This window comes from Streptomyces sp. NPDC127114, from assembly GCF_042677525.1.
In the GTDB taxonomy this organism is placed as follows: domain Bacteria; phylum Actinomycetota; class Actinomycetes; order Streptomycetales; family Streptomycetaceae; genus Streptomyces.
Genome location: NZ_JBHXTJ010000009.1, coordinates 55,870 through 168,294, shown reverse-complemented (window position 1 = coordinate 168,294; position 112,425 = coordinate 55,870). Strand labels below are relative to the sequence as shown.

The window sequence follows — 112,425 nt, the reverse complement described above, 5'->3', positions numbered from 1 at the left end:
CCGCCGCGCCGCTGCACCCCGACGGCAACCTGATCCGGCACATTCCGCTGCGCTTCGGGGACCCCGAGGTGACCGGCGAGGTGGTCGTCGAGGGCCTGTACCGGATCGGCCGGCAGGACACCGCGCCGATCGGCGCCGAGGCCGCGCTGGCCGTGCCCCGGCCGGACGGCGGCGTCGAGATCTACACGGCGTCGACCGACCCGCACACCGACCGCGACCTGGCCGCCGCCTGCTTCGGGCTGCCGCCCGAGCAGGTCAAGGTCGTCGTGACCGGCGTGCCCGGCGCCACCGGAGACCGTGAGGACCCGGGCTTCCAGATCCCGCTGGGCCTGCTCGCGCTCCGTACCGGCTGCCCGGTCAAGCTCGCCGCGACCCGCGAGGAGTCCTTCCTCGGCCACGCCCACCGTCACCCCACCCTGCTGCGCTACCGCCACCACGCGGACGCCGACGGACGGCTGGTGAAGGTCGAGGCCCAGATCCTGCTGGACGCCGGTGCGTACGCGGACTCCTCGTCCGAGTCGCTGGCGGCGGCCGTCTCCTTCGCCTGCGGGCCGTACGTCGTCCCGCACGCCTTCGTCGAGGGCTGGGCGATGCGCACCAACAACCCGCCGTCCGGCCACGTGCGGGGCGAGGGCGCGATGCAGGTGTGCGCGGCGTACGAGGCGCAGATGGACAAGCTCGCCGGGAAACTGGGCATGGACCCGGCGGAACTGAGGATGCGCAACGTCCTGGCGACCGGCGACATCCTGCCGACGGGCCAGACCGTGACCTGCCCCGCACCCGTCGCCGAACTCCTGGCAGCCGTCAGGGACTTCCCGCTCCCCGACCTCCCCATGGACTCCCCGGAGGAGGACTGGCTGCTGCCCGGCGGGCCGGACGGCGCGGGCGAGCCGGGCGCGGTGCGGCGCGGCGTCGGCTACGCGATCGGCATGGTGCACATGCTGGGCGCCGAGGGCACGGACGAGGTGTCGACGGCGACGGTACGGGTCCAGGACGGCGTGGCCACGGTCATCTGCGCGGCCGTGGACACGGGTTCGGGCTTCACGACGCTCGCCCGGCAGATCGTGCAGGAGACCCTGGGCGTGGACGAGGTCCACGTGGCCCCGGTCGACACCGACCAGCCGCCGGCCGGCCCGGCCACCCACGGCCGCCACACCTGGGTCTCGGGCGGCGCGGTCGAGCGCGCCGCGAAGATGGTCCGCACCCAGCTCCTCCAGCCCCTGGCCCACAAGTTCGGCATGTCGACCGAGCTGCTCCAGATCACCGACGGCAAGATCACCTCGTACGACGGCGTCCTGTCGACGACGGTCGCCGAGGCGATGGACGGCAAGGAACTCTGGGCCACCGCCCAGTGCCGTCCCCACCCGACCGAGCCGCTGGACGAGTCCGGCCAGGGCGACGCCTTCGTCGGCCTCGCCTTCTGCGCGATCCGCGCGGTCGTGGACGTCGACGTGGAACTGGGCGCGATCCGGGTCGTGGAGATGGCCGTCGCCCAGGACGTCGGCCGCGTCCTCAACCCGGCCCAGCTGGCCACCCGCATCGAGGCGGGCGTCACCCAGGGCGTCGGCGCGGCCCTCACCGAGAACCTCCGCACCTCCCGCGGCCTGGTCCGCCGCCCCGACCTGACGGGCTACGCCCTGCCCACGTCCCTGGACGCCCCCGACATCCGCATCGTGAAACTCGTCGAGGAACGCGACGTCGTCGCCCCCTTCGGCGCCAAGCCCGCCAGCGCGGTCCCCGTGGTGACCTCCCCGGCCGCCATCGCCTCCGCCGTCCGCGCGGCCACGGGCCGCCCGGTCAACCGCCTCCCGATCCGGCCACAGGCGGCGGTGGTGGTGGCCTGACGTCGGCCTTCCTCCGTCGGCTGCGACAAGGCCAAGGAGTCGGCGAAGGCGCCTGGCCTCCGGGCCGACCTGACGGGTTCGGAACGCGGGCGCGTGTTGTCGTCAACTCATGGCGGGAACAAGCCGGTTGACGGTGCAACCCGGAGCTGTGTTCTGTCCGTCGTCTTGCCTACAGTGAGAAACCGACGAGTCGGAACGGGGAGGGGTCATGGTGGAGGCGGTGGACAGCGGAGGCGGCGCGGCCGCGGCGGCGTACGGCATGGTGCCCTTGGTCGGTGGTGCGGCGGCCGCCATGGCGTACGAGGTCACCGAGCTGACCAAACTGCAGCAGGACGTGGACGAACTGCTGCGGGGCTTCAAGGAGTCCGGAGCGGGGCCGCAGAGCATCGGCGAGGACTGGATCGTGCAGGGCGCGCTCGCGGGGCCGGGTTTCCACGAGGCCGAGTACCTCTACTCCACGTACGACGTCGTGCGGACCGAACTGCTCATGTTCTCCCGGGTCCTGAGCCTCCAGCTCGAGAGCATGAAGATCGCGATCGCTCTGGCCAAGACCGGTTACGAGGACATCGACGACGACATCCGCGCGCGGATGGGCTCGCTGAACGCGCAGATCACCGAGCTGCAGCGGGAGACCCTGCCCCCCGCGAAGGCCCGCCGCGGCAAGGCCGGTTCGGACGATGCCGGGTCCCAGGGGGAGAGCGCCCAGAACGCTGGTACGCCCGCTGAGGACGGCACCTCACAGGGGTACTAGTGAGGCAGCGGATGGACACGACGGCAACGAGGACAGGGACGGGGGAGAACGACCGTGGGTAAGGACAAGCCGAAGAAGCCCGAGGCCAAGTCGACACCGCTCGACGGTCTGTCGACCGAGCAGATGCTCGCCATGCTCAAGCCCATCCAGCATGAGCGCGCGAGCACGCTGGCCGTGAAGCTGGCCGAGGCGGCCGGCAAGATCGCGGAGATCGCCGACGTCCTGGACCGGCGAGCAGGAGCGAACCTGCAGTGGAGCGGTGCCGGGTTCGAGTCCTTCATAGAGTGGTCCTCCGCCACCGCCAAGGCGACGCGCCACCTGTCCGAGTACGCGAAAGAGGCCGGCAAATGCCTGGCCATCTCCTCCGACGCCATGGCCCTGGCTCGCAGCGGCGTGGACGACATCGCCACGACCAGCGCCTCGGCGAAGGCCGACTACGAGACCGCCCAGAAGACGCTGAACGCCGCGAGGCACGATCCCGGAGCGGGAAAGACCGAGGTCAGGGACGCCACGGACGAGATGAACGCGGCGGCGACGCTCCGGGAGCGGACGCGCATCGAGGCCATGATGAAGCTGCGCTCGCTCGGCCAGACGTACACGTTCGAGGGCACCCGGGTGAACAACATCGAGCGGCCGGTGTTCCCGCCGCCGGCGGGGTACTTGGGCGAGGACTGGGTCGATTCGCAGGCGTACATCCAGATGCCGGGAAGTTCTTCCCGGACCGGCAGGTCTTCGACGACAGGCACGTACCAGACCGGTGATGTCATCGGTGGCCGAGTCGACTCCACGGACGACACGCGCACCGTCCGCGGCTCGGACGGCCGGACCATCGGCTCCGTCGATCCCGTCGGGCCCCCACGGCCCGACCCCACCCGTGTCCTGCCGGAGCTTCCCGCCGACATGGGCATCGACGCCGTGATCACCCGTCCCGACGCCCCGACCGTCCCCAGCACGCCGTTGCCGGTGAAGCCCGAAGGGCCGACGCACCCCGGCGGCAACCAGTTCATCCCGCCCACGTTCACCAACGGACCCGTCGGCGTGCCTGCACCCCTTCCGCCGACAACCGGCACCGCGAAGGGGCTGCCGCCCCTGCGCCCCGGTCCGCTCGGCCCAGGCGGCACCCTGCCGCGCCTGCCGCAGGAACACGGCATCGTCGGCGGCCGTCCTGTGCCGCCGACCACTGGCGGGCGCAGCGCGACCGGCATACCGCGCAGCACGGTGATCGGAGGCGAGCACACGTACGGTCGCCCCGTTACGGGCGGTTCCCCGGTCCCGCACACCGGCGGTGGCGGAAGCGGCGGAGGCAACGGCACGGCGGCCGGTCGCCGCCTCGCCTCCGAGCAGGGCGGCGTCGTCGGAGGCCGGCCACAGCAACGCGGCCAGTCCGGCGGTCGGCCGTTCACCCCTGGCGGCTCGGGACTCGTGCGCAGCGGCCAGGGGCAGTCCGGGCCCGGCACGGGCACCGGGCCGGTCGCGGGGCGTGGCGCCACGACAGGGTCGGGCGACAGCGGTAACGGTGAGCGGCGCGGCAGGCGACCCGACTACCTTGTCGAGGACGAGGAGACCTGGCAGCAGAACCAGAAGCGACCCATCGTCCCCCCGGTCGTCGACTGACCCCGTAACCGAAGGACACGGAGACACAGATGCGCACCAGCAGTGGACGGGCCATGCGCCGCGGTTCCCTGGGGGCGGCCGCGATGGCCCTGACACTGCTGGGCATCGGCACCACGCCGGCCCACGCCGAGTCCGTACGGGACATGCAATGGCATCTCGACGCGATGAAGGCCGAGGAGATGTGGAAGACCAGCAGGGGCGAGGGCGTGATCGTCGCGGTCATCGACTCCGGTGTCAACGACACCATCGCCGACCTCCGGGGCCAGGTCCTTCCCGGCAAGGACTTTTCCCGCATGTCGGGTGACGAGAACAACGACGTCGATGACCACGGTACGAGCATGGCCACGTTGATCGCCGGTACGGGGGCTCGGGGGCCGCAGCAGGGGGCCTTCGGGCTCGCGCCGAAGGCCAAGATCCTGCCGATCCGCATTGCTTACAACCAGGAGCGGTGGCACCAGGAGAACGGCGTCGACGACACCTTCTCCGAGGGGATGGCCAAAGCCATCCGATTCGCGGCCGACTCTCCGGCCAGAGTCATCAACATCTCCGTCGCCAATAGTGACGAGCCCGGGCCCGAGCTCGCGGAAGCCGTTCGCTACGCGCTGTCGAAGAACAAACTCGTCTTCGCGGGCGTGGGCAACAGTGCAGACAAGGGAAACGAGGTCGGTTACCCCGCCGCCACCCCGGGCGTCGTCGGCGTGGGGGGCCTGAACAAGGATGCCGCCTGGTGGGCCAAGTCCCAGACCGGACCACAGGTCGACCTCGCGGCCCCGGCCGAGAACATCGTCAAGGCCTGCTCCAAGGGGACCCAACTCTGTACCGGCAGCGGCACCAGCAACTCCACCGCCCTGGCCTCCGCCTCCGCCGCCCTCATCTGGGCCGAGCACCCCGACTGGACCAACAACCAGGTCCTGCGCGTCATGCTCAACACCGCCGGCAAGCCTCAGGGCGGCAAGGAGCGGACCGACTACATCGGTTACGGGGCCATCCGACCCCGGATCGCCCTGACCGACCCGGGTGACCCCGGCCCCGCCGACGTACGGCCGATTCCGGACCTGCCGGCGGAGCCGACCGCCTCCGCCTCGCCTTCGGCCGCGCCGTCAGCGACGACCGAACCCGCTCCTGCTCCGGCTCCGCAGGCGGCGGCCAAGGACGGTGACGACAACACCGGCCTCTGGATCGGCCTCGGCGTCGGGGCCGCGGTTCTGCTCGGGGCGGCTGTCGCCGTGCCGTTGGCGCGGGCACGGCGGCGCTGACCGACGCGACATGACGGACTCGCCGGCTGGGAGCAGAGGACCGGTGCTCGCTGCTGCCCCGGCCCCCGTTCCTTCCGGCGTGCCTCAGAACGTGGGCATCGCGACCACCTTGCCCTTGCTGATGAGGAACACCCTGTTCCCGGCGGCCGTCATCGCCCATGGGCCGGAGTTGTCGCGCTCGTAGGTCCAGACGCGGTCCTTCGCGGGCTTGGAGAAGCCGGAGACCCCGGCGTTCTCGAAGTCGCCCTCGATCACCCAGATGCCGTCGCCCGTGACGACCGGGGGCTGCATCGACGGATAGGGGCTGTTGAGGTCTGCGATCCACAGTTCGCTGCGGGTGCCGTCCTTCTTGTAGCGGTAGACGAGGCCTCCGTTCGTCACCGTCAGGCCGTCGGGGTCGAGGGCCGGAGGGCCCCATTCGCCGTGGCTGTCCAGGGCCCACCGCTGCTTGCCGGTGGTGAGGTCGACGGCGGAGAGCGTGCGGCCGCCGACGTAGACGGTGCCGTCCTCGACGACAGGCTGGAGAGGTTCCGTCGACTGGCCCTTGACGTGCCGCGTTTCCCGGCCGGTGGCGGTGTCCAGGAAGGTGAGGTCGCCGTTGGTGCCGGAGAGGACGAGGCGGCCCGCCCCCACGGCGGCGAGCGGGCCGGTGGTGTTCACGGAGCTCTCGGTGGAGGGAACCGTCCAGCGGATCTTCCGGCCCGCGGTGTCCACCGCGCGCAGCTGCCCCTTGCCGGTGAGGAAGTAGATCCCTTCAGGCGCGGCGGCGAGCAGGAACGCGACGTCCGCGTCGGCGACCGACCACTTCTCCTCACTCGTGGAGGCGTTGCGTACGGTCAGCCGGCCCGACTCGTCGGCCGCGGCGAAATCGTCCTCGTTCAACGCGAGCTGGCGAGACCGGGCGGAGAGTTCCGGCAGCGTCCACTTGGTCGAGCCGTCGACCACCTTCAGGGCCGTGAGTCCGCCGTTCCGCGCCGCGAAGATCACCACGTCCCGGAGGACCACCGGCGTCGGGAGCGGGCCCGACGCGGCGCTCTCGACCGGACCCCACAGGGGCGTGGGCCGGATGCCGGCGTTCGCGATGTCCATGAGCGGAGCATCCGGGGCGTCGCCCGCCGGCGGCAGTTCGGAGCCCTTCCGGCCGTTCAGCCACCAGGCGGTGCCCCCGCCGCCTGCCAGGAGGAGGGCGCCGCCGGCGCCCCAGGCGGTCAGGAAACGACGCCGGCTCGGGGCGGCCTCCACCAGGGTCGTGGCGGCCGCCGCCGTGTGCCGGCGGATCTCGGCCTCCCGGCGCTTCACCTCCTCGCGCAGCGGCCCCCGACGCCACACGTCGCGGGCCTTCCGCTCGGGGGCGAAGACCCGGGCGATCTGCTCGGGCGCCGGACGCAGTGCCGGGTCGTGCTGGAAGCAGGGGGCGATCAGCTGATGGAGGGCGGGCGGCAGGCCCGCGAGGTTCGGCTGCTCGTGCACCACCGCGTACTGGACGGCCGCCACGTGCGGACCGTCGTAGGCGCGCACGCCCGTGGCTGCGTACACGAGCACCGCGCCCAGGGAGAAGACGTCCGCGGCTCCCGTCACCCGCCGGCCGAGCACCTGCTCGGGCGCCCCGTAGCCGGGGGTGATCGGGATCTGACCGGTCGTGGTGAGGGTGAGACCGTGCTCGGGGCGGGCGATGCCGAAGTCGATCAGCCGCGGGCCGTCCGCCGTGAGCACGATGTTGGCCGGTTTGACGTCGCGATGGACCAGCCCCGCCGCGTGGACGTCCCGCAGCGTCTCGCCGAGCGCCGTGGCCAGGGCCCGAACGGCCTGCTCGTCGAACGGACCGTGCCGGGCCACGGCCTCGTCGAGGGTGGGGCCGGCGAGGAACTCGGTCGCGATCCAGGGGCGCCCGCCCTCCACCTCCGCACCAAGGACCCGTGCCACGCCGCGGCTCGTGACGGCCTGGGCGGTGTGGGCCTCCCGTACGAAACGCTGGGCCAGGTGGGGATCGTGGGCGAGTTCCGGCCGCAGGACCTTGACCGCGGCGGGGCGGCCGTCCGGTCCGGCGGCGAGGTACACCTTGCCCATGCCACCCTCGCCCAGCACGCCGAGGAGACGGTACGGTCCGAGCCGCAGCGGGTCGCCGAAGCCGAGGGGATTCATCGGAGGTCACGTCCTGTCGCGAAAGGGCTGAGGGAGGGCTGCAGGTGCAGCAGGAAGGGGCGGGGCTCCCGGGGGTCATTTCAGGGAGAGGGCGATCAGGAAGCCTTCGCCGACTCCGAACATCCGCTCCTTCTCGCGCAGTTCGACGACGTGGTCGGCGTCCGTCTGGTAGACCCAGGACCGTTGGTGGCTCTTCAGGTCCACCGCCGCGAGACCGAGCTCGGAGCGGTAGAACAGCTGCCCCGGACCCGCCGCGAGGCACTGGTCCGCCGTCGTGAGCGCGGGGTTGTCCTTGTGGGGACGCTCCTGCCAGAGTTTCGTCCCGGAGGCCGTCGACACGGCGTACGCGCCCTGCTCCACGACGGCGTAGACCGTTCCGTCCCGGAGCACCGGAGCCGAGAAAGGGTCCGTCTCGGAGATCCGCTGCTGCCAGCTCTCGATGCCGTCGGCCAGCCGGAAGGCGGAGAGGTTGGTGCCGCCCGTGTAGACATGGGTCCCGTCCAGGCAGGGCGGGCTGCCCGCGGCCGCCTTCGGGGCCAGCTCCAGGTCCTTCTGCCAGCGCACCGCACCGGTTCGCGTGTCACGGGCGACGAGCCGGGTGGTGTCAGCGAATTCGTTGTCCACCTCGAACGTGACGAGCCGGTCCCCCTGGACCGCCGCGGCCGCGACGAAACGGCGGTCGTACTTCTCCGGGTTCTTCACCTCCGTACGCCACAGCTCCCGGCCCGTGCGGGTGTCGACCGCGAGGAGGTGGTGGGAGCGCATCGCCGCGCGCGTCCCCGCGGCGCCCGCGAGGTACAGGACGCCGCCGGACGCGCACAACAACTGGGTCGCGTACATGTTGGCGTTGAGGCCCTTGACCTTGATGCCGGACCCGCGCAGCTGGTACCGCTTCGCGTCGATCTCCCGCACGACCAGGTCGTGGTGCTCGTCCTCCATCCTGCGGGGGACGACCCGGACCACGCCGTCGTCCGCGACGGCCGTCCACGGTGTCGTCTCGACCGTACAGACCCCGTCGGCCTTCCCGGAGTCGACGTCGCAGTAGACGACGCCCACGCCGGCGACCAGGGCGACCCGGTCCCCGACGGTCATGGGGAAGGAACGCTCCTCCTTCTCCGGGGTCGCCATGTTCGCGCTCCACAGTGAGGCCGGGGCCTTCCCGAGCAGGGGCGCGGTCGGCAGCTTCCCGCCCGTCTCGGGCTCCTCGCGCGACGACCAGGCCCAGACGCCGACGCCGGTGCCCGCGGCGGCGAGCAGCGCGCCGCCGCCGAGGGCGAGGAACCCGCGGCGCGAGACACCCGCGGGGCGGCGCCGCGCGTGCTCCGTCGCGGACGAGTCCCGGGACTGGATCTGCGCGTACGGGTCTTCCGCCGGGGCCGGCAGTCGGGGCGGGTGTGGGTGCCAGACGTCGGTGGCGCGGCGGGCGATCGCCGTGAGCAGCGGGGCCGGCAGGTGGTCGGCGAACTCGCCGTGCCCGTCGTGGAGGGCGTCGATCAGGGCGGCGGTGGTCGGGCGGGCCGCCGGGTCCTTCGCGAGACAGGCGGTCAGGAGCGGGCGCAGGGACGGCGGGAGGGCGTCGACGGCGACCGGGTCCGGGTCGGCGTAGCGAACGCGGTAGAGGAGGTCGGCCGCGGCGCCCGTGCCGAACGGCGGCCGGCCGGTCGCCGCGAAGACCAGGACGCCGGCGAGCGCGAACACGTCGCCCGCCGGCGGGTGTTCCTGCCCCGAGGCCTGCTCCGGCGACATGTAGGCGGGCGTGCCGGCCGCCGCGCCCGTGGTGGTGAGGTGCACGTCGCCGGCCGCGCGGGCGATGCCGAAGTCGATCAGCTTGGGCCCGTGGGCGGTGACGAGGATGTTGGACGGCTTCAGGTCGCGGTGCACCACGTCCGAGGAGTGCAGCTGCCGCAGCGCGCCGGCGAGCGCGCCGCCCAGGGCGCGGACCGTGGGCTCGGGCAGCGGTCCCGCGAGGGCGACGGCGTCGTCGAGGGGCGGACCGAGGACGTACTCCGTGGCCAGCCAGGGCGTGTCGGCCAGCGGGTCGGCGTCGAAGACCGCCGCGGCGTGCCGGTCGCCGATGACGCGGGCGGCGTCCGTCTCCAGCCGGAACCGGCTACGGAACGCCGGATCGGCGGCCAGGCGGGCGTGCAGCGTCTTCACGGCGACGGTACGGCCGCCCGGTGAGCGCGCCAGATAGACCGTACCCATGCCGCCGGAACCGAGCCGGGCGAGGAGGCGGTACGAGGCGATGGCGGCGGGGTCGTCGTGGGTGAGGGGGGAGAGCATGGTCGGTTCGTCAGTTCCCGTTCCCGTGGTGTTCCGCCGGCCGGCCGGGCGGGGCCGGCGTGGCATCGGAGGGTCGGCCTGCCGAGGCGTCGAAGGGTGGTTGGCCGGCCGCGGCCCTGGAGGGCCGGCTCGCCGAGGCATCCGAGGGGCGGCCTGCTGCGGCATGCGAGGGTCGGCCTGCTGCGGCATCGGAGAGTCGGCCCGTCGCCGCGTCGGCGGAGTGGAGATCGGCCGAGAGGAGCGCCGCGGACTGGCGGGCGAGCGCCGCCACCACGCGGGCCGGCAGCCAGCCGGGTGTGAGCAGCGAGGACGCCGACCCCAGCACCGTCTCGTGCGGGGTCGGCGGCGCGAGCGCGGCGAGCAGCGCGGCGGCGGCCGGGCGGTGCGCCGGTTCACGGGTGAGGCACGCGGTGACCGTGGGGCGCAGGGCGGGCGGGAGTTCGTCGCGTTCCGGGACGGTGTGGCCCGTCGCGGCGTACGCGAGCACCGTGCCGAGTCCGTGGACGTCGCCCGGTGGCCGCGGCAGTCCGCCCGTCGCCCGCTCCGGGGCGGCGTCCGGCTCGACCTGGTCCGTCGTACGCGCCGCGCCGAAGCAGGTGAGCCGCGGGCCGTCGGCCGTGAGCAGGACGGCGGCCGGTGTGACGCCCGCGTGCGTGACGCCCTGCGCGTGCAGTGCGGCGAGCGTCTCGGCGAGGGCGGCACCGATCGCCCGGACCGTTTCCTCCGGCAACGGCGCGCCGTGCACGGCCAGGGCGACGGGGAGCGGGAGGGCGGGGACGTACGGGCTGATGTACCAGGTGTCGTCGGCCCCGGCCGTCGCCCCGCCGACGCCGCTGATCTCGGTGACGGGCAGGGTCCACGGCACGGCCAGCCGCTGCGCCGTCTCCGCCTCGGCACGGAAGGACGCCGGATCCGCGCCCGGCAGCGGGGCGGTCAGGAGCACCGTACGGTCGCCGTCCTGGGAACGCGCAACGAAGCGGCGGTACGGAGGGCGGGGGCCGGCGGTGGAGGACGGCGGGTCCAGGCGCGTGACGAGACGGTACGGCCGTTCCATGAGCGAATTCCCCCTGTTGTTCGCCTGAGCAGAGAGAGCCTACTCAAGGGGCGGGGTGGGGCGAGGCGAGGCCGGGTGAGGGAGCGGGGGGGGGAGGGCGAGGAGGAGGGCGGCCGTAGCGGGGGCGGGGGCACGCCGGCCGGGAGCCGGCGACTTGACGGAGTCGCCTCACCCCAATGGGTGGTGTGCGCTCGTGGCGGTGGCAGGGCCTGGTTCAGGGGCCACGTCCGGTGGCCGGACGGGTGTTGACGTGGAACCCCTCGGCAGCGGTGCGCATGAGTAGCCTCTGGCGCTCCGGCGCGAGAGCAACCGGACACCCGGATCACCCGGACAGCCGGATCACCCGGAGATCCGGAGACCCCGGACGGCCGGAGACCCGGACGCCCGGCGCACCCGGAAACCCCGGACGCCCGGAACGCCCGGAAACCCCGGAAACCCCGGACACCCGGATCTACGAGTGCAACGCGAACAACGAGTACACAGCGGGGGAGTCGTGTCGTTCGAGGAGGAGTGGGCGGCCGAGCGCACGGCCGCCGCGACCCGGGTCAGCATGCGCCTGAACGGGCTGCCCGACCAGGCCGGTGACACCGGTGGCGGTGGCGGCGGTCGCGGCGGTGGCACCGACCTCCAGGTGCGGCAGGACCACCTCGGCGCCATCGGCCACGCCGCGTACGAGCTGAACGGCAGGCTCGCGAAGGACGGCGAGCACGCCCGTACCGACACGGCGGAGGCGGCGGCCGGCCTGTCGCGGAACGGCTTCCGCACCGGTGCGGCCATGGCGACCGTGCAGGAGACCTGGGCCTCCCAGCTCCGCACGCTGCTGGACGCCTGCGCGCACATCTCCAACCACCTCGACTACAGCGCGGCCGCGCACGCGAAGGACGACGAGGACATCAGAACAGCGCTCGCGGTGTCGAAGATCAGCGAGTACTTCAAGTAGGCGGGGGCGCAGACCGTGTTGACCTTCGACAACGTGTATCAGGCACCGCTCGACAAGATGAAGGCCGCGGCGGACCGCTGGTCCGAGATGAAGGGCAAGCTGGAGGCTCTGGCCGAGGACGCCCGTCGGACGATGGCGGCGAAGGCGAAGGCCGAGGACTGGCGGGGCGTGAACGCCGAGGTCACGAAGCCGTTCATCGACAAGACGGCCAAGGAGTTCGAGGACGCGGCGAAAGCGGCCGAAGGCATCCACAGGATTCTGGCGGACGGCTACCGCGCCTTCAGGAAGGCGAAGAACGATCTGACGAAGATCGTCGAGACGGACGCGCCGCACGGCGGCCTCGTCGTCAGGAGCGACGGGACCGTGGAAGCCCGCTACTCCGCGCAGCGGGACGCCATCGCGCGCCCCGACCCCGAATCCCCCGCGTCCGACCGCGAGCAGCGCGAGGCGATCGCGGCCATGAAGCGTCGCATCGACGCCGTCGTCGACAGCTGCGACGACGCCGACGAGGCCTGCTCGAACGCGTTACGGGCCAACATCACCGGCGACAAGCACGACTTCAGCGCCCCGAGGTACGGCAGCCTGGACGCCGAGGAGGCGCAGCGCGCGGTCGGTCTGGCGAGGAAGGGCCGGGAGCTCTCCCATGAGGAGCTGGTACGGCTCAACGAGCTGCTGGGCGACAACACGGCCTCGAAGGCCTTCTCCAGGGCCTTCTACGACGGCCTCGGGCCGAAGGGCGCTCTGGAGTTCTTCGGGCACCTGGCCACCGACACGTACGGCGGCAACGAGTCGGAGCCGGACAAGCAACGCCTGGCGGACGTCCGGGCCCTCCAGAAGAACCTGGGCCTCAACCTGGCCACCGCGACACAGGGCGGCGACGGGTGGACCGACCAGTGGTCGGCCGAGATGCGGAAGCTCGGCACGGAACGCGTCCCGCTGTCCCGGAACGACAACAGCCCGGCGTTCGGCTACCAGCTGCTCGGCGGCATCCTGAGGAACGGCGACTACGACCCCAGGTTCCTGGTGCCCATCGCCGAGCACGTCACCCAACTGCACGGCCGGGACCCGCGCTTCTTCGCCCAGAACACCGGCGGCTGGATCAGGGACCCGTACAACCCGTCAGGAGTGAACGGCTCCGGGTTCGATCCGGTGGTCCCGATGCTGGAGGCGCTGGGCCACAGCCCGGAGGCCGCGAAGCGGTTCTTCTCGGCCGAGCCGACGCCGTACGAGAGGGACGGCAGCGTCGGGGGCACGCTCGACCTGGGCAAGGACAAGGACGGCGCGGCGATCGGCAACTACCTCGACTTCTTCGCCAACGAGAAGTACGAGTCCTTCGCGGACGTCGACGGCCTCGACGCCGGCGCGGCGAAGAAGGCGGCGGACTACATGCCGGACGCGTTGGGGCATGCGCTGGAGGCGGCGACGCTGGGGCATGCTTGGGACGACCCGAGGCCCGAGCTGAAAAGGGACGCTACTTCGGCTGCGATCATGGCCGAAGTTGTCACGAAGTACGGCGATGACGCAGGGCTCGTCAAGAAGCACCAGTCCGCATTGGCGGACAGCCTCGGCAACATGGGCGCTGGCTATATCGACGACCTCAACTGGGCGCTGACCAAGAACAGAGGGGGGAGTCCCTTCGCGCCTACTGGTGACGGCGCTGCTCATCCGGAGTTCGGGCGCGATGCCGCCACGAGGTTCCTCACCACCTTGGGCCAGCACCCGGACGCCTACGCCACGGTTTCCACTGCTGAGCGCCTCTATACGAGCAGCGTGCTCGAGGCTCAGGTCGGGCCCGATGGCCGGATCAATGAAGCGCGTGCCAGAACAGCCGTACTTACTGGTTCCCTGCTGCAAGGGACGTTGGACGAAGCCCGGGCCAATCAGGTCGAGGCCGAGGGCATGAAGGTCCATGAGGACTACGAGAAGGCGCAGGAGAAGAAGGCCGCCTGGGTGGAGTTCGGGACTGCGACGGCGATCGCGGCGGGCGTCGCCTTCCTGCCGGCCACGGCCGCAGCGGCAGGGGCCGCGGTGATCCTCGTTCCGCTTGCGGTCGACACTGGCTCCGGCGCCATGGAAACGGTGGCTGGACAGGTCGTCGGCGATTGGTCCGACAAGTCAATCGAGGACCACAAGGATTCCACGGACGACAAGATCCACGAGGACCGAAGGGCCATCTATGAAGCGGGCAGACACAGTGCCGAGGCGCCTATGGAGCGCTTCGTCGCCGCACACCGCTCGCAGGTGAGCAGCGGGTTCGAGCACGGCCTCATCACGGATGCGTTCCTCGGCTACGGGGTGGGCAACACATTCGCCGAGACGGTCGGCAACGCACCGGAGACGGACTGATCACGTGATGCAGACAGGAATTCCCCTCGAGAGACCGATCAGAGCCGTCGTGTCAGGCCTTACCGCCTGTCTTCTGCTCGTGGGGTGCGAGGAGCAAGCGCAGCAGCCGAGGGTCACCGCAGCGGGGCAGTGCGACGACACGCTTTCCTCCGACGCGGCCCGCGCCCTTGAGACGGTGTTGATGACCAAGAAGTTCGACGATGCGCCCACGGGAGGCCTGGCACGTGCCGAGGGTCAGTTGATCGAGGATTACGGCCAACGGGAGCGACGGTCGCAGCACCGTCCGATGTGTCGCCCTGCCAGTTCCGGCGGAATGGGCCGGGTCGCCATCCGCTTCGGCCTCTATCGCGACGATGACCTCTTCGGGGACATTCGTGTCAGGGGACTTCACCCTTACGTCATGGGTCGGGAAGCGCGCTCGGGACCGGAGAAGGCGTACCTGTTCGTCATGTGCGCCAGCCCTCGGCTCCAGGGGTCCGACAGGACCCCCGCCCGCATCATGGGGACGCTCACACTCGACAAATCCAAGCTGCCCGACACCGTCGCCGTCCGTGAAGCCAACCTGACCGTGCTGCACTCCGTGACCCTCGCCGTCGTCAAGAGGCTCGGATGCGAGAACAACGCAGGGCTCACGGAGAAGCCCGTCTTCAAACCGGGGTAGAAGCTGAGACAGGGAAAGGGCCGGCTCTCCCGGGAGAGCCGCCCCTTTCCGGTGGAGACCGTGGCGGGAATTGAACCCACGTAACTCGCTTTGCAGGCGAGCCCCTCAACCACTCGGGCACACGGTCGTGGTGGTGTTGCGGTGGTGACGAGAAAGACGTTAGGCGGTGGGCGAGCGGGGGCTCAACGGTTTCGGCGGGGCTGCAACATGACTGCCATGTGGCGTTCATGGTCGTAGGACCAGCGGGGCAGGGCGGATGCGACTCGCGACAGGGGTCATATCCCGATTCGGCCCTTACTCTGGAGCGTATGAGCGCCCTCGAACCGCGCGACGCCGACGCCGACGTCGTCGCGCAGAAGCCCGCCGCCGCAGCCTCCGTCGTCTCCGGCGGCGGATCCGTGCTCGACCGGACGCACCGGGCGCTCAGTATCGGCATCGTCTCCGTCGTCCTGCTCATCGCCTTCGAGGCGACCGCCGTGGGAACCGCCATGCCCGTGGCGGCCCGGGAGCTGGACGGCGTGCCGCTCTACGCCTTCGCCTTCTCCGCGTACTTCACCACCAGCCTGTTCGGCATGGTGCTCTCCGGGCAGTGGTCCGACCGCAGCGGGCCGCTCGCGCCGCTGACCGTCGGCATGAGCTGCTTCGCCGCCGGACTGCTGCTCTCCGGGACCGCAGGCGCCATGTGGCTGTTCATCCTGGGGCGGGGCGTCCAGGGCCTGGGCGGCGGGCTGGTGATCGTCGCGCTGTACGTGGTGATCGGCCGGGCCTACGAGGAACACCTCCGCCCGGCGATCATGGCCGCGTTCGCCGCGAGCTGGATCGTCCCCTCCGTCGTCGGGCCGCTCGCGTCCGGAACGATCACCGAGCACCTCGGATGGCGCTGGGTCTTCGTCGGCATCCCGGCCCTGGTCGTGTTCCCGCTCGCCCTCGCCCTGCCCGCCATCCGGCGCACCGCCTCCGGCCCCGCCGACCCCGAGGCGCCCGTCGCGCCCTGGGACCGGCGGCGGATCCGACTGGCGCTCGGAATCTCCTCCGGCGCCGCCCTGCTCCAGTACGCCGGCCAGGAGCTGCGCTGGATGTCCCTGCTGCCGGCGGCCGTCGGGGCCGCGCTGCTCGTCCCCGCCGTACGCGGGCTGCTGCCCCGCGGCACGTACCGGGCGGCGCGGGGGCTGCCGTCCGTGGTCCTGCTGCGCGGTATAGCCGCCGGATCGTTCATCGCGGCCGAGTCCTTCGTTCCGCTGATGCTCGTGACCCAGCGCGGCCTGAGCCCCACCCTCGCCGGGCTCTCGCTCGCCGTCGGTGGCCTGACCTGGGCGCTCGGCTCCTGGGTCCAGTCCCAGCCGCGCACCGAGCCGTACCGCGAGCGGCTGGTCGTCGTCGGCATGGTGCTGGTCGCCGCCTCGATCGCGGCCGCCCCGAGCGTCCTGATCGAGGGCGTCCCGGCGTGGGTGGTCGCGGTGGCGTGGGCCTTCGGCTGCTTCGGCATGGGCCTCGTCATCGCCTCGACCAGCGTGCTGCTCCTCAAGCTGTCGGCGCCCGAGGAGGCGGGCGCGAACTCCGCCGCCCTGCAGATCTCCGACGGCCTCTCCAACGTCCTGCTGCTCGCCGCGGGCGGCGCCGCCTTCGCCGCGCTCGGCGGAGGAACGGTGGGGCACGCCGTCGCGGAAGCCGGCGCGAGCGCCGGTGCGAGCGCCGGCGCCGGGTCGCACCCCGCCGCCTTTGCCGCCGTCTTCCTGCCGATGGCCGGCGTCGCCGCGATCGGCGGCTGGGTCGCCACGCGGCTGGGCGGTTCCGCCATGGCCACGGCCGCGGGCGCGGGCGCTGGCGCGGGCAGGGGCACAGAGGCTCGGAAGCAGGCCTGACCGGCCGGGCGGGCACGGAGGCCGCGTCGGCCTGAGGCGGCCCCGCGCCTGCCGGCCCCGTAGGCCTGTTGCCCCGCGCCTCCGGCCCCGTAGGCCCGTCGCCTCCGCCTGCCGGTCCCGAGCCCGTCGTGTCCCGCTGTCGGTCCCGGGCCCGGCGCCCCGCGCCTGCCGGTCCCGTAGGCCCGTCGTCTCCCGCTGTCGGTCCCGGGCCCGTCGTCTCCGTCTGTCGGTCCCATAAGCCTGCGTCGCCTCCGCCCCGCCGGCCCCGAGCCCGTCGCCTCCGCCCGCCCGTCCCGTAAGCCCGTAAGCCCGTCGGCCCCCGCCCGCCTGCCCTAAAACCCCTCGCCCCCGCCTCCGCCCCCCACTACCGTCCTCGCATGCGTCACGACACCCGCGCCCGCACCCGCACCCTCACCCTGCCCCTCGGCGACGAGCTGGCCGGCGAGATCGCCGATCTCGCCGACGCCCGCGGCGTCTCCGTCGAGGAGCTCGCTGTCGAAGCCGTGCGGCGGTACGTGGAGCTCCAGGCCACCCTCGTGCAGCACGAGGCCATGCGGCTCGCCCTGAAGCACAACCCTCTGCTGAGAAGGCTCGGGGAATGAGCGAGACGAGTGGGATGGGTGGGATGACCGAGATGGGTGGGACGGGCGGGATAGGCGGGACGGTCGGGATAGGCGGGACGGTCGGGATGGGCGCGATAGGCGGGATGGATGCGATAGGCGGGATGGAAGGGATAGGCGGGATCGGCAGGATGGACGGGATGGACGGGGCCGCCACGATGAGGGGAGCGGCCGAGGGAGACCCGGCCCGTGCCGCTCGCGTGCATGGTGGCGGCTCCGCCCCTGCCGCCCGGCCCAGCCGGTTCCTCACCGTCGCCGAGGTCGCCGCCATCGCCCGTACCGCCTTCACCGGCGACGGCGTGCCCGAGTTGCGTGCGCCCGGGCTTCTGGAGTCCGCCGTGCACCGGCCTCGTGCCCGGATGTTCGGCGAGAGCGCGTATCGGGACGTGTACGAGCAGGCCGCCGTCCTGCTGCACGCGATCGCCTCGAACCACCCCTTCGTCGACGGGAACAAGCGCGCCGCCTGGCTCTCCTCCGCCGTCTTCCTCGCCGTCAACGGAGTCGATCTCGCCGACGTCGACCACGACCGGGCATACGAGCTGGTCGTGGGCGTGGCCGCCGGCGAAGTGGGGGACATTCGCGACATCGCGGGGCGTTTGCGCGAGCTGTGAGGACTCTCTCACGAGGCGGTGGCACAGGCGTGATGCTGCCGGGGCGCGGCGGTCGCACCGGTAAGGTGGCCCGGTTGTCATATCTGGACGAGCGTCGAACCGGAGATCGTGACTACCACCGCCACCTCCTCACACCACCTCTCTCCCGCCTTCCCCGGCCGCGCCCCCTGGGGCACCGCCAACAAGCTGCGAGCCTGGCAGCAGGGCGCGATGGAGAAGTACATCCAGGAGCAGCCCCGTGACTTCCTCGCGGTCGCCACGCCCGGCGCCGGCAAGACCACCTTCGCGCTGACCCTCGCGTCCTGGCTGCTGCACCACCACGTGGTGCAGCAGGTCACGGTCGTCGCGCCCACCGAGCACCTGAAGAAGCAGTGGGCGGCGGCCGCCGCGCGGATAGGGATCAAGCTCGATCCCGACTACAGCGCCGGGCCGCTCAGCAAGGAGTACGACGGGATCGCCATCACGTACGCCGGCGTCGGCGTACGGCCCATGCTCCACCGCAACCGCAGCGAACAGCGCAAGACCCTCGTCATCCTCGACGAGATCCACCACGCCGGAGACTCCAAGTCCTGGGGCGAGGCCTGCCTCGAAGCCTTCGAGCCCGCCACCCGCCGGCTCGCCCTCACCGGCACGCCCTTCCGTTCCGACACCAACCCCATCCCCTTCGTCACGTACGAGGAAGGGAACGACGGGATCCGGCGGTCCTCCGCCGACTACACCTACGGCTACGGCAACGCCCTCAGCGACGGCGTCGTCCGGCCCGTCATCTTCCTCTCCTACAGCGGCAACATGCGCTGGCGCACCAAGGCCGGTGACGAGGTCGCCGCCCGCCTCGGCGAGCCGATGACCAAGGACGCGATCTCCCAGGCCTGGCGCACCGCCCTCGACCCGCGCGGCGACTGGATGCCCAACGTGCTGCGCGCCGCCGACCAGCGGCTCACCGAGGTGCGGAAGTCGATCCCGGACGCCGGCGGACTCGTCATCGCCTCCGACCAGGACTCGGCCCGCGCGTACGCCAAGCTCATCCGCGAGATCACCGGCACCAAGGCCACCGTCGTCCTCTCCGACGACGCCGGCGCCTCCGGCCGCATCGACGAGTTCAGCGAGAACACCGACCGCTGGATGGTCGCGGTCCGCATGGTGTCCGAGGGCGTCGACGTGCCGCGGCTCGCCGTCGGCGTGTACGCGACGACGATCTCGACGCCGCTGTTCTTCGCGCAGGCCGTCGGCCGCTTCGTGCGATCCCGCAGGCGCGGCGAGACGGCGTCCGTGTTCCTTCCCACCATTCCGAACCTCCTCGGCTTCGCGAGCGAGATGGAGGTCGAGCGCGACCACGTCCTCGACCGGCCGAAGAAGGAGGGCGAGGAGGACCCGTACGCCGAGTCCGAGAAGGAGATGGCGGAGGCGGAGAAGCAGCAGGACGAGGACACCGGCGAGCAGGACATGCTGCCCTTCGAGGCGCTGGAGTCCGACGCCGTCTTCGACCGCGTCCTCTACAACGCCGCCGAGTTCGGCATGCAGGCCCACCCCGGCAGCGAGGAGGAGCAGGACTACCTCGGCATCCCCGGGCTCCTCGAACCCGACCAGGTGCAGCTGCTGCTGCAGAAACGGCAGGCCCGGCAGATCGCGCACAGCCGCAAGAAGCCGGACAGCGAGGCCGATCTGCTGGAGCTTCCCGCGGAGCGGCGGCCCGTCGTTTCCCACAAGGAGCTGCTGGAGCTGCGCAAGCAGCTCAACACGATGGTCGGCGCGTACGTGCACCAGAGCGGCAAGCCGCACGGCGTGATCCACACCGAGCTGCGCCGTGTGTGCGGCGGCCCGCCGAGCGCGGAGGCGACCGCCGGGCAGATCCGCGAGCGGATCAAGAAGGTGCAGGAGTGGGCCACCCGGATGCGGTGATCCCGGCGGGGCGGGTGGCCAGGGCGGGTCCGGTCGAGGCCGGGGCGAGCACGGTCGAGGCCGGTGCCGGGGTCCGGTTGTGGCCGGGGCGAGCCCGGTTGTGGCCGGTGCCGGGGTCCGGTTGTGGCCGGGGCGAGCCCGGTTGTGGCCGGTGCGGGTCCCGGCGGGCGAGTAACCCGCGGCGGTGTCCGTGGCGGTGGCCGCGGCCGTGACCGCGCCCGCGGCCGTGACCCCGGCCGTGACCGCGCCCGGGGCCGCGGCCGTGATCGCGCCCGTGGCCGCGGCCCTGACCGCGTGAGGCACCCGCGCGAGAAGTGATCGAGGCCCGTACGCAGGCGGCGTACGGGCCTCTCCCCATCCCGCGGGAAAGCGGGACATGGCGGCGAGGAACCAGCCCCCACGGCAGTACCTCGCTTCCTCCACGCTACGAGCTCCCCGCGGGTTGTCTTGTCCGCCAAAGTCCCGCGTTCGGCCGACTTAGGTCCCGAACCGCCCGTATCCGGTCGCACGCGCCCGGATTCTGGACGAGGTCTTCCGCTGAGCGGAGCACGCCGCTACTGTCCCGGCTCAAGCAAACGCCCCGTGGCAGCGCCGCCGCGGAGCGCAGCCGGTGTACCCCGTCCTGCCGGCGGCCTCTGACGTGCGTCGCCGATGGGACCGGTGTCGCAGCTCTCGTACGAGTCCGCTGTCACTCACTCCGAAGGAGAGGGCGTCGTGACCGCGGAGACCTCCCAGACGCTCGACCGGGGACTTCGAGTCCTCAAGCTGCTCGCCGACACCGACCACGGCCTGACCGTCACCGAGTTGTCCAACCGACTCGGTGTGAACAGGACCGTCGTCTACCGACTGCTCGCCACCCTCGAGCAGCACGCCCTGGTCCGCCGTGACCTCGGCGGCCGCGCCCGGGTCGGGCTCGGCGTGCTGCGCCTGGGCCGGCAGGTGCACCCGCTCGTGCGCGAGGCCGCGCTGCCCGCGCTGCGCTCGCTCGCCGAGGACATAGGCGCCACCGCGCACCTCACCCTCGTCGACGGGGCGGAGGCACTGGCGGTCGCCGTCGTCGAACCCACGTGGACCGACTACCACGTGGCCTACCGCGCCGGCTTCCGGCACCCGCTGGACCGCGGGGCGGCCGGCCGCGCGATCCTCGCCGCCCGTCAGGGCGAACTCATCGAACCCGGCTACACCCTCACCCACGGCGAGCTGGAGGCGGGCGCGAGCGGCGCCGCCGCGCCGCTGGTCGGAGTGACCGGCATCGAGGGCAGCGTCGGCGTCGTCATGCTCGCCGACGCCGTCCCCGAGCGCGTGGGCCCCCGCGTCGTCGACGCGGCACGCGAGGTCGCCGACGCGCTGAGGTAGCACCGAGGGTGCGCGGGTCGCGGGTCGAGGACCGCCAGCGGCGGACCGCCCCAGGCCGCGGGCCGAGGACAGCCGGCGGCGGACCGCCCGACGGCAGACCCCGGCGGCAGATCGCCCGGCGGCGGCAGACCGCCCCCAGGCCGCAGGCTGCGGGCCCGTGGGCCGCGCGTCCGGTGGCCCGCTGGCCCATGCGTCGACGACCGGCTTACGGCTGCCGCGCGGGCGCTTCTGCTTCGGTGCCGCCGTCGCCCACGACCAGCGTGCCCAGGGACGTCCTCTCGTGGGTCACCGAGCGGCCCGTTCTGGTCGTCGTCAGCAGGCCCGCCGCCCGCAGGGCGGCCGCGTGGGCCGAGGCCGTCGCGTTGCTGACCCGCAGCGTGCGGGCCAGGGTCGTCGTGGTGTGGGGCTCGGTGAGCAGTCGGAGGAGTTCGGCGCGGGTGCGGCCCAGGACCGCGGCCAGGGCCTCGCCCGGGGACGCCGGGCCGTCCGGTACGGGCGGGAGGCCCGGGCCGGCCGGGTAGGTGAGGACCACGGGGCGGCCCGGCAGGTCCTGGACGAGCGGGCCCGCCGGGTGGTGGAAGGTCGGCAGCAGAACGAGACCGCGACCGTCGAGGCGGACCTCCCGGACCGCCCCGCCCGGCCGGTGCCACGCCTGCTCCCCGCCGCGGCCCCGGCCTCGCCCGCGAACCCACCCCCGCCCCTGCTCTCCCTCCCAGCCCGCGTCCGGCTCCCGCTCCCGGGCCCACTCCCGGCCCTGCTTCCCCTCCCGGCCCCGGGCCGGCTCTCGCTCCCCGGCCCACTCCGGGTCCTGCTCCCGGGCCCACTCCCGGTCCCGCTCCCGCTCCCGGCCCTGGTCCGGCTCCCGACCCTGCTCCCCCTCCCGGCCCCGGGCCGGCTCCCGCTCCCCGGCCCACTCCCGGCCCTGCTCTCCGGCCCGTTCCCGGTCCTGCTCCCGGGCCCACTCCCGACCCTGCTCCCCGGCCCCTCCCGGCGTCCGCTCGCGTTCGCCTTCCTGCCTCTGGTTCTGCCCCTGGTTCGCCTCGCAGCCCCATTCCCAGACACCCCCGTGCAGTCTGCTGCCCGGAGCCAGGGCCGTCAGCGCGGCTGCCGTGCCGTGCTCCGCCGCCGCGAGGGCGTAGCGGGTGAACTCCTCGCGGTGCAGGTCCTGGACGACGGGCCAGACGGGGGCCAGGACCGTCTCGTACGCGGCCCGCTGGGCGCGCAGCACGGTGCGCCAGGCCGTCTCCTCGCCCGCGTGCAGGCCCCGGACCCAGGAGGGCGCGGCGGTCGCCCCGTACACCCGTTCCAGCTCGGAGCGGACGAGGTCCGGGGCGGTGGCGCGGATCAGCTCGAAGGCGTCCGGCAGCGTGTCGGCGAGCACGTCGAGGAAGGACGGCGGGCGGCCCGCCGGCACCAGGTCGGCGAGTGGCGCGGCGGCGGCCGGCAGCGAGCGCAGGACGCGGCCGCGCCACGGCCCGAACAGCGGCGCGGGCGGTCCGGAAAGCGGTCCGCCGGGCGGGGTCACGGCCGTCGTCAGGGCCGCGTGCAGCTCCTGGAGCGGGGCCGGGCGGGGCGCGAAGCGGACGCGGGCGAGGTCGTCGGCCGTGAAGTGGACGCGCAGCGCCGTTCCCCGTATCCGCACAGAAGCCACGACTCCTCGTCCTCCGCCAGCCTTTCGGGCAGGGCCTGAAGCTTCGCACCGCCACGGGCCCCGCGCCCAGCATGCCCGTATGACCTCTCGACGCATTCTCCTCAAGGGCGCCCTGCTCGGGACCGCCGCCGTTCTGCTGCCCGGTGCCGAGGCAGCGGCAGACTCCGGGCCCGGGCCCGGGCCCGGGCCCGGAGTCGGTGCCGGCGCCAGGCACGCCGCCGTCGCCGACCGCAGCCCGCTCCTCCGGCTGCCCGCCCCCACCGGCCCGTATCCCGTGGGCCTGCGCACCGTCCATCTGACCGACCCGGCCCGCACGGACCCGTGGGTGGGCGGCGTACGGGAGCTGATGCTGACCGTCCTGTACCCGGCGCGCTCCGTACGGGGCTTCCGCCGGGCAGCCCAGCTCACTCCGGCCGAGGCCGAGGTCTTCGCCGAGTACGCGCCGCACGTCCACCCGGGGCTGCCCGAGCCGGGCGCGGTGGACTGGGGCGCGGTCCTCACCCACGGGCACGTCGGCGCGCCGCCGCTGCCCGGGCGACGGCCGGTGCTCCTGTACTCGCCGGGCGGCGGCGACTCCCGCACCCTCGGCAGCACCCTCGCCGAGGACCTGGCCGGCCACGGCCGGGTGGTCGTGCTCGTCGACCACCCCGGCGACGCCACCCAGGTGGAGCTGCCGACCGGGATGCGGAGGACCGTCCTGGCCGGGCCGCCGGACCCGGCGACCTTCCGCACGATGACCGAGACCCGGGTCGCCGACCTCCGTTTCGTCGTCGACCGACTCGTCCGGGACGGTCTCGGCGAGCCGGCGCTCGCGCGGGTCATGGACCCGGCGAGGATCGGGATGTACGGGCACTCCGCGGGCGGCACGGCAGTGGTGTACGCGGCCCACGGCGACCGCCGGATCGGCGCGGTGGCGAACCTGGAGGGCTACCTCGACCTGCAACCGCCGCCGCTCGGCTTCGACAGGCCGCTGCTGCTGTTCCGTACCGACGGCTTCGCGGAGGCCGCCCGCGTCGAGTCCTCCTGGGCGGGCCTGCCCGGCCGCCGCGAACTGCTCGCCGCCGCGAACCACTGGGCCTTCACCGACTACGGCTCGCTGGTCCCGTCCCTGCACGCCGCCGGTCTGGTGACTGCCGACGCCCGTGCCGCCCTCGTCGGCACCGGCGACCCGGCCGCGACGCTCGCGACGCTGCGGCGCGGGGTGGGCACCTTCTTCGCGCGCCACCTGCGGGAGGGCCGGCGCGACGGCGGCCGGTCGGGCGCCCAGTAGATTGGGGGCGTGCTCTCCCGTCTCGCCGGTCTCCCGCGCACCCGTGCCCTCGCGCTCTGCGCCCTGCCCGTCGCCGCGCTGTTCGCCGTCGCCGGGCTCGCACCGCTGCCGTACGCCATCGCACAGCCCGGCACGACCGCCGACGTGCTCGGCAAGGACCAGGGCCGCGAGGTGATCACCGTCACCGGCGTCCCGGTCCGCCCGACGGAGGGCCAGTTGCGGATGACGACCATCCTGGCGACCGGGCCGTCGGCCTCGCTCGACCTGGCGGACGTGGCCGACGCCTGGTTCCGCACCGACCGGGCCGTGCTGCCGAAGTCCTCCGTCTACCCGACGGGCAAGTCCGACGAGGAGATCGAGCAGCACAACCTGGGCCAGATGAAGGAGTCGCAGGACGCGGCGACCCTCGCCGCCCTCGGCTATCTGAAGCTGGACCCGAAGAAGGTGAAGGTCACCCTCCACCTCGCCGACGTCGGCGGCCCCAGCGCCGGGCTGCTGTTCTCCCTCGGCATCGTCGACAAGATCGACGGGGACGGCGACGGCGGCGAGCTGACCGGCGGCCGGACCGTCGCCGGGACGGGCACGATCGAGCCGGACGGTACGGTCGGCGCGGTCGGCGGCGTGTCCCTGAAGACGCAGGCCGCCGCCCGGGACGGTGCCACCGTCTTCCTGGTGCCGAAGGCCGAGTGCTCCGACGCGCAGGCCGAGCAGCCGAAGGGCCTGCGGCTGGTCCCCGTGACCACGCTCAGCGACGCGGTGTCGTCCCTCCGGGCACTGGAGCAGGGCCAGGAGTCGAAGGTCCCGAGCTGCTAGGGCCCGTCACGGGCGGTATCCCGTCCGCCGGCTCGCCCGGTTCGGCCCCGGCCGGGGCCTTCACCATCGCATCTGTGGCTGTCGCTGTCCTCGTCCCGGCCGGGGCGTCCAGCTCCCGCCAGACGGGGAACAGCAGCGGCGACAGGGTCGCGAGGACGAACGCGCCGCCGACCGTGAGCAGCGCCGCCGTGATGCCCATGCTCTCCACCAGGAAGCCGGCGATCAGGGCGCCGAGCGGATTGATGAGCAGCACGGAGGCCGTGCTGGCGCCGCCGACGCGGCTGCGCAGCTCCTCGGGCACCACCTCGTAGAAGGCGGTCGTGAGGATCGGGTTGAGCACTCCGGCGCCCAGCCCGCCGAGCGCCGCCGCCACGAGCATCGGCGCGACGGTGTCGGTGAGTGCGGCGGTGACGATGGGCGCGCCGGATATCAGGAAGCCGGCCGTGAAGACGGGACGGCGCGGGAATCGGTGGCCCATGACGCCGTAGAGCAGCGCGCCGGCGAGGGCGCTTCCGCCGAAGACGGCGACCAGCAGACCCTGGGCCGCCGAGCCGCCGAGCTCCTCGCGGGCGTGGATCGGCAGCAGCACCGCGCTCCAGCTCAGGGCGAGTCCGTTGGTGACCATCACCATGAGGTTGACGGCGAGCAGCAGCCGGGTGCGCAGCAGGAAGGAGTAACCCTCGCGCAGGTCGGCTCGGTAGGAGGCCAGGCTCAACGCCGGTGCGTCGCGCAGGGGTTCGGCGGCCGGGACGCCGCGCAGGCCCGCGAGGACGAGCAGCGCGGAGACCAGGAAGGTGGCGGCGTCGACGTAGAGCACCGTGTCGGCGCCTATCAACGCCACGAGCAGGCCGCCGACGGCGGCACCGGTCATCCGCGCGCCGCGCGAGACGGCGTCGTAGAGGCTGGCGGCGCGGGACAGCGGAGTGCCGGCGTGCCGGGCGAGGTCGGGGACGAGGACGTGGCGAGCGGTCTCGCCGGGCGCGTGGAAGAGGCCGGTGACGGCCATCAGCGCGCACAGCATCCAGAACTGCAGCAGACCGGCCCGGCCGAGCAGCGGGATCGCGGCGAGGGCGAGGGCGCAGACCAGGTCGGAGACGACGGAGACCCGGCGGCGGCCTATCCGGTCGATGACCGGGCCGCCCGCGATGGCGGACACGACGACGGGCGCGGCGGCGCAGAACGCGACCAGGCCGGCCTTGCCGGCGCTTCCGGTGGTCTCCAGGGCGAACCACGGCACGCCGATGAGGGTGAGCGAATTGCCGCTGATGGAGACGGCGTTGGCCGACAGGACGGCGGCCAGGGGCGACCGCGAGCGGGAATCCGCGTGCGGGTCGGTGCGTGTCGGTGGGCGTGACGGTTCGCGCGCGGGCATGGTGGTTCCCCCCGGTTCGGTGAGCGGCTCTTGAGTCTCGGTTCTCGGTTCTCGGTTATCGGCTGTCGGATCTCGGGCAGAGCGGCGTCAGTTGGCGCCGTGCTGGGGAAAGGCGTGCAGGTGCATCCGTATCCGCTGCGTCTGCGTGCCCTCGGGGTCGGCGTTGACGCGGTACTCCTCGATCAGGTCGTGGATCTTCGTGTTGAGCTCGTGCGCGCGCTCCGGCGAGAGGTGGAGCGTGAAGTCGCTCATGTCGGAGGAGTCCTGCCAGACCTCGTCGAACTGGTGGCGGGTGCCGAGGTAGGTGTTGAGCTCCTGGGTGTGGATGTTCGCGATCTCGTGGAGGAAGACCTCGACGGCGCCCTGGACCTCGGGGTCCGGGTTCTTGTGCAGCGAAGCGTCGAAGGAGGTGCCCTGCTGGGAGGCCTTCCACCAGCGCTCCCGGCCCTTGCCGAGCTCCGGCGCGTCCTCGACGAAGCCGTGGGCGGCGAGCTGGCGCAGGTGGTAGCTGGTGGCGCCGCTGGACTCGCCCAGTCGCTCGGCGAGTCGGGAGGCGGTGGCCGGGCCGTGGTGGCGCAGGGCGCGCAGCATCTGGATGCGCAGAGGGTGGGCGAGGGCACGCAAGGAGCGCGGGTCGAGGACGCGACTGCCGGAAGGGCCGGCCGCCGCGACCGCACTCTCGCCTGCGTGCGCGCTCGCGCTCGCGTTCTCGCTCCCGCTCGCGTTCTCGCTCCCGCTCGCGTTCTCGCTCCCGCTCGCGCTCACTCTCGCGTTCGGGTTCTCGTTCTCGTTCTCGTTCTCGGGCATGACACAACCGTAGAGTTGCAAAGAGACCGCTGCAAGGGTTTTTTGCAGAACTTCTTTGCAACTCGACCGAGAGACCGACGGCTACCGCGGCGGCTCGCGGTCCTCCGCGGCCTGTTCCACCAGCGGGATGATCCGCAGCGGGACCGGGTTCTCCATGACGATCGCCGTGGAGGCCCGGACGATGCCGTCGAACCCGACGACCCGGTCGATCACCCGCTGGAGATCGGCGTTGGAGCGGGCCACGAGCCGGCACAACATGTCGCCGTGGCCCGTCGTGGTGTGCAGCTCCAGGACTTCCGGGACGGTCGCCAAGTGCCCCCGTACGTCGGCGCCCTGGCCCTGCTTGATCTCCAGGGTCGCGAAGGCGGTGACCGGGTAGCCCAGCGCCGCGGGGTCGACCTGGGGACCGAAACCGCGGATGACTCCGTTCGACTGGAGCCGGTCGAGCCGCGCCTGGACCGTGCCGCGCGCCACCCCGAGTCGCCGCGAGGCCTCCAGGACCCCGATCCGGGGCTCGCGGGCGAGCAGCGCGATCAGCCGGCCGTCCAGATGATCGATCGCCACAGGGGCCTCCCGATGGTCATGATGTACAAGTCGCCCGCCCATACTGCCCAGTCGCTGTACACATTGACCAGAGGAACAAGAAACTATTGCGCAGCCTGCCGAGCAGCGCGACTCTGCTCCCATGACTGAGACCATCGATCACACCCCTTCCACCGCGCGTGAGGCCGATCCCTTCCCGGTCAAGGGAATGGACGCGGTCGTCTTCGCCGTCGGCAACGCCAAGCAGGCCGCGCACTACTACTCCACGGCCTTCGGCATGAAGCTCGTCGCCTACTCCGGACCGGAGAACGGCAGCCGGGAGACGGCGTCGTACGTCCTCACCAACGGCGCCGCGCGTTTCGTGTTCACCTCCGTCATCAAGGCCTCCACCGACTGGGGCCACTTCCTCGCCGAGCACGTCGCCCAGCACGGTGACGGCGTGATCGACCTGGCGATCGAGGTGCCGGACGCGCGCGCCGCCTACGCCCACGCCGTCGAGCAGGGCGCCACCGGCCTGGTCGAGCCGTACGAGCTCAAGGACGAGCACGGCACCGTCGTCCTCGCCGCCATCGCCACCTACGGCAAGACCCGCCACACCCTCGTCGACCGCTCCGGCTACGACGGCCCGTACCTCCCCGGCTACACCGCCGCCGCCCCGCTCGTCGCGCCGCCGGCCAAGCGCACCTTCCAGGCCATCGACCACTGCGTCGGCAACGTCGAGCTCGGCAAGATGAACGAGTGGGTGGCCTTCTACAACAAGGTCATGGGCTTCACGAACATGAAGGAGTTCGTGGGCGACGACATCGCGACCGAGTACTCGGCCCTGATGTCCAAGGTCGTCGCCGACGGCACCAAGAAGGTCAAGTTCCCCATCAACGAGCCGGCGATCGCGAAGAAGAAGTCGCAGATCGACGAGTACCTCGAGTTCTACGGCGGCCCGGGCGTCCAGCACATCGCCCTCGCCACCAACGACATCGTCGCCACCGTGCGCTCCATGCGCGCCGCGGGCGTCGAGTTCCTCTCCGTCCCGGACGCGTACTACGACACGCTCGGCGAGTGGGTCGGCGACACCCGCGTCCCGATCGACGAGCTGCGCGAGCTGAAGATCCTCGCGGACCGCGACGAGGACGGCTACCTGCTGCAGATCTTCACCAAGCCGGTGCAGGACCGCCCGACCGTCTTCTTCGAGATGATCGAGCGCCACGGCTCCATGGGCTTCGGCAAGGGCAACTTCAAGGCCCTGTTCGAGGCGATCGAGCGCGAGCAGGAGCGCCGCGGCAACCTGTAGCCGCGCTTCCCCCGACACGAGGGCCCGGCCCAGGGGCGACACCCCGGGGCCGGGCCCCTGCCATGCCCGGCGCACGCCGACCGCGCCCGGGCATCCCCGGTGACACCCCGGGCGGGTTACGGGGGGCTCGCCCGGGGGCCGTCGGAGGCACGACGGACAGGAGCGGGGGACGTGGAGGGAATCGCGTTCGGGACGTAAAGCGTGATTTGTGGCGCGGAATCCGCGCCCGCGCGTCTTCCGATCCAGACCGCGCCGTAAATCATGCAGTCCCGGACGTGGTTCCCGGAACGGCCCCCGCGCCACCCCCGCCCGTCTTCGGCGCGTCCGGCTTCTGCGACTCCTCCGGCTTCACCGACTCCTCCGGCTTCACCGACTCCTCCGGCTTCGCCGGCGCGTCCGCCTTCCCCGACTGCTGCGGCTCCTCCGGCCGCACGTCCTTGGGCAGCTCGTCCGGCGGTTCGCCGAGCGCCTTCACGGCCTGTTGCGCGCGCGGCGCGAACAGCGGCGAGAAGGACGGGTTGGTCCGCAGCGCCTCCGCGAGATGGCGGCGCGCAGGGCCGTGGTCCTCCAGCGCCCGCTCGATCTCACCGCGGTGGTACGAGAAGAGCGCGCTGCGCAGCCCCTCGTCGGTGGCCCGCTTCGCGAACTCCAGGGCCTCCTTCGGCTCGCCCGACCGGAAGAGGGCCCAGCCGAGCGCGTCCGCGACCTGCACCGAACGGTGCCCCCGCGCCCACTCCGCGCGCAGCCGCCGCACCGCCGCCGCCGGGTCGCCGTGGTCCGCGTCGAGCAGCCCGAGCACCACCTCCGCGCCCGGCCAGGCGCCGGTCCGCAGCCGCTCGTACAGCGCCTGCGCCTCCTCGTCCCGGTCCAGTGCCTCGTGCAGCTCGCCCGCCTCCAGGAAGTACTCCGGCAGCGGCAGCCGCTCCAGCGCGGCCCGCCAGTCGCGCACCGCCTCCCGTGTCCGGCCGAGCGCCGCGAGCGCCCGGGCCCGGCCCGCGAGGGAGGGGCCGTGCTCCGGTACGAGCCCGAGCGCCGCCCCGTACTGCGCCAGTGCCTCCTCCGGCTCGCCCCGCTCCCACGCCAGGTCGCCGAGCCGGGCGAGCGCCGCCGCCTTCTCCGCGTCCGTCGCGGCCAGCGCCACCGCGTCGGCGGCCGCCGCGCCCGCGTCCTCGCGCCAGCCGCGGTTGCGGTACAGCTGCGCCGAACGCGTACGGACCGCCGCGCCCGAGTGCAGCTCGGTCAGCGTCTCCGTCGCCTTCCCGGCCGCCTTGTAGTCGCCGAGGCCGTTGTACGCGTCGATCAGCACCGGATACGCCGGCCAGCGCTTCGGATCCGCCTTGCGCACCCGCTCGCCCCACTCCCTGGCCGACTTCCAGTCGCCGCGGGCGTTCGCGAGCGCCGCCATGCCCAGCTGGGCGTCCAGGTTCCCGCGGGCGGCCGGCCGCACCGCGAGGGAACGCTTCAGGGCCGCCTCCGCGCGCGGCAGGTCCGCGGGGTCGGCGCGCCGCAGACCACGCTCCGTGTAGGCCGCGCCGAGCACCGCCCATGACGCCTCGTCACCGGGATGGGCCTTCAGCCACTTCTCCCGGTCGCCGATCAGCGCGACCAGATCGGGCAGCGCCGCCTGCGCGCCCGCGTGGGCCGCCTCCGCGGCCCGCTCGGCAGGACCCGGCGCGGGCGGCGGCGTCCGGCCGGCCAGCTCGGGCACGTACAGCAGGGCCGCCGCCGCGAGCACCGCGACGGCCCCGCCGGCGAGGACCGCCCTCGACACGTTCTCGGTCTTCATGGCGCTCACTGTGCGCCCGTACGCGGCTGTACGAAGAGCACACGAGCCGCCCGTTCCGGCGGGTTCACACCGATGGCCCCGGGTGCCACGCTGGACGTATGGACGATCTTCAGCAGGACGATCCTCGGCCGGACCACCCGCAGCCGGCCGACCCCCAGCAGGGTCACCCCCAGCCGGACGATCCTCAGCGGGCCGACCTCGTCGCGCGGCTCCACACGATGCTCCGGGCCGGGCTCCCCGCCGACGCCGTGCTCACCGACCCGGACGTCACGGCCTCCTACTCCCGCGACATGGCGAGCTTCTGCACGGCCGGCACCCCCGCGGCCGTCGTGCTCCCGCGCACCGTCGAACAGGTCCAGCACGTCATGCGCACGGCGACCGAGCTGCGCGTCCCGGTCGTCCCGCAGGGCGCCCGCACCGGTCTGTCGGGCGCCGCCAACGCCTCCGACGGCTGCGTCGTGCTCTCCCTCGTCAAGATGGACCGCATCCTGGAGATCAGCCCGGTCGACCGGATCGCCGTCGTCGAGCCGGGCGTGATCAACGGGGTCCTTTCCCGGGCCGTCGCCGAGCACGGCCTGTACTACCCGCCGGACCCGTCCAGCTGGGAGATGTGCACCATCGGCGGCAACATCGGCACCGCGTCCGGCGGCCTGTGCTGCGTGAAGTACGGGGTCACCGCCGAGTACGTGCTCGGCCTCGACGTCGTCCTCGCCGACGGGCGGCTGCTGCGCACCGGCCGGCGCACCGCGAAGGGCGTCGCCGGATACGACCTGACGCGTCTCTTCGTCGGCTCCGAGGGCAGCCTCGGCATCGTTGTCGGGGCCGTGCTCGCGCTGAAGCCGCAGCCGCCGGCGCAGCTCGCGCTCGCCGCCGAGTTCCCCTCGGCGGAGGCCGCCTGCGAGGCCGTCTGCGCGATCATGGAGCGCGGCCACACGCCGTCGCTCCTCGAACTCATGGACGGCACCACCGTCCGCGCCGTCAACCGGCTCGCGCACATGGGCCTGCCCGACAGCACCGAGGCGCTCCTGCTGTGCGCGTTCGACACCCCGGACCCGGCTGCCGACCTCGCCGCGGTGGGTGAGCTGTGCCGGGCCGCCGGGGCCACCGAGGTCGTACCGGCCGAGGACGCCGCCGAGTCCGAACTGCTCCTCCAGGCACGCCGGCTCTCGCTCACCGCTCTGGAGACCATCAAGACGGCGACGATGATCGACGACGTGTGCGTGCCGCGCACCAAGCTCGCCGCGATGCTCACGGGCACGGCGGACATCGCGGAGAAGTACGGGCTGACCATCGGGGTCTGCGCGCACGCGGGCGACGGCAACACCCATCCCGTCGTCTGCTTCGACCACGCCGACGAGGACGAGTCGCGCCGGGCGCGCGAGTCCTTCGACGAGATCATGGCGCTCGGGCTCGCGCTGGGCGGCACGATCACCGGTGAGCACGGGGTGGGCGTCCTGAAGAAGGAGTGGCTGGCGCGGGAGCTCGGGCCGGTGGGCGTGGAGCTGCAGCGCGGGATCAAGAAGACCTTCGACCCCCTGGGCCTCCTGAACCCGGGCAAGCTCTTCTGACACGCGCGACCCTTCTCGCACGGGGCTCACATCTCGCCCTCGGTGGACTCGTCCGACGGCCACGGGTCGCTCAGCCACAGCTCGTCCGCCACCACCGTGGTGGCGAAGAGCTCGGCCAGACCGTCGTCGATGCCGAGCTGCTCGGTCTCGGTGCCCGGCGGGACCGCGCGCAGGGTCCGCTCCAGCCAGGCGGACACCTGCGCGGACGGCGCCTCCAGGAGCGCGTCGCCGTCCGGCGACGACAGGGCCATGAGGATCACGTTGCGGCCCTCCACCTTGGTCGGCCAGATCCGGACGTCACCGTGGCCGCAGGGCCGGAAGACGCCCTCGACGAGCAGTTCCCGGGCGAAGGTCCAGTTGACCGGGTGCTCGGAGCCGACGTGGAAGGTGATGTGGACGGCGTACGGGTCGTCCACGCGGTACGCGAGCCGGGCCGGGACCGGGATCGAGCGCTCGGGGGAGAGGACGAGCTTCAGCTCGAGCTCGCGCTCGACGACGTTGTTCTCGGTGTTCTGCATGGTGCTGCTGCCTCTCTCTCGGTACGGGCCCGCGGTGGGCCTGCACGTAGGGAGAGAGGGGTCGGGCGGATCCATTACGCGACTTCGGGAAACTTTCCGAGGAATTTTTTTCCGGGAGGTTCCCGGGCCCGAGGATCACCCTCCGTGACGAAAGGGCGGGGCTGTCCCTCGAAGGCGGGCTTTCTGGTGGGCTCCTTGTCCCTGCGGCGGCGTTCTTCGTTACTGTCCTCCTTGGGCTCGGCGCGGTCGGCGCGGTCGACGCGCGGCCCGGGCGGACCAAAGGCGTTGTGACTGAACGGAGTCGGGGCAGTGGCTACTCCTCCTGGAGGCGGCGGAGACGTACCGCAGGCGGGCTACTACCCGGATCCGTCGATTCCGGGGTACATCCGCTTCTGGAACGGCGGCGCCTGGGTGCCCGGCACGAGCCGCCCCGCGCCCAAGGAGGGCGAGGCGCTTCCGGCCCCGCCGGTCCCCGTGGCGCCCCAGCTGGCCCCGAGCCCGGCCCCGGCCCCGTCCGTGCCTTCGGCCCCGTCCGTGCCTTCGGCTCCGGCTGTCCCCGCCGTCCCCGCCGTCGAGGAGACCGGGCCGGTCTTCTTCGACGAGGACCCGGCCCCGGCCGAATCCCGGCCCCAGCCCGGGACCCGGCCCGCGCCCGAGCCGGAGCACACCTCGGCACCGCAGGAGCCCGCCTCGGCGTGGCAGGCCAGCACCTCCCGGCAGACCGGCTTCGGCGGCGAGCGCGACCAGAGGGTGTCGTGGGGCGCGGCGGAGGACCCGCGCGCGGCGACGGCCTGGCCGGCGGCGGGCGCACCGAAGCCCGAGAGCCGGCCCGCGAGCGGCGGGGTCTCGATGCGGCGCGAGGCGCCGGCTCCCGCCGCCGAGCAGCCGGAACCGGCGGCCACGACGCCGGCGGCCACGCCGCCCGCGCAGCCGGCCGGACCGGCCGCGCAGTCGGCCACGCCGCCCGCGGCGGCGACCTCCGCCCCGGCGCCCGCCCCGGCACCTCTTCCCGCTCCGGCGCCCACACCCGGTCCCGCTCCGGCCCCCGCGCCCGCTCCCGCGTGGCCCGAGGCCGGCGGCAGCGCCCCCGCGGCCGAGGCGCCGCCCGCGCAGACCGGTCTCCCGGGCCAGCGGCTCGGCGGCATGCCCGTCAACCCGGCGCCGGCCCCGGCCTCCTGGGCCCCGCAGCCTCCCGCCCCCGCTCGGCCGCAGCCCCAGCCTCCGGTCCAGGCCCAGGCCCCGGTTCAGCCCCAGCCCCAGCCGTCCGCGTCGGCGGCGCAGGACCCGCAGCCCGTCGTGCCGTGGAAGCCGCCCGTCGAGGACGTGTTCCTTTCCGCCGCCCGGGCGCAGGCCGCGGCGAAGCCCGCCGGACTCGGACGGCGGCTGCTGGCGCGGCTCGTCGACGGGCTCGTGCTCGGTGCGCTGGTCGGCGCCGTGTCGTACCCCTTCGTCACGGCCGCGCTCCAGCACATCGACGAGAAGATCGAGGCCGCCAAGCAGTCGGGCGTCACCGTCCAGGTCTGGCTGGTCGACGGCACCACCTCCGTGCAGTTCGGGATCGTGCTCGCCGCCTTCCTCGTGCTCGGCACGCTGTACGAGGCGCTGCCCACCTCGCGGTGGGGCCGTACGCTCGGCAAGAAGCTGTGCGGGATCGAGGTCCGGGACATCGAGGCGCACGAGCCGCCCACCTTCGGCGCCGCGCTGCGCCGCTGGCTGCTCTACGCGGTGCTCGGGCTGCTCGGCATCGGTCTGCTCAACGTCCTCTGGTGCGTGTTCGACCGGCCCTGGCGCCAGTGCTGGCACGACAAGGCGGCCGGCACCTTCGTAGCCCGCTGAGCCACCCCTCCACCGCTCCGCCCGTCCACCCCCGCCCGCCGTCCCCCGAACGGCGGGCGATCGATTGCGGGGGTCCCGTGCCCGGGATGCACTGCCCCCATGAGCAACGATCAGCCGCCGCCGCCCCCAGGTCAGCCGCCCGACGACGACCCCTTCCGGAAGAGGCCGCCGGACCAGCCCCCGCCGTCGGGCGAGCAGCCCCCGCCCTCGGGCGACCAGCCCCCGCCGGGTAACCCGTACGGGTCACCTCCACCGCCCCCACCGTCCTACGGCGGTGGAGGCGGAGGGCCCTACGGCGGCGGAGGCGGACCCTACGGCGGCGGGGGCGGCGGGCCGTACGGCGGTGATCCGTACGGCGGCGGGCCCTACGGCGGCGATCCGCTCGCCGGGATGCCGCCGCTCGCCGACTCCGGCAAGCGCATCGCCGCCCGTGTCATCGACTGGCTGATCGTCGCCGTGCCGCTCGCGATCATCGGCATCCCGTTCAAGGTGTACGACCGCGCCGGCGACGGCAGCGACTGGGACGACACCGTCAACAGCCTGAACGGCGGCGGGCAGCTGGTCTTCCAGCTGATCACGATCGTGGCGTACGTCGCGTACGACACCGTGATGACCGCCAACAAGGGGCAGACCCTCGGCAAGAAGTGGATGAAGCTGCGGGTCGCGATGCTCAACGACGGCTCGCCGCCGCCGATGAACGCCTCCCTCATCCGCGCGATCGTGCTCTGGCTGCCCGCGCTGATCTGCTGCGCCTGTCTGTGGCCGTTGCTCCTGCTGATCCTGATCCTCGTGGACAAGCCGTACAAGCAGGGCCTTCACGACAAGGCGGCCAAGACGGTGGTGGTGTCCGTACCGCAGTAGCCGTACCGCGGAGGTCACCAACCTCCCGAAAGGGACGCGCGGTTACGAACCGATCCGGGTGTCCGCCCCGGCCCCCACGGGCGCGGCGGGCACCCGGATCTCCTCGTTCCCGAGGCCGGAGGAAGCGGTGGCGGCCGAGGTCTTGACGTGCCGCGCCCGCACCGGCATCGTCACCGCCACCAGCACCCCGAGCATCAGGCCCGCGGCGGAGATCGCCGTGATGCCCAGTGCCGTGGTGGTGCCGGAGAGCAGCAGCAGGGCGACGGTCGAGAGCACGACGGTGGCCGAACCGTAGGCGTACTGTGCGGCGTTCGGTCGCTGCATGGCGGTTACCGTCCCTCGGGGCGCGTGGCGAGTGCGACTCTACGACGGTGGATGCCCGGCCGCACCGGAAGTAAGCGTGACCTAACCCACGTCGCCGATGCACGGGGGGCGCAGGGGCGCACAGTCGCGCCGAATATGCGGCCGACGAAAGTTAGTTCCATGTTCGACTATCGGAAACCGACTCCCGCATAGTGCAGTTGGCCTGTCCAAGTCAAGATCTGTCTTTTCCGCTTCAACTCCGGTCGAATGTCGTCACTTGTGACGCGTCACCCGTTCGGCGGACACCCCACCACCGATCCGCCGCGCGAGGTGCGCCGGGGAGGACAGAAACAAGTGAACAACAGACGACGGGCGATCCGGACGTCCGCGATCGTCGTGGCGCTCGCCGCCACGGCCGCCACCGCCTCGACCCTCGGTACCGCGTGGGCCGCTGACCACGACTCCGCGCCGGCCGCCGCAGCGGCGGCCAGGGCGAACGCGGTGGACGCCACCACGGTCGACCACGACCTCGAGGGTCCGTTCAGCAAGCAGCAGGAGCAGCAGCGCCAGGCCGCCATCGAGCAGGTGCTCAACGGCGAGACCAAGGTCGAGCGCCGCAACGGCTCCCAGGTGGTCAAGCTCGACAACAAGAAGTACGTCGAGCTCGCCCGCGAGAAGACCGACAAGATCTTCACCATCCTGGTCGAGTTCGGCGACCAGGTGGACAACACCACCCTCGTCGACCGCAAGGACGACGACACGGACGAGCTGAAGCCGAAGTACGGCGGCCAGCCCGGCCCGCTGCACAACCAGATAGCCGAGCCCGACCGGTCGAAGGACAACTCGACCGCCTGGCAGGCGGACTACGACCGGCAGCACTTCCAGGACCTGTACTTCGGCACCGGCAAGGACAAGGACGGCAAGCCGAAGGAGTCCCTGAAGACCTACTACGAGAAGACCTCGTCCGGCCGTTACTCGGTCGACGGCACGGTCACCGACTGGGTCAAGGTCCCGTACAACGAGGCCCGCTACGGCTCGAACTACTGCGGCCAGCACAACTGCGGCAACGTCTGGGACACCGTCCGCGACGGCGTCACCGCCTGGGCCGCCGACCAGAAGGCCAAGGGCCGCACCGACGCCCAGATCAAGGCCGACCTGGCGCAGTACGACCAGTGGGACCGGTACGACTTCGACGCCGACGGCAACTTCAACGAGCCCGACGGCTACATCGACCACTTCCAGATCGTCCACGCGGGCGAGGACGAGTCGGCCGGCGGCGGCGCCGAGGGCACCGACGCGCTGTGGGCGCACCGCTGGTACGCGTACGGCACCGACGCGGGCAAGACCGGCCCCGAGGGCAACAAGGCCGGTGGCACCCAGATCGGCAACACCGGCATCTGGGTCGGCGACTACACGATGCAGCCGGAGAACGGCGGCCTCGGCGTCTTCGCCCACGAGTACGGTCACGACCTCGGTCTGCCGGACCACTACGACACCGCGGGCGGCGAGAACTCGACCGGCTTCTGGACCCTGATGTCCTCCGGTTCCTGGCTCGGCACCGGCAAGGACACCATCGGCGACATGCCGGGCGACATGAACGCCTGGGACAAGCTCCAGCTCGGCTGGCTGAACTACGCCAAGGTCAACGACTGGCAGCGCGGCACCAAGACCACCCACAAGCTGGGCGTCGCGGCGTACAACACCAAGCTGCCGCAGGCGCTCCTCGTCGAGCTGCCGAAGAAGGCCGTCACCACCGACATCGTGGCCCCCGCCGAGGGTGCCACCCAGTGGTGGAGCAACATGGGTGACGACCTCAAGAACACCCTGACCCGGCCCGTCGACCTGACCGGCAAGACCTCGGCCTCCCTGGAGCTCCAGGGCTGGTACGACATCGAGCTGGACTACGACTACCTCTACACCGAGGTGTCGACGGACGGCGGCGCCAACTGGACCGCCGTGGACGGCACCGCCGACGGCAAGCCGCTCCCGCGCGACGCGTCCGGCGCCCCGGCGCTGACCGACGTCTCCGGCGCGCACCAGAAGCTGGTCTACGACCTGAACGCCTACGCGGGCAAGAAGTTCGACCTGCGCTTCCGCTACCAGACGGACGGCGGCGCGGGCGGCAAGGGCTTCGTGGCCGACGCCATCACGCTGACCGCCGACGGCGCCACCGTCTTCTCGGACAACGCCGAGAACGGTGCCAACGGCTGGACCGCCAAGGGCTTCGAGCGCATCGGCAAGGGCTTCACGAAGGAGTACGAGCAGTACTACATCGCGGAGAACCGCCAGTACGTGTCGTACGACAAGACCCTCAAGGTCGGCCCGTACAACTTCGGCTTCACGGGCGACAAGGCCAGCTGGGTCGAGCACTACCCGTACCAGAACGGTCTGCTGATCTGGAAGTGGGACCTGTCCCAGAAGGACAACAACACCTCCCAGCACCCGGGCCAGGGTCTGGTCCTGCCGATCGACTCGCACCCGAGCCCGCTGAAGTTCCGTGACGGCAGCCTGATGCGCAACCGCGTCCAGGCCTACGACTCGCCGTTCACCATCGCCCGCACCGACGGCTTCCAGCTGCACCTGAAGAACGTCGCGGCGTGGGTCCCCTCGCAGGCCGGCAACCCGGTCTTCGACGACAAGAAGGGCGTGTACTGGTTCGCCGAGAACCCGCGCGCCGGTGTCCAGGTAACTGACACCAACACCAAGATCCAGGTCGTCAAGGAGCCGAAGGACGGCCAGACCGTCACGGTCCAGGTCGGCCCCTCGGTGAAGTAAAACCGAATTCTCCTGCATCACCGCAGGTCAGAGCATGATCGGCCGTCGCCCTCTAGCGGGCGGCGGCCGATCGTGTTTAGGTGCGTCTTACGGCCTCGGCCGCCCGACCTTATTGACAGTAGTTCCACGGGGGAGTGGTTCCGCATGCCCAACGGAGGGTTCAGCAGACTGCCCGGAGGCAGCGTCGTCGTCGCCATAGGACTGCCCAGTCCGGCCGGTGACGGCGCCACCGTGCGCTTCCTGGTGCACGCGGCGAACCGGGCCCGCGCCCTGACCCGGCTGCGGAACCTGGGCCTGCGCGCGGTCTACCTCCGCGGCAACACCGAGCCGCCCACCCCGGACGAGATCACGGCCGTGCTGCACCACCCGGACGGGCTGCTGTGGCGGAGCACCGCCCAGGAGCTGTGGCACCCGGTACGGTCCCTGCCGAAGGCCCCCGCGGCCTGAGACGCCCCTGGCCCGGGGCGCCCGCGGCCCACGGTCCGGGGCACCCGCGCCCGGCTACGGGGCGACGACCGGCTTGCCGGTCAGCTCCACGCCCGCGTCGCGCAGCTCCTCCAGGGCGCGGTCGGTGGTCTCCTTCGCGACCCCGGCGGTCAGGTCGAGCAGCACATGGGTGCGGAAGCCCTCGCGGGCCGCGTCCAGGGCGGTGGCCCGGACGCAGTGGTCGGTGGCGATGCCGACCACGTCGACCTCCGTGACGTCCCGGGAGCGCAGCCAGTCGGCCAGCGGGGTGCCGTTCTCGTCGCGCCCCTCGAAGCCGCTGTACGCCGCCGCGTAGGCGCCCTTGTCGAAGACCGCGCTGATCGCGCCGCTGGCGACGGCGGGCGCGAAGTTCGGGTGGAAGCCGACGCCCTCGGTTCCGGCCACGCAGTGCCGCGGCCAGGAGGCGACGTAGTCCGGGCGGTCCGAGAAGTGGTCGCCGGGGTCGACGTGGTGGTCGCGGGTGGCGATGACGAACCGGTAGCCGGCCGAGGCCTGGCTGACCAGGTCGGTGATGGAGGCGGCGACGTCCGCGCCTCCCGCCACCGCGAGGCTGCCGCCCTCGCAGAAGTCGTTCTGAACGTCCACAACGATCAATGCGCGGTGCATGGCGGGTGTCCTTAGCGAGGCGGCCGTGGGTCGGATTCGAGCCTAGAGACTTCCCCCTCCCTTCGGGAGGGGGCGCTCTGGGGCGTTACGGGTGCTACAGGTACTCGGTCGGCAGGACCGGCTCGCCGCGCGACAGCTGGACCGCCGACATCGGCAGCGCGGCGCGGGCCGCGATGTGCCGGGACCTGGCGGCCTCCAGCGGCTCGCGGGCCACCACGTCGCCGCCCTTGACCAGCTCCACCAGCAGCTGCCGGTCGACCAGCTCCGGCGGGACCGGGCCGGTGCCGACGACCTCCGCCTCGGCGACGCCGGCGGCGTCGGCCCGGCGGGCGGCCCACTTGCGGCCGCCGACGGAGGCCTTGCCGCCCACGGACTTCTTGGCGACGGGGACCAGCGGGGCCTTCGGGTCGGCCGAGACGGCCCGGGCGACCAGCTTGTAGACCATGGAGCAGGTCGGGTGGCCGCTGCCGGTGACCAGCTGGGTGCCGACGCCGTACGCGTCGACCGGCGCGGCCGCGAGCGAGGCGATGGCGTACTCGTCGAGGTCGGAGGTGACCACGATCTTGGTGTCCGTCGCGCCGAGCTCGTCGAGCTGGGCCCGCACCCGGTGGGCGACGAGCAGCAGGTCGCCGGAGTCGATCCGGACGGCCCCGAGCTCGGGCCCGGCCACCTCGACGGCGGCCCGGACGGCCTCGGTCACGTCGTAGGTGTCGACCAGGAGCGTGGTGCCGCGGCCCAGCGAGTCGACCTGGGCCCGGAAGGCGTCGCGCTCGGTGTCGTGCAGCAGCGTGAAGGCGTGGGCGGAGGTGCCCACGGTCGGGATGCCGTAGCGGAAGCCGGCGGCGAGGTCGGAGGTGGAGTCGAAGCCGCCGACGTAGGCGGCGCGCGCGGAGGCGACGGCGGCCAGTTCGTGGGTGCGCCGGGCGCCCATCTCGATCAGCCGGCGGCCGCCCGCGGCGGAGGACATCCGGGAGGCGGCGGCGGCGATCGCGGAGTCGTGGTTGAGGATCGACAGGATCACGGTCTCGAGGAGGACGCACTCGGCGAAGGAGCCCTCGACCCGCAGGAGGGGCGAGCCGGGGAAGTACACCTCGCCCTCGGGGTAGCCCCAGATGTCGCCGGAGAAGCGGTAGCGGGCGAGCCATTCGAGGGTCGGCTCGTCGACGATGCCGCGCTCGCGCAGGAAGCCGAGCACGCCGTTGTCGAAGCGGAAGTTCTCGACGGCGTCCAGGACCCGTCCGACGCCCGCCACCACGCCGTAGCGCCGCCCCTCGGGCAGCCGGCGGGTGAAGACCTCGAAGACGGACCTGCGGTCCGCGGTACCGGCCCTGAGGGCCGCCTGGAGCATCGTCAGCTCGTACTGGTCGGTGAAGAGCGCGGTCGACGGCACGTCCACCGGCAGCCCAAGGTCCGCAGCGTTCATGCGATGAGCGTACCGCACTATTCGTCAGTCTGACGAATACCCCGGCCGTGCGGGCGACCCGTTTGTGCGACCGGCCGGTCGGGGTGGCAGCATGGTGTGAGTGAGCGTTGCGCCTATCGAGATCGAGCGGACCGAGTCGGCCGAGGAGGTCTCCGCCGTCGTCGAACCGGACGTGCCGTGGGTGACTATCGTCCACAACGACCCGGTCAACCTGATGAGCTATGTCACCTACGTCTTCCAGGCGTACTTCGGCTACTCCAAGGACAAGGCGCACAAGCTGATGCTCGACGTGCACAACAAGGGCCGCGCGGTGGTCTCCAGCGGCACCCGTGAAGAGATGGAACGGGACGTGCAGGCGATGCACGGCTACGGTCTGTGGGCGACCCTCTCCCAGGACCGCGGCTGATGGCGGGGCACTTCGAAGCCCTCCCGGGCGGCGGCGCGGCCGTCGCGCTCGACGAGGTCGAGATCTCCATCCTGCGCTCCCTCGCCGTCCAGCTGATGGAGCTGATCGGTCCCGGCGACGAGCCGGTCGAGGGTGAGGACCCGCTGGCCGCGCTGTTCGCGGAGGGCCCCAGCGAGCCGCCCTCCGACCCGGCGCTCCGCCGGCTCTTCCCCGACGCGTACGGGGACGACACCGACGAGCTGCGGCAGGCGGCCGCGGACTTCCGCCGCTACACCGAGAACGACCTGCGGGCCCGCAAGCGGGACGACGCGCTCTCCGTCGTGCGCAGCCTGGACGCGCTCGCCTCGGCTGCGGCCGGCGAGGGCGGCGGTGTCCTCAAGCTCACCGCGGACGAGTCCCGCGCCTGGCTCGGCTCGCTCAACGACCTGCGGCTGACCATCGGCACCCGGCTCGAGGTCACGGACGACGACCAGAGCGAGGGGCTGTACCGGCTGCCGGACGACGATCCGCGCAAGCCGATGGTGATGGCGTACCTCTGGCTCGGCGGGCTCCAGGAGTCACTCGTCGAGACCCTGATGCCGTAGGGCCTGTCCGGCGGAAGTCCCTCCGGCGCCACGGGAAAACACCCCTACTGGCGGGTGTTCGCTCAGCGGACGCTCAAATCCGGATAACGAATACGTTATCCAAGTGCCTTCCTTGCCCTCTTGAATCCTCCTTGTCCGGATTTTCGAGTGACGCGGGTCACACGTGTACCCGCCGATCACTGTGAACACCGTGATAAATCTTCACGACCACCCGGGGACGCCACCCCTGTCCCCGGGGGCGCTTTGACCGGCTGACCGCCGGTGGCACTCCATCCACATCCGGGGGGATCAGGACCTGATCCGCAGCACGAACGGCCCAGCGGCCGGTGCGCGGACCAGCATGGAGAAAGGCGCACCACCATGACCTCAGTGCAGGTCGACAAGCAGCACGACGGCAATGAGGCCGCGGACACCGCAGCCGGCGAGGGCTATCACCGGGCACTCGGCGCACGTCAGATCCAGATGATCGCGATCGGCGGCGCCATCGGCACCGGCCTGTTCCTGGGCGCGGGCAAGGGCATCTCCATCGCGGGACCGAGCCTGATCCTCGCGTACGCCATCGCGGGCATCGTCATCTTCTTCATCATGCGGGCGCTCGGCGAGCTCCTCATGTACCGCCCCGTGTCGGGCTCCTTCTCGGAGTACGCGCGGGAGTTCATCGGCCCCTTCGCGGGCTTCGTGACCGGCTGGACCTACTGGCTCTTCTGGGTCGTCACCGGCATCACCGAGGTCACCGCCGCGGCCACCTACATGACGTACTGGTGGGACATCCCGCAGTGGATCTCCGCCCTCGTCTTCACCGTGATCCTCTACGGCGCCAACCTGATCTCCGTGAAGCTCTTCGGTGAGCTGGAGTTCTGGTTCTCCATGGTCAAGGTCACCGCCATCGTCGGCATGATCCTGATCTGCGCCGGCATCCTCACCCTCGGCTTCTCCGACGCCGGCGACACCGCCTCGATCACCCACCTGTGGGACCTCGGCGGCTTCTTCGCCGGGGAGAACGGCATCGGCTCGACCCTCATGACCCTCCAGATGGTCATGTTCGCCTTCCTCGCCGTCGAGCTGGTCGGCGTCACCGCGGGCGAGTCCAAGGACCCGAAGACCGTCCTGCCCAAGGCCATCAACACCGTGCCGTGGCGCATCGCCGTCTTCTACGTCGGCGCGCTGATCATGATCCTGTCGGTCGTCCCGTGGACCGAGTTCAAGCCGGGCGTCTCGCCGTTCGTCGCCGCCTTCGAGAAGATGGGCCTCGGCATCGGTGCGGCCGTCGTCAACTTCGTCGTCCTGACGGCCGCGCTCTCGTCCTGCAACTCCGGCATGTACTCCACCGGCCGCATGCTGCGCGACCTCGCGCTCAACGGCCAGGGACCGAAGTTCTTCACGAAGCTGACGAAGAGCGGCACCCCGCTCGTCGGCACCACCTTCTCGGCCGCGCTGATGATGGTGGGCGTCTGGATCAACTACCAGTGGCCCGGCGACGCGTTCAACTACGTCGTCTCCTTCGCCACCATCTCCGGCATGTGGGCCTGGATCATGATCCTGGCCTGCCACGTCCGCTACCGCCTCAAGGCCGACCGCGGCGAGCTGCCCGAGTCCTCCTTCAAGGCGCCCGGCGGCATCTGGCCCAGCCTCTTCGCCCTCGCCTTCATCGGCATGGTCATCGTCATGATGGGCATCGACGAGGGTGCGCGCGTCTCGCTGTACTGCGCGCCGCTGTGGGGCCTGCTCCTCGGCGTCGCCTACCTGGTCCTCAAGGCCCGCAACCCCGAGGGCGCCGCCTTCGCCAAGCGGTCGTAACGCCTCCGACCTGCAAGGTCTCAGCATCCGGGCCGTCTCGTATCGAACCTCGATACGAGGCGGCCCGTCTGCTTATCCTGTCGGCATGCTGACCCTCACCCGAGCCCTGTACGACCAGATCGTGGAACACTCCCGCGCGGACCACCCCGACGAGGCCTGCGGCGTGGTCGCGGGGCCGGTCGGCACGGGCCGCCCCGAGCGCTTCATCCCCATGCTGAACGCGGCGCGCTCGCCCACCTTCTACGAGTTCGACTCCGGCGACCTGCTGAAGCTCTACCGCGAGATGGACGACCGGGACGAGGAGCCCGTGATCATCTACCACTCGCACACGGCGACCGAGGCCTACCCGTCCCGGACGGACATCTCCTACGCCAACGAGCCGCAGGCGCACTACGTCCTCGTCTCCACGGCCGACACCGACGGCGCCGGCCCCTTCCAGTTCCGCTCGTACACGATCGTCGACGGCGTCGTGGAGGAGGAAGAGGTCAAGATCGTCGAGGCCTACGAGTAGTCTGAGCCCGACCTTTCAGGGCGGCAGGACCCAGGAAGCCGGTGCGAGTCCGGCGCGGTCCCGCCACTGTGACCGCCCCCGAGGTCTGTCCGCCGGACAGGCCCTCCGGGGCGCGAGCCAGGAACTGACCTGCCGCCTTCTCACCACCGATCGGGGACGTGGAAATCCCCGGAGGAGGCCAACGCCGTGACCTGGCGCCGCCCGCTGCTGCCCGCGCTCGCCCTCGTACCCCTGCTCGCCGCCTGCTCCGCACCGGCGCCCGGGACCACACCCACCGGCAAGGCCGCGCCGGGCTTCCCGTACACCGTCACCAACTGCGGGGTGACCACCACCTACCAGGCCCCGCCGAAGCGCGCGGTGACCATGAACCAGCACGTCACCGAGGTCATGCTCGCCCTCGGCCTGGAGAAGTCACTGGCCGGCACCGCCTACCTCGACGACGCGGTCCTGCCCGCGTACAAGAAGGCCTACGACTCAGTCCCGGTCCTCGCCGAGGAGTACCCCTCCAAGGAGGCGCTGCTCGCCGCGAACCCGGACTTCGTGTACGGCGGTTACGCCTCCGCCTTCGACGCCAAGGCCGGCCGCGGCCGCGACGACCTGAAGCGCTCCGGCATCGAGTCCCGGCTCAACACCGAGTACTGCCCCTCCGGCGCCACCTCCTTCGACGACCTCTACCGCGAGGTCCGCGAGGTCGGCCGCACCTTCGGCGTCGCCGACCGCGCCGAGAAGTGGAACCGCGAGGCCCGCGCCGCCCTCACCGCCACCGAGCAGCGCCTCAAGGGCGCCCCGCCGGTGTCCGTCTTCGTCTACGACAGCGGCGACAAGACCGCGTTCACCGCCGGCGGCAAGGGCATCGGCAACGAGCTGATCACCCGGGCCGGCGGCCGCAACGTCTTCGCCGACCTCGACAAGACCTTCGGCGACGCCACCTGGGAGCAGGTCGTCGCCCGCAGGCCCGAGGTCGTCGTCATCTACGACTACGGCACCACCACCGTCGAGCAGAAGAAGCGACGCCTCCTCGACGACCCCGCCCTGCGCGAGGTCCCCGCGATCAGGAACCGCCGCTTCGCCGTGCTGCCGCTCTCCGACACCGTGCTCGGCGTCCGGGCGCCCGCCGCCGTCGGCAAGCTCGCCGCCCAGCTCCACCCCGGCCGGTGAAGCGGTACGCGACCGTGGTCGCCGGACTGCTCCTGGCGCTCGCGGCGGCCGTCGTGGCCTCGCTGGCGCTCGGGTCCGTCCGCGTCCCGCCCGGCCAGGTGCTCGACGCCCTGACCGGCCGGGCCGGGCCCTCGCCGTACCGGACGATCGTGCTCGACCTCCGGCTGCCCCGGGTGCTGCTCGGCGCGGTCGTCGGCGCCGGGCTCGCCGTCGTCGGCACCGTCCTGCAGGCCCTGGTCCGCAACCGGCTCGCCGACCCGTTCCTGCTCGGGATCTCCTCCGGGGCCTCCGCCGGAGCCGTCGCCGTGATCGTCCTCGGCGTCGGCGGCGGGATCACCACCAGCGTCGCGCTGCCCGCCGGTGCCTTCGCGGGCGCGCTGCTCGCCCTCGTCCTCGTCTACGGCCTGGCCCGGCGCGGCGGCACCATGACCGGGCCGCGGCTCGTCCTGGCCGGCGTGGCCGTCTCGTACATCCTCTCCGCGCTGACCACCCTGCTCCTGGTCGTCGCCGGCCGGCCCGAACAGTTCCAGGAGGCGCTGTTCTGGTCCCTCGGCGGCCTCGGCAGCGCCCGCTGGGACAGCCTGGTGCTGCCCGCGGCCGTCCTCGCCGCCGGCATCGGCGCGCTCCTCACCCTCGCCCGGCCGCTCGACCTGCTGCTCGTCGGCGAGGAGGGCGCGACCGTCCTCGGCCTGGACACCGCGCGCTTCCGCGCCGCCGTCTTCGTCCTCGCCTCGCTGGTCACCGCCGTCCTCGTCGCGGCGAGCGGAGCCGTCGGCTTCGTCGGCCTGATGGTCCCGCACGCCGCCCGCGCGGTCGTCGGCGCCCCGCACCGCCGGCTGCTCCCGGTCGCCGCGCTCGGCGGGGCGGTCGCCCTGGTCCTCGCCGACCTGGCCGCCCGTACCGTCGCCGCGCCGCAGGACATCCCCGTCGGCGTCCTCACCGCACTCACCGGCGGCCCGTTCTTCCTCTGGCTGATGCGCCGCCGACCCGAAGGAGCGGCCCTGTGACCGAGCTGCGCGTGGAGTCCCTGTCGTACGAGGACCGGCTGCGCGAGGCCGACCTCGTCGTCCGGCCCGGCGAGACCGTCGGCCTCGTCGGCCCCAACGGCAGCGGCAAGACCACCCTGCTGCGCTGCGTCTACGGCACCCTCGCCGCCACCTCCGGGCGCGCCCTGCTCGACGGGGACGACCTGCGGGCGATGGGGCCGCGGGCGCGGGCCCGGCGGGTGGCGACCGTGCCGCAGGAGAGCGCCGCCGAGTTCGAGCTGACCGTCCGCGAGCTGGTCGCCCTCGGCCGCTCCCCGCACAAGCGGTTCTGGGAGGGCGACAGCGCGGCGGACCTGGCGCGGGCCGACGCGGCCCTGGACCGGGTCGGCATCGGACACCTCGCCGACCGCCCGTACCCCGGGCTCTCCGGCGGCGAACGCCAGCGGGCGCTGGTCGCCCGGGCCCTGGTCCAGGACCCGGCCCTGCTGGTCCTCGACGAGCCCACCAACCACCTCGACATCCGCTACCAGCTCGAAGTGCTCGGGCTCGTCCGCCGTTTGGGCACCAGCAACCTCCTCGCCCTGCACGACCTCACCCTCGCCGGGGCCTACTGCGACCGCCTGTACGTGCTGCGGCGCGGAAGAGTGGTCGCGGAGGGGCCGCCGGGGGACGTGCTGACGCCGGAGCTCCTGCGGGCGGTCTACGGGGTGGAAGCCGAGGTCATCCCGCATCCGCGCACCGGAACCCCGCTTGTCGTTTATCTGCCGAGTCCGTCAGCCGAACGCAAACCGTCCACCATGTGAGATCACATTCCGAAACCCGGACCGGGAATCGATACGATGACCGCATGGTTTCCCACGACGTGAGCGAAGAGACGCCGAGCACCGCCCTGCTGCTCGTGGCACGCCTGCACGTCGACCTGTGCCGTCTCGCCAGCGCGATGTGTCCTTCCCGCGCTGCGCTCTGAACGACCGGCCCGAGCGCACCTCAGCACGACCCCCTGCCGCGCGGGGGCCCCACGCGCGCGCCCACCACGCCACCTGCCCCGCACCTCCCGACAGGAGCCCACGCCATGGCCATCGAGGTCCGCATCCCGACCATCCTCCGCACCTACACCGACGGCGCCAAGGCCGTCGAGGGCAGCGGTGACACCCTCGCCGAGCTCTTCGCCGACCTGGAGTCCCGCCACGCCGGGATCGAGGCCCGCATCGTCGACGGCGACAAGCTGCGCCGCTTCGTCAACGTCTACCTGAACGACGAGGACGTCCGCTTCCTGGACGGCATCGACACCAAGCTCGCCGACGGCGACAACGTGACGATCCTGCCGGCCGTCGCCGGCGGGATGGTCTGAGCGGCCGGATCCCCATGCGTTACGACTCCCCGCTCGCGGCGGTCGGCAACACGCCGCTGGTCCGACTGCCCAGGCTCTCCCCGTCGGACGACGTCCGCATCTGGGCCAAGCTGGAGGACCGCAACCCCACCGGCTCGGTCAAGGACCGCCCCGCGCTCCACATGATCGAGCAGGCCGAGAAGGACGGCCGGCTCACCCCCGGCTGCACCATCCTCGAACCCACCAGCGGCAACACCGGCATCTCGCTCGCCATGGCGGCCCGCCTCAAGGGCTACCGCATCGTGTGCGTCATGCCGGAGAACACCAGCGAGGAGCGCCGCCAGCTGCTCGCCATGTGGGGCGCCGAGATCATCTCCTCGCCCGCCGCCGGCGGCTCCAACACGGCCGTACGGGTCGCCAAGGAGCTCGCCGAGCAGCACCCGGACTGGGTCATGCTCTACCAGTACGGCAACCCGGCCAACGCCGGAGCCCACTACGCCACCACGGGCCCCGAGATCCTCGCCGACCTGCCCTCCGTCACCCACTTCGTGGCGGGCCTGGGAACGACGGGCACGCTCATGGGCGTCGGCCGCTACCTGCGCGAGCACAAGCCCGACGTCAAGATCGTCGCCGCGGAACCCCGCTACGACGACCTCGTCTACGGCCTGCGCAACCTCGACGAGGGCTTCGTCCCCGAGCTGTACGACGCCTCCGTCCTCACCACCCGCTTCTCCGTCGGCTCCGCCGACGCGGTCACCCGCACCCGCGAGCTCCTCCAGCAGGAGGGCATCTTCGCGGGCGTCTCGACGGGCGCGGCGCTGCACGCGGCCATCGGGGTCGGCAAGAAGGCGCTCAAGGCGGGCGAGCGCGCCGACATCGTGTTCGTCGTCGCCGACGGCGGCTGGAAGTACCTGTCGACCGGCGTCTACACGGCCGCCACGACGGAAGAGGCCATCGAGACCCTGCAGGGCCAGCTCTGGGCGTGAGCCACCGAGCTCCCTCGGGGGGAGCCCGCGCAGGGCGAGCCGTCGCGCGCGGCGAGAACCGCGCCGCGCCGGCCTCGGGCCTGTCCGGTGGATCAGGGCCGGACAGGCCCTAGCGCGCCAGATGGCGGACCTGGTCCCAGACCACCGGGTCCGCCGTTCCCACTTTCCGGCGGAACTCCCACACCAGCACGTCCCGCAGCTCGTCCGTCTCCAGGAAGCTCGGCCGCCCCTGCGCGTCGCCCACCGAACCCGGCGGCAGCGGGATCACCCCCGGCCGCTCGTCGTGGTACTTGCTGGTGATCTTGGCGACCAGAGCGCAGTCGCCGCGCAGGGCCAGGACCAGGCAGGGCCGGTCCTTGGAGCCCGGACCGTCCTCGAACGGCACGTCCGCCCACCAGATCTCACCCGGCCGCGGCAGCCGCTCCGGCGCCTTCCCGCGCGGGGCCGCCGGCCTCGGCGGTCGGGCGGGCGGCCGGGTCCGGCCCGCGGGCCGGCGGCCCGAGCGGCGCCGGCCGTCGGCGAGCGCCGCGACGAGCGCGATCACCACCACCGCGACGAGCGCGGGCCACCACGACGTGTCCATACCTCAAGACGGTACCGCCGCGCACGGGACGTCGCCGCGACGCCCCGCCATCCATCCGAACCGGTGACAGGGCCCGTGAGTTCGCCCACAACGGGCCGCCACGGAGGAGCGACGGGCCGCCACGCGCCGTACGCTCGACAGACCGCACGACCTCCCCTCTCAGCGCGCTTTACGCACCCGTCCACGGAGGTTCACGCTCCATGAAGCTCACCGTCGTCGGCTGCTCCGGGTCGTTCCCGTCCGCGGAATCGGCCTGCTCGAGCTACCTCGTCGAGGCCGACGGCTTCCGGCTGCTCCTCGACATGGGCAACGGCGCCCTCGGCGAGCTGCAGCGCCACATCGGTCTCTACGACCTCGACGCGATCTTCCTCAGCCATCTGCACGCCGACCACTGCATCGACATGTGCGGCTACTTCGTCGCCCGCTACTACCGGCACGACGGCGGCCGCTGCGACGCGCTGCCCGTGTACGCCCCCGAGGGCGCCGAGCAGCGGCTGACCACGGCGTACGCGGACACGCCGTCGCCCGGTGCGATGAGCGAGGTCTTCGACTTCCGGACGCTGGCCTCCGGCACCTTCGACATCGGCCCGTTCCGGGTTCGCACGGAGAAGGTGTCCCATCCCGTCGATGCCTACGGCATCCGGATCGAGCACGGCGGCCGGGTGCTCGCCTACTCGGGTGACACCGGGGTCTGCGACTCCCTCGACAAACTGGCGGCGGGTGCCGACCTGTTCCTGTGCGAGGCGTCCTTCACCCACGGCAAGGAGGACATCCCGGCCCTCCACCTCAACGGCCGCGAGGCCGGCGCCCACGCCGCCCGCGCCGGGGTGGGCCGGCTGGTGCTGACCCACATCCCGCCGTGGACGGACGGCGAACGCAACCTGGCGGACGCCCGCGAGGTCTACGGAGGCCAGGCGGAACTGGCGTACGCGGGCGCGGTCTACGAGATCTGAGCGAACCGCCGCGGGCGCCGCCACCACTCCACCACTCACGCTGCGGATTCCGAGGAAAAGGAAATCGGCCTTCAGGACCGGGGGAGGGTCCTGAAGGCCGACGTCATGTCATGCCCCGGAAGGGCGGAGGCTCACGCCTTGGTGAGGTCCTCGAGCTCCTCCTCGGGCTCGCGGCCCGGGGTCATGATGTTGAACTTGGTGATCGCGAAGCGGAAGACCACGTAGTAGATCGCCGCGAAGACCAGGCCGATCGGGATGATCAGCCACGGCTTGGTCGCGTACGTCCAGTTCAGGAAGTAGTCCAGCGCACCGGCGGAGAAGGTGAAGCCGTGGTGCACGCCGAGGGCCGAGGTGATGACCATCGAGGCGGCGGTGAGCACCGCGTGGATCACGTACAGCAGCGGCGCCAGGAACATGAACGCGAACTCGATGGGCTCGGTGATGCCCGTGACGAACGAGGTCAGGGCGAGCGAGAACATCATGCCGCCGACGACCTTGCGGCGCTCGGGGCGGGCCGCGTGGGTGATCGCCAGGGCGACGGCCGGGAGCGCGAACATCATGATCGGGAAGAAGCCCGACATGAACTGGCCCGCGGACGGGTCACCGTGGAAGAAGCGCGGCAGGTCGCCGTGCCAGACGGCGCCGGTGGAGTCGGTGAAGGTGCCGATCTCCTGCCAGGCGACGGTGTTCACGAACTGGTGCATGCCGACGGGGAGCAGACCACGGTTGATCGCGCCGAAGATGCCGGAGCCGGCCGCGCCCAGGCTGGTCATCCAGTTGCCGAAGTCGGTGATGACGCCGCCGATGGGCTCCCAGAGGAGGCCGAACAGGACGCCCATCAGGGTGCCGACGAAGGCCATGAGGATCGGGACGAGACGGCGGCCGTTGAAGAAGCCGAGCCAGTCGACCAGCTTGGTGCGGTGGTAGCGCTGCCAGACGACGGCGGCGAGCAGACCCATGACGATGCCGCCGAAGACCTTGGGGTCGTTGTACGTCGCGGCGACGTCGACACCGTTGTTCTTGGTCGTGTTGACGACGGCCTCGGTGACCGGGAAGGCCTTGAGGACGTTCTGGTAGACCAGGAAGCCGACGAGGGCGGCGAGGGCGGTGGAGCCGTCCGCCTTCTTGGCGAAACCGATCGCGATGCCGACGCAGAACAGCAGCGGCATGTTCGCGAAGACCGCGTCTCCGGCGGAGGCGAAGACCGTGGCGACCTTGCCCCAGCCGAGGCCTTCGGCGCCGAACACGTCGGGCTGGCCGAGACGGAGCAAGATACCCGCGGCCGGCAGTACGGCGATCGGCAGCTGCAGGCTGCGACCGACCTTCTGCAGGCCCTGGAACAGGCCGGATCCGCGCTTCTTCGCGGGAGCGGCGGCCTGGGCGGTGGCCGTACTCATCAACTTCCTCCAGTTGGGCAAGGCGCCGCCAGAGGACAGTGAAAGGGGGTGACGGCGGCGTCTTCGGGGAACGCGGTGAACTGGACCGCGTGGTCTACACCAATGAGTGGTGTAGACCAGTTGTAGCACGTGAGACTTAGATAAGGAACCTGTGAATTCTGTGCGCTCAGCCATAGCCGGACAGGCGACGACAAAAGGCCCCCGGACGGTGAGGTCCAGGGGCCTTGCGGAGGGCCGGGTGCGAGGTCCGAAAGCCCCGTACGGCCGGGTCGCCGGGCCCTGGCGCCGGGCCGTGACTCGGCCGGGGGCGCCGGGTGCTACGCCTTCGTCTTGTCCTGCTCCAGCTGCTCCTCCAGCTCCTCCGGCTCGCGGCCCGGAGTCGGCAGGTCGAACCTGGTGATCGCGAAGCGGAAGATCACGTAATAGACGAGGGCGAAGCCCAGGCCGATCGGGATGATCAGCCACGGCTTGGTCGCCAGGTTCCAGTTGATCACGTAGTCGATCAGTCCCGCGGAGAAGCTGAAGCCGTCCTTCACGCCCAGCGCCCAGGTCAGCGCCATCGACACACCGGTCAGGATCGCGTGGATCGCGTACAGCAGCGGCGCGATGAAGAGGAACGAGTACTCGATCGGCTCGGTGATACCGGTGACGAACGAGGTCAGCGCGACCGACAGCATCATGCCGCCGACCTCCTTGCGGCGGTGCGGCTTGGCGCAGTGGGTGATCGCAAGCGCCGCCGCCGGCAGCGCGAACATCATGATGGGGAAGAAGCCGGTGGTGAACTGGCCCGCCTCGGGGTCGCCCGCCAGGAACATGGTGATGTCGCCGTGCACCACCGTGCCGTCCGGCTTGGTGTACGAGCCGAACTGGAACCAGATCGGCACGTTGAGGAACTGGTGCAGGCCGATGACCAGCAGCGCGCGGTTCGCGACGCCGAAGATGCCCGAGCCCCAGGCGCCCAGCCCCACCAGCCAGTCGCTGAAGCTCTCCAGGCCGTCCCCGATGGGCGGCCAGATCCACAGGCACAGCGAGGCGAAGGCGATGCCGACGAACGCCATGATGATCGGGACGAGCCGTCGGCCGTTGAAGAAGCCGAGCCAGTCGACCAGCTTGGTGCGGTGGAACCGCTGCCAGAGATAGGCCGCGAACAGGCCCATGATGATGCCGCCGAAGACACCCGGGTTCTGGTACGTGTAACCGGCGAAGGAGTCGTCCGCGCCGAGGCAGCCGCCGCTGATGTCCTTCGTACCGGTCGGGCAGTCCTTCGGGAACTGGCGCAGCACGTTGTAGTAGACGAGGAAGCCGACCACCGCCGCCAGCGCGGTCGAGCCGTCCGCCTTCTTCGCCATGCCGATCGCCACGCCGATGCAGAACAGCAGCGGGAGACCCAGACTGCCGTCGAGCAGCGCGCCGCCCGCGCCCGCCATGACCTTGGCGACGTTGTCCCAGCCGAGCCCGTCCGCGCCGAACACGTCCGGCTGGCCGAGCCGGTTGATGATGCCGGCCGCCGGGAGGACCGCGATGGGCAGCTGGAGGCTGCGTCCCATCTTCTGCAGCCCCTGGAAGAAACCGCCCCAGGTCGGTCTCCTGGATCCGGCGGTGGCGCTGGCGCTGCTCATCGGCATCCTCCTGGGTGCTGCGGATGCATACTGGTGTAGACCAGTTGCGGTAGGGTCCCGGTGGTCGCGCGGGGGCAGCCCGCCGGTGATCGTCATCATTCGGCAGAACGGCCGCATCCGCTCGCGAGGTTGGGCCAACCGTGGGTTACCGTGACAACGCGGACCATCGGTGCGCAGAACGGACAGGGAGAGACACATGGCCAGCAAGGCTGAGAAGATCGTCGCCGGCCTCGGCGGCATCGACAACATCGAAGAGGTCGAAGGCTGCATCACCCGCCTCCGCACCGAGGTGACCGACGCCGCCCTCGTCGACGAGGCCGCTCTCAAGGCCGCCGGCGCACACGGCGTCGTGAAGATGGGCACCGCCATCCAGGTCGTCATCGGCACCGACGCCGACCCGATCGCCGCCGAGATCGAAGACATGATGTGACCGGCTGACACCAGCCGCCCACATCGACGAGGGGCCCGTTCCGGCAGGGGAACGGGCCCCTCCGTCATGGGGCTACGCTCAAGGCATGTCTCGTATCGACGGCCGTACCCCCCAACAGCTCCGCCCCGTCACCATCGAACGCGGATGGAGCAAGCACGCCGAGGGCTCCGTCCTCATCTCCTTCGGCGACACCAAGGTCTTCTGCACCGCCTCCGTCACCGAAGGCGTGCCCCGCTGGCGCAAGGGCAGCGGCGAGGGCTGGGTCACCGGCGAGTACTCCATGCTCCCGCGCTCCACCAACACCCGCGGCGACCGCGAGTCCGTCCGCGGCAAGATCGGCGGCCGCACGCACGAGATCTCCCGCCTCATCGGCCGCTCCCTGCGCGCCGTCATCGACTACAAGGCGCTCGGCGAGAACACCATCGTCCTCGACTGCGACGTCCTCCAGGCCGACGGCGGCACCCGCACCGCCGCCATCACCGGCGCGTACGTGGCGCTGGCCGACGCCGTCGCCTGGGCCCAGAACAAGAAGCTGGTCAAGCCCGGCCGCAAGCCCCTCACCGGCACGGTCGCCGCCGTCTCCGTCGGCATCGTCGGCGGAGTGCCCCTCCTTGACCTCTGCTACGAGGAGGACGTGAAGGCCGACACCGACATGAACGTCGTCTGCACCGGCGACGGCCGCTTCGTCGAGGTCCAGGGCACCGCCGAGGCCGAGCCCTTCGACCGCAAGGAGCTCAACGCCCTCCTCGACCTCGCCTCCGGCGGCTGCGCCGACCTCGCCGAGATCCAGCGCAAGGCCCTCGAAGGAACTCTCTGACGCGCTGCCGCGTCTCTACGCATACGGGCGCACGGGTCGAACCGTGCGCCCCGTCCATTCCAGCAGTGCCACAACGTCCGTACACAGGGGGGACCCGAACGTGAAGCGCCGCCGCACCATAGCCGTCGCCGCCGCCACGGCAGCCTTCGCAGTCAGCACGCTCGCCGGCTGCGGAGCGCTCGACAAGGCCATGGACTGCGTCAAGACCGCCGACGCCATCGCCACCTCCGTCGACAAGCTCACCCAGGCCGTCAACGACGCCTCCAACGACCCGACGAAGATCGAGGAAGCCCTCAACAGCATCGACACCGAGCTGGGCAACCTCAAGAACACGACGGACAACGCCGACCTCTCCAAGGCCGTCGACGACCTGAACAAGGGCGTCGACTCGGTCCGCACGGCGGTCAAGAACGGCGACACCACGCCCGACATCAAGCCCATCACGGACGCAGCCACCGAAATCGGCAAGGTCTGCACCCCCGGCTAGGCCCGAGTACCCCCGGCTAGGCCCGAGTACCCCCGGCCGGTCCCGGCGACCTCGCACCCCGGCCGGGCCGGGGCGCACCCCGGCCAGGCCCGGATCCCTCCGGCCAGGCCCGGATAATCGGGGCATGACCCGTCTGATCCTCGCCACCCGCAACGCGGGCAAGATCACCGAACTCCACGCGATCCTCGCCGACGCAGGCCTCGACCTCGAACTCGTCGGCGCGGACGCGTACCCCGAGATCCCCGACGTCAAGGAAACCGGCGTCACCTTCGCCGAGAACGCCCTGCTCAAGGCCCACGCCCTCGCCCAGGCCACCGGACTGCCGGCCGTAGCCGACGACTCCGGCCTCTGCGTGGACGTCCTCAACGGCGCCCCCGGCATCTTCTCCGCCCGCTGGGCCGGCACCCACGGCGACGACCGGGCGAACCTCGAACTCCTCCTGGCCCAGCTCTCCGACATCGACGACGCCCACCGCGCCGCCCACTTCGCCTGCGCCGCCGCCCTGGCCCTCCCGGACGGCTCGGAACGCGTGGTCGAAGGCCGCATGCCGGGCACCCTCCGCCACGCCCCGGTCGGCACGAACGGCTTCGGCTACGACCCGATCCTCCAGCCGGACGGCTACGACGTGACCTGCGCCGAGCTGACCCCGGCCGAGAAGAACGCGATCAGCCACCGCGGCAAGGCCTTCAGGGCACTGGTACCGGTGGTGCGGGAGCTGCTGGGCTGAGGAGTACGGCGAAGGCCCACCCTGCCGTGTCGGCGGGGCGGGCCTTCGTTTCCGAGACGTGCGGCCGATGGGATTCGAACCCACATGGGCGAAACGCCCAGAGGCACCTAAAACCTCCGCTTATACCATTCAGCAACGGCCGCGTGCACGGCCATCGTAGCGGTCACCCGGGGCTTGTCCGAGTGGTACGTCGACGTCCGCCGCGGCACCACGTATCGGTTACCGCATGGCAGTTGGGACACAGCAGCCGCAGGTTTTCGCGCCGGTCGTCTCGCCAGTCCCCGTTCACGTGATCGATCTCCAGCGTCATCGGCCTGCCCAGCCACTCGGGACCGACGCCGCACTCCGCGCACTCCTCGGGTACGCCTCTCTCGAGCAGCGCACGGCGCAGCAGGTGGGTCCTTGTCCGCTGCCTTCCTGCGTGGCGAACCAGAATCTCCCCAGCAGGCTTCGTCATGCCCTGTTTACCTCGCTGGTGCCCTTGCCCCAGGAAGTGGGAGGTATCGAGACCGTCCTCCAGCGTCCACTGTCGGAACAGTGCACGCATCTGCCCGCTGTACGGCCTCCCCAAGGCGCGCAGAGCGCCGGCCACGGAGATCGACTGCTCAACTACTCGCCGAAGCTCCTCCCGGCTGGGGCGGGGAGGCGGCCCGCCGCGCCGTCGCCGGGGTGGAAAGTGCGAGATGTCGATGCCGTAGTCGCCGAAACGCCTGAGAAGGTAGCGGCGCACTTTGTCGTATGGCTGGGTGCCGAAGAATGCGACGACCTCGTCGATGTCGGCGCACTGTGCCGCTGCTTCAGCCAGCCGCTCGCGGGTGTACCGAGGTTGCCTGGTCATCGGGCACGCCCTTTACCGCGCCCCCGGTAGCTGTCCGTCGTCGAGTGGCAGTTGGGGCAGAGGAAGCGCAGGTTTTCGAGCCGGTTGTTGCGCCAGTCGCCGTCGATGTGATCGACCTCCAGAGGAAGGGGCCGGCCGCGCCAGACCGCGTCCATGCCGCAGCGGGCGCAGTTCTGCTGTGTTCCCGACTCCGTCATCGCCCAAGCGAGCCGGTCTCTTGGGATGCGCCGGGCCTGTGCGCCGGCCTGCTCGACGAGTAGGTTTTTGGGTGACCGAGGGTGCCAGGCTTTGCCCTGCTGTGAGGGCGCTCGGAAGTGCGAGACATCGATGCCGTACGCCTTGATGTGGCGGCTGATGTGCGTGTGCTGGCCGCCCACCACCTCCACCCCCAGCCGTCGCAGTACCTCGCACATGTTCGTCGACGTGGCCACCGCCTCCGCCAGTACCTCGCGCGTCCATCGCACACCCTCCCGCTCGAAGTGCGACGTGTCGACGCCCAGCTTGCGCATGCGGTCGTGCAGGTATCGGCGTGATCCGCTCCGCGGATCCACCCCCAGCCGCTCCAGCGCCTCCGTCAGCGTCCGTGCTCCCCGTGCCGCCGACTCCAGCCGTTCTCTCGTGTACGCGCTCGTCCCCATCGACCGGCCCCTCCCTCGTGCGGATCTCGTGTCCGGATCTCGTACGGGTTAACGAACCGAATATCGGACGGTCACGTCATGTCGCGTGCGAGATGCGGAACGGCCCGCACCGTTTCCCTCGTGGGGGAGCGGCGCGGGCCGTTCGTGTCAGGGCGGCGGGACTCAGATGCCCAGGTCCTTGATGATCTTGGCGACGTGGCCGGTCGCCTTCACGTTGTAGAGGGCGCGTTCGACCTTGCCCTCCTCGTCGACGACGACCGTCGAGCGGATCACGCCCGTCACCGTCTTGCCGTAGAGCTTCTTCTCGCCGAAGGCGCCGTACGCCTCCAGGACCTTCTTCTCCGGGTCGCCGACCAGTGTGACCTTGAGGTTCTCCTTCTCGCGGAACTTCGCCAGCTTCTCCGGCTTGTCCGGGGAGACGCCGATGACGTCGTAACCGGCGCCGGCCAGCAGCTCCAGGTTGTCCGTGAAGTCGCACGCCTGCTTGGTGCAGCCGGGCGTCAGCGCGGCCGGGTAGAAGTAGACGATGACCTTGCGGCCCTTGTGGTCCGCGAGCGAGACCTCGTTGCCGTCCGCGTCGGGCAGGGTGAAGGCGGGGGCGGTGTCGCCGGGCTGCAGTCGCTCGCTCATGGCTGGCTCTCCTCGGGAAATCTCGCTTACGCGATGAGAGCCTAATGGGGGTCGGGGGCAACCCGACGGGGAGGAAGCTGACAGACTGTCTGTCAACGACCGGAAACACGACTACGGAGGCAGCGCGGTGTCGGACGCCAGGACCCCTGCGCAGATCGAGGCGGACATCGTCCGCCGGCGCGAGCAGCTCGCCGTCACGCTCGACGAGATCGGTATTCGGATGCATCCGAAGACGATCGTCGGCGACGCCAAGGCCAAGGTGGCCGCCCACGTCGACCACACCGCCGGTCGCGCGTTCGTCGCCGTGAACCGCGTCGTGTCCGACGTGAAGGTCCGCTTCACCCACGAGGACGGCGCGCCGCGCCTGGAGCGCGTGGTGCCGGTGGCGCTCGTCGCCGTCGCGCTCGTCGGGCTGCTCGCCGTGTCCGCCCGTAAGGGCAAGGCATGACCCGTCCGGCGTACGGACGACACGCCCGGGCAGGTAGGTTCGAACCGTGAGCGAGAACACCCACGACAAGCTGCCCATCCGGATGCTCCACGACCGCGTCCTGGTCCGCTCCGACACCCCTGAGGGGGAGCGGCGCTCGGGCGGCGGCATCCTGATTCCGGCGACCGCGGCGGTCGGCCGCCGCCTTGCCTGGGCCGAGGTCGTCGCGGTCGGACAGAACGTCCGGACCGTCGAGATCGGCGACCGGGTCCTGTACGACCCCGAGGACCGTGCCGAGGTAGAGGTGCGGGGCGTGGCGTACGTCCTGATGCGTGAGCGCGACCTGCACGCCGTCGCCGCGGACCGCTTCCAGGGCGCCACGGACTCGACCGGCCTGTACCTGTAGGTCCGCAGCTCGGAGCCGAACGGGCAAAGGGCCTGGTGACTGCCGTCACCAGGCCCTTTGCCCGTTCTTTGTTACCCTGGAGCCACCCCGACGAGACGCGCCGTACCGGGTTGACGACAAGACGACGCACCCCTGTTGATCCGTCTCGCGGAGGTGTTCGTCGTCATGGCCTGGGTTCTTCTCGTCGTTGCCGGTCTGCTCGAGGTCGGCTGGTCGATCGGTATGAAGTACACCGAGGGCTTCACCCGTCTGTGGCCCAGCGTCTTCACCGCGGCCGGGATCGTGGCCTCGATGATGCTGCTCTCGCAGGCCGCCAGGACCCTTCCCATCGGTACCGCCTACGGCGTGTGGGTCGGCATCGGCGCGGCCGGTGCGGCGGTGCTCGGCATGGTGGTGCTCGGTGAGCCGGCGACCGCCGCCCGGATCTTCTTCGTCTGTCTGCTGCTCGTGGCCGTGGTGGGCCTCAAGGCGACCTCGGGTCACTGAGCTGAGCCGGAGGCGCCGCGTCCGGCGGCGGCGGCCCGCCCGGCTCGCCCGGCCATCCCGGTTCCGCGGGCCGCATCGGCTGCGGGGCCCCGGCCGCCGCGGTCGGGAGGACCTGCTCCGGGCCCGCGGCCGGGCCCGCCGCCGGGCCGTTTCCCGGGCCGCCCACCGGGGCGGGGGCCGGGGCCGGGAGGTGCGGGGCCTCCCGTACGGATTCCCGCACCGCTTCCCGTACGGCGGCGTCCTCGCGTACGGGAACGGCCTCCCGGATCTCCGGCCCCGTCGCCCTCGGGCCCGTCGGTCGGGGCCGTGGCGGCCTGCGGCCCGGCAGGCCGGCGCCCGGGCCCTCGTACCCCTCCGCCGCGTCCGGGTGGTCCGGCAGCGGCGGCTCCGGCGGCAGTTCCTCGGCGCCCTCCATCAGCCTCAGGTCGAACTCCTTCGGCGGTACGCCGGCGAGCGCCTCGCGGGTGAACCGGGCCCAGATCTCGGCCGGCGCCCCGCCGCCGTTGATCCGGGGCTGTCCGAGCGCCCCGTACAGCGGCAGCTGCCGGCCCGTCTCCGGGTCCTGGCCCATCATCGCGACGACGGTCGCGAGCTCCGGCGTGTAGCCCGCGAACCAGGCCGCCTTGTCGTCCTCCGCCGTGCCCGTCTTGCCCGCGGCGGGCCGCCCGGCCGCCAGGGCCGCGGTGCCCGTGCCGCCCTGGACGACGCTGCGCAGCACGGAGGTGGTGGTGTCGGCGGCCTCGCGCGTGACGGCCTGCCGGGTACCGCGGGCGCCGCCGCCGTCGGAGTCCTCGGAGCCCGGCAGCTCGAACTCCTCCTGGTCCCGGCTGATCTTCTCGACGAGGGTGTACGGGCCGTGGCGGCCGTGGTTGGCGAGCGTCGCGTACGCCTGCGCGAGGTCCAGGACGCTCGCGGTGGCCGGGCCGAGCGCGATGGAGGGCGAGGCGGTGAGGTCGGGAGTCCGCCGCGGCAGGCCGAGCGCCACCGCGGTGTCCCGCACCCGGGCCGGGCCGACGTCGACCGCCATCTGCGCGTAGACGGCGTTCACGGACTCGTCGGTGGCCGAGCGCACGGTGATCGGGCCGTAGCTGGTGTCGTCCTCGTTGGCCGGGTCGTAGTAGCCCCCGTTCCAGCCCTGCACCGGGCGGCGGTTGTCGCCGTCGTACACGGTGTTCGGGGTGATCCGCTCGCCCTCCTGGGTCTGGGCGCCGTGCTGGAGCGCCGCGGCGAGCACGAAGGGCTTGAAGGTGGAGCCGACCTGGTAGTCGCGGCGGGTCGCGTTGTTGACGAACTGCCGGGTGTAGTCGATGCCTCCGTAGAGGGCGACGACCTTGCCGCTCGCCGGTTCGACGGCCGCGCCGCCGACCCGTACGAACCGGTCGGTGGGGTTGCGCTCCGGGTCGAGCTTCGAGGTCACGGCCTCGTCGACGGCCTTCACGAAGGCGTCCTGCCGGGCCCGCTCCAGGGTCGTGGTGATCCGGAAGCCGCCCGCGGCCAGCGTCTTCTCGTCGACGACGCCCGTCTCGGTGAGGTACTGCTCGACGGCCTGGACGAGGTAGCCGCGCTGCCCGGAGAGGCCGGCGGAGGCGCGCGCCGGCTGCGGGGCGGGGAACACGGCGGCGGCGCGCGCCGCCGGGGAGAGCCAGCCCTCGGTGACCATGCCGTCGAGGACGTAGTGCCAGCGGGCGAGCGCGCGCGCTCGGTTCTCGGGGTGGGTGGCGACGTCGTACGCGTTCGGCGCGTTGAGCAGCGAGGCGAGGTACGCGCCTTCGGCGGTGTCGAGGTCCTTGGCGTCCTTGCCGTAGTAGGCGCGGGCGGCGGCCTGGATGCCGTAGGCGTTGCGGCCGAAGTAACTGGTGTTCAGATAGCCCTCGAGGATCTCGGCCTTGTCCTTCTCGCGGCCCAGTCTGAGCGCGATGAAGAACTCCTTCGCCTTGCGGGTGAGGGTCTGCTCCTGGCCCAGGTAGTAGTTCTTGACGTACTGCTGGGTGATTGTGGAGCCGGACTGGCGGCCCTTGCCGGTGAGGGTGTTCCAGGTGGCGCGGAGCATCGCGCGGGGGTCGACGGCGGGCGAGGTGTAGAAGTCGCGGTCCTCGGCGGCGAGTACGGCGCGCTGCACGGTGAGCGGGACCCGCGCCAGGCTCACGTTCTGCCGGTCGACCTCGCCGGCCCGGGCGAGCTGGGTGCCGTCGCGGTAGAGGAAGAGGTTGGACTGGGCGACCGCGGTGGCGTTGGCGGCCGGGATGTCCACGAGGAGGTAGCCGGCGACGAGGCCGCCGAGCAGGAGCAGCGCGCCGAGCAGGGCGAGGCCGAACAGCCGCCGCAGCAGGCGCCGTACGCGCCCGCCGCGGCGCGGGCGCCCGGGTCCGCGTCCGCGGCGGCGGTTCGGGGGCGTGGCGGGAACGGTCGGGTCCCGTGGCTCCCAGGCCGCCGGCTCGGGTGGCAGGACCTCGCTCGTGTCGGAGGGCATACCGGATGAAGGGGACATAACACTACATCCTGCATGTGCGACGTCGAAAGTCTGCAAAACGACTCGACTCCGCACTGTCCGTCCTACTAAGGTCGGGCGCTTTGGTGCGGACGGGTGGCTGGAGGGGCGGACGTACGGACGGACCGGCGGACTGTCGGACTGACGGCGTTCGCACTGACGGGTTCGGACTGACGGCGGTCGGACTGACGGCGGTCGGACGCGGGCGCGTACGTCGGGCGGAGTGCGGCGGACCCCGGTGCCAGGAGTCGGCGGATGGACCCCGGTGCCAGGAGTCGGCGGATGGGCCCCGATGCCAGGAGTCGGCGGATGGACCCCGGTGCCAGGGGTCGGCGGATGGACGAGGAAGGAGCGGGAACATGCTGCGGCTGTACGCCACCGTCGCCGCGGGTGGCTTCCGGCGCCATGCCACCTATCGGGTGGCCACGGCGGCAGGGGTGTTCACGAACACCGTCTTCGGCTTCATCCTGTCGTACACATACATAGCCCTCTGGGACGCCCGTCCCTCGCTCGGCGGATACACGATGTCCGACGCCCTCGCGTACGTGTGGATCGGCCAGGCGCTCATCACCGTCTGCGGGCTGATGGGCGGGGGCTTCGAGGACGAGCTGATAGAGCGGATCCGAACGGGTGACATCGCGGTCGACCTCTACCGCCCTGCCGACCTCCAGACCTGGTGGTTCTCGGCCAATCTCGGCCGCTCGGCCTACCAGTTGCTCGGGCGCGGCGTGCTTCCGATGGTCTTCGGCGCCCTCGCCTTCGACCTCACCCTCCCGTCGAGCCCCTGGACCTGGCTCGCCTTCCTCGGCTCCGTGGCCCTCGGGTCGATCGTGAGCTTCGCCGTCTGGTACCTGGTCGCGATGAGCGCCTTCTGGCTGCTCGACGGCCAGGGCGTGGTCCAGGTCGCCTGGCTCGGCGGCCTGTTCTTCTCCGGGATGCTGCTCCCGCTGGCCGTCTTCCCGGGCACGCTCGGCGAGATCGCGCGGGTGCTGCCCTGGGCGTCGCTGCTCCAGGTGCCGGCGGACGTGTACCTGGGGCGGTACGAGGGCTGGGAGCTGCTCGGCGCGTTCGGGTTCCAGGCCTGCTGGGCACTGGTGCTGCTCGCGGCGGGGCGGGTGGCGCAGGCGGCGGCGACGCGGAAGGTGGTGGTGCAGGGTGGCTGAGCCGCTGAGTACGGCGGGTGAGGCGTGGCGCCCGAACAGCCCTGAGGCTTCCCGGGCCTGGCGCCCGTACCGTACGGCGGCCGAGGGCTGGCGCACGTACCGGATGGTGGCGGCGATGTGGATCCGCTCCACCCTCACCTACCGCACGTCCTTCGCGCTGACCCTCGTCTCCAACCTCGTCGTCACCTTCTTCGACTTCGTCGTGATCCTCCTGATGTTCGGTCAGGTGCGGGGACTGGGCGGCTTCTCCTTCCCCGAGGTCGCGTTCCTCTACGGCACGAGCGGGACCGCCTTCGGTCTGGCCGACCTCGTGATGGGCTCGCTGCCGAAGATGGGCAAGCGGGTGCGCGACGGCACGCTCGACACCTTCCTCCTCCGCCCTGCGCCCGTCCTCGCGCAGGTCGCGGCCGACCGCTTCGCGCTGCGGCGGCTGGGCCGGATCACCCAGGGTCTGATCGTCCTGGTCTGGAGCCTGGTGCTGCTCGACGGGGTGACGTGGACGCCGGTGAAGGTGCTGCTTGTGCCGGTGATGCTGCTGAGCGGGGCGGTGATCTTCGCCGCGGTGATGGTGCTCGGCGCGTCGGTGCTGTTCTGGATGCAGGATGCGGCCGAGGTGACGAACTCGTTCACGTACGGCGGCAACAACCTGCTCCAGTACCCGCCGACGATCTTCGCCCAGGACCTGGTGCGGGGCGTCGTCTTCGTCGTACCGCTCGCCTTCGTCAACTGGCTGCCGGCCCTGTACGTCCTCGGCCGGCCGGCACCGGAGGGGGTGCCGGGGTGGACGGCGTTCGCGTCACCGCTGGTGGCGGCGGTGTGCTGTGCGGTGGCGGGATGGGCGTGGCGGAGGGGCCTGCGTTCGTACCGCTCGACGGGGAGCTGAGGGTGGTGGCGTCGGTGGCGGGGGTGGCGCAGATGAGTAGGTGACTGAGGCGACTGAGGTGACTGAGGTGACTGAGGCGACTGACATGACTGAGGCGACTGAGGCGACTGGGACGAATGGGACGACTGGGACGACTGGAGACGATGGCTGAGATGCAGATGCCCTTCATCGAGGTGGTCGACGTACGGAAGTCCTTCACGGTCCGCCGCCGGAGCGGGTTCCTGCGGCGCGAGCGGCGGGAGGTCCGGGCCGTGGACGGCATCTCCTTCGCCGTGGAGAAGGGGGAGATGGTCGGCTACATCGGCCCGAACGGGGCCGGGAAGTCCACCACCATCAAGATGCTCACCGGCATCCTCACGCCCAGCGGCGGCCGGCTGAGCGTCGCGGGCATCGACCCGTCGCGGGAGCGGACGCGGCTCGCCCGCCGCATAGGCGTGGTCTTCGGCCAGCGCACCACTCTGTGGTGGGACCTGCCGCTGCGCGACTCGTACACGCTGGCGCACCGCATGTACCGCATCCCGGATGCCCGCTTCCGGGAGAACCTGACCCGCTGCGTGGACCTCCTGGAGCTGGGCGACCTGCTCGACGTGCCGGTACGCCAGCTGTCCCTCGGCCAGCGGATGCGCGGCGACATCGCGGCGGCGCTGCTGCACGACCCGGAGGTGCTGTACCTCGACGAGCCGACGATCGGCCTGGACGTCGTGTCGAAGGCGAAGGTGAGGGAGTTCCTGCGGGAGCTGAACGCGACGCGGGGCACGACGGTGCTGCTGACCACCCACGATCTGACGGACATCGAACAGCTGTGCCGCAGGGTGATGGTCATCGACCACGGCCGCCTGATGTACGACGGCGAGCCGGCCGGTCTGCACGAGGCGGGCGGGGGCGGCGAGCGCGTCCTCGTGGTGGACCTGGCGCGCGAGACGCCGCCGATCGAGGTTCCGGGCGCGCGTTTCGTACGGGCGGAGGGCCCGCGCCAGTTCCTCGCCCTCCCGTCCTCCTCCTCGGCGGCTCCGGTGGTGGCGGCGGTGGCCGCGGCGTACCCGCTGGTGGACCTGTCGGTGCGGGAGCCGGACATCGAGACGGTGATCGCGAAGATGTACGGAGGAACTTCGCGTGCGGCCGGGGAGTCAGTCAGGTGAGGAGGTGAGGTGGTCGTGATGGCGATGGGGATGGCGATGCCGAGGGTGACCGCGGCGCGATGGTGACCTTCACGTACACGGCGGCGGACGAGGAGAGGAGCAGGGGCGTCCGCCGGATGAAGCGCCTGGCGACGGGCCTGCTGGCACTGGTGGCGGCCGTGTACGCCCTGGCGACCTGGGGTGAGAACGCCGGGGCGGGCGCGTGGGCGGGCTATGTGGCGGCCGCCGCGGAGGCGGGCATGGTGGGTGCGCTGGCGGACTGGTTCGCGGTGACGGCACTGTTCCGGCGGCCGCTCGGGCTGCCGATCCCGCACACCGCGATCATCCCGACGAAGAAGGACCAGCTGGGCGCGTCGCTGGGCGACTTCGTCGGCGAGAACTTCCTGTCCGCCGACGTGGTACGGGGTCGGCTGCGCGGCTTCGGCATCGCGCGCCGTCTGGGGGAGTGGCTGGCCGACCCCGCCCATGCGGACCGGGTCACCTCGGAACTGGCGACGGCGCTGCGGGGGGCGCTCACCGTCCTGCGGGACTCCGACGTCCAGGCGGTGGTGGGCGAGGCGATCACCCGCCGGGCGGAGGCGGCGGAGGTGGGCCCGGGCCTGGGCAAGACGCTGGAGAAGATCGTCGAGGACGGCGCGCACCGTCGGGCGGTGGACCTGATCTGTGCGCGGGGCCACGACTGGCTGGTGACGCACCGCGCTTCGGTGATGGAGGCGATCGAGGGCGGGGCGCCGGGCTGGACCCCGCGCTTCGTGGACCGAAGGGTGGGCGAACGCGTCTACAAGGAGCTCCTCCGCTTCGTGACGGAGATGCGGGACATGCCGGCGCACCCGGCGCGGGGGGCCATCGACCGTTTCCTGACGGACTTCGCGGCCGACCTCCAGGCCGACACGGACACGCGGGCCCGCGTCGAACGCCTCAAGTCCGACATGCTGGCCCGCCCGGAGGTCCAGGACATCATCGCCTCGGCCTGGTCGTCGGTCCGCGCGCTGATCCTGGCCGCGGCGGAGGACGACCAGAGCCAGCTGCGCCGCCGCGCCCGCGCCTCCCTGATCTCGCTGGGCCAGCGCCTCTCCTCGGACGACCGCCTGCAGACGAAGGTCGAGGGCTGGGCGGAGGACGCCGCGGCCTACGTCGTCACCACCTACCGCACCGAGATCACGTCCCTGATCACGGACACGATCGCGGGCTGGGACGCCACCCAGACCTCAAAGAAGATCGAGGCCAACATCGGCCGCGACCTCCAGTTCATCCGCATCAACGGCACGGTGGTGGGCGCGCTGGCGGGTCTGGTGATCTATACGGTGAGCAAGGTGGCGGGGGGCTAGGGAGCGGGGCGGGGCGCCGGACGGACTTCAGCGGGCCTCGGTCTCGGCGTCAGCCGGCCTTGCAGCGAACGGCGCGCGGGCCGCCTTTGCGACTAGGCAGCCTTACGCGTCACGGCGTACGCAGTCCCGGCCATGGCCCCGGCGACGGAGAACACCGCGGGCCAGGCCCCGATCTTCTTCGCGAGCGGGTGCGATCCGGCGAAAGCCCCCACATACGCGGCCGTAAGCCCGGCCGCCGCCTTCCCGCCAACCACCTGCTGCCACTCCCGCGCAGCCACCCCACCCGCCACAGCGAGCACTGCACCCCCAAGCGGCCGCTTCTTGGTCCACCGAGCGACGGCATACCCACCGACGAGACCGGCGGCGGCGATGACGGGGGAGAGGGTGCGGGGCATGGGTGGGGCCTTTCGCCGTGAGGGCCGAACGTCGCTGACTGATCAATATTTGGCCAGGGATGGCCGAATGATCGACGAGTCGACCAAATAGGTTCACTTCATTGGCAACATGTTCGCATGGCTGCCTATAGAGCTGTCTTCGGACACATCGGTGACATCCTTCCCGGCACACACTTCGACTCACGTAAGCACGTCAAGGCGGCCGGCCTTCACAAGGAAGAGCAAGCGGGTATCTCGTGGGGGCGAGATGGCGAACATCGCCGTGTTGCCGACGCAATCGTTCTGAACAACGGATACGAGGACGATCGCGACGATTGGGACGAGATTCTCTATACGGGAGCCGGCGGGCGTAACCCCAACACGGGGCGTCAGGAGTCCGATCAGACCTGGGAGAACGCAGGGAACGACGGGCTCCGAAACAGCGAGTTGCTTGGTCACCCCGTGCGAGTGATCAGAGGATCGGAGGGAAACCGTGACTACTCACCCGCGTCTGGTTACCGCTATGACGGGCTGTATCGGCTGACGGATCATAGTGAGGAGACGGGTAGTGCCGGCTTTCGGATCCTCAGGTTCAAGTTGCGTCGACTGTTGGATGACCAGCAGGAGTTGACCCCGCTTGAACAGCAGGTGGACGACCTCGTTCACGGTGCTGCGCCACGCAAGACTGCGACGGTTGAGCGCATCGTGCGGGATACGGCAGTTGGACGTCGTGTGAAGCAGTGGTACGGCCATCGCTGCCAAATCTGCCGCTTGGCCCTGCCTGTAGGCCCCGACGGTAAGAGCTACGCAGAAGGGGCCCACATTCAGGCTCTTGGTCCGGCGGGCGGTCCGGACGTCGAGGGCAACGTGCTCTGCCTGTGCCCCAACTGTCACGTCCGCCTTGATCGTGGGGCCATATACCTGACCGATACCTTCCAGGTTGTGGACCGATTTTCGGCGCCCGAGGCGTCCGCAGCAAGCCCGCTGTGGATACATCCCGAGCACGACATCAAGGGGCGGTTCGCCCGGGCTCACCGCCGGTTCTGGAAGATCATCGATTCGCTGGAAGAGCGTTGACCCTCTCGCTCTGCTGATGCGCAGTACGGGGCGATCTCGGCAGCGAGTTTGCTCCGCACTGCTACGTCTCAGCTCTCGTCGCCCCCGTGGCACTCCCCGTAAGTCCGCCCCGACCCGCACCAGCAGTCCTCCGTCCGCCCCGGGGGCCAGGGGAGGGCGCGGCCTCGGGCGGCCAGGGTTGTGGCGTACTGGGGGAGGAGGTCCGGGTTTGCCGGGGTGGAGGATTCCGAGGCGGCGAAGGCTTCGTAGGAGGGGACCGTGGCCGGGACGATGCCCAGGTTCGGGGTGCCCGACTGGGCGAGTTCGCGGAGGGAGGCCTCGATGTCCGTGAGGTGGGCGCGGTAGGTGGGGTACTCCGCCTCCAGTTCCGGGTAGGCCGCCAGGAGCTCGTCCAGTTCCCGTTCCGGCCAGTGGAGGACCGCCACCGGGAAGGGGCGGGAGAGGGCCGTGCGGTAGGAGCCCAGCTCCGAGCGGAGGCGGGTGATCTCGGCCTGGAGTTCCGCCGGGTCCGACGAGCCCAGGGCCCACAGGCGCTTCGGGTCGTGCAGCTCGTCCAGGGAGACGTCCGCCGTGTGGAGGCGGTCCGCCAGGGTGTCCCACTCGTCGTGGATCAGGCCCATCGCGCGGCGGACCCGGTGGCGGCCCGACAGGAGGGACTGCACCGCGTAGGGCACCTCGTCGCCCACCACCAGCAGGCGTGCCGCCTCCGTGAACGTCGCCTCCGCCTCCGCCGGCTCGTCGTGCGCCTCCAGCGTCTCCGCCACGATCTCCCACGGTTCCGGCTCCTCCGGGCGGGCGCGCCGTAGGCCCTCGATGATCGCCCGCGCCTCGGCCTCGTGGCCGTACTCCCACAGGTTCGCCGCCTTCAAGGCCCTGATCAGGTGGGGGGCGGCCGGGGACGGGGCCGCGAGCAGGTCGTCGTACAGCGTCGTCGCCCGCTCGCGTTCGCCCGCCAGTTCCAGGTGGGCCGCCGCGCGCAGCAGCAGCGGTTCGCGGTCCTCCGGGTACCGCCCCGCGGTGCGGAGCAGACGCTCGGCTTCGGTGGTGTGGTCGGCAGACGTGTTGGGGCGCATGTCGACACCGTACTGCTGTACGGCCCTGGAGAGTTGGCGCTCCAGCGCCTATCGTGCCCGCCGTGCGAGCGAGAGTGCGCGGCCCGGTTCCGGTCGTCGTCCAGACGCGCCGGCGGCGTGGGGCCGTCACCCGCGTCCTGTGGACCTCCGCCGAAGCCCTCGTCACCTGCGGCGTTCTCGTGCTCCTGCTGGTCGTGCACCAGCTGTGGTGGACCAATCAGCAGGCCCGCGCCGGGGCGGTGGAGCAGGTGCGCAACCTCGAGCGCCAGTGGGACTCCTCACCTCCCGTCCCGTCACCTCCGGCCCCGTCGCCTCCCGGCGAGTCACCGGTAAGCGACTCGCCCTCGGGGCCGTCCCCTGGGGTGTCGTCTCCGGGCGGGTTCCCGTCCGCAGACGCTCCTTCCGGCCGCGACACCGCCTCCGCCTACGCCGTCCTCCGCATCCCCCGCCTCGGGCTCTCCGTCCCCGTCGCCCCCGGCGTCGGCAAGCGCAGCGTGCTCGACAAGGGCTACGCCGGCCACTACCCCGGCACCGCCCAGCCCGGCCGCAGCGGCAACTTCGCGCTCGCCGGGCACCGCAACACCCACGGCGAGCCCTTCCGGTACATCAACCGGCTCCGGCCCGGGGACCGGATCACCGTACGGACCCGCGAGGGCACCCACACCTACCGCGTCGACCGGATCCTGCCGCAGACCTCGCCCCGCGACACCGGCGTCATCGCGCCCGTGCCCCGCTCCCTCTACAAGCCGTCCTACGGCTACGACCGGCCCGGCGCGTACCTCACCCTCACCACCTGCACACCCGAGTACACCTCCACCTACCGGCTGGTCGTCTGGGCCAGGCTCGTGGTCAGTCCCTAGCCGTCAGTCCCTGGCCGTCGGTTCCTGGCCGCCGCGAGGGTGACCGCCGCCCCCGCGAGACCCAGCGCCGCCGACGCGACCAGCGCCGTGTCCGGGCCCGCCGTCGACAGGGCCAGGGTGAGCGCCACGCCCGCCGACGAGCCGATGTAGCGGGCGGTGTTGTTCGCGCCGGAGCCCATCGCGGCCCGTTCCGGCGGTACGGAGTCGACGGCGAGGCGGGGCAGGGCGGCGTTCAGCACGCCGCTGCCCGCCCCCGCCACCAGCAGACCGACGAGCAGGCGGGGCCAGTCCGCCGTGCCCTCCACCGCGCCGAACAGGACGAGCACCCCCGCCGTCGACAGGACGAAGCCCAGAGCGAGCTGGTACGCGGCCGGGATCCGGCCCGCGAGCCGCCGTACCTGCAGCGCCACCACGAACGCGGTGCCCGACCAGAACAGGAACAGCCACGCCGTCGTCAGCGGCGCCATGCCGGTGCCGCGCTGGAGCAGCGCCGGCAGCACGCTGAAGAAGCCGATCACGGCGAGGCCCGTGAACAGCGCGCCCGCCGTCGCCGCCCGGAACGCCGGCCGCCGGAACAGCGCCAGGTCGATCATCGGCGCCGCGCCGCGCCGCTCGACCAGCGCGAAGGCCGCCGTCAGTACCACCGCGGCGAGCAGCAGCAGGCCCACGGACGGGCGCAGCCAGCCGTCCCTGCCCAGGGTCAGCGCGGTGAGCAGGGCAGCCAGGGCGAGCCCGAAGGTGAGCGCGCCAGCCACGTCCGGCCGCCCCGCGCGCGGGGCGCGGGACTCGGCGAGGGTACGGGCGCCGAACGCGGCCACGAGCAGGGTGCCCGCCGCCAGGGCCTCGTACGTCCACCGCCAGTCGGCCAGGCCGCCCAGCGCGCCCGCGAGCAGCGGACCGAGCGCGATGCCCGCGCTCACGAACGCGCCCCACACCCCCGTGGCCCTGATCCTCGACGCGCCGCCGGGATGGGCGTGGGCGATCAGCCCGAGGCTCGCGGCGAGCACGGCGGCGCTCGCCGCGCCCTGGGCGATACGGGCGAGGGTGAAGGTGAGCGTGGAACCGGCGAGGCCGCCGAGGGCGGTGGTGAGGCCGAGGCCGAGGGTGCCGAGGAGGAAGATCCGGCGCCGCCCGTGGTCGTCGGCGAGGCTGCCGGCGAGGAGGAGGACGACGGCGAGGCCGAGCGGGGTGCCGTTGAGCAGCCATGCCTGCGCGGACGCGGGGGTGCCGAAGGCCCGGGCCAGGGCGGGCAGGTCGAGCATCGGCGCCGTGTAGTTCATCAGCGCGAGCGTGGTGGCGGCGCTGGTGACGGCGAGCGTCGCGCCGGGGCGACCTGCCTGCCGTGGCCCGGGCCCTTTCCCTGTGGCCGGCCCCCGGCGTGCCCCTGGCTCTGTCTCTGCCTCTGCTCCTGGGCTTGATCCCGCCCCTGCCCCTGCGCCATCAGCAGCGGTGTTCGTGGCGTCCGCGTCGGCAGCATCGGCAGCGTCGGTGGCGTCGGCATGGCCGGTGGCGTCCGTGGCGGCGTTGGCGTCGGTGGCGTCCGTGGCGTCGGTGGCGGCGTTGGCGGCCTTGGGCATGGCGGGACCTCGGCTTCGGTGAGTCCGCGGAGCGTGCGGAGGGTTCGTTCACTGAACCTTGCTTGCGGGTCACCGTAACAGCTCAGGTTCATTCATTGAACCCATCCCGCTACACTCGTCCCCATGGCCCTCGGCAAGGACTACGCGAACCAGCACTGCTCCATCGCCCGCGCCCTCGAAGTCGTCGGTGAGCGCTGGACCCTCCTCGTCGTGCGCGACGCCTTCTACGGCGTCCGCCGCTACAACGACTTCCTCGTCCACCTCGGCGCCCCCCGTGCCGTCCTCGCCGCCCGCCTCCAGGCCCTCGTCGACGTCGGCGTCCTGGACAAGCGCCGCTACCAGGAATCGCCGCCGCGCGACGAGTACGTCCTGACCGAGCGCGGGATCGGCCTCTGGCCCGTCCTGCGCGCCCTCGGGCTCTGGGGTCGCGAGGCGCTGCCCGACACGCTGCCGATGCGGTCCTTCCACCACGTCGACTGCGGCGGCGAGCTCGGCCCGTGCAACGACTGCCCGACCTGCGGTATCACCGTCCGCCCCGGCGACATCGAGATGCGGCCCGGCGCCGGTCTCGACCCCGACCCCGCCGATCCGGTCAGCCGCGCCCTGCTGAAGCCCCGCCGGCTGCTCGCCCCGCTGGAACTCTCGCCGCCCGAAAACCGTCGTGTATAACGGATGTGATCGGTGAAAGGAGGATGAGATGCTCGGCGACCTGGTTCTGCGTGTCCTCGCGCCGCTGCTCGTCCTCCTCGCCGTCGCCGACCTGCTCCTCTCCGACGGAGCCGGTCTCTCCACCACCGTCGCCGTCGCCGCGACCGCCTTCCTCTGCGCCCTCGTCGGCGGCGCCCGTACGGCTCTGCCCGTACCGCCCACCCGGGTGCGCACCGCCCTCCGCGACCGGGCCCGGCGCACCGCCTTCCTGTCGCAACGCGATCCCGACGCCTCGGGCCGCCGCAGGCCCAGGGCACCCGGCCGTCCCCTCCTGACGGCCGCGTAGGGTTCCGAGCACCCCGAGCACCTCCGTACGAGTCACGAGTTCTGCGTACGCCTGGTACGACTCGTGCGACTCGTACCAGTCGTGCGAGTCCTGTACGAGTCCCCGTACGACTCCTCCACGCGGTTCCGTCCTGCCGAAGTCCCTTTCCTTCCCGGCACGACGAGACCCCTCGGAGGGCTCCCCATGTCCGTTTTCGCCTCCCTGGTCGAGCAGCTCGCCGACCTGCTCCAGCCGCTGTTCGCCACCGCCTCCACCGCCGCCGCCATCGTCCTGTTCACGATGGCCGTACGGCTCGCCGTCCACCCGCTCTCCCGGGCCGCCGCGCGCGGTCAGAAGGCCCGCACCCGGCTCGCCCCGCAGCTCGCCGAGCTGCGCAGGAAGCACGCCAAGAACCCCGAGCGGCTGCAGAAGGCCGTGATGGAGCTGCACGCGAAGGAGAAGGTCTCGCCGTTCGCGGGCTGCCTGCCGAGCCTGCTCCAGGCTCCCGCCTTCTTCCTGATGTTCCACCTGTTCTCCAGCGGACGGATGGCCGGGCACAGCCTCTTCGCCGCCCCGCTCGGCGACCACTACGCCGACGCCCTCGCCCATGGCGGTGTGTTCGGCCCGGCCGGCCTGGTCTACCTCGCCCTGTTCGCGCTCGTCGCCGCCGTCGCCACGTACAACTACGTGCGGACCAAGCGGCAGCAGCAGGCGGCGCCGGCGGTCGCCGACCCCGGCCAGCCGGGCGCCGCGCTCGCCGCCGGCATGGCCCGGTGGCTGCCGCTGCTCTCCTTCGCGACCCTGATCTCGGTCGCCGTCGTGCCGCTGGCCGCCGCGCTCTACATCGTCACCAGCACCACCTGGAGCGCGGTCGAGCGGGCCTTCCTCTACCGGGACATGCCCGCCGCGGGAGCTCTGGCGGCGGCCGTCTAGCGGCGCCCGGCGCGGACACGGGTTACTCGCGCGTAAGGGTCCAGGGTGTGAACGGGGTCTTGCAGAGTGACCTTTTCTCTTGGAGGATCGACCAATCCTCCGATGGCCGCACTCCATCGGCCGGGGCACTCCAAGGTCCGCTTCGCGGGCCACCTCGACCAGAGGAGAAGACCATGAAGCTGCTGCGTGTCGGCCCGGCCGGGGCCGAGCGGCCTGCCCTCGTCGACCAGGACGGGACGCTGCGCGACCTGTCCGCGCTGGTCGACGACATCGACGGCACCCTGCTCGCCGACGGCTCGGCGCTCGACCGGATCCGCGCCGCGCTCGGCGCGGGCGTGCTGCCCGCCATCGACCCGGCCGGGCTGCGGATCGGCCCGCCGCTCGCCCGCATCGGCAAGGTCGTGTGCATCGGGCTGAACTACCACGGTCACGCCGCCGAGGTGGGAGCCGCCGTACCGGAGGAGCCGGTCGTCTTCCTCAAAGCCGCCGACACCGTCGTCGGGCCCGACGACACCGTGCTCGTACCGCGCGGCTCGGTGAAGACCGACTGGGAGGTCGAGCTGGCGGTCGTCATCGGCCGCACCGCCCGCTACCTGGAGACGGACGAGGAGGCGCTCGCCCACGTCGCCGGATACGCGGTCGCCCACGACGTCTCCGAGCGCGAGTTCCAGATCGAGCGCGGCGGCACCTGGGACAAGGGCAAGAACTGCGAGACCTTCAACCCGCTCGGTCCGTGGCTGGTCACCGCCGACGAGATCCCCGACCCGCAGGACCTCGGCCTCAGGCTGTGGGTCAACGGCGAGCTGAAGCAGGAGGGCCACACCTCCGACCAGATCTTCACCGTCGCCCAGGTGGTCCGCTACGTCAGCCGCTTCATGACCCTGTACCCCGGCGACGTCATCAACACCGGTACGCCCGCCGGCGTCGCCATGGGCCAGCCCGAGCCCAAGCCGTACCTGCGCGCGGGCGACGTCGTCGAGCTGGAGGTCGAGGGCCTCGGGCGCCAGCGCCAGGAGCTGAAGAGCGCCTGACGCCCGGGAGGGCGTGAGGCGCCGGGGGCGGCGTGAGGCATTCGGGCGCAGGTGTTCGGGCGTGAGACGTTCGGGCGATGCGCCCCGCGACGCGCGCGTGGGGCGTCGCCTCACGCGGCGGCACTCTGCATATTGCCGCATATGCGTACAAAAGGAATGCATCGCCGTCATCCTTCGGCCGCCACCGTGGCGGCGCTGACCGTCGCCGGCTCCGTCGTCCTCACCGGAGCCCTGGCGGCCACCGCCGCCTTCGCCGACCGGCTCCCCGGTGGCCTCGGACCGTGCGTCCCCGGTACGCCGCCGTGCCCCACCCCGTATCCGGACATCAACAACAGGGACGTCGTCGGCCGCGACAACAACATCAACGTCTTCGTCGGCGGCGACTTCCTCGTGCGCGAGGCGGCGGCCGAGGCCGAGGGCAAGATCGTGGTGCTCGGGGACTTCGACCAGAGGAAGCGGGCCGGTGTCTCGCAGGTCTACAACGTCGGCGTCGCGGGCGTCGGCTCGCGCATCCCGCCCGACAACGGCACCGACTTCCTCACCACCGGCGGCAACGTCACCGTCGCCCCCGGCCAGCGCCTGCTCGCCGAGGAGGGCAGAGTGCACGGAGTCGTACGGTACGGGGGCACGCTGACCGGCACGGTCAGCCCCAAGGCGGTCGCCGACCCCAAGGCGGCCGCCCCGTACACGAGCCTGCGCGACAGGCTCACCGTGGCCAGCCGCTGCTACGCGTACGTCGAAGGCAGACCACGCACCGCGACCGGCACGGCCGTCAACAGGGACTACGAGACCGTCTTCACCGGGGACGGGAAGTCCGCGCTGCAGGTGTTCCACGTCGACTTCGACCTGGAGTCGAAGGCCGGCGGTTCGCAGGGGCTGCGCTTCACCGGCATCCCGAAGGACGCGACCGTCCTCGTCAACGTCCTCGGCGCGGACCGGACGATCGACACCTACGTCAACGGCTTCCAGGCCGGGCTGCGCGAGCGGCTGCTGTGGAACTTCCCCGACGCGACGGACGTGCTCTTCGAGGGCAGCGGCCAGTTCGAGGGAAGCGTGCTGGTCGCGGACCGGACCAGCACGTCGACCGTCACCATGCGGGGCATGAACGGGCGCTTCTACACGAGCGGCTCGCTCACGCACGCCTCGCGGGTCGACGGAGGCGGTGGGCAGGAGCTGCACGCGTATCCGTTCGACGGCGACCTGCCGAAGTGCGACGAGACGGGCCCGACGCCGACGCCGACGCCGACGCCGACGCCGACTCCGGATCCCACTCCCACCCCGACTCCGACCCCGACGGAGTCGGGCGGGGCCGATGGCGGGACGGCGGACGGCGGGACTACCGATGGCGGGGCGACCGATGGCGGGGCGACCGATGGGGGGAGCGCGAACGGCGGGAGCACGGACGGCGGGGCGGCCGACGGTGGCACGACCGACGGTGGGACCACGGACGGCGGGACCACGGATGGTGGGAACACCGACGGGGGCGGGACGGACGGTGGTTCGGCCGACGGGGGTTCGGCAGATGGTGGCGCATCCGACGGCGGTCTCGACTCCGGCGGGTCCACCTCCGGCGGCCACACCTCCGGAGGATCCACTTCCGGCGGTCACACCACCGGCGGTCACACCTCCGAGGGTCACACCACTGGTGGCGGGCACTCCGGCGGGCACTCCACCGGCGGCCACTCCGGCTCCACCACCGGTGGCGGTGAACTCCCCGACACCGGTTCCGGATCCGCCACCGGCAGGATCGTCATGGGCGCCACCGCCGTGGGACTCGCCGCCGTCGGCGGCGGCCTCGTCGCCGTTACCCGGCGCCGCCGCCGTACGAACTGAGCAGGCGCTCCAGGCCGAGGACGACCAGCGCGTGGTCCTCGGCCTGCGGGAGGCCCGAGACCGTGACCGAGCCGATGACTCCCGCGCCCTCCACGGCGATCGGGAACGAACCGCCGTGCGCGGCGAAGCGGTCGGGGTCCAGGCGCGAGGAGTCCTCGAAGGTCGTGCCCTTGGCACGGAACCGGGCGCCCACGAGCAGCGAGCTCACGCCGTACCGCTCGACGACCCGCCGCTTGCGGTCGATCCAGGCGTCGTTGTCCGCGCTGGAGCCGGGCAGCGCGCAGTGGAAGAGCTGCTGGGCCCCGCGCCGTACGTCGATGGCGACCGGGGCGTTCCGCTCGCGCGCGAGTCCGACCAGGATCGTTCCGAGCGTCCAGGCGTCCTCGTACGTGAAGTGAGGGAGGACGAGCCGGGCTTCCTGAGCCGCGAGTTCCTCGACGGAGTCGGGGCGCGCGGGGTGCGGGCTCGCGGGGGCCGGGCTCACAGGACCACCGCGCTTCCCTCGCGGGCGGACTTCCTCGCCGCCTCCAGGACGTCGAGAGCGGCGGCGGCCTCGTACGCCGTGACCGGGTTCTCGCCGGTGCCGCGGAGGGCGGCGGCGACGGCCGCGTAATACGCCGGATAGTCGCCGGGCAGGGTCTCCACGGGCGTGCCGCCGCCGGTCAGCGGCGACTCGCCCGAACCGAGGCGGCCCCACAGCTCCTCCGGCTCGACGCCCCAGACGGAGCCGGGCTCGGGGCGCAGGCCCTCGCGGAGCGCGGCCTCCTGCGGGTCGAGACCGTACTTCACGTAGCCGGCCTTCCGGCCCAGGACGCGGAAGCGGGGGCCGAGCTGGGCGGCGGTGGCGCTCATCCAGAGGTGCGAGTGCACGCCGTTCGCGTGGGTGATCGCGATGAAGGTGTCGTCGTCGGCCTCGGCGCCCGCACGGCGCACGTCGGACTCGGCGTACACGCGGACGGCCGGACCGAAGAGGACGAGGGCCTGGTCGACGACGTGGCTGCCGAGGTCGTAGAGCAGCCCGCCGATCTCCTCCGGCGCACCGGACTCGCGCCAGCCGCCCTTGAGGGCCGGACGCCAGCGCTCGAAGCGGGACTCGAAGCGCTGGACCTCTCCGAGGGCGTCGTCGGCGAGGAGCGCGCGCAGGGTGCGGAAGTCGTTGTCCCAGCGGCGGTTCTGGAAGACGGAGAGCAGCAGTCCGCGCTCGTCGGCGAGTGCGGCGAGGTCGCGCGCCTCGGCGGCGGTGCCGGCGAGCGGCTTGTCCACGACGACGGGCAGCCCCGCCTTCAGGGCGGCGGTGGCGACGGGGACGTGGGTCTTGTTGGGCGAGGCGACCACGACGAGGTCGAGCTCGGCGGCCCGGGCGATGAGCTCGTCGGGGGAGCCGACGACCCGCACGCCCGGGTGCTCGGCGCGGGCCTGGGCGGCGCGCTCGGGGTTGCCGGTGGTCACCGTGTCCAGGACGAGGTCGGGGGAGGCGGCGATCAGCGGGGCGTGGAAGACGGACCCGGCCAGGCCGTAGCCGACGAGGCCGACGCGGAGCGGCTGGGCGGTGGGGGAGCTCATGGGCATGGGGACCACTTTGGCAACGCTGTTGCCAAAGTGCAAGCGACCGGCACAATGGCCTGGTGAACAGGGACAACGGGAGCGCCGGCGCGAGCGGGAGCGGGAGTGTGCGCTCGGGCGGGGGCGGGAGTGTGGGTCCGGGCGCGGGCGGCGCGGGCCGGAGCGCGGGCGCCGGTGACAGTGCGGGCGCGCGCGAGAGCGTGGGCGCCGGCGCCGCCCGTTCGGACGCCGGCCGCGGGACCGGCAGAGGGGGCGGCAGCAGGAGCGGGAGCGGGGGAAGCGGGAGCGGAAGCAGCGGAAGCAGGAGCGGGAGCGTGGGCGCGGGCGGCGGCGGTGCCAACCTGCCTGCGCTGCGCAGCCACAACGCCGCGCTCGTGCTGGATCTGCTCCGGACGGCGGGCGAGGCCGGCATCAGCCGCCTCGAACTGGCCGCGCGGACCGGACTCACCCCACAGGCCGTCAGCAAGATCACCGCACGGCTGCGGGCCGAGGGGCTCGCGGCGGAGGCCGGCCGGCGCGCGTCGACCGGCGGCAAGCCGGCGACCGTGCTGCGGCTCGTCCCGGCGGCGGCGTACGCGATCGGGCTGCACCTCGACCGCGACGAGCTCACCGCCGTCCTCGTCGACCTCGCGGGCGAGCGCGTCGCCGTCCGCCGAGCCCCGCTCGACCTGGGCGCGGGCGCCGAACCGGTCCTCTCGACGGCCCAGGCGGAGATCGCGGCGCTGCTGGCGGCGGGACGGGGGGCCGGCGCGGGAGCCGGTGCGGGAGGCGACTGGGAAGCCGGTGCGGGAGGCGGCGCCGACGGCGCGCCGGGCGCGCCCGGCGCACCGGGCGTACCAAGTGGACCGGTCCCGACGGCCTCGACCGCCCCGGCCGCCTCGACGGCCTCGACGGCCTCGACCGCCCCCACCGCCCTCACCGACCCCACCGCCCCCGACGTCCTCGGCGTCGGCGTCGCCATGCCCGGGCCGCTGGACCATGTCGCCGGGACGCCCGGCCGCGTCACCGGGTTTCCCGAGTGGGACGGGTTCCCGCTGCGCGAAGAGCTGGAGCGGCGGCTCGGGCTGCCCGTCGTGCTCGACAAGGACACGAACGCCGCCGCCCTCGGTCTCGCCCTGCGCCCCGACGCGCCCGGGTCCTTCGCGTACGTCCATCTCGGTACGGGTGTCGGCGCGGGGCTCGTTCTCGGCGGGGCGGTGCTGCGCGGGGGCAGGACCGGCGCCGGCGAACTGGGGCACCAGACCGTCCAGCTCGACGGCCCGCCCTGCGACTGCGGCGGGCGCGGCTGTCTCGAGGCCCTGTGTCTGGCCGCGCTCGCCCGCGGCGATATCGCGGAGGCCGCACGGGTGCTCGGCGCCGGCGCCGCGAACCTGGTGCGGCTGCTCGACATCGACCGCGTCCTGCTCGGCGGCCGTGCGGTGCTCGCCGCGCCCGACGCCTTCGCGCGCGGCGCCCGCGAGGTCCTGGCCGCCCTGGCCCTCCCGACGCCCGTCGACGTCGTCGGCCCTCGCGACACCGTGGCGGAGGGCGCCGCCCACCTGATCCTCGCCCCCGTCTTCGGCAAGTGAAGATCACGAATTCCGGCACGTTACGGCTTCCGGAACATGACGGGCTCCGCATGGAGGGCGCCCGCAGTGGACGGCCTCCGGCACATGACGGGTGGGGGAGCGGCGACGGACCGACGACGGACCGACGACGGAGCGGCGACGGAGCGACGACCCCCTCACCGACTCTTACGAAAATAGGCTGATCGGGCGGAATGTGGGCCTCGCTCCGGCCCCGCGCCGCGTCACTCGCCGGACCCCCGTCCGCGCCATGGCAAGGTCGCGGGCGATACGTACGTCCGCGAGCAGCAAAGGCCCCGCCACCATGCGACCGCGCAGCACCGCCCTCGCCCTCGCCGTTCTGGCCGCGGCCACGGCCACGGCCGCCGCGGTCGCCGTCCTCCCGGGGGAAGCGGCGGCAGGCGCTCCCCAAACCGCACACGCGGCGCACAACCGCGTGCCCGGCCCCGTCGCGCTGCCCTCGTGCGGAACGGCGGGCGCCGCCGACTTCCCGCTGGAGACGCGGATCCACGGCGGGCCGGAGGACTATCCGGCCGGAGGTGACTTCCGGACCTGGCAGCTGGACCTCACCAACACGACCGCCGCGGCCTGCCGTGACATCCATCCGGTGCTCGTCCTCACCGACCGGGACCGGGTGCTGCGGCCCGCGCAGATCCGGGCCGAGTTCTACGACGCGCAGGCGCGGCTCTGGCGGCCGGTCGCCTTCGAGGCGACCGACCAGGCGGAGAACGTCGGCGTGTTCGACCCGCCGGCGCTGTCCACCGCCGTGCCGCCCTTCGCCGGTTTCGCGGTGCCCGCGGGCGGCACCCTCACCGTGCCCGTACGGCTCTCCTTCGGCGTCGACACCGCGCCCGACGAGGTCGTCGTCAACGCCGCCGTCGTCCAGAAGCGCGGCGACGACGGCGACTGGGTCGGGGAGTCGGGCGACTACCGGTTGACCATCGGCCCGGCCGACCCGGACAACGAGGCCTCCCCGGGCGTGGACCCCGGCGCCGGCCGCACCACGGACCCGTCCGCGCCCGCGTCCTCCGCCCGCCCCGGCGACCCGGAGGATCCCGAACTCGCCCGCACGGGACGGGAGTCGGCCCTGCGTCTGGCCCCGGTCTCGGCCGCCCTGCTCGCGGCGGGCGGCGCGCTGACGTTCCTGGCGTGGCGGCGGCGGCCACGACGGCACCCGTAGGCCACGCTCCGTACACCGCCCCGTTCACTCCGGTCTGCGACGATCAACGGATGAGGAACGTGACGAACGTGAGGAAGCAGCCCGGGGCCGCCGGCCGGCCCGGCCCCGGCCAGCCGGGCGCGCCCATCCGCTCCGGCATCCCCGAACACGGCCGCATCCCGAAGTACTACGCGGTGAAGGCCGAAGTCGCCGAGCTGATCGACGAGTTGGGTGAGGGAGGACTGCTGCCGACGGAGCGCGACCTGGCCGTCCGCTACGAGGTGTCGCGCGAGACCGTCCGCCAGGCCCTGCGCGAGCTGCTGCTCGAAGGGCGGCTCCGCAGGCAGGGCCGGGGCACCGTGGTCGCCGGACCCAAGCTGGAGCAGCCGCTGTCGCTGGCCAGCTACACCGAGGGCGTGCGCCGCCAGGGCCGCACCCCGGGTCGTACCCTCATCTCCCTCGACCGGTTCCCCTGCCCGGAGGCCCTCGCGCCCGAGGTCGGCGTGGCGGTCGGCGAGCCCGTCTGGCACATGGAGCGGGTGCTGCTCGCCGACGACGAGCGGGTCGGCCTGGAGAGCACATACGTCTCCGAGGCCCGCGCCCCGCGTCTCGACACCGACTTCGACCCGGACTCCTCCTTCTACGCCTATCTCCACGACCGGCTCGGCATCTCCTTCGGCGACGCCGACGAGCGGATCGAGACCGTCCTCGCGACCCCGCGCGAGGCGCTGCTCATCGGCACCCCGCCCGCCCTCCCCATGCTGCTGATCCAGCGCGTCTCGCGGGACACCGCCGGCCGCCCCCTGGAGCGCGTGCGCACGCTCTACCGCGGCGACCGGTTCAGCTTCACCGCCCACCTCGGACGACAGGAACAGCCGCAGGAAGAGCCGCAGGGTCAGCCGCAGGAATAGCCCCCGGAGCAGTTCTCACCGGAACAGCCCCAGGAGCAGTCCCCAGGAGCAGTCCCGCCGGAACAGCCACGGGAACAGCCCCGCCGGAATCGCCTCTTGCGCACCTTTCGCCCCACCCCCCACATCACGACAAGATAACGGGTCTAGTCCAAGCTTGTCGGTCCGTTCACCGTCCCGTCGCCGTCCCGACCGGCCCGGGTCACCCGGCGCCCCGACCGTGAACGGCATGAAGGTGATCGTCGTAGGAGCCGGCGTGGTGGGCACCATGCACGCCTGGCAGGCAGTCGAACGCGGCCATGAGGTCGTCCACATCGAGCGCGAGGCGGAGGCGCGCGGCGCCTCGCTGCGCAACTTCGGCCAGATCTGGGTCAGCGGGCGCGCGGGCGGAGCGGAGCTCGACACCGCCTTGCGCGCCCGCGAGCTGTGGGAGGGCATCGGTGCCCGGGTCCCGGGGCTCGGTTTCCGGGCCATCGGCTCCCTCACCCCCGTGCGCGGCGAGCTCGAACTCGCCGTCGCCGAGGCCGCCGTGGCCCGTGCCGACGCCGACGCCCGCGGCTACAAGCTGCTCACCCCGGACGAGGCCCGCGCCGTCAACCCGGCGCTCCGCGGCGCGTTCGACGCCGCCCTGTGGTGCGAGCGCGACGCCGCCGTCGAACCGCGCACCGCCCAACTCGCCCTCCGCGAGGCGCTGCTGGCCTCCGGCCGCTACACCTTCCTCCCCGGCCGGGAGGTACGGGAGGTCGTCGACGCCGGGGAAAGGGGACGCGCCGCCGTCCGCGACGACCGCGGCGAGGTCCACAGTGGCGACGCCGTCGTCCTGTGCACCGGCGCCTGGCTGTCCGGCCTGGTCCGCGAGGTCGCCGGCGAGATACCGGTGCGCCGGGTGCGGCTCCAGATGATGCAGACCGACCCGCTCGGCGAGCCGCTCACCACCTCCGTCGCCGACGCCGACTCCTTCCGCTACTACCCGGCCTACGCCTCCGAGGCCCTCGACGCCCTCAACGCGGGCCAGGCACAGGACCCGACGGCCGCCGCCCACAAGATGCAGCTGCTGATGGTGCAGCGCCTCGACGGCGGGCTGACCATCGGCGACACCCACGAGTACGAGCACCCCTTCGCCTTCGACACCCTCGAAGACCCCTACGAGCACCTCACGCGCGTGGTCGAGTCCCTCCTCGGCCGCCCGCTCCCGCGCGTCCGGCGCCGCTGGGCCGGCGTGTACGCGCAGTGCACCGACACCACCCGGGTCGTCCACCGCCAGCAGGTGCGCGACGGCGTGTGGCTGGTGACCGGACCCGGCGGACGCGGCATGACCTGCTCGCCCGCCATCGCCGAGACCACCGCGAACGAACTGGGCTGGTAACCATGAGCACTCACCCCCACCACGGCAAGCACGGCCTCGTCGTCCTCGACATGGCCGGCACCACCGTCGCCGACGGCGGCCTCGTCGAGCAGGCCTTCACGGCCGCCGCCGAACGCCTCGGCGAGGACCCCGCCACGATGATCGACCACGTCCGCGCCACCATGGGCGAGTCCAAGATCTCCGTCTTCCGCCACCTCTTCGGCGGCGACGAGAGCCGCGCGCATCAGGCCAACACCGCCTTCGAGGAAGCCTACGGAGAGCTGGTCGCCGCGGGCAGGATCGCCCCCGTCCCCGGCGCCGCCGAGGCCGTCGCCGAGCTGAAGGACCAGGGCCGCACGGTCGTCCTCACCACCGGCTTCGCCCGGCCCACCCAGGACGCCATCCTCGACGCCCTCGGCTGGCGCGGGCTCGTCGGCCTCACCCTCTGCCCGGCCGACGCGGGCGGCCGCGGCCGCCCGTACCCGGACATGGTGCTCGCCGCCTTCCTGCGCACCGGCGCCGTCGACGACGTCCGCCAGGTCGTGGTCGCCGGGGACACTTCGTACGACATGCTCAGCGGCGTCCGTTCCGGCGCCGGGATCGTGGCCGGCGTGCTGACCGGCGCCCACGGCGAGGCCGCGCTGAAGGAGCACGGCGCCACCGACGTCCTGCCCTCGGTCGCCGGTCTGCCCTCCCTGATACGGCGGTACGAGGAGCGCGGGGCATGACCGGCGGGCTCAGCGGCATCCGTTTCGACGGCGTCTCCGTCGCGTACCACGGCCACACCGTCCTCGACTCGCTGGACCTGACCGTCGAACCCGGCGAGGTGATGGCCCTGCTCGGGCCCTCCGGCTCCGGCAAGACCACCGCCCTGCGCGCCGTCGCCGGCTTCGTCCGGCCGGTCTCCGGCCGGGTGTTCATCGGCGACCGCGACGTCACCGGCCTCCCGCCGCACAAGCGGGGCATCGGCATGGTCGTGCAGCAGTACGCTCTCTTCCCGCACATGCGCGTCGAGGACAACGTCGCCTTCGGACTGAAGGCGCAGAAGGCACCCAAGGACGGGATACCCGGACGGGTCGCCGAGGCGCTGGAGATGACCGGCATGGCGGCCTACGCCAAGCGCTACCCGCGCGAGCTGTCCGGCGGCCAGCAGCAGCGCGTCGCCATCGCCCGCGCCCTCGCCATCCGCCCGAACGTGCTGCTCCTCGACGAGCCGCTGTCCGCGCTCGACGCCCAGCTGCGCTCCGGCATGCTCGCCGAACTCGCCCGGCTGCACCGCGAGCTGCCCGAGGTCTCCGTCCTGTACGTGACCCACGACCAGGTCGAGGCGCTCACCCTCGCCGACCGGATCGCCGTCATGGACCGGGCCAGGCTCCAGGACTGCGGCACGCCGCAGGAGCTGTACCGGCGGCCCCGCACCGAGTTCACCGCCTCCTTCGTCGGCAACGCCAACCTGTTGCCCGTCACCGTCGGCGCGGACGGGGTCAGCCTCGACGACACGGCCCTCGACGTGCCGGTCGCCGCCGGCGTCGTACCGGGCGCCACCGCCACCCTGTGCGTACGGCCCCACCTCGTCGGCCTGGGCCCCGGCCCGAACGCCCTCACCGGCCGGATCGCCGAGGTGCAGTGGCGCGGCGCCACCCACCGCCTGTACGTGGACGTCGGCTCCGGGCGGCACCGCGTGAAGGCGGACGTGCGCGAGCTGCGCGAGACGCCGGCGCTCGGCGACGAGGTGACGCTGCACTTCGCACGGGAGGACGCGGTGCTGCTCGGCGCGGGGGTGGGCACGTGACCGGCACCCTCGCCCCGCCCGCCGAACGCCGGCCGGCCGGCCCGGCCGCGCCCGCGCCCGGGCGCCCGGACCGGCGCCCGGTGCCCGCCTGGCTGTGGGCCGCGCCTCCGGTGCTCGCGCTCGCCGTGGTCTTCCTCTACCCGCTGGCCCTGGTCGTCAGGGAGTCGCTGGCGCCCGGCGCGTACGGCGAGGTCTTCGCCTCCGCGTCCTTCCGGGACGCGCTGGTCACCACCGTGTGGCTCGCCGCGGCGGCCACCGCCGGCTGTCTCGTCCTCGGCTTCGTGCTGGCCCTCGTCATCGCCTTCGTGCCCTTCCCGGGCGGCCGGGCGGTTGCGAAGTCCATCGACGTCTTCCTCTCCTTCCCGTCCTTCCTGATCACGCTCGCCCTGCTGTTCGTCTACGGCACGGTCGGCATGGCCAACGGAGTGTGGACGGACGTCACGGGAGCCGCCGAGGGGCCCTTCCGGTTCCTGACCACGCCATGGGGCGTGCTGCTCGCCGAGATCACGTACTTCACGCCGTTCGTGATGCGGCCGCTGCTCGCCGCCTTCTCCCAGCTGGACACCGCCCAGCTGGAGGTGGCCTCCTCGCTGGGCGCCCGGCCGCCGCGGATCGTGCGCCGGGTGATCCTGCCCGAGGCGCTGCCCGCGCTCGCCGCCGGCGGCAGCCTCGTCCTGGTGATGTGCCTGAACGAGTTCGGGATCGTGCTCTTCACCGGGGCCAAGGGCGTCACGACCCTGCCGATGCTCGTCTACGGCAAGGCCATCCTCGAGTCCGACTACGCGGCGGCCTGCGTCGTCGCCGTCGTCAACGTGGTGATCTCCGTGAGTCTCTACGGGCTGTACCGCCTGCTCGTCGCCCGTACGACCGGCGGCCGGGCCACCGGCGGCCGCGCGAGGAGTGCCAGGCGGGCCGGTCGCCGCACCGCCGCCCGCCGGACCCGCACCGCGCGCGGCGGCACCGCTCAGGAAGGGAGCCGTCTCCGTGCTCGTGCATAGCCGCGCCGGGCGCTGGGGCGCCTGGGCCGTCTTCGCGGTCCTCTTCGTGCCCCTCTTCGCCCTGCCCCTCCTCGTGATCCTCGCCGCCTCCTTCTCCACCCACTGGTCCGGCGCCTTCCCCTCCGGCCCCACCACCGAGCACTACGCGGCGGCCGTGCGCGGCGAATCCCTCCAGGCGCTCACCACCAGCCTGGTCACCGCGCTCGCCGCGAGCCTGCTCGCGCTCACCGCCGGCACCTGGGCCGCGCTCGCCGCGTCCGCGCTGCGCGAGCGGGGCCGCCGGCTGCTCGACGCGCTGTTCGTGCTGCCGGTCGCGGTGCCCTCGGTGGTCGTCGGACTCGCCGTCCTGGTCGCCTTCTCGCAGCCGCCGCTGCTCCTGAACGGCACGCGCTGGATCGTGATCCTCGCGCACACCGTTCTTGTCACGGCGTTCGCCTACCAGTCGGTTTCGGCCGCCATCCTGCGTCTGGACCCGATGTACGAGCAGGCGGCGGCCAGCCTGGGCGCCCGCCCCTCGTACGTCCTGCTCCGGGTGCGGCTTCCGCTCCTGCTCCCGTCGCTGAACGCGGCGGCGGGGCTCTGCTTCGCCCTGTCCATGGGCGAGCTGAGCGCCACCATGATGCTCTACCCGCCGGACTGGCTGCCGCTGCCCGTGCTCGTCTTCACGGCCACCGACCGCGGTTCGCTCTTCACGGGCTCGGCCCTCGCCGTGGTCCTGATGACGGCGACGCTGATCGTGCTGCTCGCCGTCTCCCGCATCCGCACCAGAGCCTCGTACCGCTAGCAACCCTCCCCCCGTACCGCTAGGAGAGAACGACGTCATGCGTACCACGTCCGTGTACCTCAGGCCGATCGCGGCCGTCACCGGCAGCCTCGCCCTCGCCGCCTCCCTCACCGCCTGCGGCGGCTCCTCCGCCGCCTCCGAGGAGAAGGTCGTCACCGTCTACAGCGCCGACGGCCTCAAGGGCGAGGCGGGCGACGGCTGGTACGACAAGGTCTTCAAGGACTTCGAGAAGCAGACCGGCATCAAGGTGAAGTACGTCGAGGGCGGCTCCGGCGAGATGGTGCAGCGCGCCGCCCGCGAGAAGAGCAACACCCAGGCCGACGTCATCGTCACCCTGCCGCCGTTCATCCAGCAGGCCGACTCCAAGGGCCTGCTCCAGGCGTACACCCCGCAGGGCGCCGACATGGTCAGCGGCGCCGACAAGGCCGACAACGGCAAGTGGATCGCCGTCGTCAACAACTTCTTCGGCTTCGTCCACAACAAGAAGGAACTGCCCACCGCCCCCGCCACCTGGGAGCAGCTGCTCGACGGCAAGTTCAAGAACAAGCTGCAGTACTCCACCCCGGGCGTCGCCGGCGACGGTACCGCCGTGGTCATCAAGGCCATGCACGACTTCGGCGGCAAGGAGCCGGCGATGGAGTACCTGAAGAAGCTCCAGGCCAACAACGTCGGCCCGTCCTCCTCCACCTCCAAGCTCGCCCCGAAGGTCGACAAGGGCGAGATCCTGGTCGCCAACGGCGACGTCCAGATGAACTTCGCCCAGTCCAAGTCCATGCCGAACCTGGGCATCTGGTTCCCCGCGAAGCAGGGCGGCAGGCCCACCACCTTCGCCCTGCCGTACGCCGCGGGCCTGGTGAACAAGGCCCCGCACAGCGAGAACGGCAAGAAGCTGCTCGACTTCATGCTGAGCGAGCAGGCGCAGCGCGAGGTCAGCTCCGTCGGCGGCGGCTTCACCGTCCGCAAGGACGTCAAGGCCACCGACGCCAACGCCATCGAGCTGGCCCGGCTGATGAGCGGCGTCGAGGTCTTCGAGCCGGACTGGGCCGACATCGACAGGAACCTCGCCTCGTACGTGGACGCGTGGAAGTCCGCCACCGGCAGCTGAGAGTTCACCGCACGTCTCTTCCGTCCCGCAGAAGTGTCGCGAAAGGATAACGGGTACGGACCAAAGTCCGGACCGGGCAACGCCCCTGAGAAATCAGGGGCGTTGGTGTGCCCCCTCACTCATGGAGGACTCCAGAGATGCCGCTCAACGGCATATCCCGCCGCGCCGTGCTCGCCGCCGGCGGCGCCACCGCCGCCCTCGCCGCCACCGGCGTCGTCACCGCCCCCACCGCCCGCGCGGCCACCGCCGCACCGACGCTCCCCGACGGCACCAGCCAGGACAAGGTGCTCGTCGTCGGCATGGACGGCCTGCGCCACGACCGCATCGCCGCCGCCAAGGCCCCGAACCTCAAGTCCCTGATGGCCAACGGCACCTACGGCCTCTCGCTGCTCTACGCCAACCCCATGGCCGCCACCTCCTCGGGCCCCGGCTGGTCGACCATCTCCACCGGCGTGTGGCCCGACAAGCACGGCGTGAAGGACAACACCTTCGCCGGCCGCAACTACGGCACCTACCCCGGCTTCCTCGCCCGCCTGAACCAGGTCCGCCCCGAGCTCTCCCTCTTCGCGGCCGTCGACTGGCCCGAGCTCGACACCTACGGCACGGTCACCCCCGGCGCCGACGCGAAGGTGGTCTACAACAACAACTACGCGGTCAACGACCTCCTGATCACCGACATCACCGAGGACGTCCTCCGCAACCAGAACCCCGACGTCCTCTTCGTCTACTTCGGCGAGACCGACGAGGTGGGCCACAACTCCGGCGCCGGCAGCCAGGCCTACCTCGACGCCATCGACGTCCAGGACGGCTACCTGGGCCGGCTGCTCACCGCGATCAAGGCCCGCCCGTCCTACGCCGCCGAGCGCTGGACCGTCATCGTCGCCACCGACCACGGCCACCTCGACGCCGGCGGCCACGGCGGCTCCTCCGTCGAGGAGCGCCGCACCTTCGTCCTCGCCCAGGGCCCCGGCATCGCCGCCGGCGCCCGCCCGATCGACACCCGGCTCGTCGACGTCGCCGCCACGGTCTTCCGCCAGCTCGGCATCACCCCCGACCCGGCGTGGGGCCTGGACGGCAAGCCGGTCCAGGACCGCTCCACCGACCCCTTCGACGCGCTGTACGGCTCCCTCTCCGGCCGCGTCGACGAGACCGGCATCCCGGCCGGGGTCCTCGGCTTCACCCACACCGCGCCCAGCGGCTGGTCCGTCATCAACAACGCGATGGGCACGGGCGGCGTGACCGAGTGGCGGGGCTGGTCCTTCGCCACCGACGAGTTCTGGTCCCGCACCCAGCGCGACCAGTCCCGCGAGCTCAACGTCCGCGCACGCGGCGTCTTCGCCGTCGCCGACTCCGACGAGTGGGCCGACAAGACCTTCTCGGGCACGTACGACTCGACCCTGGTCACCCCGGCGTACGCGGTCTCCGGCGCCTCCCGCGTGACCCTGGACTTCACGACCTTCTACCGCCAGGAGGGCAGCCAGACCGCCCAGATCCTCGCGAGCTTCAACGGCGGTACGCCGACCGTCGTCAAGAGCTACACGTCCGACGTCGTCTCGAAGCCCCAGTCGGTCACGGTGAACGTGCCCGCCGGCGCCTCGAACGTCAGCTTCCGCTTCCGCTACACCGGCTCCAACAACTGGTACTGGGTGATCGACGGGGTCAGGATCAGCACTTCCTGACCTAGGCTGGGGGCGTCGCCACAGCGTCGTTGCGTCGCCCCCAGCATCCGTCCTCCACGCACGGCAGGAGTCCCGCACCCATGGCAGAGCGCAAGCCGATCGAATCCTGGCTCACCGACATGGACGGCGTCCTCATCCACGAGGGCGTGCCGATCCCCGGTGCCGACGCGTTCATCACGAAGCTGCGGGACACCGGCAAGCCCTTCCTCGTCCTCACCAACAACTCCATCTACACGGCGAGGGACCTGCACGCCCGGCTCGCGCGCATGGGCCTGAACGTGCCCGTCGAGAACATCTGGACGTCGGCGCTCGCCACCGCCAAGTTCCTCGACGACCAGCGCCCGGGCGGCACCGCGTACGTCATCGGCGAGGCCGGCCTCACCACCGCCCTCCACGACATCGGCTACGTGCTCACCGACCACGACCCCGACTACGTGGTCCTGGGCGAGACCCGCACGTACTCCTTCGAGGCGATGACCAAGGCGGTCCGCCTCATCAACGCCGGCGCCCGCTTCATCTGCACCAACCCCGACGAGACCGGCCCGTCCCTGGAGGGCCCGCTGCCCGCCACCGGCTCGGTGGCCGCGCTGATCACCAAGGCGACCGGCAAGGAGCCGTACTTCGCGGGCAAGCCCAACCCGCTGATGATGCGCACCGGCCTCAACGCCATCGGCGCCCACTCCGAGACCAGCGCCATGATCGGCGACCGGATGGACACCGACATCCTGGCCGGCCTGGAGGCGGGCATGCAGACCTTCCTCGTGCTCACCGGCCTGACCACCGAGGCGGAGATCGACCGCTTCCCGTTCCGCCCCTCGAAGGTCGTGAAGTCGATCGCGGACCTCGTCGACCGCGTCTGAATCCGCAGGTGAGGGCCACGGCCGGCGCCCTGCGGATGCGAACGGACCCGAACCGGGTGACCCTGCCAGTACCAGGAGGTCACCATGCGTTCAGGTCCCATCGCTCTCCGTGCCGCAGGCGCGGCCGTGGCTCTGGTGCTCGCGCCCGCGGCGGGCACCGCCCTCGCCCATGACGGCGTCCAGGCCACCGTCACCCCGGCCACCGCCGCGCCCGGCGCCGACGTCGACCTGCGTGTCACGGGCTGCGAGGGCACGACCGGCGCCGCCAGGTCCCAGGCGTTCGTCGCGGACGCCGAGCTCACCGGCCGGGACGGCGGGAAGCACCCGCTGTCCGGCGACACGACCCTGAAGTCGGGACTCGAGGACGGCACGTACAAGGTCAGCGTGACCTGCGACGGCCATGACCACCACGACGTCGGCAGCGTCCACGTCCGGCGCCACCACGAGCCGGCCCACAAGCCCGCCCACCATCCGTCCCCGGTCGCCCCGGTCCGCGCGGGCGGCGGCGGCACGGCCGCCTTCGCCGCGCCCGCGGCGCCCGGCGTCGCCCAGACGGCGGACGAGGCCGGCCTCGGCACCCCGTACACGCTCCTGGGTCTCGGCATGGCCGCCGTCGCCGCGGTCGCCGTGGCCGTCCGCAGCGCCCGGCGCCGGGGCGGCGCGGGCCAGGGCACGGACTGACCCGATGTCCTCCGGGCGCGCCCTGACCGGGACGGCCTGGGCCGTGCTGGTGCTCGGACTGTGGGTGTGGGGAAGGGACACCGGCGAGGGGCCCCTCGGCAGCTCCGCACCGACCACCGGCGACATCGCCGCCGTCGGCCGCCCGCTCGGCGCGCCGCTGCCGCCGGAGCACGCCCCGATGAGGGCCGCCGAGCCGCGCCGGGTGGAGATCCCGTCGCTCGGGATCTCCGCGCCCGTGGTGCCGCGCGGCCTGGACGAGGACGGGGCGATCGACCCGCCGCCGTACGAGATGCCGCACACCGTCGGCTGGTACGGCTCCGGCACCCGCCCCGGAGCCCCCGGGGCCGCGCTCCTGGTCGGCCACGTCGACACCGAGACCCGCCCGGCCGTCTTCTACGGCCTGAGCTCGGTGCGGCCCGGCGCGGCGGTGACCGTGACCCGTTCGGACGGAAGCGTCGCGGAATTCACGATCGACGACGTCCAGGTCCTGCCCAGGGACGGTTTCGACGCCCGGAAGGCGTACGGTCCGCGCCGCCCGGGCCGCTCCGAGCTGCGGCTGATCACCTGCGGAGGCGGCTTCGACCGGGAGGCGGGCGCGTACACGGCGAACGTGGTCGTCTCGGCGTACCTGACCGGCGCGCGGGGGCCTGCGTACCGCTGACCCGGGCGGGCACGCGGCGGGCGGGGGCGACGGGGCGGCGGGGGGTGACCGGGGGCCGGCCGACGGGGCGGGAACCGCCGGCCGCCGGCCGGTCCGGTCCTCGACCGCGGGCTCACGGACCGCGGGAGAAGCCCGGAGCCGCCGCGGGAGGTCGGGGTTCCGCACACTGTAGAGGAAACGGGAAGACGACCGAGGCCCTTCACCTGATGGTGAAGGGCCTCGGCCTTCGCGTGCGCCGCCAGGGACTCGAACCCCGGACCCGCTGATTAAGAGTCAGCTGCTCTAACCAACTGAGCTAGCGGCGCCTGCTGACCTGCATAACTTTACAGCACGCCAGAGGGTGCCTCCGACCATTTCCTGTCCCGATCATGCTCCGTCCGGCCTGTCGGATGGTCGTATTGAGCCTTCGATCCGTCAAAATGCGATTTGTCCAGACAGTTGAGACGATGGCGCCCGTGCAGGAGCGCGAAAAGATCTTGACGAGTGTGGAGGGGAACGCATGAGTGTGCCGGTCTTCGAAGAAATCGAGCCAGCAGCGGACTGCGGCTGCCCGGGCTGCGCCCAGCGCCGCCGCGACCTCGCCCTGGGACTCCCGGTCCGGGCGGGCGGCCACCCGGCCGCGCACGGAGCCCGTCGCGCGCTGGTCCTGATGACGGCCGCGGGCGTCGTCCTGGGCGGCGGCACGGGCGTGGCCGGAGCGCTGCCCGCGGACCCGGCGGCGGACTCGGCGGAGGGTGCGGGGGCCGGCGGGCTCCTCACCGGGCCGGACCCCGAGACCCCGCAGGGCGGCCGGGGCCCCCTGCACGGCGCGCCCGGCCCCGGCTCGGCGCCCTCGCCCGACGCCACCCCGACGACCAGCCAGATCTCCGTGGAGTCCCTGCGGAAGAGCACCCGGGCCGAGATCATCAACCGCGCCAAGACGTGGGTCACGGCGGGCGTCCCGTACTCGATGGAGCGCTACTGGGGCGACGGCTACCGGCAGGACTGCTCCGGCTACATCTCCATGGCCTGGAACCTGCGGTCCAACGAGTGGACCGGCAGCCTCGACCGCTTCGCCGACCGGATCGACCGCACCGAGCTCCAGCCCGGCGACATCCTGCTCTTCCACAACCCCGCCAACCCCACGCGCGGCTCCCACGTGACGATCTTCGGCGGCTGGACCGACTACACCCACACCTCCTACATCGCGTACGAGCAGACCAAGCCGCGCACGCGGAAGCAGGCCACGCCGCTCGCGTACTGGGAGAACTCCGACCGCTACCTCGCCTACCGCTACAAGGGCGTGACCAGCGGCGGCAGCGGGACCGGGAGCGCCGGCTCCGGAGCGGCGGCGACGCCGTACCCCGGCTCGGCGAGGTTCGGACCCGGCGCGAACAACGCGTACGTCACCCAGCTCGGGAAGCTGCTGGTCGCGCGCGGCGGCAAGAAGTACTACAGCCGGGGCCCGGGGCCGCGCTGGGGCGAGGCGGACCGCCGGGCGACCCAGGCCTTCCAGCGGGCCCAGGGGTGGAAGGGCAGGGAGGCGGACGGACTGCCGGGGCCGCAGACGTGGGCGCTGCTCGTGAGCGGGCAGGGCAGGGACATCGGCGGTTCGAGTGGTTCGGGCGGGTCGAGCGCATCTGCGAGCGGGTTCCCCGGGCGTGGCTACTTCCGTCCGGGCCAATCCAACGCATATGTGGAGAAGCTGGGCAAACAACTGGTGAAGCGGGGCTTCGGCAGGCACTACGTGTCGGGCCCCGGTCCGCGGTGGACGGAGGCGGACCGCCGCAACGTCGAGGCCTTCCAGCGGGCCCAGGGCTGGCGCGGCGGCGCGGCCGACGGCTACCCGGGTCCGGAGACCTGGCGGCGCCTTTTCCGATGACCCCGAGAACATGAGGTGACCGAATGACGGCATCGACCCCGACCCCGCCGGACTCCGGCCCGGCCGCCAGCCGCGACGCGGCCCGCACCGCCCGCCGCCTCACCGACGGCCGCCTACGCCCGGCCGCCCCACCGGGCCCGACGCCGACCTCTGCGCCGACCTCTGCGCCGACCTCTGCGCCGGCCCCCGGGTCGGGGTCTGCGTCTGGGGCTGCGTCGACTTCTGCGCCGACTCCTTCGCCGGGGCCTACGCCTGGGCCTGCCCCGACTCCTGCGCGGGGGGCTGCGTCTGGGCCTGCCCCGGCTCCTGCGCCGGGGCCTGCCACGGTGCCGCCGGGCGACGCGGGCGCACAGGTCGGTGCGGGGTCGCGGCCGGACGCCGTGGGCGGGGGCGGACGGGGTGGGGTGTCGCCGTCGTCGTCGCCGTCGGGCGCTGCGGGCGGGCGGGGTGCGCTGGGAACACCCGTCGCGCCGGGGGCGCCGGGTACAGCGGTCGCGCCGGCTGCGCCGGTAGCGCCCGGCACAGCGGTCGCGTCGGTCGCGTCGGCTCCCAAGCCTGCACCGGCTGCACCGGCTGCACCGGCTGCACCGGCCGCATCGGTCGCACCGGCTGGGCCGGTCTCACCGGGTGTGCCCGTTGCGGCGGGTCGTGCCGCGCCGCCGTCGGGCGCCGAGCGGCTGCCCGGCGGCGCGCCGTCGTCCACCGCTCCGGCGGCGGACGACAAGGGTGCGCCGGGGACCCCGGGGACGGGCGGCACGGGCAACCCGATCGCGCCGGTCACGCGGGCCGCGCAGACGGCTCCCGGCGCACCGGCAGCACCTGCCGCACCGGCCGCTCCGGGCGGTGCGGTCCCGTCGTCAGGCGCCGCGGGCGCCGCGCCGTCGGCCGGGCCGAGACGGCCTGGCCCGGCGTCAGCAACGGCCGGGCCGGGCGCGGTCGCCGTTTCCTCCAGACCGGCTCCCTCTCTTACCGGTGACGGCGCGTCAAGTGCACCCGCCCCGGCCCGCGCGGCTGCCGCGCCTGGCACCACCTCCACCGGCACCGACGGTGCTGCGGCCTCGCCGTCCGGCCGTACGGCTCCGGCGTCGGCGTCCCCCAAGGCGGGTGAGGGGGTGGACCTCGGGTGGATCGCCGGGGGACGGGTGAAGGCCCTCGCCGTGCCCGTCGCGGCCAACGCGCAGGAGACGGCGATCCGGAGCGGCAGCAGCACCAGCTCCCACGGCACCAGCTCCCACGGCAACAGCACCAGCAGCAACGGCAACAGCAGCGTCGGCACCGCCGCCCGGCGGCGGACCGTCATCGGGAACGAGAGCACCGGGTCCATCCCGGTGCACCTGCTCTTCCGCGACGAGCCGGCGGAACCCGCGGCCGCGGACGACGGCGGGCCCGACACCGTTCCCGTGCCCAAGACCGCCGCGCCGAAGGCCGGCGACAGCAAGGCCGGCGACAGCAAGGCCGGCAGCGGCACCAAGGCCGCCGGCAAGGGCGCCGGCAAGGGCAAGGCCGCCATCCCCGGGCCCACCCGTCCCGCCGCGAAGTCCTCGCCCGCCCGGCCCGCGCCCACCGCCGATCCGCAGCTGGTCGAGCGGCCAGGGCCGGTGCTGCCGGGGTGGGTCGGCGTGGCCGGGGGAGTGCTCGCGCTCGCGGGGTGCGCGGCGGTCGTGTGGTGGACGGGCGCCGTCCCCGCGGAGGCCGCGCGGATGCTCCGCCTGCCCTCGCGGCCGTACGAGGGCATCCACCTCGGCCAGTGGGCGCTGCTCGCGCTCGGTGTGCTCGCCGCCCTCTTCTTCGTCGGCGGTCTCGGCCGCGGCCGGGTCGGCTACGCCCTGGTCCTGACCCTCTTCGGCGACTACCGCGGCACCGTCCGCCGCACCGGCCTGCTCTGGGTGAGCCCGCTCCTGCTGCGCCGCCGGGTGGACGTACGGCTGCGGCACTGGCGCAGCGAGCCGCTGCCCGCGGTGGACGCGAAGGGCACGGCGCTGGACGTGGTGGTCCTGGTGGTGTGGCGGATCCGGGACACCGTGCGGGCGGCCCTCGGGGTCGACCGGCACGAGGAGTACCTGCGGGAGCAGGTCGAGGCGGCGATGGCCCGGGTGCTCTCGCAGCTCCCGGCGGACGCGTTCCACGAGGACGCGCCGACCCTGCGCGACGCCGAGGCGGTCGGCGAGGCGCTGACCCGGATGCTGTCCGCGGAGTGCGCACCGGTCGGCATCGACGTGTTCTCGGCGCAGCCGACGCGCATCGAGTACGCGCCCGAGGTGGCCGCGGCGATGCAGCGCCGCCGGATCGCGGCGCTCGACGCGAAGCACCGGGACAGTGTCCTCACCTCGGTCGTGGACGCGGTGGACGACGTGGTCCACCGGCTGACCTCCCGTGGTCTGGTGGAGCTCGACGACTACGAGCGGAAGGCACTGGTGAAGGACCTGACGGTGGCGTTCTACACCGGCCGTGCGGCTCCGGCGGAGGGCGCCTGACGCGCCGGCCCCGACCTTGCCGTTGGTATGGACATGGCCAACTTCCCTCCTTACTTTGGAACTTGGTCTAGACCGGAATCATCGACCTCGCACGCGTGCAGCACAGCCCACGGAACTCCCCCACGTTCTCCTGGAGCGACAGCATGCGCAAAAAGACACAGAGAAGGGCGGGAGCGGCGGCCGTGACGCTCGGCGTCGCGGCGGCCTCCCTCCTCGCCACCACCAGCGCGAGCAGCCACGGCTACACCGATTCGCCGATCAGCCGCCAGAAGCTCTGCGCCAACCGCACCGTGAGCAACTGCGGCGACATCCAGTGGGAGCCGCAGTCGGTCGAGGGCCCCAAGGGCTTCCCGGCCGCCGGGCCCGCCGACGGGCGGATATGCGCCGGCGGGAACACCCGCTTCGCGCAGCTCGACGACCCCCGCGGCGGCGCCTGGCCCACCACCCGGGTCACCGCGGGCCAGAGCTACAGCTTCCGCTGGCAGTTCACCGCCCGCCACGCGACCACGGACTTCCGCTACTACATCACCAGGAACGGCTGGACCGGGAGCAAGACCCTGACCCGGGCCGACCTCGACACCCAGCCCTTCCTGGTCGTCCCCTACAACAACCAGCAGCCGCCCTCGACCCTCTCGCACTCGGGGACCATCCCGGCGGGCAAGACCGGCCGTCACCTGATCCTCGCCGTGTGGACGATCGCGGACACCGGGAACGCCTTCTACGCGTGCTCGGACGTCCAGTTCTAGGGCCGGCTCCCGTTCCGGCTCCCGATCCGGGCCTGGTGCCCGCATCGGGCGTTCAGTTCTGACGGAGCGTCAGCTACCATCCCGCCGCATGGGTACGCAGACCGTCGCGGAGCTCGTACGGCGCCAGTGGGGCGACCACAGGACCGGACTGAGGGACGAGCACACCACCCTCACCCACCACCAGGTCGCCTCCGGCGCCGCCGCGCGGGCGGCCCTGCTCACGGAGCTGATGCCCCACCGGCCGGGGCGCGAGCCGCACCTCGGCCTGCTGCTCGACAACACACCGGAGTACCCGCTCTGGCTCGGCGCGGCGGCCCTCGCGGGGGCCGCCGTCGCCGGGATCAACCCCACCCGCCGCGGCGCCGAACTTGCCCGCGACATCCGGCACACCGACTGCCGGATCCTGGTCACCCAGCGGGCCCACCTGCCGCTCCTCGACGGACTCCCGCTGCCCGGGCTCCGCGTGCTCGTCACCGACACCGACGCCTACCGCGAGCTGCTGGCGCCCTACGGGACGGCCACGCCCGACGACACCTTCCTGCGGCCCGCCCGCCCCGACAGCCGGCTGCTCCTCGCCTTCACCTCCGGCTCCACCGGCGCGCCCAAGGCGGCCGTCTGCTCCCAGGGCCGGCTCGCCGCCGCGGGCGCCTCCCTCGTCTCCCACTTCGGGATACGGGAGGACGACACCCACTACGTCTGCATGCCGATGTTCCACGGCAACGCCGTGATCGCCGACTGGGCGCCTGCCCTCGCCGCCGGCGCCGGGATCGCGCTGCGCGCCCGCTTCTCCGCCTCCCGCTTCCTGTCCGACGTACGCCGCTTCGGCGCCACCTACTTCACCTACGTCGGCCGCGCCGTCCAGTACCTCCTCGCCACGCCCGCCACGCCCCACGACCGCGACCACCACCTCCGGCTCGGCTTCGGCACGGAGGCCGGGGCGGTCGACGCGGCCCGCTTCGAGGCGCGCTTCGGCGCGCGGCTCGTCGAGGGTTACGGCTCCTCCGAGGGCGGCGCGGCGATCCGGCGGACGCCCGGCACGCCGGCCGGGGCCGTCGGGCGGGCCGCGCCCGGCGACGACCTGGCCGTGCTCGACCCGGCCACCCTCCGCGAGTGCCCGCCGGCCCGCTTCTCGCCCTCCGGCGTCCTCCTCAACGCCGACGAGGCCGTCGGCGAACTGGTCAACCGGGGCCGGAGCTCCTTCGAGGGCTACTGGCGCAACCCGGAGGCCGAGGCCGCCCGGCTGCGCGACGGCGTCTACTGGACCGGCGACCTCTTCTACCGCGACGCCGACGGCTTCCTCTACTTCGCGGGCCGCACCGACGACCGGCTGCGGGTCGACGGCGAGAACCTGGCCGCCGCGATGATCGAGAACATCCTGGCCCGCTGGGAGCGGGCGGCGGGCGTCGCGGTCCACGCGATACCCGACCCGGTCTCCGGCGACCAGGTGATGGCGGTGGTCGCGATGCGGGGCGGCGCCGGTTTCGACCCCCGCGCCTTCGCGGACTTCCTCGCGGCCCAGGCGGACCTCGGCACCAAGATGCCCCCGACGTACGTACGGATCGTCCCCGAGCTCCCGCTCACCGCGACCAACAAGATCCACCGGGTCGCCCTGCGCCGTACCGCGCTCGCCACCACCGACCCCGTCTGGTGGCGCCCGGCGCCCGCCGCCCCGTACGAACCCCTGACGCCGGCCGCCCGCGCCCGTCTCCGAGAGGAGTACGCCCGCCAGGGCCGGCCCTTTCCCGGGGAGAACCCCCAGGGGTAGTGCTGGGCCTACCCCGGGACACCCTCGAGACCCATGGCCCCGGGCCCCCGCCCGGCCCTAGCGTGATCGTCATGCAGCCCCGCCACCCCCGTACCGCCTGGCAGGCCCTCGCCCGGCCGCTCGGCCTTCCGCGCACCCTCTGGCCCTGGCGCGCCGTCGGTTACCTCGCGACCGGCGCGGCCGGCGGCGCCGTCCTCCTCGGCGTCCTCATCCTCCTCGCGGGGTTCTCCCTGCTGCTCGTCGGGCTTCCCCTGCTGCTGCTCGCCGGGGTCGCGGTCGGCGCGGTCGAGCGGTGGCGGCTGCGGCTCGTCGAGCTCGACCCGGCGCCCGACCCGCACCGGGTGCCCGAGGCGCCCGGGCTCGGCGCCTGGCTCCGGCTACGGGCGCGGGAACAGGCCACCTGGAGGGAACTCGGGTACGCCCTGCTCCACGCCACCGTCCTGTGGCCGCTCGACCTGGTCGTGCTCGCCGTCGGACTCGGCCTGCCCGCCGCCCTCGTGAGCGCCCCGCTCCAGCTCGCCGCCGACGGGCACGAGGCGAAGGTGGTCAAGGCCTACCTGGTCACCTCGTACCCCCAGGCCTTCGCCGCCGCCCTCCTCGGCCTGCTGCTCCTGCTGCTCCTCCTCTACCCGCTGACCGGGTACGCCGGAGCCCGCGCCGCCCTCGCCCGCGCACTGCTCGCGCCGCGCGAGGCCGAGCTGCGGCAGCGGATCGGCGAGGTCACCGCCTCCCGCGCGCGGCTCGCCGCCGCCTTCGAGGCCGAGCGGCGCCGGATCGAGCGGGACCTCCACGACGGCGCCCAGCAGCGGCTCGTCGCCCTCACGATGACCCTCGGCCTCGCCCGCTACGACGCCCCGCCGGGGCCGCTCGCCGAACAGCTGGCCAAGGCCCATGCGGAGGCCGGCCAGGTCCTGACCGAGCTGCGCGAGCTGATCCACGGCATCCATCCCCAGGTCCTCGTGGACTACGGCCTCGGCGCCGCCCTCGCCGACGCCGCCGACCGCGCCTCCACTCCCGTGGACACCTCCGGGATCGACGCCGGCCTGCGACGGCTGCCCGCGCCCGTCGAGAACGCCGGCTACTTCACGGCCCGCGAGGCCCTCGCCAACATCGACCGGCACAGCGGCGCCGGCCGCGCCCGGCTCACCGCCGTCCACGCCGACGGGGTGCTGCGGCTCACGGTCGAGGACGACGGGCACGGCGGCGCCGATCCCGCCCGGGGCAGCGGGCTCACCGGACTTGCCGACCGGCTCGCCGTCCTCGATGGCACACTGACGATCATGAGCCCGCCCGGCGGGCCGACCCTCCTACGAGTGGAGATCCCGTGCCGTCCGCTGCCTCAGAGTCCCGAGCGCTCCGCATCGTCCTCGCCGAGGACGGCGTCCTCCTCCGCGAAGGACTGATCGGTCTCCTGGCACGTTTCGGCCACGAGGTGGTCGCGGCGGTCGGCGACGCCGACGCCCTGCTCACCGCCGTCGCCGCGCACGACCCGGACGCCGTCGTCACCGACGTACGGATGCCGCCCGGCTTCCAGGACGAGGGCCTGCGGGCCGCGGTCGCGCTGCGCGCCGACCGCCCGTCGCTGCCGGTCCTGGTGCTCAGCCAGTACGTGCAGCGCTCGTACGCCGCCGATCTCCTGGACACGGGCGACGGCACCGGCGTCGGCTATCTGCTCAAGGACCGGGTGGGGCAGGTGGAGGAGTTCGTCGACGCCCTCGCCCGGGTCGCGGCCGGCGGCACGGTCGTCGACCCGGAGGTCGTACGGCAGCTGCTGCGCCGCCACCGCGACCCGCTCGAGGCGCTGACCCCGCGGGAGCGGGAGGTCCTGGCCCTGGTCGCGGAGGGCCACTCCAACGCGGCGGTCGCCCGCCGCCTCGTCGTCACGGAGGCGGCCGTCGGCAAGCACATCGGCAACATCCTGGCCAAGCTGGACCTGCCGCCGGCCGAGGACACCCACCGCCGTGTCCTCGCCGTCCTCGCCTACCTGCAGGCATGACCGAAGGCATGAGCGCCGGCGTGACCGTAGACGGAAAACAAGGAAGCCCCTCGCTTTCGCGAGGGGCTTCCTCTGTCGGTGCGCCGCCAGGGACTCGAACCCCGGACCCGCTGATTAAGAGTCAGCTGCTCTAACCAACTGAGCTAGCGGCGCCTGCTGACAGAGAAAATACTACCTGGTCCCGAGGGGTGCTCGTGACCACCCTCGGACCGGACCCCGGCCGGGCCCGCCCGGCCGCCCGTCCGGCCGCCCCGTTCGGGAGTGGCCGGAGCCCTCAGATCGCCAGCGAGAGCACCACCGGAGCCGCTCGCCGGTTCAGCATGTCGGCCGCCGAACGCAGCCGGTGTGCGTGCTCCAGCGGCAGCGAGAGCGCCAGGCAGCCCACGGCCGAGCCCGCCGTCAGCGGCACCGCCGCGCAGACGGTGCCCACCGCGTACTCCTGGAGGTCGAGCACGGGGACGGTCGGCGGCTGGCTGTCCAGCTTGGAGAACAGCACCTTCTCGTTGGTGATCGTCCGGGAGGTCAGTCGGGCGATCTTGTGGCGGGAGAGGTGGTCGCGGCGCCCGTTCAGGTCGAGCTGGGTCAGCAGGCACTTGCCGACCGCGCTGGCGTGCGCGGCGGAGCGGAAGTCCACCCACTCGTTGACCTTCGGCGTGCGCGGGCCGTCGGCGAACTGGGTGATCTTCACCTCGCCGTCGATGTAGCGGCTGATGTAGACGGCGGCGCCGACCGAGTCGCGCAGCTCGGTCAGGGTCTCCTGGAGCTTGCGCTCCAGTGCCTCGCGCCGGGTGCTGCCGGAGCCGAGGAGGACCAGGGAGTCGCCGATGACGTAGGCGCCGTCGGAGACCTGCTCCACATAACCCTCGCGCCTGAGCATGAGGAGCAGGGACGACAGGTGGGCGACGGGCAGGCCGGTCTCCCGTGCGATCTGCACGTCCGTCACGCCGCCGCCGTGTCGTGAGACCGTCTCAAGCACACGCAGGGCGTATTGCACCGAGTGGAACGGCGCGGTGGGCTCGGGCTTCAGCGCCACGGTTTCCCCCTACCAGGTTGTGACCGCAAGCTTCCGTACCACGATAGCCGCCAAGCGCCCGCAACGGGGCGGCTGTTGGCGAGATTGATTCGCTGCTCAGGGGCCCTGTGCTGGGGCTCACCACCCTGGCATATGCCACGGTCAAAGCCCTACTGGAGAGTCGGAGGTCAGGGCCGTGCGCGAGGCCCGCCGCACGGGCGTTCGGAGGGCTTCCGGACGTGAAGATTTTTTCGGCGGAATAAGCGGAGACACCCTCCTGTTAGCTCTCCCGTCGGCCCGGGACCATCTTTTCCCGGCATCACGGAGCCCGACAGGAACATTCGTCACTGCGCAGGAAGGCCGACCACGGTGAGCGACGCGATGCGAGACGCGATTCGAGGAGAGGCGCGCGGCACCGCGCCCGTACCGCTGTCCGTGCTCGACCTGGTCACGGTCGGCCAGGGGCGCACCGCGAGCCAGGCGCTCGCCACCAGCGTGGAGATCAGCAGGCTCGCCGAGCGCCGCGGCTACCACCGGCACTGGGTGGCCGAGCACCACTCCATGCCGGGCGTCGCCTCCTCCTCGCCCGCCGTGATCCTGGCCCACCTGGCCGCCCGTACCCGCCGCATCCGGCTCGGCTCCGGAGGCGTGATGCTGCCCAACCACGCGCCGCTGGTGATCGCCGAGCAGTTCGGCACCCTGGAGGCGCTCGCCCCCGGGCGGATCGACCTCGGCCTCGGCCGAGCGCCCGGCACGGACGGGGTGACGGCCGCCGCCCTGCGGCGCACCCCGACGCTCGACGAGGGGGCCGACGACTTCCCGGAGCAGCTCGCCGAGCTGACCCGCTTCCTGGACGACGAGTTCCCCGACGGGCATCCGTACGCCCGGATTCACGCCGTGCCCGGACCGGTGCAGGGCCCGAAGGGCCGGCCGCCGGTCTGGCTGCTCGGCTCCTCCGGTTTCAGCGCGCGGCTCGCCGGCCTGCTCGGCCTGCCCTTCGCCTTCGCCCACCACTTCTCCGCGCGCAACACGATCCCGGCGCTCGAGCTCTACCGGGACTCCTTCCGGCCCTCGGCGGTGCTCGACGCGCCGTACGCGCTGATCGGAGTCGCCGCGCTCGCCGCCGACGAGGCGAAGGAGGCGTACCGTCAGGTCCTGACCGGGGCCCTGTCGATGCTGCGGCTGCGCACCGGCCGGCCGGGCCTCGTGCCGACGCCCGAGGAGGCGGAGGCGTACGGTTTCAGCCCCGCCGAGCGGGACTTCGTCGACGGCTGGCTGGCGAACATCGTGCACGGCACGGCGGACGAAGTGCGCGACGGCCTGGACGCGTTGCGGAAGCGCACCGGCGCCGACGAGCTGATGATCACGTCGAACGTGCACGGCGGGGAGGCCCGGCTGCGCAGTTACGAGCTGATCGCCGACGCCTACGGCCTGCCGGAGCTGTGAGAAAAAGACGGGGCTGGTTCACCGGTGAACCGGCCGGCCCCGGAGTCCTAAGGGAGCCTTAAACCGCTCGTCACCTGTGGTGGCGGGCGGTTCCGTTTTGTGCTGCGCGCCTCTGACAAGGGCTTTCTCCCGCCAATTGGTCTAGTCCTCAATCTGGTTCAGACCATTGACGCACTGTTCACGCGGCGGATATCACTGCTCCAACTTCCGTACCGCCACCCCTCCCGGAGGCCGCACGTGCACCCCCGCCATCCCCGCAGTCCCCGCAGACCGCTGATCGCCGCACTCGTCAGCTCGGCCCTCGCCGCGGGCGCGCTCGCCGCCACCGCCGGCCTCGGCTCCGCGCAGGCCGCCGGCGCCGCGACCACGGCCGCGTCCACCGGCGGCGTCAAGATCGCGTACTACGACCAGTGGAGCGTGTACGGGAACGCCTTCTACCCGAAGCACCTCGACCAGCGGGGCATCGCGGCCAAACTGGACGTCATCAACTACTCGTTCGGGAACATCCACCCGACCGACCTCACCTGTTTCGAGGCCAACAAGGCCGCGGGCGACGACGCCAACCCCAACGCCGGTGACGGCGCGGGCGACTCGTACGCCGACTACCAGAAGTCCTTCTCGGCCGCGGACAGCGTCGACGGCGTCGCCGACAAGTGGGACCAGCCGATCGTGGGCGTCTTCAACCAGTTCAAGGAACTGAAGGCGAAGCACCCCCACCTGAAGATCAACATATCGCTCGGCGGCTGGACCTACTCCAAGTACTTCTCGGACGCGGCGAAGACCGACGCCAGCCGCAAGAAGCTCGTCGCCTCCTGTATCAAGCAGTACATCCAGGGCGACCTGCCGGTCGAGGGCGGCTACGGCGGCCCCGGCACCGCCGCCGGCATCTTCGACGGCATCGACATCGACTGGGAGTACCCCGGCTCGCCCGACGGCCACCTCGGCAACCACTACGCCCCCGAGGACAAGCAGAACTTCACCCTCCTGCTCGCCGAGTTCCGCAAGCAGCTCGACGAGTACGGCGCCGCCCACGGCGGCAAGAAGTACCTGCTGACCGCCGCCCTGCCGGCCGGCCAGGACAAGATCAAGAACATCGAGACGGACAAGATCGGCGCGTACCTCGACTACGCGAACATCATGACGTACGACATGCACGGCGCCTGGGACGGCGACGGGCCGACGTACCACCAGTCCCCGCTCTACTCCGGCAGCAACGACCCGACCGACGTCATCAAGCCGGGCACCGAGAAGTACTCGATCGACAACGCCATCGACTCCTGGATCGACGGCAAGCCCGCCTACGGCATCACCGGCGGCTTCCCGGCGAACAAGCTGACGCTCGGCTACGAGTTCTACTACCGCGGCTGGAAGGGCGTGCCGGCCGGCACCACCAACGGCCTCGCCCAGCCCGCCACCGGCGCCTCCGCCGTCCGCCCGGTCAGCCAGCAGGCCGGCATCGCGCACTACAAGGAGCTCGGCGGCATCGTCGACAACGCGGCGACCACCTTCTGGGACGACCAGGCCAAGTCCGCCTACTTCTACAAGGACGGCGAGTTCTTCACCGGTCTCGACCAGCGGACCATCCAGGCCCGCGCCGACTACGCCCACCAGCGCGGTCTCGCCGGCGCGATGATGTACTCGCTGCTCGGCCTGGACGCCAACGCCACGCTCTTCAACCAGATCGTGACCGCGGTCGGCTCGTCCCCGACGAACCCGACGCCGACGGCGACCACGGCGACCCCGACCCCGACGGCGACCACCACGAGCCCCACCCCGACCCCGACGCAGACCACCACCCCGCCGGCCGGCTGCACCGCCCCGGCGTACGTGGCCGGCACCGTCTACACCGGCGGCTCGGTCGTCTCGCACAAGGGCCGCAAGTGGCTCGCCCAGTGGTGGACCCAGAACGAGGAGCCGGGCACGACCGGCGAGTGGGGCGTCTGGAAGGACCAGGGCGCCTGCTGATCCCCGACTCCCGTCCCACCGCATGAACCGCTGCCCCCGCCCGGAATGTCCCTCCGGCCGGGGGCAGTTCCATGCCCGCTTCCCCGGCTCCTACACGGGGAGGGGCGCCACGCCGATCAGCCCGGCGATGCGTTCCGGTGCCACCGGCCGCGAGTAGAGCCAGCCCTGGCCGGTGTCGCAGCCGATCCGGCGCAGCCGCGCGGCCTGCCCCGCGGTCTCCACGCACTCCGCGGTGACCGTCAGCCCGAGCCGGTGCGCGAGCTGCACCAGCGCCTCCACGATCAGCTCGTCGGCCGGGTTGGCGTGCTCCTCGTCCTGGAAGCCGCGCACGAACGATCCGTCCAGCTTCAGGACGGAGACCGGCAGCCGGCTCAGATAGGCGAGGTTCGAGTAGCCGGTGCCGAAGTCGTCGATCGCGATCCGTACGCCCATGTCGCTCAGCGCCTGGAGCGCCTGGAGCGGCCGGCCCGCCGAGCCCATCACCGCCGACTCGGTGAGCTCCAGCTGGAGCAGGTGCGGCGCGAGCCCGGTCTCGGCGAGGATGCCGGCGACGTCGGCGACCAGGTCGGAGTCCCAGACCTGACGCACCGCCACGTTGACGCTGACGAAGATCGGCCGGTCGCCCGGGTGGTCCTTCTGCCACTGCCGGGCCTGGCGGCAGGCGGTGTTCAGCACCCAGCGCCCGAGCTCGACGATGGAGCCGTCCTCCTCGGCGATGCCGACGAACCGATTCGGCGTCAGCGTGCCGAACTGCGGGTGGTTCCAGCGCACCAGCGCCTCCACCCCGCGCACCGCCCCGTCGGCGAGGTCCACGAGCGGCTGGTACTCCAGCGCGAACTCACCGCGCTCCACGGCGGGCCGCAGCGTGGAGGACAGCGCCTGCCGGGTCATGCGGTGGGCGTTGCGCTCCGGGTCGAAGAGCGTCCAGCGGGCCTTGCCGTCGGCCTTGGCCCAGTACAGCGTGGTGTCGGCGGCCTGCATCAGCTGCGTCGCCGTCGAACCGTGGGCCCGCCGCTCGACCACGCCGATGGACGCGGAGACCGAGAGCCGCTGCCCGGACAGGTCGAAGGGCTCCTGGAGCGAGGTGAGCACGGACTGCGCCAGGTCGGCCAGTTGCTCGGTGCCGACGGAGTCCTCCACCAGGATCGCGAACTCGTCCCCGCCGAGCCGGGCCACGAGGTGGCCGCCGCCGCGCGTGAAGCCGTGCCCGTCGGCGCATTCGGTGAGCCGGCCGGCGACGGCGGCGAGCAGCCGGTCGCCGACCCGGTGGCCGAGGGTGTCGTTGACCGCCTTGAAGCCGTCCAGGTCCAGATAGCAGAGACCGATCCGCCCTGTTCTGCCATGCCCGTACGACTCATAGGGCCCGTACGGCGGATAGGCGTCGTACTCGGGGTCGCGGAGGTCCTCGTCGGAGGGGCCCTCGGCGGCGGCGCTCTCCAGCGCGGCGGTCAGGCGCTCGAAGAAGAGGGTGCGGTTGGGCAGCCGGGTGACCGGGTCGTGCATCTGGAGGTGGCGCAGCCGCGCCTGGAGCTCGCGCCGGTCGCTGATGTCGGCGACCGAGAGCAGCACGCGCGGGCTGTCGGGGACGGGCGAGACGGTCACCTCGGCCCACAGGGACTGCCCGTCGGGGTGCTTGAGGCGGCGGGTGCAGCGGAACCGGGAGCGCCGGCCGCGCAGCACCTCGCGGTAGGCGTGCCAGGTGCGGCCGTCGGCGGCGAGGTCGACGAGGTCGGCGGCGGCCTGCCGGCGGAGGGCGGCCGGCTCGGTGCCGAGCAGCGCGGCGAGCGCTTCGTTGGCGGCGACGACGACGCCGTCCCGGTCGACCAGGGCCATCGCGAGGCGGGCGGCGCGGAAGGCGGCGCGGTAGTCGCGGAGTTCCGCGGCGGCGTCGAGGCCGGGTCCGGGGCCGCGTCCGGGCCCGGAGTCGCGTCCGGCCCCGAGTTCGGGTCCGGGGCCGGGATCGAGTGGGGGTGAGTGACGCTCTGTGAGCATCGGCTCCGCCGACGGATGCACCGGTTCTTCGGGGGTTCCGCTCACCGCTCGCTCCCGTAGTGCGTTCGGGCCGTACAGATGTGGTCGGAATGGTCGGCCAAGGAAAGTGTGCCGATCATAGAGGCTGGCCCGGGCGCCATTCCAGCTCCGGGGCCCGCCCGCGGCCTCCGGCGGGCTGTGAGGCTGCCCACCCATGCCCCCGGCCGATCGTTTCTGCGCGGGTCTGACACGGGTCGACGGCACGCTGACCGATTGTGACTTTCCGTGAGCTGCGGCGCGTCGTTGTCGCGTCGCCCCGGCGAGTCCCGCTCACCCGACCGGGGCAGCGGAAAGGTGCGAAACATCCCAAACCCACACAAGGTGGGTGGGGTGTCACGCTTTCCGGAGCCGGAGGTCCACGTGAGGGGTCAGCAGCCACCCGGGGGAGTGCGGCGCTCGCGTCTGCGGGCCGGCGCGGCCGCCTTCACCTCCCTCGCGGCACTCGCCGCGACCGGCCTGGTCGCCGGCCCCGCCGTCGCCGCGCACTCCGCGGGCCCGTGCGCCCTGCCCCGTACCGCCGCCCATCACTCGCTCGGCCTCGACACCTGGAACCGGGCCTATCCGCGGCCCGCCCGCTCGCTCGACGCGGTCATGATCTTCCTGTCCTTCCCGGACTCCGAGCCGCTCACCAGCCCGGCCGAGCTGGCCGCCGACCACTTCCCGGGCACGGCGGAGTTCTTCGACCGCGCCTCCTACGGCCGGTTCAGCCTGCGCCCGAACCCGCAGACCGTCTGGACGAGGATGCCGCGGGACTCCTCCTCGTACGCGATACGGCGTGACTGGAGCGCCGAGCACCGCGCGGCCTATCTGCGCGACGCGGTCCGGGCGGCCGACGCCTCCGTCGACTTCTCCCGCTACGACATCGTCTACCTGGTCGCCGACCCGGACGCGCCGGGCGTGGACTCCGACGCCACCAAGGTGGTCAACCTGGAGCACCCGCTGGAGGCCGACGGCACGGAGATCAAGCGGATCGTGACGGTCTTCGAGCGGCACCCGCCGGACCGCAACGTGCTCGCCCACGAGACCGGGCACGTCTTCGACCTGCCCGACCTCTACCACCGGCCCACGGACGGCAAGGGCGACTGGGACACCCATGTGGGCGACTGGGACGTCATGGGCAGCCAGTTCGGCCTCGCGCCGGAACTCTTCGCCTGGCACAAGTGGAAGCTGGGCTGGCTCGACCGCGGCCAGGTGGCCTGCGTCCGCGGCCCCGGCACCCACGTGATCGGCCTGGAGCCGGTCGCCGCCGCGCCCGTGGCCGGCGGCACCCTCGGCACCCGGCTCGCGGTGGTCCGTACGGGCGAGGACAGCGTGCTGGCCGTCGAGGCCCGCTCGGCGACCGGCAACGACGCGGACACCTGCACCGAGGGCGTCCTCGTCTACCGGGTCCGCAACCGGGCGGCGTCCGGCGAAGGCCCCGTGGAGGTCGTGGACACCCATCCGCGCACCGAGGCCTGCTGGGAGCGCTCGGTCTACCCGCCGCTCGCGGACGCGCCGCTGCGGGAGGGCGAGTCCTTCACCGTGCCGGGCACGGGCGTACGGGTGGAGGTGGCCGAGCGGACCGGCGCCGGCGTGTGGACGGTACGGATCAGCGGCCCGCAGCCCGTGGGAGCGGCGGAAAGGTCCTGATCGAGGCGCCGCTCCCCGGCACACGAAGAAGCCCCCCGCTTCCGCGAGGGGCTTCTTCCGTCTGTGCGCCGCCAGGGACTCGAACCCCGGACCCGCTGATTAAGAGTCAGCTGCTCTAACCAACTGAGCTAGCGGCGCCTGCTGACGTCGTAGACATTAGCATCAGGATCCGCCGAAGCAAAAATCGATACCCGCACGTCGGCCCGCGAAACCATCCGGACGGCCCGCACGCAGGCCCACAGCAGCACCTCGGGGCCGGGAAGCCAGGGCTTGCGGGTGTCCGGGGCGACCACCCAGCGCGGGCCCTGGGCGTCCGGTCCTGCCGGGACGAGCGGCGGGACGGTCACCGCGTCGCCCACGCCGTGGCACAGCGGCCGGGGCACGGCGTCGCCCCACTCCTCCCAGTCGAGCAGGGACGGTAAGCGCTGGGCGGTGCCGGGCGCGGCGAAGAGCAGCATGCGGCCCCGGTGCAGGGCGATCGGGCCGGAGCCCGGACCCTCCGCCCACAGCCGGTCGAGCATCCGGCGCCCGAAGATCGGCTCCACGTTCACCACGTCGAAGGCCGTGCCGCAGGGCAGCGCCGCCGGCGCGGCGGGCCGCTCCTGCCAGACCGCGAGCGTGTCGTCGGGGCGGGCGGTGGCCGAGGCGAGCCAGGCGGCGCCGTCCTCGGTCACCCGCGCGGTCTGGTGCCGCTCCTCGTCCGGGTCCCGCAGGAAGCGGAAGATGTCGTACGGGGTCGTCTCGTCGCGCAGCCACGTGGTCATACGAGAAGATCTACCGGGCGTGACCGTTCCGTTTCAGCGGGTTGCCGGAAACCCGGACAGGATGGGGTCGGGGGGAGTATCTTGCGCCCCGGCATATGCCAGACGGCCAGTCCGGCGGTCTGCCCGCCGAACGGCCCGCCGGATCACTCTTCCTTGTCGCGCCCGGACGAGCGGATCAGGTCCTGACCGAACTCGATCATCTTCCGGGCGTAGTCCTCGGTCCACTCGGCCCGCTCCGCCACGGCGGCCGCCGTCAGCCGGTCGAACCGGCGCGGGTCCGCGAGCTGGGCCGCCGCGATCGCCTGGAACTCGATCGCCCGGTCGGTCGCCGCCCGGAACGCCACGGTCAGCTCCGTCGCCCGGGCCAGCAGCTCCCGGGGATCCTCTATCGACTCCAGGTCGAAGAAGTGCTCCGGGTCGGCGGTCGCCTCGGCAGGCTCGAAGATCAGCGGCGCCGGCCTGACCCGCCGCTGTGCGCTCCGCTCCGCGGATTCCGCCATGGTCCTTCTCCTCCTCGCACACACGCGGCCCGGACACCCGGGCCACTTCCATTCTCCCGCGCCTGGCAAGACCGCCGGAGGCCCCGTCTCACGGCGTCCAGGTCACCGATGGCCGGGCGGGGTGGGATGGGCTCACGGCGTCCAGGTCACCCGGTGCTCCGCCAGGTGCGACAGGACCGCGTGGTTCGCCTCCCAGCCGTCGGGGCTGCGTTCGTCTGCCGCCTCCGGCGGCGTGCCGGACTCCGTCCGGCGAGAGGGCGGCACCGGGTGGGCGGGAGAGCGTGCCGGGGGCGCCTGTGGCCGCGCGGGGTGGGATGGGCTCACGGCGTCCAGGGCACCCGGTGCTCCGCCAGGTGCGACAGGACCGCGTGGTTCGCCTCCCAGCCGTCGGGGAACTTCACCGTGACGCCCAGCTGGACCGGCTCCGTCGAGGGGTGTTCGTCGAGCAGCTCCGTGACGCCCGCGCGGCAGACGACGACGCAGGCGTGGCGGTGGCGGGAGGCGAGGACGCACAGGCGGCCCGTCTCCAGGTGGAAGGCGGTGGCGTCGGGGCGGCCGGACAGCGGGTGGAGGACGACGGTGACGTCGTACTCGCGGCCCTGGAGGCGGTTGGCGGTGTCCACCGTCACGCCGGTGACGCCCAGCTCCGTCAGCGCCGCCCGCACGGCCGCCGCCTGGTCGCGGTGGGCCGTGCCGACGGCGATCCGGTCCGCGGTGAGCGGCACGGGGGCGGCGGAGCGTTCCGAGGTGGCCGCGCCGCCCCGGTCCAGGAGCCGGCGCACCACCAGGGCGACGGCGTGGACCGCCTCCGGGTCCGTGCGCGGGGTGTGCCGGGCCGGCAGTTCGAGGAGGCCCCAGCCGGACTCGGCCGCCTCGTCCAGGACCCGGTCAGGGGCCGAGCCGTCCGAGGCCACGCCGAAGGAGAGTCGGCGGTCGCCGGGGCCGGTGCCGGAACGGAACGGCGTGTACGGGTAGAAGGCGTCGGAGACGAGCGGCGCGGCCGAGGCCGGGAGCCGCCAGGACACCGGGAGGCGGTGCTGGGGCAGGTCGGGGTTGTGGGCCAGCAGCGTCGAGACGGCGGACGCCGAAGGGTCGTACGACAGGCCCGCCCACTGCTCCGCGCCCACCACCGAGAACGGGTCCAGCTGGCCCGGGTCGCCCACGAACAGCGCCCGCTCGAACAGGCCCGCCACCGCGAGCAGCGCGTCCGAGCGCATCTGGTACGCCTCGTCCACGATCGCGTGCGCCCACGGCTCCACGTTCTTCACGTGCGCCCACTTCGCGGCCGTCGACACGACCACGGGCAGGCCCGCGAGCTCCGCCGCCTTCGCCGACTTCCGTACCTGCTCCAGGTCTTCCAGCGCCTTGTCGTACGGATCGGAGTCGTTCGAGTGCAGCCGGCCGACCGGGAGGTCAGGCTGCTTCTCCGCGATGCGCAGCACCAGGTCGTCCACCTGGGCGTTGGTCTGCGCGACGATCATCAGCGGACGGCCGGCCTCGGCCAGTTCGAGCGCCGCCCGCACCACGAGCGTCGACTTGCCGGCACCGGGCGGGGAGTCCACGACGACGCCCCTGGCGGTCCCGTGCAGGGTGCTCGCCAGGATGTCGGCGGTCGCCCGCGCGGCTTCCGCGGACGGGTCGAAGTCCGCACGGTCGAAGGTCACAGGATGTCCTCGGAGGTGATGGCGTCGGGAAGTTCGGCGGCGTCGGAGCGCGGGGGCCCGCCATGGGTCCACGGCGTCTCCTCCGGGTCCGGCAGCTTCGCGCCCGGCCGCTGGTCGTGCTCGAACAGCGTCCAGGCGATCCGCTCGCCCTTCTCCGGCACGGAGCCCTCCGCCGGGTCCTTCGAGCGGCCCATCCGGTCCAGGACGCGCAGGACCAGGGCCCCGTCGGGCTCCTGCCCGACGCACTCCGCCGCCTGCGGCTTCCCCTCCAGCGAGCGGTACACCTTCACGCCCTCGCCCAGATGCGGGCGGTCGTCCGTGCGGACCGTGAGCAGCGGGCGCGGACGGTTCTTCTCGGTGCGGGTCATCGTGACCTCGACGACCTCCGCGACGAACGCCTCGCCCGCGAGCCGCCGTCCCGCCATGACCAGCGGGTCGTCCAGCGCCTCCTGCGCCTCCAGCTGGCCCTGTGCCTGCTCGCGCGCGGCCAGCTTGTGGGCGGCGGTCACCGCGTCGTCCCGGCGCGGCTGCGGCGGCTCGCCCGCCGCGATGCGGTCCCGCTGACCGGTGAACGACCAGCGGTCGCGGGTCCACCGGTCGGCGACCCGCGCGCCCTCCGGGAGCTCCCGCAGCAGGTCGAGCGCCCGCCACACCGCGTCCCAGGTGGGCTTCAGCTGGGAGCCGACGAGCCGGCGGATCTCCCGCTCGGCCCGGGTCAGCGCGGCCAGGCCGTCCTCGGCCGCCCCGCCGTCCTCGGCGGCGCCGAGTGCCTGGCGGGCCCGGTCGTAGGCCTCGATCGCGGGTGCGAGCAGCCGGTTGTCGAAGGCCGGGTCGGTCGCCGGGCCGGCCGGCGGGCACAGCAACTGGCCCTGCGCGTCCCGGCCGAGCTCCGCGCGCAGCGCCGCCTCGGCACCGGTCTCCCCGTCCCGGTCGGGATCGGCGCCGATCCAGGCGAGCAGCGCGCCCAGGTGCTGGTCCTCCAGCGACGACTGGCCGGTCGCCCAGTGCCGGTTCAGCAGGTCCGTCGCCGAGAGGAGCAGCGAGGAGCCCGGCACCCGGGCCCGCTCGCCGAAGTGGGTCAGCCAGCGCCCGAGGAGCGGCACCCGCGGCGGCGCGGGGAACGGCGTCTCCGGGTCCTGCTCGGCCGTCCGCCGGAACCGCATGGACCGCCCGAGCAGCCGCACGTACTCGATGCCGGCCCGGCTCGGCACCACCAACTGCGGCGCGTCCGCGCAGAGTTCGACCTCGACCTTGACCTTCTTCCCGGTCTCCGGGTCGCTCTCGGAGCGCTCGACGGCCTCGACCTCCCCGGCGAAGGAGTCGACGTACGGCAGGATCTCGTCGGCCAGTTCGGCGAGGAACGTGAAGCGCAGGTCCCGGTCGCGCGGCTGCGGCACGA

The 112,425-nt window shown here is 72.5% G+C and carries 101 protein-coding genes, 5 tRNA genes and 2 riboswitches (2 of these 108 cut by a window edge); of the genes, 71 read left to right on the top strand and 35 right to left on the bottom strand.

Translation table 11 applies throughout. From position 1 onward, the window contains the following. The 4 genes from ACFVGS_RS12655 to mycP form a co-directional block, all read left to right on the top strand. Nucleotides 1-1,844: the 3' portion of a xanthine dehydrogenase family protein molybdopterin-binding subunit gene (locus ACFVGS_RS12655; protein ID WP_384408950.1), read on the top strand. Its footprint begins 439 nt before the window's first position; only the last 1,844 of its 2,283 coding nucleotides appear in the window; the start codon falls outside the window, past its left edge; the stop codon is at nt 1,842-1,844. A 208-nt stretch (nt 1,845-2,052) separates the two neighbouring features. Further along, a complete protein-coding gene (locus tag ACFVGS_RS12650; RefSeq protein WP_384408952.1) occupies nt 2,053-2,595 on the top strand; it encodes a hypothetical protein in 543 nt (180 codons plus the stop codon). Between the two features lie 54 nt (nt 2,596-2,649). Further along, entirely contained in the window at nt 2,650-4,209 is a 1,560-nt protein-coding gene (locus ACFVGS_RS12645) for a hypothetical protein (RefSeq protein WP_385692469.1), read from the top strand. A gap of 29 nt (nt 4,210-4,238) precedes the next feature. Next, entirely contained in the window at nt 4,239-5,465 is a 1,227-nt protein-coding gene (mycP, locus tag ACFVGS_RS12640) for a type VII secretion-associated serine protease mycosin (protein WP_385692468.1), read from the top strand. An 84-nt stretch (nt 5,466-5,549) separates the two neighbouring features. Here mycP and ACFVGS_RS12635 read toward each other — a convergent pair whose 3' ends face one another. The 3 genes from ACFVGS_RS12635 to ACFVGS_RS12625 form a co-directional block, all read right to left on the bottom strand. Further along, on the bottom strand, nt 5,550-7,607 hold the full coding sequence (locus ACFVGS_RS12635) for a protein kinase (protein WP_384408958.1): 2,058 nt from the start codon (nt 7,605-7,607) through the stop codon (nt 5,550-5,552). A 75-nt stretch (nt 7,608-7,682) separates the two neighbouring features. Then, complete coding sequence (locus ACFVGS_RS12630) at nt 7,683-9,890, bottom strand: PQQ-binding-like beta-propeller repeat protein (protein ID WP_385692467.1); 2,208 nt, start codon at nt 9,888-9,890, stop codon at nt 7,683-7,685. Between the two features lie 10 nt (nt 9,891-9,900). Then, complete coding sequence (locus tag ACFVGS_RS12625; protein ID WP_385692466.1) at nt 9,901-10,944, bottom strand: serine/threonine protein kinase; 1,044 nt, start codon at nt 10,942-10,944, stop codon at nt 9,901-9,903. Nucleotides 10,945-11,437: 493 nt separating this feature from the next. On the opposite strand from ACFVGS_RS12625, the gene ACFVGS_RS12620 reads away from it, so the two are divergent. From ACFVGS_RS12620 to ACFVGS_RS12610, 3 genes are all read left to right on the top strand, one after another. Further along, nucleotides 11,438-11,884 carry a hypothetical protein gene (locus tag ACFVGS_RS12620; RefSeq protein ID WP_385692465.1) on the top strand — a complete coding sequence of 149 codons (447 nt, stop codon included), beginning with the start codon at nt 11,438-11,440 and terminating at the stop codon, nt 11,882-11,884. Nucleotides 11,885-11,899: 15 nt separating this feature from the next. Beyond that, nucleotides 11,900-14,230, top strand: a complete 2,331-nt coding sequence (locus ACFVGS_RS12615) for a hypothetical protein (RefSeq protein ID WP_385692464.1) — start codon at nt 11,900-11,902, stop codon at nt 14,228-14,230. A gap of 181 nt (nt 14,231-14,411) precedes the next feature. After that, the gene (locus ACFVGS_RS12610; protein ID WP_385692463.1) at nt 14,412-14,891 is read left to right on the top strand and encodes a hypothetical protein; all 480 of its coding nucleotides are present in this window, start codon (nt 14,412-14,414) and stop codon (nt 14,889-14,891) included. Between the two features lie 52 nt (nt 14,892-14,943). Here ACFVGS_RS12610 and ACFVGS_RS12605 read toward each other — a convergent pair. Continuing rightward, a tRNA-Cys gene (locus ACFVGS_RS12605) sits at nt 14,944-15,018 on the bottom strand. A gap of 181 nt (nt 15,019-15,199) precedes the next feature. Here ACFVGS_RS12605 and ACFVGS_RS12600 point away from each other — a divergent pair. The 5 genes from ACFVGS_RS12600 to ACFVGS_RS12580 all read left to right on the top strand — a co-directional run bounded on the left by ACFVGS_RS12600 (nt 15,200) and on the right by ACFVGS_RS12580 (nt 21,239). Continuing rightward, on the top strand, nt 15,200-16,753 hold the full coding sequence (locus tag ACFVGS_RS12600; protein ID WP_385692462.1) for an MFS transporter: 1,554 nt from the start codon (nt 15,200-15,202) through the stop codon (nt 16,751-16,753). 377 nt (nt 16,754-17,130) lie between these two features. Then, entirely contained in the window at nt 17,131-17,355 is a 225-nt protein-coding gene (locus ACFVGS_RS12595; protein WP_384408972.1) for a hypothetical protein, read from the top strand. A 158-nt stretch (nt 17,356-17,513) separates the two neighbouring features. Beyond that, nucleotides 17,514-17,984: a type II toxin-antitoxin system death-on-curing family toxin gene (locus tag ACFVGS_RS12590; RefSeq protein WP_385692461.1), complete on the top strand. Its 471-nt coding sequence runs from the start codon at nt 17,514-17,516 to the stop codon at nt 17,982-17,984. A 105-nt stretch (nt 17,985-18,089) separates the two neighbouring features. Then, the gene (locus ACFVGS_RS12585; RefSeq protein WP_384409246.1) at nt 18,090-19,883 is read left to right on the top strand and encodes a DEAD/DEAH box helicase; all 1,794 of its coding nucleotides are present in this window, start codon (nt 18,090-18,092) and stop codon (nt 19,881-19,883) included. 714 nt (nt 19,884-20,597) lie between these two features. Then, nucleotides 20,598-21,239 carry an IclR family transcriptional regulator gene (locus tag ACFVGS_RS12580; protein WP_384408976.1) on the top strand — a complete coding sequence of 214 codons (642 nt, stop codon included), beginning with the start codon at nt 20,598-20,600 and terminating at the stop codon, nt 21,237-21,239. Between the two features lie 205 nt (nt 21,240-21,444). On the opposite strand, the gene ACFVGS_RS12575 is transcribed toward ACFVGS_RS12580, so the two are convergent. Next, the gene (locus ACFVGS_RS12575; protein ID WP_385692460.1) at nt 21,445-22,890 is read right to left on the bottom strand and encodes a helix-turn-helix domain-containing protein; all 1,446 of its coding nucleotides are present in this window, start codon (nt 22,888-22,890) and stop codon (nt 21,445-21,447) included. Between the two features lie 79 nt (nt 22,891-22,969). On the opposite strand from ACFVGS_RS12575, the gene ACFVGS_RS12570 reads away from it, so the two are divergent. Continuing rightward, complete coding sequence (locus ACFVGS_RS12570; protein WP_385692459.1) at nt 22,970-24,160, top strand: alpha/beta hydrolase family protein; 1,191 nt, start codon at nt 22,970-22,972, stop codon at nt 24,158-24,160. Between the two features lie 9 nt (nt 24,161-24,169). After that, the gene (locus ACFVGS_RS12565; protein ID WP_384408982.1) at nt 24,170-24,973 is read left to right on the top strand and encodes a S16 family serine protease; all 804 of its coding nucleotides are present in this window, start codon (nt 24,170-24,172) and stop codon (nt 24,971-24,973) included. On the opposite strand, the gene ACFVGS_RS12560 is transcribed toward ACFVGS_RS12565, so the two are convergent. The 3 genes from ACFVGS_RS12560 to ACFVGS_RS12550 all read right to left on the bottom strand — a co-directional run bounded on the left by ACFVGS_RS12560 (nt 24,906) and on the right by ACFVGS_RS12550 (nt 27,716). Beyond that, nucleotides 24,906-26,345 (bottom strand): MFS transporter, encoded by a 1,440-nt coding sequence (locus ACFVGS_RS12560; protein ID WP_384408984.1) that lies wholly within the window; start codon nt 26,343-26,345, stop codon nt 24,906-24,908. The two genes, ACFVGS_RS12565 and ACFVGS_RS12560, sit on opposite strands and share 68 nt — an antisense overlap. Before the next feature lie 87 nt (nt 26,346-26,432). Then, entirely contained in the window at nt 26,433-27,152 is a 720-nt protein-coding gene (locus ACFVGS_RS12555; protein ID WP_385692458.1) for an ArsR/SmtB family transcription factor, read from the bottom strand. 81 nt (nt 27,153-27,233) lie between these two features. After that, entirely contained in the window at nt 27,234-27,716 is a 483-nt protein-coding gene (locus tag ACFVGS_RS12550; protein ID WP_384408988.1) for an Lrp/AsnC family transcriptional regulator, read from the bottom strand. Nucleotides 27,717-27,837: 121 nt separating this feature from the next. Here ACFVGS_RS12550 and hppD point away from each other — a divergent pair, with 121 nt between their 5' ends. After that, nucleotides 27,838-28,983: a 4-hydroxyphenylpyruvate dioxygenase gene (gene hppD, locus ACFVGS_RS12545; RefSeq protein ID WP_384408990.1), complete on the top strand. Its 1,146-nt coding sequence runs from the start codon at nt 27,838-27,840 to the stop codon at nt 28,981-28,983. Between the two features lie 259 nt (nt 28,984-29,242). Here hppD and ACFVGS_RS12540 read toward each other — a convergent pair whose 3' ends face one another. Beyond that, nucleotides 29,243-30,769: a tetratricopeptide repeat protein gene (locus tag ACFVGS_RS12540; protein WP_385692457.1), complete on the bottom strand. Its 1,527-nt coding sequence runs from the start codon at nt 30,767-30,769 to the stop codon at nt 29,243-29,245. A 218-nt stretch (nt 30,770-30,987) separates the two neighbouring features. On the opposite strand from ACFVGS_RS12540, the gene ACFVGS_RS12535 reads away from it, so the two are divergent. Continuing rightward, nucleotides 30,988-32,337 carry an FAD-binding oxidoreductase gene (locus ACFVGS_RS12535; protein WP_385692496.1) on the top strand — a complete coding sequence of 450 codons (1,350 nt, stop codon included), beginning with the start codon at nt 30,988-30,990 and terminating at the stop codon, nt 32,335-32,337. A 26-nt stretch (nt 32,338-32,363) separates the two neighbouring features. Here ACFVGS_RS12535 and ACFVGS_RS12530 read toward each other — a convergent pair whose 3' ends face one another. Next, a complete protein-coding gene (locus tag ACFVGS_RS12530; RefSeq protein ID WP_384408994.1) occupies nt 32,364-32,855 on the bottom strand; it encodes an SsgA family sporulation/cell division regulator in 492 nt (163 codons plus the stop codon). A gap of 309 nt (nt 32,856-33,164) precedes the next feature. Here ACFVGS_RS12530 and ACFVGS_RS12525 point away from each other — a divergent pair, with 309 nt between their 5' ends. Continuing rightward, nucleotides 33,165-34,691, top strand: a complete 1,527-nt coding sequence (locus ACFVGS_RS12525) for an RDD family protein (RefSeq protein ID WP_384408996.1) — start codon at nt 33,165-33,167, stop codon at nt 34,689-34,691. Nucleotides 34,692-34,790: 99 nt separating this feature from the next. Continuing rightward, the gene (locus tag ACFVGS_RS12520) at nt 34,791-35,552 is read left to right on the top strand and encodes an RDD family protein (RefSeq protein WP_384408998.1); all 762 of its coding nucleotides are present in this window, start codon (nt 34,791-34,793) and stop codon (nt 35,550-35,552) included. Between the two features lie 42 nt (nt 35,553-35,594). Here the strand turns inward: ACFVGS_RS12520 and ACFVGS_RS12515 are convergent, their stop codons facing one another. Then, complete coding sequence (locus ACFVGS_RS12515; RefSeq protein ID WP_384409000.1) at nt 35,595-35,876, bottom strand: hypothetical protein; 282 nt, start codon at nt 35,874-35,876, stop codon at nt 35,595-35,597. A gap of 333 nt (nt 35,877-36,209) precedes the next feature. Between ACFVGS_RS12515 and ACFVGS_RS12510 the strand changes: the two genes are divergently transcribed. Beyond that, a complete protein-coding gene (locus ACFVGS_RS12510) occupies nt 36,210-38,630 on the top strand; it encodes an immune inhibitor A domain-containing protein (protein WP_384409002.1) in 2,421 nt (806 codons plus the stop codon). Between the two features lie 144 nt (nt 38,631-38,774). Further along, nucleotides 38,775-39,077, top strand: coding sequence for a hypothetical protein (locus ACFVGS_RS12505; RefSeq protein WP_384409004.1), 303 nt, complete (start codon nt 38,775-38,777; stop codon nt 39,075-39,077). Nucleotides 39,078-39,131: 54 nt separating this feature from the next. Here ACFVGS_RS12505 and ACFVGS_RS12500 read toward each other — a convergent pair whose 3' ends face one another. Then, nucleotides 39,132-39,722, bottom strand: coding sequence for an isochorismatase family protein (locus ACFVGS_RS12500; protein WP_384409006.1), 591 nt, complete (start codon nt 39,720-39,722; stop codon nt 39,132-39,134). Between the two features lie 94 nt (nt 39,723-39,816). Next, the gene (locus ACFVGS_RS12495; protein ID WP_384409008.1) at nt 39,817-41,145 is read right to left on the bottom strand and encodes a nicotinate phosphoribosyltransferase; all 1,329 of its coding nucleotides are present in this window, start codon (nt 41,143-41,145) and stop codon (nt 39,817-39,819) included. Between the two features lie 100 nt (nt 41,146-41,245). On the opposite strand from ACFVGS_RS12495, the gene clpS reads away from it, so the two are divergent. The 10 genes from clpS to ACFVGS_RS12445 all read left to right on the top strand — a co-directional run bounded on the left by clpS (nt 41,246) and on the right by ACFVGS_RS12445 (nt 48,903). After that, nucleotides 41,246-41,551 (top strand): ATP-dependent Clp protease adapter ClpS, encoded by a 306-nt coding sequence (clpS, locus tag ACFVGS_RS12490; protein WP_128981538.1) that lies wholly within the window; start codon nt 41,246-41,248, stop codon nt 41,549-41,551. Continuing rightward, nucleotides 41,551-42,135, top strand: coding sequence for a DUF2017 domain-containing protein (locus tag ACFVGS_RS12485; RefSeq protein ID WP_384409010.1), 585 nt, complete (start codon nt 41,551-41,553; stop codon nt 42,133-42,135). The genes clpS and ACFVGS_RS12485 overlap by 1 nt, the downstream gene beginning before the upstream one ends. Before the next feature lie 360 nt (nt 42,136-42,495). After that, a complete protein-coding gene (locus ACFVGS_RS12480; protein ID WP_384409012.1) occupies nt 42,496-43,932 on the top strand; it encodes an amino acid permease in 1,437 nt (478 codons plus the stop codon). Nucleotides 43,933-44,017: 85 nt separating this feature from the next. After that, on the top strand, nt 44,018-44,443 hold the full coding sequence (locus ACFVGS_RS12475) for a Mov34/MPN/PAD-1 family protein (protein WP_384409014.1): 426 nt from the start codon (nt 44,018-44,020) through the stop codon (nt 44,441-44,443). Further along, nucleotides 44,421-44,591: riboswitch (cobalamin riboswitch) on the top strand. (Overlaps the previous gene by 23 nt.) Nucleotides 44,592-44,629: 38 nt before the next feature. Next, complete coding sequence (locus ACFVGS_RS12470; RefSeq protein WP_385692456.1) at nt 44,630-45,601, top strand: ABC transporter substrate-binding protein; 972 nt, start codon at nt 44,630-44,632, stop codon at nt 45,599-45,601. After that, nucleotides 45,598-46,608, top strand: a complete 1,011-nt coding sequence (locus ACFVGS_RS12465) for a FecCD family ABC transporter permease (protein ID WP_385692455.1) — start codon at nt 45,598-45,600, stop codon at nt 46,606-46,608. The genes ACFVGS_RS12470 and ACFVGS_RS12465 overlap by 4 nt, the downstream gene beginning before the upstream one ends. Next, nucleotides 46,605-47,390, top strand: a complete 786-nt coding sequence (locus ACFVGS_RS12460; protein WP_384409020.1) for an ABC transporter ATP-binding protein — start codon at nt 46,605-46,607, stop codon at nt 47,388-47,390. Before ACFVGS_RS12465 ends, ACFVGS_RS12460 begins: the two co-directional genes overlap by 4 nt. Nucleotides 47,391-47,434: 44 nt before the next feature. Continuing rightward, nucleotides 47,435-47,554 (top strand): putative leader peptide, encoded by a 120-nt coding sequence (locus ACFVGS_RS12455; RefSeq protein ID WP_384409022.1) that lies wholly within the window; start codon nt 47,435-47,437, stop codon nt 47,552-47,554. Nucleotides 47,555-47,659: 105 nt separating this feature from the next. Further along, complete coding sequence (locus ACFVGS_RS12450; RefSeq protein ID WP_384409024.1) at nt 47,660-47,938, top strand: MoaD/ThiS family protein; 279 nt, start codon at nt 47,660-47,662, stop codon at nt 47,936-47,938. 14 nt (nt 47,939-47,952) lie between these two features. Next, nucleotides 47,953-48,903 carry a PLP-dependent cysteine synthase family protein gene (locus tag ACFVGS_RS12445; RefSeq protein ID WP_384409026.1) on the top strand — a complete coding sequence of 317 codons (951 nt, stop codon included), beginning with the start codon at nt 47,953-47,955 and terminating at the stop codon, nt 48,901-48,903. Nucleotides 48,904-49,012: 109 nt separating this feature from the next. Here the strand turns inward: ACFVGS_RS12445 and ACFVGS_RS12440 are convergent, their stop codons facing one another. Then, nucleotides 49,013-49,486, bottom strand: coding sequence for a type II toxin-antitoxin system PemK/MazF family toxin (locus ACFVGS_RS12440; RefSeq protein WP_384409028.1), 474 nt, complete (start codon nt 49,484-49,486; stop codon nt 49,013-49,015). Nucleotides 49,487-49,686: 200 nt separating this feature from the next. Here ACFVGS_RS12440 and ACFVGS_RS12435 point away from each other — a divergent pair, with 200 nt between their 5' ends. Next, entirely contained in the window at nt 49,687-50,439 is a 753-nt protein-coding gene (locus ACFVGS_RS12435) for an MBL fold metallo-hydrolase (protein WP_384409030.1), read from the top strand. Nucleotides 50,440-50,570: 131 nt separating this feature from the next. Here ACFVGS_RS12435 and ACFVGS_RS12430 read toward each other — a convergent pair whose 3' ends face one another. Beyond that, nucleotides 50,571-51,836, bottom strand: a complete 1,266-nt coding sequence (locus ACFVGS_RS12430) for a PTS transporter subunit EIIC (RefSeq protein WP_384409032.1) — start codon at nt 51,834-51,836, stop codon at nt 50,571-50,573. 317 nt (nt 51,837-52,153) lie between these two features. Continuing rightward, nucleotides 52,154-53,455 (bottom strand): PTS transporter subunit EIIC, encoded by a 1,302-nt coding sequence (locus ACFVGS_RS12425; protein WP_384409034.1) that lies wholly within the window; start codon nt 53,453-53,455, stop codon nt 52,154-52,156. 196 nt (nt 53,456-53,651) lie between these two features. On the opposite strand from ACFVGS_RS12425, the gene ACFVGS_RS12420 reads away from it, so the two are divergent. The 4 genes from ACFVGS_RS12420 (at nt 53,652) to rdgB (ending at nt 55,916) form a co-directional block, all read left to right on the top strand. Next, nucleotides 53,652-53,885, top strand: a complete 234-nt coding sequence (locus tag ACFVGS_RS12420; protein ID WP_384409036.1) for a glucose PTS transporter subunit EIIB — start codon at nt 53,652-53,654, stop codon at nt 53,883-53,885. An 85-nt stretch (nt 53,886-53,970) separates the two neighbouring features. Further along, nucleotides 53,971-54,702: a ribonuclease PH gene (rph, locus tag ACFVGS_RS12415; RefSeq protein WP_384409038.1), complete on the top strand. Its 732-nt coding sequence runs from the start codon at nt 53,971-53,973 to the stop codon at nt 54,700-54,702. A gap of 100 nt (nt 54,703-54,802) precedes the next feature. Continuing rightward, entirely contained in the window at nt 54,803-55,189 is a 387-nt protein-coding gene (locus ACFVGS_RS12410) for a hypothetical protein (RefSeq protein ID WP_385692454.1), read from the top strand. A 124-nt stretch (nt 55,190-55,313) separates the two neighbouring features. Beyond that, nucleotides 55,314-55,916 carry an RdgB/HAM1 family non-canonical purine NTP pyrophosphatase gene (gene rdgB / locus ACFVGS_RS12405; RefSeq protein ID WP_384409042.1) on the top strand — a complete coding sequence of 201 codons (603 nt, stop codon included), beginning with the start codon at nt 55,314-55,316 and terminating at the stop codon, nt 55,914-55,916. A gap of 59 nt (nt 55,917-55,975) precedes the next feature. Here the strand turns inward: rdgB and ACFVGS_RS12400 are convergent. From ACFVGS_RS12400 to bcp, 4 genes are all read right to left on the bottom strand, one after another. After that, nucleotides 55,976-56,059 (bottom strand) — tRNA-Leu (locus tag ACFVGS_RS12400). A gap of 20 nt (nt 56,060-56,079) precedes the next feature. After that, complete coding sequence (locus ACFVGS_RS12395; protein ID WP_385692453.1) at nt 56,080-56,754, bottom strand: HNH endonuclease; 675 nt, start codon at nt 56,752-56,754, stop codon at nt 56,080-56,082. Continuing rightward, nucleotides 56,751-57,392 carry an HNH endonuclease gene (locus ACFVGS_RS12390; RefSeq protein ID WP_385692452.1) on the bottom strand — a complete coding sequence of 214 codons (642 nt, stop codon included), beginning with the start codon at nt 57,390-57,392 and terminating at the stop codon, nt 56,751-56,753. Before ACFVGS_RS12390 ends, ACFVGS_RS12395 begins: the two co-directional genes overlap by 4 nt. A 162-nt stretch (nt 57,393-57,554) precedes the next feature. Continuing rightward, nucleotides 57,555-58,022 carry a thioredoxin-dependent thiol peroxidase gene (gene bcp / locus ACFVGS_RS12385; protein ID WP_384409044.1) on the bottom strand — a complete coding sequence of 156 codons (468 nt, stop codon included), beginning with the start codon at nt 58,020-58,022 and terminating at the stop codon, nt 57,555-57,557. A 127-nt stretch (nt 58,023-58,149) separates the two neighbouring features. Between bcp and ACFVGS_RS12380 the strand changes: the two genes are divergently transcribed. The 3 genes from ACFVGS_RS12380 to ACFVGS_RS12370 all read left to right on the top strand — a co-directional run bounded on the left by ACFVGS_RS12380 (nt 58,150) and on the right by ACFVGS_RS12370 (nt 59,341). Next, nucleotides 58,150-58,470, top strand: coding sequence for a DUF3618 domain-containing protein (locus ACFVGS_RS12380; RefSeq protein ID WP_385692451.1), 321 nt, complete (start codon nt 58,150-58,152; stop codon nt 58,468-58,470). Between the two features lie 46 nt (nt 58,471-58,516). Then, nucleotides 58,517-58,855: a GroES family chaperonin gene (locus ACFVGS_RS12375; protein ID WP_384409048.1), complete on the top strand. Its 339-nt coding sequence runs from the start codon at nt 58,517-58,519 to the stop codon at nt 58,853-58,855. 65 nt (nt 58,856-58,920) lie between these two features. Continuing rightward, nucleotides 58,921-58,986: riboswitch (guanidine-III (ykkC-III) riboswitch) on the top strand. Between the two features lie 34 nt (nt 58,987-59,020). Beyond that, a complete protein-coding gene (locus ACFVGS_RS12370) occupies nt 59,021-59,341 on the top strand; it encodes a DMT family transporter (protein ID WP_384409050.1) in 321 nt (106 codons plus the stop codon). Here the strand turns inward: ACFVGS_RS12370 and ACFVGS_RS12365 are convergent. Beyond that, the gene (locus ACFVGS_RS12365; RefSeq protein ID WP_385692450.1) at nt 59,319-61,829 is read right to left on the bottom strand and encodes a transglycosylase domain-containing protein; all 2,511 of its coding nucleotides are present in this window, start codon (nt 61,827-61,829) and stop codon (nt 59,319-59,321) included. The two genes, ACFVGS_RS12370 and ACFVGS_RS12365, sit on opposite strands and share 23 nt — an antisense overlap. A gap of 362 nt (nt 61,830-62,191) precedes the next feature. Between ACFVGS_RS12365 and ACFVGS_RS12360 the strand changes: the two genes are divergently transcribed. From ACFVGS_RS12360 to ACFVGS_RS12345, 4 genes are all read left to right on the top strand, one after another. Then, a complete protein-coding gene (locus ACFVGS_RS12360; RefSeq protein ID WP_384409250.1) occupies nt 62,192-62,992 on the top strand; it encodes an ABC transporter permease in 801 nt (266 codons plus the stop codon). A 4-nt stretch (nt 62,993-62,996) separates the two neighbouring features. Next, entirely contained in the window at nt 62,997-63,875 is an 879-nt protein-coding gene (locus ACFVGS_RS12355) for an ABC transporter permease (RefSeq protein WP_385692495.1), read from the top strand. A gap of 158 nt (nt 63,876-64,033) precedes the next feature. Further along, entirely contained in the window at nt 64,034-65,014 is a 981-nt protein-coding gene (locus ACFVGS_RS12350) for an ATP-binding cassette domain-containing protein (protein WP_385692494.1), read from the top strand. A gap of 59 nt (nt 65,015-65,073) precedes the next feature. Beyond that, the gene (locus ACFVGS_RS12345; protein WP_384409054.1) at nt 65,074-66,342 is read left to right on the top strand and encodes a DUF445 domain-containing protein; all 1,269 of its coding nucleotides are present in this window, start codon (nt 65,074-65,076) and stop codon (nt 66,340-66,342) included. Nucleotides 66,343-66,434: 92 nt separating this feature from the next. Here the strand turns inward: ACFVGS_RS12345 and ACFVGS_RS12340 are convergent, their stop codons facing one another. After that, a complete protein-coding gene (locus ACFVGS_RS12340) occupies nt 66,435-66,737 on the bottom strand; it encodes a hypothetical protein (protein ID WP_385692449.1) in 303 nt (100 codons plus the stop codon). 117 nt (nt 66,738-66,854) lie between these two features. Between ACFVGS_RS12340 and ACFVGS_RS12335 the strand changes: the two genes are divergently transcribed. Beyond that, nucleotides 66,855-67,793 (top strand): YDG/SRA domain-containing protein, encoded by a 939-nt coding sequence (locus tag ACFVGS_RS12335; protein WP_385692448.1) that lies wholly within the window; start codon nt 66,855-66,857, stop codon nt 67,791-67,793. Between the two features lie 68 nt (nt 67,794-67,861). On the opposite strand, the gene ACFVGS_RS12330 is transcribed toward ACFVGS_RS12335, so the two are convergent. Continuing rightward, nucleotides 67,862-68,866: an SEC-C metal-binding domain-containing protein gene (locus ACFVGS_RS12330; RefSeq protein WP_385692447.1), complete on the bottom strand. Its 1,005-nt coding sequence runs from the start codon at nt 68,864-68,866 to the stop codon at nt 67,862-67,864. 62 nt (nt 68,867-68,928) lie between these two features. Here ACFVGS_RS12330 and ACFVGS_RS12325 point away from each other — a divergent pair, with 62 nt between their 5' ends. Then, entirely contained in the window at nt 68,929-69,726 is a 798-nt protein-coding gene (locus ACFVGS_RS12325) for a class E sortase (protein WP_385692446.1), read from the top strand. Here ACFVGS_RS12325 and ACFVGS_RS12320 read toward each other — a convergent pair. After that, the gene (locus ACFVGS_RS12320) at nt 69,723-71,006 is read right to left on the bottom strand and encodes an MFS transporter (protein WP_385692493.1); all 1,284 of its coding nucleotides are present in this window, start codon (nt 71,004-71,006) and stop codon (nt 69,723-69,725) included. The two genes, ACFVGS_RS12325 and ACFVGS_RS12320, sit on opposite strands and share 4 nt — an antisense overlap. Nucleotides 71,007-71,426: 420 nt before the next feature. Here ACFVGS_RS12320 and ACFVGS_RS12315 point away from each other — a divergent pair, with 420 nt between their 5' ends. The 5 genes from ACFVGS_RS12315 (at nt 71,427) to ACFVGS_RS12295 (ending at nt 76,073) form a co-directional block, all read left to right on the top strand. Then, entirely contained in the window at nt 71,427-71,972 is a 546-nt protein-coding gene (locus ACFVGS_RS12315) for a winged helix-turn-helix transcriptional regulator (protein WP_384409092.1), read from the top strand. A 28-nt stretch (nt 71,973-72,000) separates the two neighbouring features. Further along, on the top strand, nt 72,001-72,297 hold the full coding sequence (locus ACFVGS_RS12310) for a DUF6412 domain-containing protein (RefSeq protein ID WP_385692445.1): 297 nt from the start codon (nt 72,001-72,003) through the stop codon (nt 72,295-72,297). Between the two features lie 183 nt (nt 72,298-72,480). Beyond that, nucleotides 72,481-73,209, top strand: a complete 729-nt coding sequence (locus tag ACFVGS_RS12305) for a YidC/Oxa1 family membrane protein insertase (protein WP_384409096.1) — start codon at nt 72,481-72,483, stop codon at nt 73,207-73,209. A gap of 173 nt (nt 73,210-73,382) precedes the next feature. After that, nucleotides 73,383-74,240 (top strand): fumarylacetoacetate hydrolase family protein, encoded by an 858-nt coding sequence (locus ACFVGS_RS12300; RefSeq protein ID WP_385692444.1) that lies wholly within the window; start codon nt 73,383-73,385, stop codon nt 74,238-74,240. Nucleotides 74,241-74,396: 156 nt separating this feature from the next. Next, nucleotides 74,397-76,073: a choice-of-anchor A family protein gene (locus tag ACFVGS_RS12295; RefSeq protein ID WP_385692443.1), complete on the top strand. Its 1,677-nt coding sequence runs from the start codon at nt 74,397-74,399 to the stop codon at nt 76,071-76,073. Here the strand turns inward: ACFVGS_RS12295 and ACFVGS_RS12290 are convergent. Further along, entirely contained in the window at nt 76,045-76,557 is a 513-nt protein-coding gene (locus ACFVGS_RS12290) for a heme-degrading domain-containing protein (RefSeq protein ID WP_384409102.1), read from the bottom strand. The genes ACFVGS_RS12295 and ACFVGS_RS12290 overlap by 29 nt on opposite strands. After that, nucleotides 76,554-77,642, bottom strand: coding sequence for a Gfo/Idh/MocA family oxidoreductase (locus ACFVGS_RS12285; protein ID WP_384409104.1), 1,089 nt, complete (start codon nt 77,640-77,642; stop codon nt 76,554-76,556). Before ACFVGS_RS12285 ends, ACFVGS_RS12290 begins: the two co-directional genes overlap by 4 nt. 308 nt (nt 77,643-77,950) lie before the next feature. Between ACFVGS_RS12285 and ACFVGS_RS12280 the strand changes: the two genes are divergently transcribed. The 13 genes from ACFVGS_RS12280 to ACFVGS_RS12220 all read left to right on the top strand — a co-directional run bounded on the left by ACFVGS_RS12280 (nt 77,951) and on the right by ACFVGS_RS12220 (nt 91,173). Then, nucleotides 77,951-79,204, top strand: a complete 1,254-nt coding sequence (locus tag ACFVGS_RS12280; protein WP_385692442.1) for an ROK family protein — start codon at nt 77,951-77,953, stop codon at nt 79,202-79,204. 301 nt (nt 79,205-79,505) lie between these two features. Further along, on the top strand, nt 79,506-80,381 hold the full coding sequence (locus ACFVGS_RS12275) for a hypothetical protein (protein ID WP_385692441.1): 876 nt from the start codon (nt 79,506-79,508) through the stop codon (nt 80,379-80,381). A 50-nt stretch (nt 80,382-80,431) separates the two neighbouring features. Beyond that, nucleotides 80,432-81,271 carry a GntR family transcriptional regulator gene (locus tag ACFVGS_RS12270; RefSeq protein ID WP_384409110.1) on the top strand — a complete coding sequence of 280 codons (840 nt, stop codon included), beginning with the start codon at nt 80,432-80,434 and terminating at the stop codon, nt 81,269-81,271. Between the two features lie 226 nt (nt 81,272-81,497). Next, nucleotides 81,498-82,634, top strand: coding sequence for a TIGR03364 family FAD-dependent oxidoreductase (locus ACFVGS_RS12265; protein ID WP_385692440.1), 1,137 nt, complete (start codon nt 81,498-81,500; stop codon nt 82,632-82,634). Between the two features lie 2 nt (nt 82,635-82,636). Beyond that, nucleotides 82,637-83,341, top strand: a complete 705-nt coding sequence (locus ACFVGS_RS12260) for a phosphonatase-like hydrolase (RefSeq protein ID WP_385692439.1) — start codon at nt 82,637-82,639, stop codon at nt 83,339-83,341. Further along, a complete protein-coding gene (locus tag ACFVGS_RS12255) occupies nt 83,338-84,405 on the top strand; it encodes an ABC transporter ATP-binding protein (protein WP_385692438.1) in 1,068 nt (355 codons plus the stop codon). Before ACFVGS_RS12260 ends, ACFVGS_RS12255 begins: the two co-directional genes overlap by 4 nt. Further along, nucleotides 84,402-85,403 carry a 2-aminoethylphosphonate ABC transporter permease subunit gene (locus ACFVGS_RS12250; RefSeq protein ID WP_385692437.1) on the top strand — a complete coding sequence of 334 codons (1,002 nt, stop codon included), beginning with the start codon at nt 84,402-84,404 and terminating at the stop codon, nt 85,401-85,403. The genes ACFVGS_RS12255 and ACFVGS_RS12250 overlap by 4 nt, the downstream gene beginning before the upstream one ends. Next, entirely contained in the window at nt 85,390-86,187 is a 798-nt protein-coding gene (locus ACFVGS_RS12245; protein WP_385692436.1) for an ABC transporter permease, read from the top strand. The genes ACFVGS_RS12250 and ACFVGS_RS12245 overlap by 14 nt, the downstream gene beginning before the upstream one ends. 37 nt (nt 86,188-86,224) lie before the next feature. Further along, nucleotides 86,225-87,292, top strand: a complete 1,068-nt coding sequence (locus tag ACFVGS_RS12240; protein ID WP_384409122.1) for a 2-aminoethylphosphonate ABC transporter substrate-binding protein — start codon at nt 86,225-86,227, stop codon at nt 87,290-87,292. Between the two features lie 137 nt (nt 87,293-87,429). Next, nucleotides 87,430-88,971, top strand: a complete 1,542-nt coding sequence (locus tag ACFVGS_RS12235; protein WP_384409124.1) for an alkaline phosphatase family protein — start codon at nt 87,430-87,432, stop codon at nt 88,969-88,971. Nucleotides 88,972-89,051: 80 nt separating this feature from the next. Beyond that, entirely contained in the window at nt 89,052-89,831 is a 780-nt protein-coding gene (locus tag ACFVGS_RS12230) for an HAD-IIA family hydrolase (RefSeq protein WP_384409126.1), read from the top strand. An 84-nt stretch (nt 89,832-89,915) separates the two neighbouring features. Beyond that, nucleotides 89,916-90,512, top strand: a complete 597-nt coding sequence (locus ACFVGS_RS12225) for a hypothetical protein (protein WP_385692435.1) — start codon at nt 89,916-89,918, stop codon at nt 90,510-90,512. Nucleotides 90,513-90,516: 4 nt separating this feature from the next. Next, complete coding sequence (locus ACFVGS_RS12220) at nt 90,517-91,173, top strand: class F sortase (RefSeq protein WP_384409130.1); 657 nt, start codon at nt 90,517-90,519, stop codon at nt 91,171-91,173. 231 nt (nt 91,174-91,404) lie between these two features. Here ACFVGS_RS12220 and ACFVGS_RS12215 read toward each other — a convergent pair. Next, nucleotides 91,405-91,478: transfer RNA gene (locus ACFVGS_RS12215), tRNA-Lys, on the bottom strand. A 194-nt stretch (nt 91,479-91,672) separates the two neighbouring features. On the opposite strand from ACFVGS_RS12215, the gene ACFVGS_RS12210 reads away from it, so the two are divergent. The 6 genes from ACFVGS_RS12210 to ACFVGS_RS12185 all read left to right on the top strand — a co-directional run bounded on the left by ACFVGS_RS12210 (nt 91,673) and on the right by ACFVGS_RS12185 (nt 100,015). Continuing rightward, a complete protein-coding gene (locus tag ACFVGS_RS12210; protein ID WP_384409132.1) occupies nt 91,673-93,034 on the top strand; it encodes a peptidoglycan-binding protein in 1,362 nt (453 codons plus the stop codon). A 1,112-nt stretch (nt 93,035-94,146) separates the two neighbouring features. Beyond that, a complete protein-coding gene (locus ACFVGS_RS12205; protein ID WP_384409134.1) occupies nt 94,147-95,508 on the top strand; it encodes an SPFH domain-containing protein in 1,362 nt (453 codons plus the stop codon). A 143-nt stretch (nt 95,509-95,651) separates the two neighbouring features. Next, nucleotides 95,652-96,254, top strand: a complete 603-nt coding sequence (locus tag ACFVGS_RS12200; protein WP_384409136.1) for a lytic polysaccharide monooxygenase — start codon at nt 95,652-95,654, stop codon at nt 96,252-96,254. Between the two features lie 88 nt (nt 96,255-96,342). Continuing rightward, nucleotides 96,343-98,019 carry an AMP-binding protein gene (locus ACFVGS_RS12195; RefSeq protein ID WP_385692434.1) on the top strand — a complete coding sequence of 559 codons (1,677 nt, stop codon included), beginning with the start codon at nt 96,343-96,345 and terminating at the stop codon, nt 98,017-98,019. A 71-nt stretch (nt 98,020-98,090) separates the two neighbouring features. Then, nucleotides 98,091-99,422, top strand: coding sequence for a sensor histidine kinase (locus ACFVGS_RS12190; RefSeq protein ID WP_385692433.1), 1,332 nt, complete (start codon nt 98,091-98,093; stop codon nt 99,420-99,422). Next, nucleotides 99,344-100,015 carry a response regulator gene (locus ACFVGS_RS12185; protein ID WP_384409142.1) on the top strand — a complete coding sequence of 224 codons (672 nt, stop codon included), beginning with the start codon at nt 99,344-99,346 and terminating at the stop codon, nt 100,013-100,015. The genes ACFVGS_RS12190 and ACFVGS_RS12185 overlap by 79 nt, the downstream gene beginning before the upstream one ends. Before the next feature lie 79 nt (nt 100,016-100,094). On the opposite strand, the gene ACFVGS_RS12180 is transcribed toward ACFVGS_RS12185, so the two are convergent. After that, nucleotides 100,095-100,168 (bottom strand) — tRNA-Lys (locus ACFVGS_RS12180). A 121-nt stretch (nt 100,169-100,289) separates the two neighbouring features. After that, complete coding sequence (locus ACFVGS_RS12175) at nt 100,290-101,048, bottom strand: IclR family transcriptional regulator (RefSeq protein WP_385692432.1); 759 nt, start codon at nt 101,046-101,048, stop codon at nt 100,290-100,292. A gap of 360 nt (nt 101,049-101,408) precedes the next feature. Between ACFVGS_RS12175 and ACFVGS_RS12170 the strand changes: the two genes are divergently transcribed. Beyond that, complete coding sequence (locus ACFVGS_RS12170) at nt 101,409-102,473, top strand: LLM class flavin-dependent oxidoreductase (RefSeq protein WP_385692431.1); 1,065 nt, start codon at nt 101,409-101,411, stop codon at nt 102,471-102,473. Nucleotides 102,474-102,746: 273 nt separating this feature from the next. Then, nucleotides 102,747-104,438 carry a glycosyl hydrolase family 18 protein gene (locus tag ACFVGS_RS12165; RefSeq protein ID WP_384409258.1) on the top strand — a complete coding sequence of 564 codons (1,692 nt, stop codon included), beginning with the start codon at nt 102,747-102,749 and terminating at the stop codon, nt 104,436-104,438. A 90-nt stretch (nt 104,439-104,528) separates the two neighbouring features. Here the strand turns inward: ACFVGS_RS12165 and ACFVGS_RS12160 are convergent, their stop codons facing one another. After that, on the bottom strand, nt 104,529-106,430 hold the full coding sequence (locus ACFVGS_RS12160) for a putative bifunctional diguanylate cyclase/phosphodiesterase (protein ID WP_384409260.1): 1,902 nt from the start codon (nt 106,428-106,430) through the stop codon (nt 104,529-104,531). A gap of 369 nt (nt 106,431-106,799) precedes the next feature. Between ACFVGS_RS12160 and ACFVGS_RS12155 the strand changes: the two genes are divergently transcribed. Continuing rightward, nucleotides 106,800-108,098, top strand: a complete 1,299-nt coding sequence (locus ACFVGS_RS12155) for a M6 family metalloprotease domain-containing protein (RefSeq protein WP_385692430.1) — start codon at nt 106,800-106,802, stop codon at nt 108,096-108,098. Between the two features lie 64 nt (nt 108,099-108,162). Here the strand turns inward: ACFVGS_RS12155 and ACFVGS_RS12150 are convergent. The 5 genes from ACFVGS_RS12150 to ACFVGS_RS12130 form a co-directional block, all read right to left on the bottom strand. Next, a tRNA-Lys gene (locus ACFVGS_RS12150) sits at nt 108,163-108,236 on the bottom strand. Continuing rightward, on the bottom strand, nt 108,227-108,862 hold the full coding sequence (locus ACFVGS_RS12145; protein WP_385692429.1) for a bifunctional DNA primase/polymerase: 636 nt from the start codon (nt 108,860-108,862) through the stop codon (nt 108,227-108,229). The genes ACFVGS_RS12150 and ACFVGS_RS12145 overlap by 10 nt, the downstream gene beginning before the upstream one ends. A 143-nt stretch (nt 108,863-109,005) precedes the next feature. Beyond that, on the bottom strand, nt 109,006-109,362 hold the full coding sequence (locus ACFVGS_RS12140) for a hypothetical protein (protein ID WP_384409152.1): 357 nt from the start codon (nt 109,360-109,362) through the stop codon (nt 109,006-109,008). Nucleotides 109,363-109,682: 320 nt separating this feature from the next. Beyond that, nucleotides 109,683-111,026, bottom strand: a complete 1,344-nt coding sequence (locus tag ACFVGS_RS12135; RefSeq protein ID WP_384409154.1) for an AAA domain-containing protein — start codon at nt 111,024-111,026, stop codon at nt 109,683-109,685. Then, on the bottom strand, nt 111,023-112,425 hold the 3' portion of the coding sequence (locus tag ACFVGS_RS12130; RefSeq protein ID WP_384409156.1) for a hypothetical protein. It continues 190 nt past the right edge of the window; 1,403 of the gene's 1,593 nt are visible here — the last part of the coding sequence; the start codon falls outside the window, past its right edge; it ends in the stop codon at nt 111,023-111,025. Before ACFVGS_RS12130 ends, ACFVGS_RS12135 begins: the two co-directional genes overlap by 4 nt.

Bases quoted from the DNA above. Each gene is read 5' to 3' on its own strand.
- ACFVGS_RS12650 (WP_384408952.1), top strand. From the start codon at position 2,053: ATGGTGGAGGCGGTGGACAGCGGAGGCGGCGCGGCCGCGGCGGCGTAC.
- mycP (WP_385692468.1), top strand. From the start codon at position 4,239: ATGCGCACCAGCAGTGGACGGGCCATGCGCCGCGGTTCCCTGGGGGCG.
- ACFVGS_RS12635 (WP_384408958.1), bottom strand. From the start codon at position 7,607: ATGAATCCCCTCGGCTTCGGCGACCCGCTGCGGCTCGGACCGTACCGT.
- ACFVGS_RS12630 (WP_385692467.1), bottom strand. From the start codon at position 9,890: ATGCTCTCCCCCCTCACCCACGACGACCCCGCCGCCATCGCCTCGTAC.
- ACFVGS_RS12625 (WP_385692466.1), bottom strand. From the start codon at position 10,944: ATGGAACGGCCGTACCGTCTCGTCACGCGCCTGGACCCGCCGTCCTCC.
- ACFVGS_RS12610 (WP_385692463.1), top strand. From the start codon at position 14,412: ATGACCAAGAAGTTCGACGATGCGCCCACGGGAGGCCTGGCACGTGCC.
- ACFVGS_RS12600 (WP_385692462.1), top strand. From the start codon at position 15,200: ATGAGCGCCCTCGAACCGCGCGACGCCGACGCCGACGTCGTCGCGCAG.
- ACFVGS_RS12595 (WP_384408972.1), top strand. From the start codon at position 17,131: ATGCGTCACGACACCCGCGCCCGCACCCGCACCCTCACCCTGCCCCTC.
- ACFVGS_RS12590 (WP_385692461.1), top strand. From the start codon at position 17,514: ATGGACGGGGCCGCCACGATGAGGGGAGCGGCCGAGGGAGACCCGGCC.
- ACFVGS_RS12570 (WP_385692459.1), top strand. From the start codon at position 22,970: ATGACCTCTCGACGCATTCTCCTCAAGGGCGCCCTGCTCGGGACCGCC.
- ACFVGS_RS12560 (WP_384408984.1), bottom strand. From the start codon at position 26,345: ATGCCCGCGCGCGAACCGTCACGCCCACCGACACGCACCGACCCGCAC.
- ACFVGS_RS12555 (WP_385692458.1), bottom strand. From the start codon at position 27,152: ATGCCCGAGAACGAGAACGAGAACGAGAACCCGAACGCGAGAGTGAGC.
- hppD (WP_384408990.1), top strand. From the start codon at position 27,838: ATGACTGAGACCATCGATCACACCCCTTCCACCGCGCGTGAGGCCGAT.
- ACFVGS_RS12540 (WP_385692457.1), bottom strand. From the start codon at position 30,769: ATGAAGACCGAGAACGTGTCGAGGGCGGTCCTCGCCGGCGGGGCCGTC.
- ACFVGS_RS12535 (WP_385692496.1), top strand. From the start codon at position 30,988: ATGCTCCGGGCCGGGCTCCCCGCCGACGCCGTGCTCACCGACCCGGAC.
- ACFVGS_RS12530 (WP_384408994.1), bottom strand. From the start codon at position 32,855: ATGCAGAACACCGAGAACAACGTCGTCGAGCGCGAGCTCGAGCTGAAG.
- ACFVGS_RS12520 (WP_384408998.1), top strand. From the start codon at position 34,791: ATGAGCAACGATCAGCCGCCGCCGCCCCCAGGTCAGCCGCCCGACGAC.
- ACFVGS_RS12515 (WP_384409000.1), bottom strand. From the start codon at position 35,876: ATGCAGCGACCGAACGCCGCACAGTACGCCTACGGTTCGGCCACCGTC.
- ACFVGS_RS12505 (WP_384409004.1), top strand. From the start codon at position 38,775: ATGCCCAACGGAGGGTTCAGCAGACTGCCCGGAGGCAGCGTCGTCGTC.
- ACFVGS_RS12500 (WP_384409006.1), bottom strand. From the start codon at position 39,722: ATGCACCGCGCATTGATCGTTGTGGACGTTCAGAACGACTTCTGCGAG.
- ACFVGS_RS12495 (WP_384409008.1), bottom strand. From the start codon at position 41,145: ATGAACGCTGCGGACCTTGGGCTGCCGGTGGACGTGCCGTCGACCGCG.
- ACFVGS_RS12485 (WP_384409010.1), top strand. From the start codon at position 41,551: ATGGCGGGGCACTTCGAAGCCCTCCCGGGCGGCGGCGCGGCCGTCGCG.
- ACFVGS_RS12480 (WP_384409012.1), top strand. From the start codon at position 42,496: ATGACCTCAGTGCAGGTCGACAAGCAGCACGACGGCAATGAGGCCGCG.
- ACFVGS_RS12475 (WP_384409014.1), top strand. From the start codon at position 44,018: ATGCTGACCCTCACCCGAGCCCTGTACGACCAGATCGTGGAACACTCC.
- ACFVGS_RS12455 (WP_384409022.1), top strand. From the start codon at position 47,435: ATGGTTTCCCACGACGTGAGCGAAGAGACGCCGAGCACCGCCCTGCTG.
- ACFVGS_RS12450 (WP_384409024.1), top strand. From the start codon at position 47,660: ATGGCCATCGAGGTCCGCATCCCGACCATCCTCCGCACCTACACCGAC.
- ACFVGS_RS12445 (WP_384409026.1), top strand. From the start codon at position 47,953: ATGCGTTACGACTCCCCGCTCGCGGCGGTCGGCAACACGCCGCTGGTC.
- ACFVGS_RS12440 (WP_384409028.1), bottom strand. From the start codon at position 49,486: ATGGACACGTCGTGGTGGCCCGCGCTCGTCGCGGTGGTGGTGATCGCG.
- ACFVGS_RS12435 (WP_384409030.1), top strand. From the start codon at position 49,687: ATGAAGCTCACCGTCGTCGGCTGCTCCGGGTCGTTCCCGTCCGCGGAA.
- ACFVGS_RS12430 (WP_384409032.1), bottom strand. From the start codon at position 51,836: ATGAGTACGGCCACCGCCCAGGCCGCCGCTCCCGCGAAGAAGCGCGGA.
- ACFVGS_RS12425 (WP_384409034.1), bottom strand. From the start codon at position 53,455: ATGAGCAGCGCCAGCGCCACCGCCGGATCCAGGAGACCGACCTGGGGC.
- ACFVGS_RS12420 (WP_384409036.1), top strand. From the start codon at position 53,652: ATGGCCAGCAAGGCTGAGAAGATCGTCGCCGGCCTCGGCGGCATCGAC.
- rph (WP_384409038.1), top strand. From the start codon at position 53,971: ATGTCTCGTATCGACGGCCGTACCCCCCAACAGCTCCGCCCCGTCACC.
- rdgB (WP_384409042.1), top strand. From the start codon at position 55,314: ATGACCCGTCTGATCCTCGCCACCCGCAACGCGGGCAAGATCACCGAA.
- ACFVGS_RS12395 (WP_385692453.1), bottom strand. From the start codon at position 56,754: ATGACCAGGCAACCTCGGTACACCCGCGAGCGGCTGGCTGAAGCAGCG.
- ACFVGS_RS12390 (WP_385692452.1), bottom strand. From the start codon at position 57,392: ATGGGGACGAGCGCGTACACGAGAGAACGGCTGGAGTCGGCGGCACGG.
- bcp (WP_384409044.1), bottom strand. From the start codon at position 58,022: ATGAGCGAGCGACTGCAGCCCGGCGACACCGCCCCCGCCTTCACCCTG.
- ACFVGS_RS12370 (WP_384409050.1), top strand. From the start codon at position 59,021: ATGGCCTGGGTTCTTCTCGTCGTTGCCGGTCTGCTCGAGGTCGGCTGG.
- ACFVGS_RS12365 (WP_385692450.1), bottom strand. From the start codon at position 61,829: ATGTCCCCTTCATCCGGTATGCCCTCCGACACGAGCGAGGTCCTGCCA.
- ACFVGS_RS12350 (WP_385692494.1), top strand. From the start codon at position 64,034: ATGCCCTTCATCGAGGTGGTCGACGTACGGAAGTCCTTCACGGTCCGC.
- ACFVGS_RS12345 (WP_384409054.1), top strand. From the start codon at position 65,074: ATGGTGACCTTCACGTACACGGCGGCGGACGAGGAGAGGAGCAGGGGC.
- ACFVGS_RS12340 (WP_385692449.1), bottom strand. From the start codon at position 66,737: ATGCCCCGCACCCTCTCCCCCGTCATCGCCGCCGCCGGTCTCGTCGGT.
- ACFVGS_RS12335 (WP_385692448.1), top strand. From the start codon at position 66,855: ATGGCTGCCTATAGAGCTGTCTTCGGACACATCGGTGACATCCTTCCC.
- ACFVGS_RS12330 (WP_385692447.1), bottom strand. From the start codon at position 68,866: ATGCGCCCCAACACGTCTGCCGACCACACCACCGAAGCCGAGCGTCTG.
- ACFVGS_RS12320 (WP_385692493.1), bottom strand. From the start codon at position 71,006: ATGAACTACACGGCGCCGATGCTCGACCTGCCCGCCCTGGCCCGGGCC.
- ACFVGS_RS12315 (WP_384409092.1), top strand. From the start codon at position 71,427: ATGGCCCTCGGCAAGGACTACGCGAACCAGCACTGCTCCATCGCCCGC.
- ACFVGS_RS12310 (WP_385692445.1), top strand. From the start codon at position 72,001: ATGCTCGGCGACCTGGTTCTGCGTGTCCTCGCGCCGCTGCTCGTCCTC.
- ACFVGS_RS12305 (WP_384409096.1), top strand. From the start codon at position 72,481: ATGTCCGTTTTCGCCTCCCTGGTCGAGCAGCTCGCCGACCTGCTCCAG.
- ACFVGS_RS12300 (WP_385692444.1), top strand. From the start codon at position 73,383: ATGAAGCTGCTGCGTGTCGGCCCGGCCGGGGCCGAGCGGCCTGCCCTC.
- ACFVGS_RS12295 (WP_385692443.1), top strand. From the start codon at position 74,397: ATGCATCGCCGTCATCCTTCGGCCGCCACCGTGGCGGCGCTGACCGTC.
- ACFVGS_RS12285 (WP_384409104.1), bottom strand. From the start codon at position 77,642: ATGCCCATGAGCTCCCCCACCGCCCAGCCGCTCCGCGTCGGCCTCGTC.
- ACFVGS_RS12275 (WP_385692441.1), top strand. From the start codon at position 79,506: ATGCGACCGCGCAGCACCGCCCTCGCCCTCGCCGTTCTGGCCGCGGCC.
- ACFVGS_RS12270 (WP_384409110.1), top strand. From the start codon at position 80,432: ATGAGGAACGTGACGAACGTGAGGAAGCAGCCCGGGGCCGCCGGCCGG.
- ACFVGS_RS12265 (WP_385692440.1), top strand. From the start codon at position 81,498: ATGAAGGTGATCGTCGTAGGAGCCGGCGTGGTGGGCACCATGCACGCC.
- ACFVGS_RS12260 (WP_385692439.1), top strand. From the start codon at position 82,637: ATGAGCACTCACCCCCACCACGGCAAGCACGGCCTCGTCGTCCTCGAC.
- ACFVGS_RS12255 (WP_385692438.1), top strand. From the start codon at position 83,338: ATGACCGGCGGGCTCAGCGGCATCCGTTTCGACGGCGTCTCCGTCGCG.
- ACFVGS_RS12240 (WP_384409122.1), top strand. From the start codon at position 86,225: ATGCGTACCACGTCCGTGTACCTCAGGCCGATCGCGGCCGTCACCGGC.
- ACFVGS_RS12235 (WP_384409124.1), top strand. From the start codon at position 87,430: ATGCCGCTCAACGGCATATCCCGCCGCGCCGTGCTCGCCGCCGGCGGC.
- ACFVGS_RS12230 (WP_384409126.1), top strand. From the start codon at position 89,052: ATGGCAGAGCGCAAGCCGATCGAATCCTGGCTCACCGACATGGACGGC.
- ACFVGS_RS12225 (WP_385692435.1), top strand. From the start codon at position 89,916: ATGCGTTCAGGTCCCATCGCTCTCCGTGCCGCAGGCGCGGCCGTGGCT.
- ACFVGS_RS12220 (WP_384409130.1), top strand. From the start codon at position 90,517: ATGTCCTCCGGGCGCGCCCTGACCGGGACGGCCTGGGCCGTGCTGGTG.
- ACFVGS_RS12210 (WP_384409132.1), top strand. From the start codon at position 91,673: ATGAGTGTGCCGGTCTTCGAAGAAATCGAGCCAGCAGCGGACTGCGGC.
- ACFVGS_RS12200 (WP_384409136.1), top strand. From the start codon at position 95,652: ATGCGCAAAAAGACACAGAGAAGGGCGGGAGCGGCGGCCGTGACGCTC.
- ACFVGS_RS12195 (WP_385692434.1), top strand. From the start codon at position 96,343: ATGGGTACGCAGACCGTCGCGGAGCTCGTACGGCGCCAGTGGGGCGAC.
- ACFVGS_RS12190 (WP_385692433.1), top strand. From the start codon at position 98,091: ATGCAGCCCCGCCACCCCCGTACCGCCTGGCAGGCCCTCGCCCGGCCG.
- ACFVGS_RS12170 (WP_385692431.1), top strand. From the start codon at position 101,409: ATGCGAGACGCGATTCGAGGAGAGGCGCGCGGCACCGCGCCCGTACCG.
- ACFVGS_RS12160 (WP_384409260.1), bottom strand. From the start codon at position 106,430: ATGCTCACAGAGCGTCACTCACCCCCACTCGATCCCGGCCCCGGACCC.
- ACFVGS_RS12145 (WP_385692429.1), bottom strand. From the start codon at position 108,862: ATGACCACGTGGCTGCGCGACGAGACGACCCCGTACGACATCTTCCGC.
- ACFVGS_RS12140 (WP_384409152.1), bottom strand. From the start codon at position 109,362: ATGGCGGAATCCGCGGAGCGGAGCGCACAGCGGCGGGTCAGGCCGGCG.